This window comes from Actinokineospora bangkokensis (genome assembly GCF_001940455.1).
GTDB classification, from domain to species: domain Bacteria; phylum Actinomycetota; class Actinomycetes; order Mycobacteriales; family Pseudonocardiaceae; genus Actinokineospora; species Actinokineospora bangkokensis.
Map to the genome: position 1 here is coordinate 57672 of NZ_MKQR01000006.1, position 101231 is coordinate 158902.

The 101231-nt window shown below is 74.0% G+C and carries 88 protein-coding genes and 1 pseudogene (1 of these 89 only partly in view); 52 read left to right on the top strand and 37 right to left on the bottom strand.

The annotated features are described in order from the left end of the window. The 6 genes from BJP25_RS03865 to BJP25_RS03890 form a co-directional block, all read left to right on the top strand. On the top strand, positions 1–3375 hold the end of the coding sequence (locus tag BJP25_RS03865) for an SDR family NAD(P)-dependent oxidoreductase (RefSeq protein WP_269844517.1). The gene continues 16374 nt to the left of window position 1, outside the view; the window shows 3375 of its 19749 coding nt (coding positions 16375–19749); its start codon lies off the left edge, out of view; it ends in the stop codon at positions 3373–3375. After that, on the top strand, positions 3372–4307 hold the full coding sequence (locus BJP25_RS03870; RefSeq protein WP_075973387.1) for an LnmK family bifunctional acyltransferase/decarboxylase: 936 nt from the start codon (positions 3372–3374) through the stop codon (positions 4305–4307). Before BJP25_RS03865 ends, BJP25_RS03870 begins: the two co-directional genes overlap by 4 nt. Further along, entirely contained in the window at positions 4307–4561 is a 255-nt protein-coding gene (locus tag BJP25_RS03875) for a phosphopantetheine-binding protein (RefSeq protein ID WP_075973388.1), read from the top strand. Before BJP25_RS03870 ends, BJP25_RS03875 begins: the two co-directional genes overlap by 1 nt. Continuing rightward, entirely contained in the window at positions 4558–5790 is a 1233-nt protein-coding gene (locus BJP25_RS03880; RefSeq protein WP_075973463.1) for a hydroxymethylglutaryl-CoA synthase family protein, read from the top strand. The genes BJP25_RS03875 and BJP25_RS03880 overlap by 4 nt, the downstream gene beginning before the upstream one ends. Beyond that, the gene (locus BJP25_RS03885; protein WP_075973389.1) at positions 5787–6935 is read left to right on the top strand and encodes an alpha/beta fold hydrolase; all 1149 of its coding nucleotides are present in this window, start codon (positions 5787–5789) and stop codon (positions 6933–6935) included. Before BJP25_RS03880 ends, BJP25_RS03885 begins: the two co-directional genes overlap by 4 nt. A gap of 161 nt (positions 6936–7096) precedes the next feature. Next, the gene (locus BJP25_RS03890; RefSeq protein WP_075973390.1) at positions 7097–8347 is read left to right on the top strand and encodes a hypothetical protein; all 1251 of its coding nucleotides are present in this window, start codon (positions 7097–7099) and stop codon (positions 8345–8347) included. A 54-nt stretch (positions 8348–8401) separates the two neighbouring features. Here the strand turns inward: BJP25_RS03890 and BJP25_RS33045 are convergent, their stop codons facing one another. The 3 genes from BJP25_RS33045 to BJP25_RS03905 all read right to left on the bottom strand — a co-directional run bounded on the left by BJP25_RS33045 (position 8402) and on the right by BJP25_RS03905 (position 11598). Further along, a complete protein-coding gene (locus BJP25_RS33045; RefSeq protein WP_075973391.1) occupies positions 8402–9202 on the bottom strand; it encodes an ABC transporter permease in 801 nt (266 codons plus the stop codon). Continuing rightward, positions 9199–10188, bottom strand: coding sequence for an ATP-binding cassette domain-containing protein (locus BJP25_RS33050; RefSeq protein ID WP_075973392.1), 990 nt, complete (start codon positions 10186–10188; stop codon positions 9199–9201). Before BJP25_RS33050 ends, BJP25_RS33045 begins: the two co-directional genes overlap by 4 nt. Before the next feature lie 171 nt (positions 10189–10359). Next, positions 10360–11598, bottom strand: coding sequence for a cytochrome P450 family protein (locus BJP25_RS03905; RefSeq protein ID WP_075973393.1), 1239 nt, complete (start codon positions 11596–11598; stop codon positions 10360–10362). A 218-nt stretch (positions 11599–11816) separates the two neighbouring features. Between BJP25_RS03905 and bioA the strand changes: the two genes are divergently transcribed. Then, positions 11817–13283, top strand: coding sequence for an adenosylmethionine--8-amino-7-oxononanoate transaminase (gene bioA / locus BJP25_RS03910; RefSeq protein ID WP_084793663.1), 1467 nt, complete (start codon positions 11817–11819; stop codon positions 13281–13283). Between the two features lie 332 nt (positions 13284–13615). On the opposite strand, the gene BJP25_RS03915 is transcribed toward bioA, so the two are convergent. After that, positions 13616–14356 (bottom strand): thioesterase II family protein, encoded by a 741-nt coding sequence (locus BJP25_RS03915; RefSeq protein ID WP_075973394.1) that lies wholly within the window; start codon positions 14354–14356, stop codon positions 13616–13618. Beyond that, the gene (locus BJP25_RS03920; RefSeq protein ID WP_233157899.1) at positions 14353–20724 is read right to left on the bottom strand and encodes a non-ribosomal peptide synthetase; all 6372 of its coding nucleotides are present in this window, start codon (positions 20722–20724) and stop codon (positions 14353–14355) included. The genes BJP25_RS03915 and BJP25_RS03920 overlap by 4 nt, the downstream gene beginning before the upstream one ends. Positions 20725–20880: 156 nt before the next feature. Here BJP25_RS03920 and fabD point away from each other — a divergent pair, with 156 nt between their 5' ends. The 13 genes from fabD (at position 20881) to BJP25_RS03985 (ending at position 37398) form a co-directional block, all read left to right on the top strand. Then, on the top strand, positions 20881–23115 hold the full coding sequence (gene fabD, locus BJP25_RS03925) for an ACP S-malonyltransferase (protein ID WP_233157900.1): 2235 nt from the start codon (positions 20881–20883) through the stop codon (positions 23113–23115). 74 nt (positions 23116–23189) lie between these two features. Continuing rightward, entirely contained in the window at positions 23190–24128 is a 939-nt protein-coding gene (locus BJP25_RS03930) for a DUF6039 family protein (RefSeq protein WP_075973396.1), read from the top strand. Continuing rightward, positions 24125–25918, top strand: coding sequence for a non-ribosomal peptide synthetase (locus BJP25_RS03935; protein WP_233157901.1), 1794 nt, complete (start codon positions 24125–24127; stop codon positions 25916–25918). Before BJP25_RS03930 ends, BJP25_RS03935 begins: the two co-directional genes overlap by 4 nt. A 1-nt stretch (position 25919) precedes the next feature. Continuing rightward, positions 25920–26936, top strand: coding sequence for a chlorinating enzyme (locus BJP25_RS03940; RefSeq protein WP_233157902.1), 1017 nt, complete (start codon positions 25920–25922; stop codon positions 26934–26936). After that, positions 26933–27163 (top strand): phosphopantetheine-binding protein, encoded by a 231-nt coding sequence (locus BJP25_RS03945; RefSeq protein WP_075973397.1) that lies wholly within the window; start codon positions 26933–26935, stop codon positions 27161–27163. The genes BJP25_RS03940 and BJP25_RS03945 overlap by 4 nt, the downstream gene beginning before the upstream one ends. Continuing rightward, positions 27163–28383 carry a beta-ketoacyl synthase N-terminal-like domain-containing protein gene (locus BJP25_RS03950; protein WP_075973398.1) on the top strand — a complete coding sequence of 407 codons (1221 nt, stop codon included), beginning with the start codon at positions 27163–27165 and terminating at the stop codon, positions 28381–28383. Before BJP25_RS03945 ends, BJP25_RS03950 begins: the two co-directional genes overlap by 1 nt. 47 nt (positions 28384–28430) lie before the next feature. Beyond that, positions 28431–29630, top strand: a complete 1200-nt coding sequence (locus BJP25_RS03955) for an NAD(P)/FAD-dependent oxidoreductase (RefSeq protein ID WP_075973399.1) — start codon at positions 28431–28433, stop codon at positions 29628–29630. Positions 29631–29727: 97 nt separating this feature from the next. Continuing rightward, positions 29728–31281 (top strand): ABC transporter substrate-binding protein, encoded by a 1554-nt coding sequence (locus BJP25_RS03960; protein ID WP_233157903.1) that lies wholly within the window; start codon positions 29728–29730, stop codon positions 31279–31281. Then, positions 31278–32234: an ABC transporter permease gene (locus tag BJP25_RS03965; protein ID WP_075973401.1), complete on the top strand. Its 957-nt coding sequence runs from the start codon at positions 31278–31280 to the stop codon at positions 32232–32234. The genes BJP25_RS03960 and BJP25_RS03965 overlap by 4 nt, the downstream gene beginning before the upstream one ends. Beyond that, entirely contained in the window at positions 32231–33022 is a 792-nt protein-coding gene (locus BJP25_RS03970) for an ABC transporter permease (protein ID WP_075973402.1), read from the top strand. Before BJP25_RS03965 ends, BJP25_RS03970 begins: the two co-directional genes overlap by 4 nt. Continuing rightward, a complete protein-coding gene (locus tag BJP25_RS03975; RefSeq protein WP_075973403.1) occupies positions 33019–34623 on the top strand; it encodes an ABC transporter ATP-binding protein in 1605 nt (534 codons plus the stop codon). Before BJP25_RS03970 ends, BJP25_RS03975 begins: the two co-directional genes overlap by 4 nt. An 83-nt stretch (positions 34624–34706) precedes the next feature. Continuing rightward, positions 34707–35447 carry a class I SAM-dependent DNA methyltransferase gene (locus tag BJP25_RS03980; RefSeq protein WP_075973404.1) on the top strand — a complete coding sequence of 247 codons (741 nt, stop codon included), beginning with the start codon at positions 34707–34709 and terminating at the stop codon, positions 35445–35447. A 13-nt stretch (positions 35448–35460) separates the two neighbouring features. Continuing rightward, a complete protein-coding gene (locus BJP25_RS03985; protein ID WP_075973405.1) occupies positions 35461–37398 on the top strand; it encodes a KedN5 family methylcobalamin-dependent radical SAM C-methyltransferase in 1938 nt (645 codons plus the stop codon). A 103-nt stretch (positions 37399–37501) separates the two neighbouring features. Here the strand turns inward: BJP25_RS03985 and BJP25_RS03990 are convergent, their stop codons facing one another. The 4 genes from BJP25_RS03990 to BJP25_RS04005 all read right to left on the bottom strand — a co-directional run bounded on the left by BJP25_RS03990 (position 37502) and on the right by BJP25_RS04005 (position 42621). After that, positions 37502–38740 (bottom strand): cation:proton antiporter domain-containing protein, encoded by a 1239-nt coding sequence (locus tag BJP25_RS03990; protein WP_075973406.1) that lies wholly within the window; start codon positions 38738–38740, stop codon positions 37502–37504. A 185-nt stretch (positions 38741–38925) separates the two neighbouring features. Beyond that, positions 38926–40419 carry a peptide ligase PGM1-related protein gene (locus tag BJP25_RS03995; protein WP_143218868.1) on the bottom strand — a complete coding sequence of 498 codons (1494 nt, stop codon included), beginning with the start codon at positions 40417–40419 and terminating at the stop codon, positions 38926–38928. Positions 40420–40559: 140 nt separating this feature from the next. Then, positions 40560–41558, bottom strand: coding sequence for an NAD(P)H-dependent flavin oxidoreductase (locus BJP25_RS04000; protein ID WP_075973407.1), 999 nt, complete (start codon positions 41556–41558; stop codon positions 40560–40562). Between the two features lie 10 nt (positions 41559–41568). Then, entirely contained in the window at positions 41569–42621 is a 1053-nt protein-coding gene (locus BJP25_RS04005) for a DMT family transporter (RefSeq protein ID WP_084793666.1), read from the bottom strand. Between the two features lie 116 nt (positions 42622–42737). On the opposite strand from BJP25_RS04005, the gene BJP25_RS04010 reads away from it, so the two are divergent. Continuing rightward, positions 42738–43610 (top strand): LysR family transcriptional regulator, encoded by an 873-nt coding sequence (locus BJP25_RS04010; protein WP_075973408.1) that lies wholly within the window; start codon positions 42738–42740, stop codon positions 43608–43610. Here the strand turns inward: BJP25_RS04010 and BJP25_RS04015 are convergent. From BJP25_RS04015 to BJP25_RS36060, 10 genes are all read right to left on the bottom strand, one after another. Next, positions 43531–44274: a class I SAM-dependent methyltransferase gene (locus tag BJP25_RS04015; RefSeq protein WP_075973409.1), complete on the bottom strand. Its 744-nt coding sequence runs from the start codon at positions 44272–44274 to the stop codon at positions 43531–43533. The two genes, BJP25_RS04010 and BJP25_RS04015, sit on opposite strands and share 80 nt — an antisense overlap. After that, complete coding sequence (locus BJP25_RS04020; protein ID WP_075973410.1) at positions 44271–45128, bottom strand: alpha/beta fold hydrolase; 858 nt, start codon at positions 45126–45128, stop codon at positions 44271–44273. The genes BJP25_RS04015 and BJP25_RS04020 overlap by 4 nt, the downstream gene beginning before the upstream one ends. Then, a complete protein-coding gene (locus tag BJP25_RS33990) occupies positions 45125–45904 on the bottom strand; it encodes an alpha/beta fold hydrolase (RefSeq protein ID WP_158075596.1) in 780 nt (259 codons plus the stop codon). The genes BJP25_RS04020 and BJP25_RS33990 overlap by 4 nt, the downstream gene beginning before the upstream one ends. Before the next feature lie 44 nt (positions 45905–45948). Continuing rightward, entirely contained in the window at positions 45949–47520 is a 1572-nt protein-coding gene (locus tag BJP25_RS04030; RefSeq protein WP_075973412.1) for an AMP-binding protein, read from the bottom strand. Continuing rightward, a complete protein-coding gene (locus BJP25_RS04035; RefSeq protein WP_075973413.1) occupies positions 47517–48182 on the bottom strand; it encodes an iron-containing redox enzyme family protein in 666 nt (221 codons plus the stop codon). Before BJP25_RS04035 ends, BJP25_RS04030 begins: the two co-directional genes overlap by 4 nt. Next, positions 48179–48895, bottom strand: a complete 717-nt coding sequence (locus tag BJP25_RS04040; protein WP_075973414.1) for a ferritin family protein — start codon at positions 48893–48895, stop codon at positions 48179–48181. Before BJP25_RS04040 ends, BJP25_RS04035 begins: the two co-directional genes overlap by 4 nt. Before the next feature lie 11 nt (positions 48896–48906). Further along, positions 48907–49470 (bottom strand): carboxymuconolactone decarboxylase family protein, encoded by a 564-nt coding sequence (locus BJP25_RS04045; RefSeq protein ID WP_075973415.1) that lies wholly within the window; start codon positions 49468–49470, stop codon positions 48907–48909. Between the two features lie 18 nt (positions 49471–49488). Next, a complete protein-coding gene (locus BJP25_RS04050) occupies positions 49489–51075 on the bottom strand; it encodes an NAD(P)/FAD-dependent oxidoreductase (RefSeq protein ID WP_075973416.1) in 1587 nt (528 codons plus the stop codon). 48 nt (positions 51076–51123) lie between these two features. Continuing rightward, a complete protein-coding gene (locus BJP25_RS04055) occupies positions 51124–51738 on the bottom strand; it encodes an N-acyl amino acid synthase FeeM domain-containing protein (RefSeq protein WP_075973417.1) in 615 nt (204 codons plus the stop codon). Between the two features lie 622 nt (positions 51739–52360). Beyond that, positions 52361–53578, bottom strand: coding sequence for a restriction endonuclease subunit S (locus BJP25_RS36060; RefSeq protein ID WP_075973418.1), 1218 nt, complete (start codon positions 53576–53578; stop codon positions 52361–52363). A gap of 76 nt (positions 53579–53654) precedes the next feature. Here BJP25_RS36060 and BJP25_RS04065 point away from each other — a divergent pair, with 76 nt between their 5' ends. Together BJP25_RS04065 and lexA are read left to right on the top strand one after the other, a co-directional pair. After that, on the top strand, positions 53655–54098 hold the full coding sequence (locus BJP25_RS04065) for a PPOX class F420-dependent oxidoreductase (RefSeq protein WP_075973469.1): 444 nt from the start codon (positions 53655–53657) through the stop codon (positions 54096–54098). 58 nt (positions 54099–54156) lie between these two features. Next, complete coding sequence (gene lexA / locus BJP25_RS04070; protein WP_075973419.1) at positions 54157–54819, top strand: transcriptional repressor LexA; 663 nt, start codon at positions 54157–54159, stop codon at positions 54817–54819. A gap of 197 nt (positions 54820–55016) precedes the next feature. Here lexA and BJP25_RS04075 read toward each other — a convergent pair whose 3' ends face one another. Both BJP25_RS04075 and BJP25_RS04080 read right to left on the bottom strand, forming a co-directional pair. Next, positions 55017–55346, bottom strand: coding sequence for an AzlD domain-containing protein (locus tag BJP25_RS04075; protein ID WP_075973420.1), 330 nt, complete (start codon positions 55344–55346; stop codon positions 55017–55019). Beyond that, positions 55343–56026, bottom strand: coding sequence for an AzlC family ABC transporter permease (locus BJP25_RS04080; protein ID WP_075973470.1), 684 nt, complete (start codon positions 56024–56026; stop codon positions 55343–55345). The genes BJP25_RS04075 and BJP25_RS04080 overlap by 4 nt, the downstream gene beginning before the upstream one ends. Before the next feature lie 336 nt (positions 56027–56362). On the opposite strand from BJP25_RS04080, the gene BJP25_RS04085 reads away from it, so the two are divergent. Continuing rightward, entirely contained in the window at positions 56363–56974 is a 612-nt protein-coding gene (locus tag BJP25_RS04085; RefSeq protein WP_075973421.1) for a malonic semialdehyde reductase, read from the top strand. Between the two features lie 205 nt (positions 56975–57179). On the opposite strand, the gene BJP25_RS04090 is transcribed toward BJP25_RS04085, so the two are convergent. Further along, positions 57180–58586, bottom strand: a complete 1407-nt coding sequence (locus BJP25_RS04090) for an LVIVD repeat-containing protein (RefSeq protein ID WP_408607090.1) — start codon at positions 58584–58586, stop codon at positions 57180–57182. Positions 58587–58747: 161 nt separating this feature from the next. Between BJP25_RS04090 and BJP25_RS04095 the strand changes: the two genes are divergently transcribed. Both BJP25_RS04095 and BJP25_RS33055 read left to right on the top strand, forming a co-directional pair. Next, positions 58748–59380 carry a DUF305 domain-containing protein gene (locus BJP25_RS04095; RefSeq protein ID WP_075973422.1) on the top strand — a complete coding sequence of 211 codons (633 nt, stop codon included), beginning with the start codon at positions 58748–58750 and terminating at the stop codon, positions 59378–59380. Positions 59381–59754: 374 nt separating this feature from the next. After that, positions 59755–60003, top strand: coding sequence for a hypothetical protein (locus BJP25_RS33055; protein ID WP_143218870.1), 249 nt, complete (start codon positions 59755–59757; stop codon positions 60001–60003). Positions 60004–60012: 9 nt separating this feature from the next. On the opposite strand, the gene BJP25_RS04100 is transcribed toward BJP25_RS33055, so the two are convergent. Beyond that, positions 60013–60420 carry an Imm1 family immunity protein gene (locus tag BJP25_RS04100; protein WP_233157904.1) on the bottom strand — a complete coding sequence of 136 codons (408 nt, stop codon included), beginning with the start codon at positions 60418–60420 and terminating at the stop codon, positions 60013–60015. 19 nt (positions 60421–60439) lie between these two features. After that, a pseudogene (locus tag BJP25_RS36510) lies at positions 60440–61153 on the bottom strand (DddA-like double-stranded DNA deaminase toxin); the annotation flags it as partial. 372 nt (positions 61154–61525) lie between these two features. Here BJP25_RS36510 and thrS point away from each other — a divergent pair. Both thrS and BJP25_RS04120 read left to right on the top strand, forming a co-directional pair. After that, the gene (thrS, locus tag BJP25_RS04115; RefSeq protein ID WP_408607092.1) at positions 61526–63535 is read left to right on the top strand and encodes a threonine--tRNA ligase; all 2010 of its coding nucleotides are present in this window, start codon (positions 61526–61528) and stop codon (positions 63533–63535) included. Positions 63536–63598: 63 nt separating this feature from the next. Beyond that, a complete protein-coding gene (locus BJP25_RS04120; protein WP_075973426.1) occupies positions 63599–64144 on the top strand; it encodes an HIT family protein in 546 nt (181 codons plus the stop codon). Positions 64145–64192: 48 nt separating this feature from the next. On the opposite strand, the gene BJP25_RS04125 is transcribed toward BJP25_RS04120, so the two are convergent. Beyond that, the gene (locus tag BJP25_RS04125; RefSeq protein WP_075973427.1) at positions 64193–64753 is read right to left on the bottom strand and encodes a YceI family protein; all 561 of its coding nucleotides are present in this window, start codon (positions 64751–64753) and stop codon (positions 64193–64195) included. A 101-nt stretch (positions 64754–64854) separates the two neighbouring features. On the opposite strand from BJP25_RS04125, the gene BJP25_RS04130 reads away from it, so the two are divergent. The 7 genes from BJP25_RS04130 (at position 64855) to pdxS (ending at position 71112) form a co-directional block, all read left to right on the top strand. Further along, on the top strand, positions 64855–65430 hold the full coding sequence (locus BJP25_RS04130; RefSeq protein ID WP_084793669.1) for a MarR family winged helix-turn-helix transcriptional regulator: 576 nt from the start codon (positions 64855–64857) through the stop codon (positions 65428–65430). A gap of 87 nt (positions 65431–65517) precedes the next feature. Beyond that, entirely contained in the window at positions 65518–66132 is a 615-nt protein-coding gene (gene pgsA / locus BJP25_RS04135) for a phosphatidylinositol phosphate synthase (RefSeq protein WP_075973428.1), read from the top strand. Beyond that, a complete protein-coding gene (locus tag BJP25_RS04140) occupies positions 66129–67010 on the top strand; it encodes a phosphatidylinositol mannoside acyltransferase (RefSeq protein ID WP_075973429.1) in 882 nt (293 codons plus the stop codon). The genes pgsA and BJP25_RS04140 overlap by 4 nt, the downstream gene beginning before the upstream one ends. Continuing rightward, entirely contained in the window at positions 67007–68131 is a 1125-nt protein-coding gene (locus tag BJP25_RS04145; protein WP_075973430.1) for a glycosyltransferase family 4 protein, read from the top strand. The genes BJP25_RS04140 and BJP25_RS04145 overlap by 4 nt, the downstream gene beginning before the upstream one ends. Then, entirely contained in the window at positions 68128–69105 is a 978-nt protein-coding gene (locus tag BJP25_RS04150) for an NUDIX domain-containing protein (RefSeq protein WP_075973431.1), read from the top strand. Before BJP25_RS04145 ends, BJP25_RS04150 begins: the two co-directional genes overlap by 4 nt. 50 nt (positions 69106–69155) lie before the next feature. Then, positions 69156–70035 (top strand): IS5 family transposase gene (locus tag BJP25_RS32005; RefSeq protein WP_143218829.1). Its coding sequence is split into 2 segments (ribosomal slippage): positions 69156–69523 and positions 69522–70035, totalling 882 coding nucleotides; the frame shifts between segments, so codons are not numbered across the junction. A 180-nt stretch (positions 70036–70215) separates the two neighbouring features. Beyond that, the gene (gene pdxS / locus BJP25_RS04165; protein WP_075973432.1) at positions 70216–71112 is read left to right on the top strand and encodes a pyridoxal 5'-phosphate synthase lyase subunit PdxS; all 897 of its coding nucleotides are present in this window, start codon (positions 70216–70218) and stop codon (positions 71110–71112) included. Between the two features lie 86 nt (positions 71113–71198). On the opposite strand, the gene BJP25_RS04170 is transcribed toward pdxS, so the two are convergent. Next, complete coding sequence (locus BJP25_RS04170) at positions 71199–71756, bottom strand: helix-turn-helix domain-containing protein (protein ID WP_075973433.1); 558 nt, start codon at positions 71754–71756, stop codon at positions 71199–71201. Positions 71757–71964: 208 nt separating this feature from the next. On the opposite strand from BJP25_RS04170, the gene pdxT reads away from it, so the two are divergent. From pdxT to BJP25_RS04185, 3 genes are all read left to right on the top strand, one after another. Further along, positions 71965–72588, top strand: a complete 624-nt coding sequence (gene pdxT / locus BJP25_RS04175) for a pyridoxal 5'-phosphate synthase glutaminase subunit PdxT (protein ID WP_075973434.1) — start codon at positions 71965–71967, stop codon at positions 72586–72588. 30 nt (positions 72589–72618) lie between these two features. Then, positions 72619–73368 carry a YebC/PmpR family DNA-binding transcriptional regulator gene (locus BJP25_RS04180; protein WP_075973435.1) on the top strand — a complete coding sequence of 250 codons (750 nt, stop codon included), beginning with the start codon at positions 72619–72621 and terminating at the stop codon, positions 73366–73368. A gap of 263 nt (positions 73369–73631) precedes the next feature. Then, positions 73632–74144, top strand: coding sequence for a DUF4262 domain-containing protein (locus BJP25_RS04185; protein WP_075973436.1), 513 nt, complete (start codon positions 73632–73634; stop codon positions 74142–74144). Between the two features lie 246 nt (positions 74145–74390). Here BJP25_RS04185 and BJP25_RS04190 read toward each other — a convergent pair whose 3' ends face one another. Further along, complete coding sequence (locus BJP25_RS04190) at positions 74391–74834, bottom strand: cupin domain-containing protein (protein ID WP_075973437.1); 444 nt, start codon at positions 74832–74834, stop codon at positions 74391–74393. A gap of 18 nt (positions 74835–74852) precedes the next feature. On the opposite strand from BJP25_RS04190, the gene BJP25_RS04195 reads away from it, so the two are divergent. From BJP25_RS04195 to BJP25_RS04240, 10 genes are all read left to right on the top strand, one after another. Beyond that, positions 74853–76604: a metallophosphoesterase family protein gene (locus BJP25_RS04195; protein WP_075973438.1), complete on the top strand. Its 1752-nt coding sequence runs from the start codon at positions 74853–74855 to the stop codon at positions 76602–76604. A 53-nt stretch (positions 76605–76657) separates the two neighbouring features. After that, positions 76658–77293: a crossover junction endodeoxyribonuclease RuvC gene (ruvC, locus tag BJP25_RS04200; protein WP_075973439.1), complete on the top strand. Its 636-nt coding sequence runs from the start codon at positions 76658–76660 to the stop codon at positions 77291–77293. Continuing rightward, a complete protein-coding gene (gene ruvA / locus BJP25_RS04205; protein ID WP_075973440.1) occupies positions 77290–77886 on the top strand; it encodes a Holliday junction branch migration protein RuvA in 597 nt (198 codons plus the stop codon). The genes ruvC and ruvA overlap by 4 nt, the downstream gene beginning before the upstream one ends. After that, positions 77886–78947, top strand: a complete 1062-nt coding sequence (gene ruvB, locus BJP25_RS04210; protein WP_075973441.1) for a Holliday junction branch migration DNA helicase RuvB — start codon at positions 77886–77888, stop codon at positions 78945–78947. The genes ruvA and ruvB overlap by 1 nt, the downstream gene beginning before the upstream one ends. Before the next feature lie 115 nt (positions 78948–79062). Next, the gene (gene yajC / locus BJP25_RS04215; protein WP_075973442.1) at positions 79063–79443 is read left to right on the top strand and encodes a preprotein translocase subunit YajC; all 381 of its coding nucleotides are present in this window, start codon (positions 79063–79065) and stop codon (positions 79441–79443) included. 196 nt (positions 79444–79639) lie between these two features. Beyond that, positions 79640–81541: a protein translocase subunit SecD gene (gene secD, locus BJP25_RS04220; RefSeq protein ID WP_075973443.1), complete on the top strand. Its 1902-nt coding sequence runs from the start codon at positions 79640–79642 to the stop codon at positions 81539–81541. A 5-nt stretch (positions 81542–81546) separates the two neighbouring features. Further along, positions 81547–82791, top strand: a complete 1245-nt coding sequence (gene secF, locus BJP25_RS04225) for a protein translocase subunit SecF (RefSeq protein WP_075973472.1) — start codon at positions 81547–81549, stop codon at positions 82789–82791. 2 nt (positions 82792–82793) lie between these two features. Continuing rightward, positions 82794–83336, top strand: a complete 543-nt coding sequence (locus BJP25_RS04230) for an adenine phosphoribosyltransferase (protein WP_143218873.1) — start codon at positions 82794–82796, stop codon at positions 83334–83336. Between the two features lie 248 nt (positions 83337–83584). After that, on the top strand, positions 83585–85888 hold the full coding sequence (locus BJP25_RS04235; protein ID WP_408607093.1) for a RelA/SpoT family protein: 2304 nt from the start codon (positions 83585–83587) through the stop codon (positions 85886–85888). A gap of 48 nt (positions 85889–85936) precedes the next feature. Continuing rightward, positions 85937–86830 carry a hypothetical protein gene (locus tag BJP25_RS04240; RefSeq protein WP_075973445.1) on the top strand — a complete coding sequence of 298 codons (894 nt, stop codon included), beginning with the start codon at positions 85937–85939 and terminating at the stop codon, positions 86828–86830. Here BJP25_RS04240 and BJP25_RS04245 read toward each other — a convergent pair. Genes BJP25_RS04245 through BJP25_RS04255 form a run of 3 tightly spaced genes read right to left on the bottom strand, consistent with a single transcriptional unit; the run spans position 86781 to position 89066 of the window. Then, positions 86781–87506, bottom strand: a complete 726-nt coding sequence (locus BJP25_RS04245; RefSeq protein ID WP_198943336.1) for a helix-turn-helix domain-containing protein — start codon at positions 87504–87506, stop codon at positions 86781–86783. The two genes, BJP25_RS04240 and BJP25_RS04245, sit on opposite strands and share 50 nt — an antisense overlap. Positions 87507–87510: 4 nt before the next feature. Then, entirely contained in the window at positions 87511–88233 is a 723-nt protein-coding gene (locus tag BJP25_RS04250; protein ID WP_075973446.1) for a peptidylprolyl isomerase, read from the bottom strand. Then, positions 88233–89066: a peptidylprolyl isomerase gene (locus tag BJP25_RS04255; RefSeq protein ID WP_075973447.1), complete on the bottom strand. Its 834-nt coding sequence runs from the start codon at positions 89064–89066 to the stop codon at positions 88233–88235. Before BJP25_RS04255 ends, BJP25_RS04250 begins: the two co-directional genes overlap by 1 nt. 129 nt (positions 89067–89195) lie before the next feature. Here BJP25_RS04255 and BJP25_RS04260 point away from each other — a divergent pair, with 129 nt between their 5' ends. Together BJP25_RS04260 and BJP25_RS04265 are read left to right on the top strand one after the other, a co-directional pair. Beyond that, positions 89196–89903 carry an MBL fold metallo-hydrolase gene (locus BJP25_RS04260; protein ID WP_075973448.1) on the top strand — a complete coding sequence of 236 codons (708 nt, stop codon included), beginning with the start codon at positions 89196–89198 and terminating at the stop codon, positions 89901–89903. After that, positions 89903–90541 (top strand): hypothetical protein, encoded by a 639-nt coding sequence (locus BJP25_RS04265; protein ID WP_075973449.1) that lies wholly within the window; start codon positions 89903–89905, stop codon positions 90539–90541. Before BJP25_RS04260 ends, BJP25_RS04265 begins: the two co-directional genes overlap by 1 nt. Before the next feature lie 37 nt (positions 90542–90578). Here BJP25_RS04265 and BJP25_RS04270 read toward each other — a convergent pair whose 3' ends face one another. The 3 genes from BJP25_RS04270 to pnuC are packed head-to-tail and all read right to left on the bottom strand — an operon-like array spanning position 90579 to position 93754. Further along, on the bottom strand, positions 90579–92069 hold the full coding sequence (locus BJP25_RS04270) for a YibE/F family protein (RefSeq protein WP_408607091.1): 1491 nt from the start codon (positions 92067–92069) through the stop codon (positions 90579–90581). A gap of 15 nt (positions 92070–92084) precedes the next feature. Then, entirely contained in the window at positions 92085–93128 is a 1044-nt protein-coding gene (locus tag BJP25_RS04275) for an AAA family ATPase (RefSeq protein ID WP_075973450.1), read from the bottom strand. Further along, positions 93125–93754 carry a nicotinamide riboside transporter PnuC gene (gene pnuC / locus BJP25_RS04280; protein ID WP_075973451.1) on the bottom strand — a complete coding sequence of 210 codons (630 nt, stop codon included), beginning with the start codon at positions 93752–93754 and terminating at the stop codon, positions 93125–93127. Before pnuC ends, BJP25_RS04275 begins: the two co-directional genes overlap by 4 nt. Positions 93755–93849: 95 nt before the next feature. Between pnuC and BJP25_RS04285 the strand changes: the two genes are divergently transcribed. Further along, on the top strand, positions 93850–94431 hold the full coding sequence (locus BJP25_RS04285; RefSeq protein WP_075973452.1) for a TetR/AcrR family transcriptional regulator: 582 nt from the start codon (positions 93850–93852) through the stop codon (positions 94429–94431). Here BJP25_RS04285 and BJP25_RS04290 read toward each other — a convergent pair. Continuing rightward, positions 94421–94846, bottom strand: coding sequence for a PaaI family thioesterase (locus BJP25_RS04290; RefSeq protein WP_075973453.1), 426 nt, complete (start codon positions 94844–94846; stop codon positions 94421–94423). The genes BJP25_RS04285 and BJP25_RS04290 overlap by 11 nt on opposite strands. A gap of 122 nt (positions 94847–94968) precedes the next feature. On the opposite strand from BJP25_RS04290, the gene BJP25_RS04295 reads away from it, so the two are divergent. Further along, positions 94969–96882 carry an intein-containing Rv2578c family radical SAM protein gene (locus BJP25_RS04295; protein WP_075973454.1) on the top strand — a complete coding sequence of 638 codons (1914 nt, stop codon included), beginning with the start codon at positions 94969–94971 and terminating at the stop codon, positions 96880–96882. 286 nt (positions 96883–97168) lie between these two features. Here the strand turns inward: BJP25_RS04295 and BJP25_RS04300 are convergent, their stop codons facing one another. The 3 genes from BJP25_RS04300 to yaaA form a co-directional block, all read right to left on the bottom strand. Beyond that, the gene (locus BJP25_RS04300; RefSeq protein ID WP_075973455.1) at positions 97169–98680 is read right to left on the bottom strand and encodes a DEAD/DEAH box helicase; all 1512 of its coding nucleotides are present in this window, start codon (positions 98678–98680) and stop codon (positions 97169–97171) included. A 338-nt stretch (positions 98681–99018) separates the two neighbouring features. Further along, positions 99019–99915, bottom strand: coding sequence for a serine protein kinase RIO (locus BJP25_RS04305; protein ID WP_075973476.1), 897 nt, complete (start codon positions 99913–99915; stop codon positions 99019–99021). A 461-nt stretch (positions 99916–100376) separates the two neighbouring features. Further along, positions 100377–101117: a peroxide stress protein YaaA gene (yaaA, locus tag BJP25_RS04310; protein WP_075973456.1), complete on the bottom strand. Its 741-nt coding sequence runs from the start codon at positions 101115–101117 to the stop codon at positions 100377–100379. Between the last annotated feature and the right edge of the window lie 114 nt (positions 101118–101231).

Here is a 101231-nt window from a genome sequence, read left to right on the forward strand (position 1 = left end):
GACCCGGCGCTGTCGTTCGCGGACAACGGCCTGACCTCGTTCGAGATGCTGCGCGTGGTCGCCGCCCTGGAGCACCGTTACGGGGCGCTGCCCAAGACCCTGCTGTTCGACCAGCCCACCGCGGGCGCGCTGCGGGCCTTCCTCGCCGAGCGCGACGCGCGGGAGGTCAGGCCCCGGGCGGTGGCCGCGGTTGACCTGGACGTGCCGTGGCTGCCCGCGGGCGGGCCCGCCACCTACCGCAAGCGCGACCTGCCGGGCCTCGGGGACCTGGCGGGCGTCGTGGCGGACCTGGACCGCCGCTACGCCAAGGAGGGCGGGCTCGCGGGCCGCGACATCGCCCCCTACGCCTTCCTCGACTCCGCCCGCGCGGGCTACGTCAACTTCTCCCGGCGCGGCGCGGACCTGTTCGCCTGGAGCTTCGTCGGCGCCGAGGACCACTTCACCGACCTGGTGGGGGAGTGGGTGCGGTGGGCGCGCGGGCACGGGCTGCGGCCCAACTTCCTGTCCCTGGTGGCGCTGGAGCGCGTGGCGGGCGAGGCGGTGTCGGCCACCCCGTTCGGCGCGGTGCAGCGGCTGGACGACCTGGCGTCGTTCACCACCGCGGGCGGGAAGATGCAGCGCCTGCGCTACCTCATCGGGCGCTTCCAGCGGGCGGGCGCGTGCCGCACCGAGGAGTACCGCATCGGCGACGACCCGGCCGTGGACGCGCGGATCGCGGCCATGGTCGACGCGTGGGGCGGGCACAAGCAGATGGTGAACCCGTACGTGTCGGTGGTGCGCGAGGAGATCAGCACCGGTCGGCTGGACCCCCGGCACCGGGTGTTCCTCACCAGCGTCGACGGCGAGCTGGTCAACGCCGTGATCATCACCAAGGTCCCGTCGGAGGACGGGTGGCTGCTCGACCTGGAGTTCTACCCCGACGACGCGCCGCCGGGCGGCCTGGAGCACGCCATCGTGCACATCCTGGAGAAGACCAGGGACGAGGGCTGCACGTCGTTCAGCTTCGGGGCGAGCTTCGGGGTGGCCATGGCCCGCTCGGCCAACGCCGACCCCGAGGTGGCCACCGCCATCGAGGAGCTGCACTCGGTGGGCGTGTTCGGCACCGGCAACTTCCAGTTCAAGAACAAGTTCCGGCCGGTGAACACGCCGATCTTCCTGTGCCAGCCCACCGGCGGCGAGCGCACCTCGGTCACCGACATCATCCTCATGATCGCCAACCCCGAGCTGACCGGCGGCGGTGCGCCCACCCCGGCCCCGACCCCCGCCCCGACCCCCAGCCCGGCACCGAGTCCTGTCCCGGCGCCGGTGCCGCGGGTGGCGGCCGACCCCGCCACCGAGCGGGGGCGGGCGGTGGTCCTGGCCGAGCACGGCCACAACGCCCTCACCGTGCCCGCCGAGCTGGTGCCGCTGGACCTGGTCACCGACTCGTGGGCCGAGCGCGTCGAGCCGTTCGTGGCCCGGCGGGCCGCGGAGCTGGACGCGCTGCCCGCGCCCCCGCTCACCGGGCACGCCTGGCTGCCGTTCACCGAGGTCGTGCCGGTGCGCTCCGGCCGGGCCGCCGAGGCGCTGCTGGCCCGGTGCCTGCCCGGTCGCCGTGCCGCCGTGCCGCACGCGGCGGTGTTCCCGAGCTGGTCGCTGTCGCTGTCGGAGGCCGGGTACGCGCCCGTGCGGGTCGGTGACGGGCGCGGGGTCGACCTCGCCGGGTTCGCCGAGGCGCTGCGCGACCCCGCCTCGTGCGTGGTCGTGGAGGCGGCCAACAACGCCGCGGGCGGCCACCCGCTGCGCCCCGCCGAGCTGGCGCGGCTCGCGGAGCTGGCCAGGGCCGCGGGCGCGCTGCTCGTCGTGGACGCCACCCGCGTGGTGGAGAACGGCGCGCAGCTCGACCCCGACGACCCGTGGGGCGCCGTGCGCGAGCTGCTCGGCCACGCCGACGCGGTGACGATGAGCCTGTCCAAGGACTTCGGCGTCGCCGCGGGCGGGCTGCTCGCCACGAACCACCCCGAGCTGGCCGCCCGCGTCCGCGAGGACGTCGCCACCCGCGGGTGGGACGTCGACCGGGGCGCCCGGCACCGCATCGCCGCCGCCCTGGCCGACACCGACCACGTGCTCGCCGCCGTGCGGGCCCGGATGGCCGCCGTGCGGGAGCTGGGCGAGCGGCTGCGCGCGGGCGGCATCCCCGTCGTCGAACCCGTCGGGGCGCACTGCGTGCTCGTCGACATCGCCCGGCTGCCCGCGTTCACCGCGCAGGCCCACCCGGTGATGTCCGCCCTGGCCTGGCTCTACCGGGGCACGGGCGTGCGCGGTGCCCCGCACCTGGCGGGCGACGGGTTGGTTCGGCTGGCAGTCCCGGTCGGACTCGGCCCGGACGACGTGCGCGGGCCCGCCGACCGGATCGTCGCCTTGGCGCAACCGGGCAGGCAGGTCGTGGAGCTGGTGACCGGCGGCCTGCGCAGCCCCGCCGAGGCGGCGCGGGCGGTGTACCAGCCGATCGAGCGGGTGCCCGAGGACGTGCGGCTCGCGCTGGCCACCGCACCGGTCCAGGGCGACGACAACGCCGCCGTGCTGCGGGAGCGCTGCCCTGGGCTGCGCAGGCAGGTCGTGCGGCTGAGCGGCGCGGACGTGGAGGTGTTCAGCGCGGGGGCGGGCAGCCCGGTGCTGCTGATGCACCCGTTCAACATCGGCGCGGGCGTGTTCGCCGACCAGTTCGCCGCGCTCTCCCGCGACCACCTGGTGATCTCGGTGCACCACCCCGGGGTCGGGGCGACGCGCGGGGTGGCCGACCTGCGGCTGCCCGGCCTGGCCGCGCTGGCCAGGGACGGCGCCAGGGCGGTCGGGGCGGTCGGGCCGCTGCACGTCGTCGGGGCGTCGTTCGGCGGGCTCGTCGCGCTGACCCACGCCGTCGAGTTCCCCGACGACACCGCGACCCTGGGCCTGCTCGGCAGCTCCTACCGCATCGGCAACCGGGTCGGGGAGATCAACCGGCTGGCCGACGTCGCCGCCGAGGACTTCGACCGGGTCATCGCCGCGGGCGCGGCGCACCTGGCCGGGGCGCGCGCCGAGCTGGAGCGCAGGCTGCTGCGCTGCGAGAGCATGGACCCGCAGACCGGGCTGCGCTACCTCGACGTGTTCGCCGCCAAGCCGAGCCTGCTCGACCGGCTCGACGCGGTGGCCGTGCCGACCCTGGTGCTCCAGGGCGCGCACGACACGGTGATCCCGCTCAAGACCGCGCACACCCTGCACGGCGCCATCCCGGACGCGACCTACGTCGAACTGCCCGACGCGGGCCACTTCCCCTACCTGACCGCCCCCGAGCGCACCAACGCCGAGCTGGCGGCCTTCCTCGCCGCGCACAGCAGGCAGGGGGTGGGCCGGTGAGCGCGCCGACCGCGGCGGGCCTGGCGCTGACCGGGCCGGACAGCACCACCCGCACCGAGGTGGTGAAGCCGGGCATGTGCGGGCCGGGGTCGCTGTTCGTCGGGGAGGTCGGGGACTGGACGTGGGACACGGTGAGCGCGGTGTGCCGCACCGACGCCTACACCGCCCGCGACGCGCTCGGCGCCCCGACCTACCTGGCGTTCCACTACTTCCACGTGCGCGGGGCGGGGTCGCTGAACCTGCGCGACCTCACCTTCGGCGCCCGGCTGCGGGTGGACTCGCGGGTGTTCGGCTTCGGCAGCGAGTCGGTGCTGACCCTGCACGAGGTGCGCGCGGGCGGGCCGCCCAGGGTGCTCGACCCGGACGCCTTCCACGCCTTCGCCGACCCGGACTGCCTCTACGCCAGCACGTTCAACCGGTGGGTGGTCCGCGGCGCCTCCGGCGGCAACGGCGACCTGCGCAGCGCCTCGCCCGCGGGCTTCGAGCACGAGCACCTGCCGCTGCTGCCCGCCGAGCACTCCCCGCGCCGCGCGCACGCCGCGCTGCGGGCGCTGGTGCCCGGGTTCGACGGGCCCGCGGGCGCCGACGCGCTCGACCTGGACTACCCGGTCGAGGCCGCGCGCGACCTCAACGGCGTGGGGCTGCTCTACTTCGCCGCCTACTTCGCCATCGTCGACTGGGGGTTGGTGCGGCTGTGGCGCCACCGCGGCGGCACCGACGCGGGGTTCCTGCGCCGGGTGGTGCTCGACCAGCGGGTCGCCTACCTGGGCAACGTCGACGCGGGCAGCGTGCTGCGGGTGCGGGTGCGCCGCGAGCCCGGCGGCACCGTCGCCGGGGCGGACGAGACGGTCAGCGCCCTGCTCACCGAGCGGGGCACCGGGCGGCCGATCGCGGTCGCCCGCCAGCAGGTCGACACCGGAGGTGGTGGCTGATGGGACGGGTGGAGGCCGATGGGGTGCGCCGGGTGGTGCACGAGGTGATCGGCGAGGTGCTGCCGGACGTGGCCGTCGACGGGATCAGCGGCAGCCAGCACCTGCGCGACCTCGGCGCGGACTCGGTGGAGCGGGTGGAGATCATCATGGCGGTGCGGGCCAGGCTCGGCGTGCGCGAGCCGCTGGGCAGCTTCGCCGCCCTGCCCGACCTCGACCGGCTGGTCGAGTTCCTGTGCGCGGTGCGACCGGCATGAGCGTGGGCATCGAGGCGCTCAACGCCCACTGCGGGGTCGCCGCCATCGACGTGCCCGCGCTGTTCGCCGGGCGCGGCCTGGACCCCGAGCGGCTGGGCAACCTGATGATGGCGCAGAAGTCGGTGGCGCTGCCCTTCGACGACCCGGTGACGCACGCGGTGAACGCGGCCAAGCCGGTCGTCGACGCGCTCGACCCGGCCGAGCGCGACCGGATCGAGCTGCTGGTGACCTCCACCGAGTCCGGTGTGGACCTGAGCAAGTCGGTGGCCTCCTACGTCCACCGCTACCTCGGCCTGGGCCCGCGGTGCAGGCTGCTGGAGGTCAAGCAGGCCTGCTACGCCGCCACCGGGGCGCTCCAGCTGGCCTGCGGGTACCTGGCCTCGGCGGCGCCGGGCACCAAGGCGCTGGTGATCGCCACCGACGTGTCCCTGGTGGACGAGGGCTCGGCCTACACCGAGCCCGCGATGGGCACCGGGGCCGCGGCGGTGCTGCTGGGCGACCGGCCCGCCGTGCTCGACGTCGACCTGGGCGCGCACGGCCTGCACAGCTTCGAGGTGTTCGACTCCGCCCGGCCCGCGCCCACCTTCGACGTGGCCGACTCCGACACCTCCCTGCTGGCCTACCTGGACTGCCTCAGCGCCTGCTTCACCGACTACGCCGAGCGGGTGGCCGACGTCGACTTCGCCACCACCTTCGCCGGGCTGGCCATGCACACGCCGTTCGCGGGCATCGTCCGCGCCGCGCACCGGGCGCTGGCCAGGGAGCACGGGGTGCGCGACGCCGCCGCCGACTTCGCCGCGAGGGTGGCGCCCGCGCTGGAGTACCCGCGGCGGGTGGGCAACCTGTGCTCCGGCTCGGTGTACCTGGCGCTGGCGAGCCTGGTGGACCACCTGCGGCCCACCGACCCGGTGCGCGTCGGCCTGTACTCCTACGGGTCCGGGTGCGCCGCGGAGTTCTACAGCGGGGTCGTCGACGCGGCCTCCACCGCGGCGGTGGGGCGGATGCGGATCGGCCAGCAGCTCGACGCGCGGTGCGCGCTGGAGTTCGACGAGTACAAGGCGCTGCTGGCCGAGAACGCCGCCTGCCTGGTGCCGACGGCGGAGCTGGACGTCGACCCCGGCCGCTGGGGGCACGTGCTCGACCGGGTGGGCGGGCGGCGGACCCTGCTGGCGCACACCGCGACCCGCGGCCACCACCGCCACTACGACTGGCTGGAGGTGGGCTCGTGAGGACCCTGGAGGACCTGGCGGCGGCGCTGCTGGACGCGGCGCCGCTGCTGGCCGAGCTGCCCGCGCCGGTGCGCGTGGCCTGCCCGGACCCGGGCGCCGCGGCCGCGCTGGGCAAGCTCACCGCCGCGCTGGGCCTGCCCGACCTCGTCCCGGTGCCCGACGGCACCGCGCTGGGGCCGTTCGAGCGGGTGCTCAGCGCGCACCTGGACCTCGCCGCCGAGCCCGTCCACGACGGCGATCCCGTTGCGGCGGCGGCAAAAGCAGCCGAATCGGACTTCGACGGACAAATGTCCACAGTGGACTTAACGGTGCCCGGTGCGCTACCCTGGGCAGTGCGCACCGCGGGGGATCCCCGGGATCCGGCGGTGCTGATCTGCCCGCCGTGCGGCATGCCCGCCCGGCTGCTGCGCGGCTGGGTGTCCGCACTGGCCCGCGAGCGGTTCGTCATCGTCCCCGACCCCCGTCTCGGGCCGGGGCCCGCGGGCACCACCGCCCAGGTCGACGACCTGCTGGCCGCGCTCGACGCGGTGGGCGCGCGCCGGGCGCACCTGCTCGGCCTGTGCGGCGGCGCCGTGCTCGCCGTGCTGCTCGCCCACCGCGACCCCGCGCGGGTGAGCTCGCTGAGCCTCTGGCACGGCGACTTCGACCTGGGCGACGAGGCCCCCAAGACCGACCACCAGCGCAACCTGGTGGCCCTGATGGCGGTGGCCGCGCGCGACGCGGCCAAGGCCGCCTCGGTGCACGCCGTCCTGGCGCACACCATGCTCGGCGCCACCCCGCCGCACCTGGCCCACCTGGTGCTGCTGCCCTACGCCCGCCCCGACCTGCTGCACCACTACTGCACCCGCAACGGCGCCATCATGGCCGCCGACCTGCGCCCGCACCTGGACCTGCCGCACCCGACCCTGGTGGTCACCAGCACCGACGACGCCACCGCGCACCCCGACGGGTCGCGCGCGGTCGCCGCCCGGCTGCCCGCCGCCACCCTGCGGGTGCTCCCGCACGGCGACCACCTGTCGCTGTTCCGCGCCGAACCCCACGTCCTCGACCTGGCCCTGGGGTTCCTGCGCGCCCAAGACCCCCCACCGGGGCGCCCCGGTGGCCGGGAACCCCATCCCCGCACCACAACCGAGGAGGACCCGTGAAGAAGACCCCGAAGAAGCTCACCGTCCGCAAGCTCGAGTCGGTCAAGGCCAGCGCGTCGGTGGTCTGCGGCAGCCAGCCCGCCTGATCCGCTGCCCCGCGGGGGAGGGGGTGGGCCACGCGCCCGCCGCCTCCCCCGCGGTCTGCCAGAAGGAGGTTCCCCGTGCCCACCTTCCCCCCGGACGCCCCCGTGCTGGTGCGCCCGTTCACCGCCCGCCGCGACGGCGAGAGCGCCGTGCTCGGCGACGACGCGCGCCAGGTGTACCTGTCCGTGCCCGCCGACGGCCTCGACCTGCTGGAGTGGCTGGCCGACGGCGTCCCGCCCGCCGAGGCCGTCCGCCGCTACGAGCGCCGCCACGGCGAGACCCCCGACCTCGACGGGTTCCTCCAGGTGCTGGCCGAGGAGGGGTTCGTCGCCCCCGCGGGCGGCGAGCTGCCCGCCGACCCCACCGAGCGCCCCCGCCGGGCCTGGAACCTCGACGGGCTGTCCCCCGCCGCCGCGGCCCGGTTCTTCTCCCGCCCGGTCGCGATCGCCGCGGGCCTGGTGGTCGCCGTGGCCGCCGGGTTGGCCGTCACCGACCCGGGGGTGCTGCCCGGCGCGTCCAGCCTGGCGTTCCACGACCACTTCTGGGCCTACCTGCTCGCGGTCATGTCGATCGCCACGGTCGGCGTGGGGGTGCACGAGCTGGCGCACGTCGTGGCCGCCCGGGCGGCCGGGGTGTCGGCGCGGATCAGCGTCGGCAACCAGATGTACGCCATGGTCGCCCAGACCGACATGTCCGGCATCTGGCTGGCCCCCAAGCGCCAGCGCTACACCGCCCTGCTCGCGGGCATGTACGTCGACGTGCTGTCGGCGGCCGTGCTGGTGATCGTGCTGCGGGCCGACCGCGCTGGCCTGCTCACCCTGGCGGGCCCGGTGCGCACGGTGCTGGCCGCGCTGCTGTTCACCTACTTCATCCGGTTGCTGTGGCAGGCGTTCGTGTTCCTGCGCACCGACCTGTACTACGTGTTCGCCACCGCGCTGGGCACCCCCAGCCTGATGGCCGACACCGGGACCTACCTGCGCAATCTGGTGCGCCGGGTGCTGCGCAGGCCGCTGGTCGACCAGTCCGGGGTCGGCACGCGGGAGCTGCGGCTGATCCGGGTGTTCTCGGTGGTCTACGTGCTGGGCCGCGCGCTCGCGCTCGGCGTGCTCGTCACCGCGACGATCCCGCTCATCCTGTTCTACGGCGAGCGGGTCATCGCGTTCTTCACCGGCGCCCCGCTCACCGGGTCGTTCACCTGGGCCGACGTGCTGGCCTTCGCGGCGCTGACGTTCCTGTTCGACCTCGGTGGCCTGGTGCTGTGGGTGCGGCAGCTGTGGCGCTCGCGCAAGGCCAGGGCCCTGGCCCCGCACCGCGTGCTGGTCGAGTGACAGCGGAGGGGGCGGGTGCCCGGTCGCGGCACCCGCCCCCTCCGCCGCCGGGGATCAGCGGCTGACGGCCTTCCAGAACTTGCGCACCGCCAGCGGCACGAAGATCGCCAGCAGCACCGCCGACCACAGCAGCGAGGCCACCACCGGGTGCTGCTGCGGCCAGGCGGTCGAGGCGGGCAGGCCCGCGGGGACGTTGCCGAACAGCTCCCGCAGCGCCGAGACCACCGCCGAGACCGGGTTCCACTCCGCGACCGGGCGCAGCACCGCGGGCAGGGTGTCGATCGGCACGTAGGCGTTGGACAGGAAGCCCAGCGGGATCGCGATGGTGAACCCGGTGCTGCTGACCACCTCCGGCGCCGGGACGGCCAGCCCGACGACGGCCATCAGCCAGGACAGCGCGTAGGCGAAGGCCAGCAGGACGACCACCGCCAGCACCGCGTCGAGCGCCGAGCCGCGCACCCGCCAGCCGATGACCAGGCCGAGCACCGCGGTCACGGAGATGACGACGGCGTTGTTCACCACGTCGCTGGTGGTGCGCCCGATGAGCACCGCCGAGCGCGAGATGGGCATCGAGCGCAGCCGGTCGACGATGCCGTTGGCGATGTCGGAGGCGATCACCGTGCCGGTGTTGACCGCGGAGAACAGCACCGCCTGCACGAAGATGCCGTTCATCAGGAACTCCCGGTACTCCACCCCGGGCAGCGCGATGGCCCCGCCGATGACGAACCCGAACAGCAGGGTCATCATCGCCGGGGCGACGGCGGCGTTCACCAGCAGCTCCGGCACCCGCCGGATCATGGTGAGGTTGCGGCGGGCGATGACGGCGCCCTCGGCGAAGGCGGTGGCGGCGCTCACGCGATCACCTCCGGGGTGGCGGTCGGGGCGGGGGCCTCGGTGGCCGCCGCGGCGGGGCGGTCGGTGAGCGCGAGGAAGACGTCGTCGAGGGTGGGGGTGCGCAGCCCCGCCCCGGTGACGGTGATGCCCGCGCCGCGCAGCGCGCGCACGCCCGCGACCAGCGCGTCCACCCCGTCGTCCACCGGCACGTCGAACCCGGTGCCCTCCTCGTCGGCGGTGACCGGGCCGGACCCGACCGGTGCCAGCAGGGTCCGCACCAGCCCGGGGGCGGTGCCGGGCGCCACGGTGACCTCCAGCCGCTCCCCGGACACCCGCGCCTTCAGCTCGCGCGGGGTGCCGGTGGCCACCACGGTGCCGTGGTCGACCACGACGATGTCGTCGGCCAGCCGGTCGGCCTCCTCCAGGTACTGCGTGGTGAGCAGCAGGCTCATGCCGCCGGAGACCAGCTCGCCGATGGTGTCCCACAGGTCGCCGCGGCTGCGGGTGTCCAGGCCGGTGGTCGGCTCGTCGAGGAACAGCACCTGCGGGGTGCGCACCAGCGCCGCGGCCAGGTCCAGCCGCCTGCGGGTGCCCCCGGAGTAGTCCTTGGCCCGCCGGTCGGCCACCCCGAGCAGGTCGAAGCGCTCCAGCAGCTGCTTCGCCCGGTCGCGCGCGGCGGACTTGCCCAGGTGCAGCAGCCTGCCCACCAGCACCAGGTTCTCCCGGCCGGTGAGGTTGGCGTCCACGGCGGCGTGCTGCCCGGCGAGGCTGATCACCTCCCGCACCCGGGCCGCGTCGCGCACCACGTCCAGGCCCGCCACCTCGGCGCGCCCGCCGTCGGGGGCGACCAGGGTGGTCAGCAGCCGCACCGCGGTGCTCTTGCCCGCCCCGTTGGGGCCGAGCAGTCCGGTGACGGTGCCCGCGGGCACCACCATGTCCAACCCGTCGAGCGCGGGCACGTCGCCGAACCGCTTGCGCAGTCCTTCCGCGACTATCGCGTCTGGCACGGGGCATCTCCTCCTCGGGGTGCGTCCGACGCGTGGCCGGGCGCACCCCGAGGAGCGGTACCCGGTCGCAGCGGCGGCCTCGGTGTCATCTGCCTTCGGTGGTGCTCCAGGCGGGCCGGGCGGCCCGCTGGTCGGGGTCTGGGGGCGGGTGGTCGGGTGGTCTGGGGTCCGTCAGTAGGCGACGGGCAGTTCGGCGACCCCGCGCAGGGTCAGCCCCGGGCGCCAGGTGACCTCGGACAGGTCCACCGCCGGGCGCAGCTCGGGCAGCCTGCGCAGCAGCACCGCCAGCGCCTCCTGCCCCTCGACCCGGGCCAGCGGCGCGCCGAGGCACATGTGCGCGCCCCGGCCGAAGGCCAGGTGCCGGTTGCGGGTGCGGGTGACGTCGAGGGTGTCCGGGTCCGGGAAGCGGGCCGGGTCGCGGTCAGCGGCGGCGAGCACGGCGATCACCATCTCGCCGCGGCTGACCGGGGTGCCCGCGATGACCACGTCCTCGGCGGCGAAGCGCGGGAAGCTGATCTCGATGGAGCCGTGGAAGCGCAGCACCTCCTCGACCGCCTGGTCCACCAGCTCCGGGCGCTCGCGCAGCAGGGCGAGCTGGTCGGGGTGGGTGAACAGGGCGAAGAACATGTTGCCGATGAGGTGCTGGGTGGTGCCCAGGCCGCCGACGACCAGCAGCGCCACCATCTTCAGCAGCTCGTCGTCGGTCATCCGCTCGCCGTCGGCCTCCGCGGTGGCCATCCCGGAGACCAGGTCGTCGCCGGGGTCGGCGCGCTTGGCCGCGACCAGCGCCTCCAGGTAGCCCACGAACTGCTCGATCTCGGCCATGACCTGCTCGGGGCTCATGCCCTGCGGCGCCGACTGGGCCGAGGTGGGGTCCAGCGACAGCAGCAGGTCGGCCCAGAGCCGGAACCGGTCGCGGTCGGCCTCGGGGATGCCCAGCATCCGCGACATCACCGTCTGCGGCAGCGGCACCGCGAACCGCTCCACCAGGTCGACCTCGCGCACCGGCTCGGCCAGCAGCTCGTCCACCAGCGCCTCGGCGATGGCCCGCACCCCCGGGCGCATGCCCTCGACGAAGGCGGGGGTGAACGCCGACTGCACCAGCCGCCGCTGCCGGGTGTGCTCGGGCGGGTCGATGCTGCCCATCGCGCCGCCGAGCAGCCGCACGACCGCCTCGGGCAGCGCGGGCATCTCCACCCCCTCGGGCAGCACGGTGGGGGTGGTCTTGAACCGGGTGTAGTCGCCCAGGATGTCGACGCACTCGTCGTAGCCGGTCACCATCCACACGTCCTGCCCGGTGGGCATCCGCACGCGCGATATGGGCGACTGCGCCCGCAGGTCGGCGTAGGTGGCGTACGCGGTCACCCGCGACTGCGCCGACATCAGGTCGATGTGCTCCGAGGTGGTCACGCGCCGTCCTTCCCTCGCGCCTGCGGCGAGGGGGAGCCCCGCCGGACCCGAAGCATCCCCAGCGCCGCCACCGGCCCTCTGCTCACTGTTGAGCACCGGCCGCCCCGCCGCCGAAACGGACCCAACGCGCAAGACTGCGCAGACGCGCCGCCCCCGCGCCGGATGGTATTGCCGCACACCCGAACCGCCTCAGCCGCAACGGAAACCGGAGTGCGCCCATGGCCGAGAACCCCGCCACCGACCCCACCGCGCGGACCGAGCACCTGCGCAAGCTCGACCAGGACCACGTGTGGCACCCGTACACGCCCACCGACGACTACCTGGCGGCCAAGCCGCTGGTGATCGACCACGGCGAGGGTGTGTACCTGGTGGACTCCGAGGGCAACCGCTACCTCGACGCCGGGTCCTCGCTCGGGGTCAACATCCACGGCCACCAGCGGCGCGAGCTCAACGAGGCGGTGGTGGCGCAGGCGGCGAAGATCGCCCACACCACCCTCTACGGGATGACCCACCCCGGCGCGGCGGAGCTGGCCGAGCGGCTGGCGAAGCTGGCCCCGGAGGGCATCGAGAAGGTGCTGTTCCTGGAGAGCGGGTCCAGCGCGGTGGAGACGGCCATGAAGATGGCGTTCTCCTACTGGGTGTTCAAGGGCCAGCCGCAGCGCAACAAGTTCGTCTCCATGACCGGGGCGTTCCACGGCGACACCATCGGCGCGCTGTCGGTGGGCCAGATGACGATCCTCAAGAACTTCTACCAGCCGCTGCTGCGCGAGACGAGCGCGTTCGCCCAGCCCTACTGCTACCGCTGCACGCTGTGCGCGGACAACTGCACGCTCGCCTGCGCCGACACCCTGGAGGACGTGCTCGCCCGAGAGGGCGACCAAGTCGCCGCGGTGCTGGTGGAGCCCAGGGTGCAGAACGTCAGCGGCATGGTCGTCGCCCGCGACGGGCACCTGGCCAGGGTCGCCGAGATCGCCAAGAAGCACGGGGTGCTGCTCATCGCCGACGAGCTGGGCACCGGCTTCGGCCGCACCGGCCCGATGTTCGCCTGCGAGGCCGACGGGGTCAAGCCCGACATCCTCTGCGTCGGCAAGGGCCTCACCGGCGGGTACATGCCGCTGACCGCCACCATGGCCACCGGCGAGGTGTTCGACGCCTTCCGCGGCGACGGCAAGATGCTGCTGTCCGGCCACACCTTCTCCGGCAACCCCATGGCCGTCGCCGTCGCGCTCGCCAGCCTCGACCTGTTCGAGAAGGACGACGTGATCAACCACGGCAAGCAGCTGGCCGTGGTGCTGGCCGAGGAGCTGGCGAAGTTCCACGACATCCCGCACGTGGGCGACGTGCGCCAGTGCGGCCTGCTCGCCGCGGTGGAGCTGGTGGCCGACGAGCGGACCCGGGAGCCGTTCGACTGGACGCTCAACGTCGCCCCGCGCATCACCGAGCGGTGCAAGGAACTCGGCATGATCATCCACTCGGCGCCCAGCGACACCATCGTCATCGTGCCGCCGCTGGCCATGACCGAGGAGGAGGTCCGGACCATGGCCCGGATCCTGCACCAGGCCACCAGCGAGGTCGTCGCCGCCGTGCAGGCCGAGCTGGCCGCGGCCGCGACCACCGAGGTGCCGGTGACGGTCACCGTGCCGTCGCCCGCGGAGAGCCAGGCGGCGGAGCCCACGCCCGCCTGAGGCCGGTACCGGGTGCGCGGGATCTTCCGGCAGGCTCGATGCGGTGGTTGCGCTTGGTCGGGGCCCCTACGGCGATCATGTGCTGCGGGCGGGGAAAAGGCGGGCTGAAAAGACGCCCGCCCGTCCCGTTTGGGTAGCACATGATCGCCTCCCCCGACCAAGCACAACCACCCCATCGAGCACCCCCGTAGCCGGGCTGCCGGTTGCGGGGGTGGTTGCTTTGTGGGCAGGGAGAAGGACAGCGGGACTGGGCGGGTGGGTCGACCCAGCGTGGTCAGAAGGCGGGTGGCCTCCGGGCCACCCGCCTTCTCGCTGTCCTGGGGGGAACCCTCCTACCGGACCGGGAGGGCCAGCTCCTCCCGCACCACGACGGCGACCGCGTCGGGCGGGCCCGCGTGGTAGAAGTGCCCGCCGGGGAACGAGTGCACGGTCAGCGCGCCGGTGGTCACATCCGCCCACCGCCGGATCTCGACCGCGTCCACCTGCGGGTCGTCCACCCCGGTCAACGCCGACACCGGGCAGTCCAGCACGGCGCCGGGCAGCTCGCGGTAGGTCTCGTTCAGCGTGAAGTCGGCCCGCAGGCCCGGCAGGAACACCCGCACCAGGTCCGGCTGCTCCACCAGCTCCCGGGGCGTGCCGCCCATGGCCACCACCGCGTCCAGGAACTCCTCCGGTCCCAGCCGGTGCAGCGGGGGGAACCGGGCGGGCAGGTGCGGCGGCCGCCGCCCGGACACCAGCAGCCGCAGCGGCGGGCGCGGCCCGGTGTTGAGCACCCGGGCGACCTCGTAGGCCACGGCCGCGCCCATGCTGTGCCCGAACAGCGCGTAGGGCCGGTCCGCGTCCGCCTCGACGGCCGCCGCCAGCGGCGCCACGACCTCGGCCATCGACGTCGCCGCGGGCTCGCGCAACCGGGACTCGCGCCCGGGCAGGACCACGGCCCGCACGCCCACACCGGGCGCGAGCGCCCGTGCCCACGGCCGGAAGAACCCGCCACCACCGCCCGCGTGCGCGACGCAGTACAGCAGCACCGGGGCGTCCTCCGGGCCGAAGTGCTTGACCCAGGTGCCGCTCACGCGTCCCCCGCCCGCAGCACGACGTGCCCGGCTGACCCCGTGGCGCCCACCGCCGTCACCAGCGCGCGCGCCGCCGCGTCCGGCCACGGCTCGGCCTCGGCGGGGAACCGCAGGGGCAGCGCGCCCAGGTCCACCAGCCCGGTCTCCCGGGCCACGAGCGAGGGGGCCAGGGCCCGGTGCCGCAGCTGGAGCAGCACCTTGGTCACCTGGGCCAGCCCCGAGGCGGCCTCCGCGTGCCCGACGTTCGGCTTCACCGTCCCTACCGCGACCGGGTGCCCGGCGAACAGCTCGCCCAGCGCCTGCACCTCGGCCGCGTCCGACAGCGCGGCGCCGGAGGCCGCGCACTCGACGTAGCCGATGTCCTCCGGCTCGCGGCCCGCGTCCCGCAGCGCGTCGGCCAACGACCGCCGCAGCTCGGCCACGTCGGGTGTGCCGAAGCGGGACGTGCCGCCGCCGTGGGAGACCCACGCCGACTCGATGACCCCGTGCACGGTGTCGCCGTCCGCGCGCGCGTCCGGCAGCCGCCGCAGCAGCAGCGCCCCGACGCCCTCGCCCGGCGACCACCCGCCTGCCTCCGGGTCGAACGCCCGGCCCGGCGCCGCCGCCACGAGGCCGAGGCCCCGCAGCACGTCCGCGTGGTAGGGGTGCAGCAGCAAGTTCGCCGCGCCGACGACGGCGGCGTCGCAGTCGCCCGCGCGGAGGCTGTCGACGGCCAGCCGCAGCGCGGTGAGCGAGGACGAGCAGGCGGTGTCGACGGCCAGGCTGGGCCCGCGGAAGTCGAAGGCGTGGGAGACGCGGTTGGCGACCTCCGAGCCGGTGCCCGAGACCGTCGCCGCCTCGCCCGCGCGCCAGCGGTCGGTGCCCAGCAGGCGGTGGTCGTGCCACATCAACCCGACGAACACCCCCACCCGGCCCAGCGACGCCGGGGTGTGGGCGGCGTCCTCCAGGCACGACCAGACGACCTCCAGCAGCTGCCGCAGCTGCGGGTCCAGCGCCTCGCCCTCGGCCGGGGCGATGCCGAACACCGCGCTGTCGAAGCCCGCCACGTCGTCGAGGTAGCCGCCGGGGGGAGCGCCGGGGCGCTCGGCGGCGCCGACAGCGCAGTGGCCCGCGGACAGGTTGCGCCACAGGGTCTCCAGGTCGGGCGCGCCGGGGTAGCGGCCAGCCATGCCCACGACGGCGATCTCCTCGCGGGCCGAAGGCGGGCGCACCCGCTCCACGACCCCGCCCAGGAAGGACTGGAGGAACACGTGGTCCGCGCCCAGGTCGAGCGCGTCCCGCACCGGTTCCGCGCGCACCGAGCCGATGGGGCACAGCCCGAGCCCGAACAGGGCCTGGTTGTCCATGAGCAGCTGCCCCGCGTACCCGGCCTCCAGCGCCAGGAACCGCTCGGTGTCCTCGGCGTAGAGCGGGCGCACCGCCCGCGTCTCACCGACCAGGAACAGCTCGAAGGCGGCCGCGTCGTGCACCGGGCGGTTGTAGAGGAAGTGCGCCGAGCGGGTCAGCTGCGAGCCGTCCGACAGGCGGCGCAGCGCGTGCTCGTCGGGGTGGTAGTAGTACACGCCAGGCTCCACACCGGACACCCTGCCCGCGCGGACGTGCACGTAGAACTGCACGCCGTAGGTGCTGCCCGCCGACGGGTAGCGGCGCAGGCCGTTGTCCGCGGGCCGCAGCAGGCCCAGCAGCGCGGCGAGGTCGGCGAACGGCACCGCGTCCGCGGTGAAGTCGCGCCTGCTCCCGCGCAGGAGGCAACGCACCGCGTCGGCGGGGTTGTCGGGCAGCGGCACTGGGGTGCCGTCCGCGCGCAAGTCCTTGCGCGCGGCGGCAAAACCTTCCTTCGCCTCCGCCGACAGCACGTCCACCACCTCGGGCTCGGGTTCCACCTCGGCGGGTGGCGCGCAGGGCACCCCCAGGTGCGCGACGATGCCGTCGACGGTCGGGTCGTCCAGCAGCGCCGACACGGGGATGCGCACGCCGAAGGCGTCGTGGACCCGACCGGACAGGCGGACCATGGTGAACGAGGTCGCGCCCTGGTCCCACAGGTCGACCGCCGGGTCCACCTCCGCGCCGATCAGCTCGCCCAGCACCGACAGCACCAGCTCCCGCGCGTCCGGCCGGGCGGGCGCCGCCGGGGCGGCCGGGGGTGGCCACGGCAGGGCGGCCCGGTCCAGCTTGCCGTTGGACGTCGCCGGGAACGCCGCCACCACCCCGACCCGGTTGGGCACCATGTAGTCGGGCAGGGCGGCGCCGACGTGCGCGCGCAGCTCCTTCGCCGTCGGCGCCGCGCCCGGCGCGGGCACCACGTACGCGACGAGCTTGCGCTCGCCGCCGTCGTCGCGGGTCACGGCCACCGCGTCGGCCACCGCCGGGTGGGCGCGCAGGCGGTGCTCGACCTCCCCCAGCTCCACCCGGAACCCGCGGATCTTGACCTGGTGGTCGGCGCGGCCGAGGAAGACCAGGTCGCCGGTGCCGGTGAACGCGGCCCGGTCGCCCGTGCGGTACATCCGGGTGCCGGGCGGGTCGTAGGGGCAGGGGGTGAAGCGCTCGTCGGTCAGCTCCGGGCGGTTGCGGTAGCCCTCGCTGAGCACCTCCCCGGCGATGAACAGGTCGCCCTCCTCCTCCACCCCGCACGGGCGCAGGTCGTCGTCGAGGACGTAGTAGCGGGCGTTGTCGATGGGCTTGCCGTAGGGGATGCTGCGCCAGGCCGGGTCGACCTCGCCCACGCGGAACCAGTTCGACCACACCGTCGCCTCGGTGGCACCGCCCAGGCTGATGAGGTCGACGGCCCGGAAGCAGGCGCGCAGCCGGTCGGGCAGCCACAGCGGGGTGTAGTCGCCGCTGAGGAAGGCCAGCCGCAGCCCGGCGGCGCGCGGGTCGCCCACGTGCGCGTCCAGCAGCGGGGCGAGGTGGGCCAGCGTGGTCGGCGCGGAGTTCCAGAAGGTGATCGGCTCGTCGAGCAGCACGTCGAGCAGCAGGGCCGGGTCGCGCTGCTGCTCGACGTCGGCCAGGTACACCGACGCGCCCCACGCGGGTAGGCAGAGCAGGTCGAACACCGACAGGTCGAAGCCGAGCGACGTGACGCACAGGCCCACGTCGGCGGGACCGAAGCCGAACTCCCGCCCCGCCCAGGCCAGCAGGTTGTGCACCGCCCGGTGCGCCACGGCCACGCCCTTGGGCCGCCCGGTGCTGCCGGAGGTGAAGATGACGTAGGCGGTGGCGTCCTCGTCGGTGCCCGGGTCGGGGTCGGTCAGCGCTTCACCCTCCGGAACGTCACCGCCCAGAACGTCACCGCCCAGCTGGTCCGCGCACACCTCGGGCAACCCGGTGGCGCCCGCGAGGTCGGAGGTGGTGACGACGGCCGCGGCGGCGCCGTCGCCCAGCATCACCCCGGCCCGCTCGACCGGCAGCGACGGCTCCACCGGCAGGTAGGCGCCCCCGGCCTTGAGCACCCCGTAGACGGCCGCGACGAGCTGCGGGGTGCGGGCCATCCGGATGCCGACGACGGACCCGGGCCCGACCCCGAGCCCCCGCAGGGCCGCGGCGACGCGGTTGGCGGCGGCGTTCAGCTCGCCGTAGGTCATCGTGCCGCCGCGGTGGCGCACGGCGACGGCGTCGGGGTGGGCCGCCGCCTGGGCCTCGAAGAGGCGGTGGACCGGGCCGTCGTGGGGGAACGGGCGGGCGGTGTCGTTGGCCAGGCGCAGCGTGCGGTGGCGGGCGGCGTCCCGCCCGCACGGCGCGCCCCACTCGTCGGCCTCGGCGCCCAGGCGCTCCAGGAGCACCCGGTAGGCGGCGAAGACGTGCGTGAGGGCGTCCGGGGGGAAGGCGCCGTCGGTGGCGTCCCAGAACACCGCCAGGTCGTCACCGCCCTCGTCGATGGCGATGCAGTCCAGGGCGACGTCCGGGGTGCAGGTGAGCCACCCGGCGGCGGCCACCCCCTCGGGCAGCGGCGACCCGGCCAGCTCCAGCAGCCCCGTGCACACCACCGGGTAGCCGCCCGCGCCGCGGTTGCGCAGCACGTGGGCGCGCAGCTCGGCCAGCCCGTCGGCGTCGTCGGCCCGCTCGTCGGCGGTGATCAGCTCGTGCGCGGCCAGCGCGCCCTCGGTGAACGGCCTGCCCTCCGGCGGCCGGGGCACCCAGCTCAGCACGGTGGCCTCCGCGGGCCGGAACCGCTCGACGGCGGGCGACCAGCGCACCAGCGGCACCGCGAACGACCCGGGCACGTGCACGCCCAGCGCCTCGGTGAGCGCGGTGATGAGCACCGCGTCCAGCGACACCCCCAGGCGCTGGGCCCGCTGCCGCACCCGCGACCACCCCGGGATGACGGCGGTGACGCGGGTGCGCGGCCCGGCGCCCGCCAGCGGCGGGCCCGGTGGCAGGGCGGCGACGCGGTCCTTCCAGTGCGCCTTCGCGGCGGCGTGCCCCGGGCCCTGCCGCAGCTCCCGGCGGTGCTCGACGAGCGCCGCCATCGGCTCACCGGCGACGACCCGCGCCGAGGGGTCGCGGTAGCGGCGCATCAGCTCGCGCAGGAGCAGGTGGGTGCTGCGGCCGTCGGCGACGAGCAGGTCGATGGCCACGAGCACGGTCGCTCGACCCCCGTGCGCGCTCACCCGGACCTCCGCGCGGGGCAGCCTGCCGAGCGGGAACGCCCGGTGGGCCAGGTCGCGCAGGACGGCCTCCGGCTCCGCGTGGCACACCGGGATGCGCCAGCCGTCCGGGACCGCGTCGTGCACCACCGCGGCGCCCTCGTGGGTGACCGCAGTGCGCAGCACCTCGTGGTCGGAGAGCAGGCCCAGCCACGCGGCTTCGAGCGCGGGCAGGTCGAGCTGGTCGACGGTGAACCCGTGCGCGACCTGGCACCCCGTCCACGGGCCGACGCCGCCGGTCACCCGGGAGACGACGTAGGCCTGCTGCAACCCGTTGACCGGCAGCGCGCCCGCCTCGTCGCCGGGCCACAGCCAGCGCAGGGTGTTGGCGAACCAGGCGAACGCCGCCTCCACCGCACCGGGCGCGAACGCCGACGCCACCACGTCCCAGCGCAGCACCAACCCGCCGTCGCGCTCGGCGACCTGCGCGTCCAGCGCCACCCCGGACGTGCGGCTCAGCGCGTAGGACCCGTCCGAGGCGCCCGACCCCAGTTCCAGCAGGCTCGTGAACACCACCGGGAACGGACCCCGGCCGCGCAGACCGCGCTGCACCGCCACCCCCGGCACGGCCACGTGGTCGAGGTCGGCGCGCAGCCGCTCGTGGGTGCGCCGCGCCGCGTCGGCCAGCGGCAGGCCCTCGGACGGTCCCGCGACCGCGAACGCCGTCGAGGTGAACGGACCCACCACGGCGTCCACGGCCGAGGGCAGCACCAGCCGCGCGTTCGTCGTCAGCACCACGGTGAACGCGGGATCCTCGGTGAACCGCCGCACCGCCTCGGTGAACACCGTCAGCACCAGTGCCGTGGGGGAGACCTCCGCCGTCGCGGCGGCGGCCCGCACCGACGCCCACTCGCGCGGGCTGAGCAGGCAGGTGTGCGGTTCGCTCGACCCGGTGACCGGCGATAGGGCTGGTCCCGGCGGCATCTCCCGCGCCCGCTCCACCAGTGCGGCGAGGGAGGCGCGATAGGCGTCGGTGCGGCTGTGCTCGTCCAGGGCGACGATCACGTCACGCAGGTGCGGCTGTGGCTCGGGCAGGGAGTGCTCGGGGTCGTCGAGCAACGCGCGCAGCTGGTCAACGAGCAGCGCGAGCCCGGCGCCGTCGATGATGAGCGCATCGATCGCCAGGTGCAGCACGCCCGAACCGTCCGGCAGGGCGGTCGCGGCGACACTCCACAGCAGCGGGTCGTCCACGGTGTGCGGGCGGTGCGCGAGCGCGGCCCGGGTCGCCTCCACGTCGGTGCCGACCGGGAACTCCCAGGCCGGGGCCTCCCGCATGACCCGCTGGGTGCCGTCGTCGGACACGGTCAACCGCAGGGCGTCGTGGTGGTCCACCAGCCGCGCCCACGCCGCGCGCACCCGCCCAGCGTCGAACCGGGTGACGGGGTACTCGCGGTAGATGTGGCAGCCGATGCCGTCCCCTGTGGACTTGCCGAGCAGGTACGCCTCCTGCAACGGCGTCAGCGGGAACGGCTCGTACCGGGAGCCCGGATCGGGCCGCAACACGGGGAGGTGACCGCCGCCGGAGCCCGCCAGCGCCAGCTCCGCCAGGGCGCGCGGATCGCGGCACCCCCGGGCGGCTTCGGGCGACAAGTCGACCCCGAGCGCGATGCCGACCTCCACCACCACCCGCGCCGCGGCCAGCGAGCCCAGCCCCAGGTCGGTGAACGGGGTGTCCTCGGTGACCCGCGAACCCGGGGGCAGGACCCCGCGCACCACCTCCAGCACCGCCGCCGTGGCTCCCGCGAGTCCCTGTCGGCCATGGTCGTGCATGCGCCACCCCCGTCAGCCAGCCGGTGTCGCCGCACCGTAAGCGGGCCCCGATGCGGTGGGCTGCTCAACTCTGGGCAGTAGCCGGGCCTCGCCGTGGCGGACAGTCCGGTGGTGGCCACGACGACAACGGCGTGGGTCTTCCCGGGGCAGGGCGCGCAGCGCCGCGGCATGGGCGGCGACCTGTTCGACCGGTTCCCCGAGCAGACCGCGATCGCGGACCGGGTGCTCGGCACCCCGGTCGCCGCGCTGTGCCTGCGCGACGAGGGCGGCCTGCTGCGCGACACCCGCTGGGCCCAGCCCGCCCTGTTCGTCGTCGAGGCGCTGAGCTGGCTCGCCGCCAGCGCCGAGGGGGCGACCCCCGACTTCCTCGCCGGGCACAGCCTGGGCGAGTACGCGGCGCTGTTCGCCGCCGGGTGCCTGGGCTTCGCCGACGCGGTGGCGCTCGTGCGGGCCCGCGGCGAGCTGATGGCACGCGCCGGGGGCGGCGGGATGACGGCCGTGATCGGCCTCCCGCTGACCGAGCTGCGCGCCCGCCTGACCGACCTGGGGGACGTGGGCGTGGACGTCGCCAACGACAACGCCGACGACCAGGTGGTCCTGTCCGGACCCCGCGACGGCCTGGCCGCCGTCGCCGCGCACTTGGGCCCGGCCGCGCGGTGCGTGCCGCTGGCCGTCTCGGCGGCCTTCCACTCCCGGCACATGCGCGCTGCCGCCCGCGAGTTCGAGGACGTCCTCGCGGGCGTGCGCTTCGCCCCGCCGCGGATCCCGGTGCTCTCCACGGTCACGGCCCGCCCGCACGACCCGGCGCTCATCGCGGACATGCTCGCGCTGCAAGTGCGCTGCCCCGTGCGGTGGCGCGAGACGGTGGAGCACCTGCGGGAGCTGGGGGTGCGCGAGATCAGGGAACTGGGGCCCGGCACCGTCCTCACGGGTCTGTGGCGCCGCCTGCCCCCGGTCCCCGAACCCGGCCCGGAGTCGCTGGGCGACCCGTCGTTCCGCGCGGACTACGGCGTGCGCTGGGCGTACCTGGCAGGCGGGATGTACCGGGGCGTGTCGTCGGTGGCGATGCTCGACCGGCTGGGCAAGGCCGGGCTGATGGGGTTCCTGGGCACCGGGGGCTTCGGGCTCGCCGACGTCACCGCGGCGCTGGACGCCCTGGACTCCGCGCCAGGACCGGGTCGGTTCGGGGTGAACCTGCTCGCCATGCCCGACAACCCCGCCCTGGAGCGGGACCTGGCGGACCTGTGCGTGCGCCGGGGCGTGCGGCACGTGGAGGCGGCGGGCTTCACCGACGTCACCGCGGCGCTCGTGCGCTACCGGTTCGCGGGCGCGCACCTCGACGCCACCGGGCGCGCGGTCGCCCCGCGGCTGCTGCTGGCCAAGGTGTCCCGCCCGGAGGTCGCCGCCCGCTTCCTCGCGCCCCCACCCGGCGCGGTGCTGGCCGGGCTGGTCGCCTCCGGCGCGCTGACCGCTCGGGAGGCCGCCGCCGCCGAACGCCTGCCGGTCGCCACGGACCTGTGCGCGGAGGCCGATTCCGCCGGGCACACCGACGCCCGCTCGCCGTTCGCCCTCGTGCCGGGCATCACCGCGGCCCGCGACCGGGCAGCCGCCGAGCACGGGTACCGCGTGCGGGTCCGCGTCGGCGCAGCGGGCGGGATCGGCACGCCGACGGCCGTGGCCGCCGCCTTCACCCTGGGCGCGGACTTCGTCGTCACCGGCTCGGTGAACCAGGCGACCCCCGAGGCGGGGACGTCCGACGCCGTCAAGGACATGCTCGCTGCCGCGGGCGTGCAGGACACCGCCTACGCCCCCGCGGGCGACACGTTCGAGACCGGGGGGCGGGTGCAGGTGCTGCGCCGGGGGACGCTGTTCGCCGCCCGCGCCACCCGGCTTGTCGAGCTGCACCGCAGGCACGGCGACTGGGACGCCTTCCCCGCCGCCGACCGCGCCGCCATCGAGCGCGACACCTTCCGCAAGCCGTTCGCCGACGTCTGGCGGGAGACCCAGCAGCACTACCGGGAGACCGGGCGCCCGCACCTGGCGGGCACCACCGACCCCGCCCGCCGCACCGCGCTCGCGCTGCGGTGGTACTTCGCCACGTCCACCAGCGCCGCACTCGGGGGTGACACCACCCAGCGCGCCAACTTCCAGGTCCACACCGGACCGGCGATCGGCGCGTTCAACGACCTGGTGCGCGGGACCGCGCTGGCGGACTGGCGGCTGCGGCACGTGGACGTGGTGGCCGACGTCCTCATGCGCGGCGCCGCCGAACACCTGCACGGCCGCCGGGCGGCGCACCCGACCGACCCGCCTGGCACCACTGATCCCGCCAACACCGACACCTGACCAGAACTGCGCAGAGCAGGGCGCACCGCCGCGGTTAGCGTGGCCCGCGCCGCCCCACGACGAAGGAGCACGCGATGACCGCAACGTCGAGCCCGCCGCTCGTCCTGCCCACGGCCCAGGACCAGACCGCCGCCCGCGGCGCCCTGCTGCACTCGGGCAACGCCGGTGTCGTGGTCGAGCGCGTCGGCCAACTGCGCGCGGAGTTCCGGTCGGAGGGCAGGCAGTTCGCCCGCGAACTCGCCGAGTACCTCAACACCCACTACGCCGACATCATCTCCGTGTTCGTCTACGAGGAGACCTTCGGCACCAAGGACCGGCTGCACTGGCTGATGCACCTCAAGTCGCTGCACGCCTACGAGCAGCTGATCCGGATGGGCACCGCCGACGAGGGCTGGCGCGACATCATCCTGCGCGAGCGGATCCCGGCCGAGCGCGGCGGCGGCGCCTGGGACCGGCTGTTCCTCGACGGCGCGCTGCACGAGACGGTGCTCATCCCGTCCACCTTCGGCATGTACGGCACCTCGGAGTCCACCCCGGACAGCGTCACCGCCGAGGACGGCGCGGCCACCTTCGTCGTGCCCACCGCCCAGTTGCAGACCGACGTCCCGGTCGAGCAGCAGCTCAACTCCACCACGTGCGGCATCCTCATGCACCGGGTCGCGGAGCTGAAGTACGAGTACCGGGCCGAGGGCCGGGCGTTCGCGCGGGCGCTGTGCGAGAGCTGGAACCGGGTGCTGGCCGGGCACGCCACGATCTACCTCTACGAGGAGGCGTTCGGCCAGTCCGACCGCATCCACCACTTCATCCACCTCAAGTCGCTCAGCTCCTACTACACGCTCATGGGCGTGCGGGCCACCAGCGACCCGGCCACCCGGGAGGTGTTCACCCGGCAGTGGATCTCCGACGAGAAGGGCGGCGGCGGGTGGGACCGGATGTTCGTCCAGGGCAGCCTCTGCGACCTGGCCCTCACCCCGCAGCACTGGGGGATGTACGCGACCAAGGCGGGGGCGTGACCGCGGTGCCCGCTGACGACTGCCTGCACACCGCGTTCGAGCGGTGCGCCGCCCGGGTGCCCGACCGGGTGGCCGTCAGCTGCGGGGACACCCAGCTCAGCTACGCCGAGCTCGACGCGATGGCCGACGCGCTCGCGCTGCGCCTGCGCCGCCGCGGCGTGGCCCCCGGGGTGCGGGTCGGGGTGTGCGTCGACCGGTCGGTGGAGCTGGTCGTGGCGGTGCTCGCCGTGCTCAAGGCGGGCGGGGCGTACGTGCCGGTGGACCCGGACTACCCGCCCGCCAGGATCGCGCTCGTGCTCGACGACGCCGCCGTGGCCCTGACCGTCGCGGTGGTCAAGACCGCCGACTCGCTCTCGGCGTGGCCGGGGCCGGTGCTCTGGACCGACGACGACGGCACCGACGACCTCGACGCCGTGCTCGCCGTCGCCGAGGCGGTCCCCGGCGACGCCGCCTACGTCATCTACACCTCCGGCTCCACCGGCACCCCCAAGGGCGTCGAGGTCGAGCACCGGTCGGTGGTGGCCCTGCTGCGCGGCACCGCCGAGCTGTTCGGCTTCGACGACCTGGACGTGTGGACGCTGTTCCACTCCATCGCCTTCGACTTCTCCGTCTGGGAGCTGTGGGGCCCGCTGCTGCACGGCTGCAAGGTCGTCGTGGTGCCCGGCGACGTCGCCCGCACCCCGGCGCTGGTGCTGGACCTGCTGCGCCGCGAGCGGGTGACCGTGCTCAGCCAGACGCCCACCGCCTTCCGCGGCCTGGTCGCCGCCGACGCCGCCGCGGGCCCGCCCGCCGAGCTGTCGCTGCGCCTGGTCGTCTTCGGCGGCGAACGGCTCGACGTCGGCGTGCTGCGCTCCTGGATCGAGCGGCGCGGCGACCGGGTGCCGGAGCTGGTGAACATGTACGGGATCACCGAGACCACCGTGCACGCCACGCACCGGCGGATCACCGCCGCCGACCTCGCCGACACCTCCGTCAGCCCCCTGGGCACCGCGCTGCCCGGGGTGCGGGTGGAGCCGCGCACGGCCGAGGGCGCCCCGGTGCCCGACGGCGAGCCCGGCGAGCTGTTCGTCTCCGGCACCGGCGTCGCCCGCGGCTACCTGGGCAGGCCGGAGCTGACCGCCGAGCGGTTCGTCGAGCTGGACGGCACCCGCTGGTACCGCTCGGGCGACCGGGGCGCGGTCGTCGGCGGTGAGCTGGTGTACCTGGGCCGGGTCGACCGCCAGCTCAAGGTGCGCGGGTACCGGGTGGAGCCGGGGGAGGTGGAGGCCGCGCTGCTGGCCTGCCCCCGGGTCGGCACCGCCGTGGTCACCACCCGCGACCACGGCGGCGGCGACGTCCGGCTGGTCGCCTTCGTCGCCCCGCCGCCCGCCGCCGACCCGGTGGCCCCGGCCGAGGCCGAGCTGGTCGCGGCCGTGGCGCACCTGCCCGCGCACCTGCGCCCCTCGGCGTTCCACGTGGTCGACGAGGTGCCCACCACCGCCCGCGGCAAGGCCGACCTGCTGGCGCTGGCCGACGCCGCCGAGCGCGGCGAGCTGGAGCCCGACGCCACCCCGGTGGCGGTGGTGGCGGCGATCGTGGCCGAGGTGCTGCTGCGCCCGGTCGCCCCGGACGCCGACCTGTTCGACAGCGGGGCCACCTCGCTGGCGCTGGCCCGGATCGTGGCGGAGGTCAACGACCAGTTCGCCGTCGCGCTCACCGGTGCGGAACTGACCGAACCGACCATCGAGTGCCTCGCCGCCGCGGCGGACGCGGCCAGGCGCGCTGGCGCGCTCCAGGGAATCGGAGGCTGACGTGGACCTGACCACCCCTGACCTGACCACCCCAGACCTGGGCGACCCGGCCACCCGGGGCTTCTCGCTCAGCGCGGGCGAGCTGGCGGACTTCCACCGCAACGGCTACTTCGGGCCGTTCACCGTCTACGAGGTGGACGAGATGAAGGCGCTGTGGCGGCGCGAGCGGCTGCGGCTGCTCGACCGCTCGAACGCGGTCTACCGCGACGAGGCCGCCGAGTCCGGCAACACCAACATCTCCAACTACGACCGGCACCTGGACAACGCCTTCCTCGCCGACCACGTGTGCAACCCGCGCGTGGTCGACCGGGTGGCCAGCGTGCTCGGCCCGGACGTGCAGTGCTGGCGCTCGGAGTTCTTCCCCAAGTACCCCGGCGACGAGGGCACCGACTGGCACCAGGCGGACACCTTCGCCAACGCCTCGGGCACCCCGCAGATCGTCTGGCCCGGCGAGGGCCGCGACTTCGGCGGCACGCTCACGGTGTGGACGGCGTTCACCGAGGCCAACGAGGAGACCGGCTGCCTGCAGTTCATCCCCGGCACGCACACCGCGATGAACTACGACGAGACCAAGCGGATGCACTACGACCCCGGCTCGATCAACCGGCTGGAGAAGGACGGCGTGCGCCGCGGCTTCTTCGGCTACGACTACCGCGAGCTGCAGATCGACCCCGACTGGAAGCCCGACGAGGACGCCGCGGTGTCGATGGTGATGCGCCCCGGCCAGGCGATCATGTTCTGGTCGACGCTCATGCACGCCTCGCTGCCGCACGCGGGCCGCACCCAGGAGATGCGGCTGGGCTTCGCGGGCCGGTACGTGCCCACCTCCGTCGACGTCTACCCCGGCACCGACCGCATCGAGGAGTACGGCGGCACGGTGTCGCTGGAGCGCTGGGGCACCGTCATCGTCTCCGGCGCGAACACCAACCCGGGCAACCGGGTGGCCACCGAGACCACCCTCGGCCACCCGTTCACCACCCGCGTCCCGGTGGTGCGCCCGGCGGGGAGCGCGCCGTGACCGCGTTCGAGGCGGTGCGGTCGAGCCTGCTGGAGGTGGTGCCCGAGGTCGACCCGGCCCAGGTGGTGCCCGGGCGGGCGCTGGCGGAGCTGGGCTGCACCAGCATCGACCGGGCCGAGATCGTCATGCTCGCGATGGAGCGGCTGGGCCTGGACGTGCCGGTGGCCGAGTTCGGCGGGCTCGACGACATCGACGCCATCGTCGGCCTGCTGGCCCGGCACGGCTGATGACCGGGGCGGCGGTGGTGGGCACCGGGGTCGTCGGCGCCGCGGGCACCGACGTCGCGGGGTTCACCGCCGCCCTGGCCGCGGGCCGCAGCGCCATCACCGCCACCCCGCTCGGCCCGGCCGCCGAGCTGGGCCCGTGGTCGCTGGCCGACGCGCTCTCCGATGCCCCGGAGGACCTGCGCGGGCGCGCCCTGCGGGCCGCGGGCCGGGCACCCCGCCCGGTGGCGGCCGCGGTCGGCGCCGCGGTGCAGGCGTGGGTGGCCGCGGGCTGCCCGGACCTGCCGGGTGATCGGGTGGGCGTGGTGGTCGCCGGGCACAACCTCACCGACCGCTACACCCACGACCTCGCCGCCCGCTACGCCGACCGCCCGCACCACCTGCCCGCCCGGTTCGCCCTGCACGCGCTGGACTCCGACCACCTCGGCACGCTCAGCGAGGTGCTGGGCGCCACCGGGGAGGGCTGGGTGGCGGGCGCGGCGTCGGCCAGCGGCACCGTCGGGGTGGTGCACGGCGCCCGGCTCGTCGCGGCGGGGCTGGTGGACTGCTGCGTCGTCGTCGGCGCGCTCACCGAGCTGACCCCCTGGCACCGCCGCGGGTTCGCCGTGCTCGGCGCGCTCGCCGCCGACGACGGCGACCCGGCGGGCGCCTGCCGCCCGTTCGACGCCGACCGGCGCGGTTTCGTCCCCGGCGAGGCCGCGGCCGCGCTGGTGCTGGAGTCCCCGGCCTCCGCGGCCCGCCGCGGCGCCGAGGTCGCCGCCGTGGTCGCGGGCACCGCGCTGGGCCTCGACGCCAACCGGCTCGCCGACCCCGACGCCGGGGGCCAGGCCAGGGTGGTGCGCGCCGCGCTGGCCGCCGCGGGCACCACCGCCGACCGGCTCGACTACGTCTGCGCGCACGCCACCGCCTCCCGGCTCGGGGACGCCACCGAGGCGCGGGCGCTGCGCGCCGTGCTCGGCGCGGCCGCCGGGCGCCCCTGGGTCAACGCCACCAAGGGCCTCACCGGGCACTGCCTGTCCGCCGCGGGCGTGCTGGCGGCGGTGGCCACCGTCGCCCAGATGGGCGGCGGGTTCGTCCACCCCAACGCCAACCTGCGCACCCCGCTCGACGACCGGCTCCGGTTCGTCGGGGCCACCGCCGAGCCCGCCGGGATCCGGTGGGCGCTGTCCACCGGGTTCGGGTTCGGCGGCGCCAACGCCGCCGTCGTCCTGCGCGCCGCGTGACCACCACCGTCCCCCGTGGACGGACTACCCCGAGGGGATGAGCACCCGTGCACGACCTCATCGTCGTCGGCGCCCGCTGCGCCGGGGCCACCACCGCCCTGCTGGCCGCCCGCCGCGGCCACCGCGTCCTGCTGCTCGACCGCGCCCGCTTCCCGGCCGACACGCTGTCCACCCTCTACATCCAGCAGCCCGGCGTGGCCCGGCTGGCCCGCTGGGGGGTGCTCGACGCCGTGCGCGCCTCCGGGTGCCCGCCGCTGGACCACGTCGTCTACGAGCTGGGCGACGTGCGGGTGGAGGGCTGCTGCAGCGGCGTCGACGGCCACCGCGCCGCCTACGCCCCGCGCCGGGAGGTGCTCGACCGGCTGCTGGTGGAGGCCGCCGTGGCCGCGGGCGCGGAGTTCCGCGACGACTGCCAGGTGACCGGCCTGGTCACCGACGGCGACCGGGTCACCGGCGTGCGCTGCGCGGGACCGGGCGGGGAGGTCGTCGAGCGCGCCGCGCTCGTCGTCGGCGCCGACGGGATGCGCTCCACCGTCGCCCGCCTGGTCGGCGCGCCCAAGACCACCGAGCACCCCGCCCTCACCTGCGCCTACTACGCCTTCTGGCACGGCCCCACCGCCGACTTCGAGATGTACGAGGGCGACACCGGCTGGATCTCCGCGGTGCCCACCAACGACGACCTGGTGCTGGTGGCCGCCTACGCCCCGCAGCGCCGCTTCGACGAGGTCAAGCGCGACGCCCTGGCGTCCTACCGGGACCTGGTGCGCGACAACGCCCCCGCCCTGCACGACCGGCTCGCGGGCGCCGAGCGGGTCGGCAGGCTGCACGGCACCGGCGACCAGCAGAACTACTTCCGGCTCGCGCACGGGCCGGGCTGGGCGCTGGTCGGGGACGCCGGGCACCACAAGGACTCGCTCACCGCGCGCGGCATCTCCGACGCCTTCCTCCAGGCCGAGCTGCTGGTGGACGCCCTCGGCGAGGCGGTGGGCGACCCGGCCGCCCAGGACGCCGCCTGCGCCGAGTACGACCGGCTGCGCCAGGAGGCGATGGCCGAGAACTACGCGGCCACCCTGCTCATCGCCCAGGAGGAGGCCAAGCCGAAGCGGCGCGCGCTGCTCACCGCCGTGGGGTCCACCCCGGAGCTGACGACGCGCTACTTCGACGCCGTGGCGGGCATCCTGCCCGTCCGCGAGCTCTACACCCCCGAGCTGCTCGGCCTGATGGCCGCCGCGGCACCGGCCCGGTGACGGGCGCCCGCTTTTGAGCAGATTCCCGGACCGCCGTGCGCGAGCGTGTGCGGTGCGGGGGTCACCTCTCCGCGATCGCGAGGTTGGAGGAACTGTGGTGCGAGACCTGCACATCGACCGGCGCTCCCTGCTGCGGCTGGGCCTGCTCACCGGCGCCGCCGCCGCGACCGCCCCGCTGCTGGTCGCCTGCGGTGACGGCGGTGCGCCCGCCGCGGGCGCCAGCGGCTTCGGCGCGGCGGGCAAGCCGATCGACGTCCTGACCGTCAGCGCCCCGAGCGCGGTCACCGACGCCGTGCCCGGCAACCCGCTGGCGACCAGCATCGGCGCCACCCTCGTCGTCATGCGCCACGTCTACGACTCGCTGATGGTGCTGGACAACGGCGAGTACAAGTACCAGCTGGCGGAGTCGGTGGAGCCCAACGCCGACGCGAGCGCGTGGACGATCAAGGTGCGCCCGGGGGCGACCTTCCACGACGGCAAGCCGGTGACCGCCGCCGACGTGGCGCACAGCCTGCGCACCGTGGGCACCAAGCCCAGCAACCGCGCCTCGGTGTACAGCGTGGTGAACCTGCCGGGCATCACCGTCGTCGACGACCGCACCCTCACCGTGCCGCTCAAGGCGCCGCGCGGCGACTTCCGCGAGTCCGTGCTGATCGTGTTCTCGCCCATCTTCCCCGCGGGCACCACCGACTTCACCAAGCCGGTCGGGTCCGGGCCGTACAAGCTCGTCGAGCGCAGCGGCGCCACGACCCGCATGGTCGCCTACGACGGGTACTGGGGCGGCAAGCCGACCGTGCGCGAGCTGCGGGTGGTCGGGGTGTCCGACGCGGCGGCCCGGCTGTCCTCGCTCAAGGCGGGCCAGGTCGACTACGCCATCTCCATCAGCGCGACCGGCGCGAAGACCGAGGCGGCCAACTCCGCGCTCAGCGTGGTGCGCGGCGGCGCGGCCAACGCCAACGCGCTGTCGTTCGCGATGAACCAGAAGCTCGCCCCCTTCGACAACCCCGACGTGCGCAAGGCCGTCCGGCTCGCCGTCGACCGGCAGGCGCTGGTGGACAACGCGCTGCTGGGCCTGGGGTCCACCGCGGACGACGTGGTGGGCAAGAACCTGCCCGGCTACGCCGACCTGCCCGCCCGCAAGCGCGACGTGGAGCAGGCCAGGTCGCTGTTCGCCAAGGCCGGGGTCACCAAGCTGACCCTGCGCACCGGCGAGCTGGTGCCGGGCATGCTCAACGCCAGCAAGCTCCTCGCCCAGCAGCTGAAGGAAGCCGGGGTGGAGGTGACGCTGGAGGAGCTGTCGGTGGACGCCTTCTACGCCGACATCACGACCCTGGGCACGCACCCGTTCCAGGCCTTCTACTACGTCAACCGGCCCGCCGCGGTGCACCTGTCCGCGGTGACGCACGGCAAGGCGCCGTTCAACGTCACCGGCACCTCCGCCGACTACCAGGCGCGGCTGGCCAAGGCGCAGGCCACCCCGGACGACAAGGCCCGCGCGGAGGCGTTCACCGCCCTGCAGAAGGAGTTCTACGAGTCCGGCGGTGACCTGCTCTGGGGCTTCCAGGAGCAGGTCGACGCGGCCCGCAGCGGGTTGCAGGGGGTGCGGGTCGAGCAGTCGGTGCAGTTGTTCGACAAGGCGACCACCGCGTGAGCGCGCAGGCGCTGCTGCTGCGCAGGGTCGTCGCCGCGGTGTTCACCCTGCTGGCCACCGCGGTGGTGCTCTTCGCCGCCTCGGAGGTCCTGCCGGGCGACGCGGCCACGGCCTCGGTCGGCCTGGACGCCACCGCCGACGACCTCGCGCAGCGGCGCGCCGAGCTCGGCCTGGACCGGCCCTGGCCGGTCCGGTTCGCCGAGTGGCTGGCCGGGGCGCTGCGCGGCGACCTCGGCGCGAGCACCATGACCGGCGAGCCGGTGACCTCGGTGATCGCCGAACCGCTGGGCTCCACCGCCCTGCTGGTCGGGATCACCGCGGCGGTCACCGTCCCGCTGGCCGTCCTCATCGGACTGGTGTCCGGGCTGCGCCCCGGCGGGCGGGTCGACCGGGCGCTCTCGGCGGTGTCGGTGGTGGTCGTGTCGGTGCCGCAGTTCGTCACCGCGGGCCTGCTGGTGCTGCTGCTGGCCGACCTGGTGCCGCTGCTGCCCGCCATCTCGCTGCCCCCGCTGGGCGGGACACCGCTGGACAAGCCGAGCGTGCTGGTGCTGCCGGTGCTCGCGCTGACCCTGTTCGGCGCGGCGTGGGCGGGGCGGATCGTGCGCGCGGCGGTGATCGACGCCAACGCGACCCCGCACGTCGAGGCCGCCAGGCTGGCCGGGCTGCCGGAGCGGGTGGTGGTGCTGCGCCACCTGCTGCCCTCGGCCCTGCCGCCGTGCGCGCACACCTTCGCGTGGCTGCTCAGCGGCCTGTTCGGCGGCACGGCGGTGGTGGAGGTCGTGTTCAACTACCCGGGGCTCTCGCAGACCCTCGTCGCCGCCGTGCGCGGGCACGACACCGCGGTGCTGGAGGGCGTCGGGCTGCTGCTGGCCGCCATCATCGTCGCCGCGTTCACCCTGTCCGACCTGCTGGTCGTCGTCGCCGACCCCCGGCTGCGGGCGGGTGCGGGGTGAGCGCCGCGCGCAGGGCGTTGACCCTGCTCGCCCTCGCCGGGCTGCTCGGCGTGCTCGCCGTCGCGCTGCTCGGGCCGCTGCTGGCCGGTGACCCGGAGCGCATCGTCGACCTGCCCTACGCCCCCCCGTCCGGGGCGCACCCGCTGGGCACCGACGAGGCGGGCCGCGACGTGCTCGACCGGGTGCTCGCCGGGGGCCGCGAGCTGGTGCTGGTGCCGCTGCCGGCCACCGCGCTGGCGACCCTGCTCGGGGTCGTCCTCGGCGTGCTGGGCGGCTACTTCGGCGGGGTCGCGGACGCGCTGGTGTCCCGGGTGGACTACCTGCTGCTCGGGCTGCCGCCGGTGCTGGTGCTGCTCGTGGTGGTCAACGGCTGGGGCTACAGCCCGTGGACGATCACCGCCGTCGTGGTGCTCACCGGCACCCCGTTCGTGTCCAGGGTGACCAGGACCGAGACCCAGCAGGCGGTGCGCAACGGCTACGTCGTCACCGCCTTCGCGGGCGGCCACCCGCACCTGGCGGTGATCACCCGGGAGCTGCTGCCCAACATCGCCCGCCCGGTGCTGGCCGACTTCGGCACCCGGCTGGCGATCGCGGTCACGCTCACCGCCGCGGTCGGCTTCCTCGGCTTCGGCTCCGCAGGCGCCAACTGGGGCGCCATGATCAGCGAGAACGTCGAGGGCATCCGGCTCACCCCGTGGGGGGTCGCCGCGCCCGCCCTGCTGCTCGGCGCACTCACCGTCGGGGCCAACCTCGGCCTGGACCGCCTCGTCGGGAGGGTGCTGCGATGACCGCCACGGGCACGACCACCAGCGGGGTCCCCACCGCGCCCCCGCTCGTCGAGGTCGAGGGGCTGCGCGTGGTCGACGCGGCGGGCCGCACCGTGCTCGCCGGGGTCGACCTGGTGCTGCGGGCGGGGGAGCGGGTCGGCGTCGTCGGGGAGTCCGGGGCGGGCAAGACCACCCTGGCGCTGGCCGCGATCGGCGCCGTGCGGCCCGGGCTCACCGTCACCGGCGGGCGGGTCCTCGTCGACGGGCACGACGTGCTCACCGCCCCGACCGCCCGGCTGCGCGCGCTGCGCCGCGGCGCGGTCGCCTACCTGCCGCAGGACCCGCCGTCGGCGCTCACCCCCACCCTGCGCGTGGCCCGGCAGCTGCGCGAGCAGGCCGCCGACCGCGACCCCGCGGCGATCGCCGAGCGGCTGGCGCAGGTCGGCCTGCCCGGCCATCGGGCCTTCCAGCGGCGCTACCCGCACCAGCTCTCCGGCGGCCAGCAGCAGCGCCTCGCCCTGGCCAGGGCCACCTCCGCCGACCCGCGCGCCCTGGTGCTCGACGAGCCCACCGCGGGCCTGGACGGGCCGATGCGCGCCCTGGTGCTCGACCAGCTCGACGCATTGGTCGCCCGCCGCGGCCTCGCGGTCCTGTTCATCACCCACGACCTCGACGCCGCGGCCAGGACCACCGACCGCCTCGTCATCCTGCGCGGCGGGCGGGTCGTCGAGGACGGCCCCACCGCGGACGTGCTCACCCGCCCCCGCGCCGCCTACACCGCCGAGCTGGTCGCCGCCGCGCCGTCGCCGGTCGTCGACCCCGCGCGGGTGATCACCCCCGCGCGCGGCGCCCCGGTTTTGCGCGTCGAGGGCGTGCGCGCCACCCGCGGGCGGGCGGTGGTGCTCGACGGCGTGGACCTCGACGTGCACCCCGGGGAGTCGGTGGCCCTGCTGGGCCGCTCCGGGTGCGGCAAGACCACCCTGGCCCAGTGCGCCACCGGCGCGCTGGTGCCGCGCACCGGGCGCGTCCTGCTCGACGGGCGGGAGCTGCCCGCGGCGCTGCGCGCCCGCTCGGTGCCGCAGCGGCGCGCGGTGCAGCTCATCCCGCAGGACGTCACCGGCTCGCTCAACCCCCGGCGCACCGTCGGGTCGGCCATCGCCGGGTTCGTCAAGCTGGGCCGGGAAGCCGCCCGCGCGGGGGAGCGCACGCTGGAGCTGCTGGCCATGGTCGGCCTGCCGCCGGAGATCGCCGGGCGGCTGCCCCGGGAGGTCTCCGGCGGGCAGCGCCAGCGGGTCGCCATCGCCCGCGCGCTGGCCGCCGACGCCCGGGTGCTGGTGTGCGACGAGATCACCTCCAGCCTCGACGTGCGAATCGCCGCCGACGTGCTCGACCTGCTCGACCGGCTGCGCGCCGAACTCGGCTTCGCCGTGCTGACCATCACCCACGACCTCGGCGTCATCGCCCGGCACGCCGACCGGGTGGTGGTGCTCGACGGCGGCCGGGTCGTCGAGCACGGCCCGGTCCCGGCGGTGTTCACCGACCCGGCGCACCCGGCCACCCGCGAGCTCCTGGCCGCCGCGCGCGCCGCCAGGACCCCCGGGTCCGCGGCGACCGCACCCTGACCAGCGGGCGGGCGCTGCGCCCCCCGGCCCCAGAGCACCCCCAGAGCACCCAGTCGCGGCCCAGGCCGCGGGAGGAGGACGACGTGGAAGGCTTCGAGCTGTCGACCTACGGCGACGCGATCGCCGGGTTGTTCGACGAGACCGGGTGGGCGGGCGACCCCGGCGACACCGAGGAGACGATCCAGTGGCTCGCCGAGAACGCGGGCGAGGGGCCCGTGCTCGAACTCGGCGTGGGCACCGGCCGGGTGGCGATCCCGCTGGCGGGCAAGGGCGTCGACGTGCACGGCATCGACGCCTCCGACGGCATGCTCGACCAGCTGCGCTCCAAGCCCGGCGGTGAGCGGGTCACCCTGTTCAAGCAGGACTTCACCGACTTCCACCTGCCGCACACCTACTCCATGGCCTACGCGGTGTTCGACACGCTGCCGTTCATCACCGACCAGGACAGCCAGATCCGCTGCTTCGAGCGGGTGGCCGCGGTGCTGCGCCCCGGCGGCCGGTTCGTCACCCAGTGCTCGATCCCCGACCCCTCGCGCTACGACCGCAACCAGCGCACCCAGACCGTGCGGGTGGAGAAGGACCACGTGGTGATGACCTTCACCCGGCGCGAGCGGCTGACCCAGCGCTCGTCGATCCAGTTCGCCGTGCTCAGCTCCGACGGGATCAAGTTCTTCCCCATGCACATCCGCACGGTGCTGCCCTCGGAGCTGGACCTGATGGCCCGCCTGGCCGGGCTCACCCTGGAGTCGCGCTGGTCGGACTGGTCGGGCGCACCGCTGCGCGACTCGCACGAGCGCCACATCTCGATCTACCGCAAGGACTGACGGGAGGCCCACCGTGTCCGACAACCGGCTCCGGGTCGTGCTGGTCCAGCAGGGCGTGTGGGACATGCCGCTGGAGTCCATGCCACTGGCCTCCGGCTACCTCAAGGCGGTGGTGCTGGCCGACGAGCGGCTGCGCGCCGCGGTCGACGTGCGGATCAGCAACTTCCGCGGCCGGGTCACCCACGGCGAGATGGCCACCGGCCTGTTCGCCGACGGGGTGCCCGACGTGCTCGCCTTCAGCGTCCTGGGGTGGAACCAGCGCGCCTTCGGGGTGCTGGCCGCCACCTTCAAGCAGCTCAACCCCGACGGGCTGGTGGTCTTCGGCGGCACCCACGTCAGCGGGCAGGCCGAGCGGGTCTTCCGGCTGTTCCCGGACGTCGACGTCATCGTCAACGGCGAGGGCGAGCTGACCTTCGCCGAGCTGCTGCACGCCCGTATCGCCGCCGGGCCCACCGACCTGACCGGGGTGCTCGGCATCTCGTGGCGGCGCGGGGCCGAGGTGGTCACCAACGACGACCGACCCAGGGTGGAGGACCTCGACACCATCCCCTCGCCGTTCCTCACCGGCGCCATCGACCTGGTCGACGAGCACGGCCGCTTCCGCTACGACGTGGCGCTGATCGAGACCAACCGCGGCTGCCCGTACAAGTGCTCGTTCTGCTACTGGGGCGGGGCGGTCGGCCAGCGGGTGCGCGCGTTCTCCCGCGCGCGGCTGCGCGCCGAGCTGGAGCTGTTCGCCCGGCTCGGGGTGCACACGGTGGTGGTCTGCGACGCCAACTTCGGCATGCTCCCGATCGACCTGGAGCTGGTGCAGGACCTCATCGAGATCAAGCGGGTGCACGGCTTCCCCAAGGCGTTCGAGGGATCGTGGGCCAAGAACAAGTCCCAGGTGTTCTACGAGATCGTCCGGATGATGCGCGACGCGGGCCTGCGCAGCTCGTTCACCCTTGCCCTGCAGACGCTCAACCCCGACGCCCTCGACCTCATGCGCAGGCGCAACATGAAGGTCAACGCCTGGTCGGACCTGGTGGACTGGCTCAACGAGCAGGGATTGGACTGCTACGCCGAGCTGATCTGGGGCGCCCCGGGGGAGACGGTGGAGTCGTTCCTGGCGGGCTACGACGAGCTGGCCAGGCGGGTCTCGCGCATCGCGGTCTACCCGATCATGCTGCTGCCCAACACCGACTACTCCGAGAACAAGGAGCTGCACGGCATCGTGGCGCTGCGCGGTGACCACGACGACTTCGAGTACGTCCTGGCGCACCGCACGATGTCGTTCCAGGACAACATCCTCATGCAGCGCTTCCTGTTCTGGGCCAGGGTCGTGGCGGAGAACGCGGTGCTGCGCCACGTCTGGAACCCGCTGCGGGAGCTGGCCGGCTGGGAGCAGTCCTGGGTGCTCAACAGCCTCGCGGACTGGACCGAGACGACCTCGTGCCCGCACGCCCTGCCGCTGCGCGAGGCCGCCCACCGCGGCCACGGCGGCGGCGCCCCCGCCTACGCCGAGGCCATCGGCTACCTGTTCACCACCGAGGAGGGCAAGCAGGCGCTGCGCACGTGGTGGGCCGAGGCCGTCGTGCCCCGGCTGCCGGTGTACCTGCGCCCGTTCCTGACCTCGGTGTTCCGCTACGACTTGGAGACCCAGCCGGTGTGCGACGGCGGGTCCCTGCCGGTGGTCGTTGTGGAGGGGGTGGAGCACCACGTGCGGACCAACGTCCGGTTCGACCACGACGTGCCCAAGGCGCTGGCGTCGCTGCGCGCGGGGCAGTGCCCCGACCTGCTGGGCAAGGCCGTCCACTTCGACATCTACTACCGGACGGAGGCGCTGAACGCGGTGAAGTCCACCAACCACGAGGAGATCGTGCACTTCATGGGGGAGGCCCGGCCCGCGGCGGCCCCGCCGCTGCCCGCTGTGGTGGCGCTCCCCGCGGTGGTGCCCGCGATCGCCTGACCTCCCACCCACCGCCCGCGCGGGGTTCGGCCCAGCGGCGGGGGATCCGGTTCAGCACGAGGGCCCGGGGCGGCACAGCCGCCCCGGGCCCTGTCGTGCTGGGTCAGGCCGCGGGCTGGGGTGCGCGGACCTTCTCGATCTCCTGGTCGACGATGCTCGGCGGGTAGATCAGGCGCAGCAGCGGGCCCGCCATGGCGGTGGTCACCACCGCCATCACGACCATGACCGAGTAGAGGTACTGGTCGAGCATGCCCAGTTGCAGGCCCACCGCGAGGATGATCAGCTCGGTGAGGCCGCGGGTGTTCATCAGCGTGGCGAGGGCGGCCGCGTCCCGGGTGGACAGGTGGTTGAGGCGGGCGGCGGTGAAGGCGCCGCCGAACTTGCCGCCGATGGCGGCGACGAGCACCAGCAGCAGTTCGAGCACGCCGGTGGCACCGATCGAGGACAGGTCGACCTTCAGGCCCGCGACGATGAAGAACACCGGCAGCAGCAGCGCGGAGTTGAACTGGCCCATGCGCTCCAGCACCGACTCGCGCAGGGCGTCGGTGCCCTCGCGGGGGAAGACCGCGCCGAAGAGGAAGGCGCCGAAGATGAAGTGCAGGCCGATCCACTCGGTCGCCGCCCCGGAGAGCAGCAGGCCCGCGAGCACCACCGGCAGCGTGGTCGTCATCGGCCGGTCCGCGGCGAAGACCTTGCGCAGCAACGGGCGCACCACCCACAGCATGAGCGCCAGGTACACCGGGCCCAGGGCGATCAGCCACTGGTCGGCGCCGCCGCCGGAGAGGATGACGACGACGGCGAGCAGGCACCAGGCGAGCAGGTCGTCGACGGCGGCGCAGGTCAGCGCGACCCCGCCGACCATGGTCTTGGCCATCCTGCGGTCGGAGAGGATGCGGGCGAGCACGGGGAAGGCCGTCACCGACATCGCGGCGCCGAGGAACAGGACGAACCCGAGCCGGTGTTCGTTGGGGTGGTTGAGGACCAGGTACAGCGCGAGCCCCGAGCCGAGCGCGAACGGCAGGGCGATCGAGGCGCCGGAGACGGTGATGGCGAGCTTGCCCCGGCCGCGCAGCAGCGCCCGGTCCAGCTCCGCGCCGACGCCGAACATGAACACCGCCACGCCCACGTTGGCCAGCGCGGCCAGGAAAGGGCGGGTGTCGGTGGGGAACAGCGCGCCGGTGAAGCCCTCCCCGAACAGCGTCGGGCCGAGCAGCACCCCCGCCAGCACCTCGCCGATCACCGCCGGTTGGTCCAGCCGCCTGGCCAGCGCGCCCAGCGCCCGCGCCAGCACGACGATCACCGCCAAGTCCAGGAACAGGAACACGACCTGGTGTGTGGTCACGGTTTCCCCTCCGCGGTGCCCGGTCGTGCCGTGTGGGGCGTGCGAGCTCAGCGAATGCACCATGTCATCGGGCCTGATCGGGTGTCAAGGCGGTTGACAGGACCGTCAAAGCCCTGCTGCGCGGGGGAAACACGCGGGCCCGCCCGGTGCGTCGACCGGACGGGCCCGCGGGTGTGGCGGCTGCCTCACCCGGTCGCGACGGGGTCGCGCGTGGCGGTGGCCGCCTGGCGCAACGCGTTCACCAGTTCGTCGTAGCGGCGCTGGGCGTCGTGCGGGTCGGCGCCGATCGCGACCACGCCGAGCCTGCCGTACTCCGGGAGGGCGCCCAGGGCGTAGAAGAAGCACCCGAGCGCGGTGGCGGGGTCGTAGGCGAGGCCGCGGCGCTCGGCGGTGGCGACGAGGTCGGCCTGGATCAGCGCGCGGAAGGCGTCGTCGTGGACGCGGTCGCTGGTGACGTAGCAGCGCGGTGCGCCGTCGCGCGTGCGGTACTCCCCGGTCGCGGTGTCGTACTCGCCGTCGAGGAGGCCGTGGGTGAACAGGAAGGGCGCGGTGGCGCCGCCCATGCGGAGGTTGACCTCCAGCGCGTACACGCCTTCGGGTGCGTCCTCGTCGACGACGAAGTCGATGCTGAGGTGCCCGCGCACCCCGGCGGCGGCCAGCGCCCGCCCGCCGCGCAGCCCGAGTTCCTGCACCCGCAGCCGGTACGCCCGCTGCGCGGGGAAGGCGCAGCCGGTGAAGGTCTGCCCGCACGGCCCGCCGAGCACCTGGTCGTGCGTGGAGAGCACCACCACCCGGCCGTCCGGTTCGATTTCCAGCTGCGCGGACGGGGAACGCACGGAACGCCCCGCCAAGAACGCCTCGACGACACCGCCCATGGTCGTGAACTTGTCCCGGAACCCCTCCCAGGTGTCGCCCGGTGCGGTGAGCGCGACCGGCAACCGGCGCGCGATCCAGCTTTCCGGGTCGTCGTCCGGGGCGCCCGCGTAGCTGAACACGGCATTGCCCGCACCGGCGAAGCTCTCGTTCAACTTCACCACGGCCTTCTCCAGACCGGGGGAGCGGCGCTTGAGCTCGGCGAGCGCGCGCACGAGGTCGGCCTCGGTGCTCACGCCCTCGACGCCGTCGAGCACCGGGACCCCCGCGGAACGCAGCAGCACCCGGCCGCCGCTCTTGGTGCCCAGCGCCGCCAGGTCCGGGTCGCAGGCCTGCACCGGGGTGCCCAGGCGCAGCGCCAGCTCGCGCTCCAGCGGGGTGCTGGTGAACACCACCAGCCGCGCCGTCGCGGGGTCGGTCACCGCCGCGGCGAGCCGTTCCAGCAGGTCGGGGCGGTCCAGCAGCTTCGCGGTGAGCGGGGCGGGGCTGTCGTCGCCGCAGTCGTGCAGGTGCAGGCGGTCGCGCGCGTCGGTGCCCGCGAGGGCCGGGACGAGGCCCAGCGCGTAGTCGACGACGGCCGGGGGGAGCCGGTCGCTGGTGACGTAGTGCAGGTGCAGCCCCGGCGTGCGCAGCAGTTGAAGGGTGAACAGCAGCCGCTGCTCGAAGTGCCCTGCGCCCGGGATCTTGCGCAGTTCGTCGCTGTGCAGGGTCAGGCTGGGCACCACGACGACCACCTCCGGTGCGCCCGCGCCGAGCGATTCCTGCAATTCCTGGAAAGCCGCGATGTCCTGGGGTGAGGTTGCCACGAGTTCAGCGTAGAACCGGACCGGTCGATCCGGGCCGGCACGAATCAGCGATTCCGTTAAGCCGGGTTGATGATCCTGGAACGCGGTGTCGTGACTAACGGTGATCTGCGCCGGTCGGTCATGAGCGGCGGTTTTCCCGATTATGACAGGACGTCATGAGAAGTGGATTTGCCCGGGTCGGGGAATGCGCCGAGCAGTTCCGCGGTGATGGCGGCGGCGGGCTCGGTCCCGGTGAGCAGCCCGACGCCCTGCCCCGCGTAGAGCGCCATCTCCGCGACGTCGCCGGTGTGCCCGTCGACCGGTACCTGGTCGCGGTAGCGCACCTCCGCGCCGAGTTCCGGGTGCTGGGCGATGACCTCGCCCTCCCCCGGCCGGTCGCCGGGGGAGGGGCTGCCCGCCGCCTCCCACCGGGTCAGGGTCCCGTTGCGCAGCACGCGGTGCGGGGCGTCGGGCCAGCCGTCGCGGAACGCCGTGGTGTGCACGGTGTCGCTCCCGGAGGCCGCGATGAGCGCGCTGCGGTACACCGGGTGCGCGGCGGACTCCTGCGCCAGCAGGTACCGCGTGCCCACCCACGCGCCCTGCGCGCCGAGCGCCAGCGCCGCCCGGATGCCGCGGGCGTCGGCGATCCCGCCCGCGGCGAGGACGGGCACGGGGGCGACCCGGCCGACGACCTCGGGCACCAGGGCCAGGGTCGAGGTCGTCCCGCGCACGTGCCCGCCCGCTTCCCAGCCCTGGGCGACCACGACGTCGACACCGCTGTCGACCGCGGCCCGCGCCTCCTCGGCATCCCCGACCATGTGCAGGTGCAGCGCACCCGCCGCGGTGATCGCGGCTCGGTAGGGCGCCGGGTCGCCCCACGAGGTCGAGATCACCCGCACGCCGCTGTCCAGGGCGATCGCGAGCCGGTCGTGCTGCGGCCAGCGCAGGACGAGGTTCACCGCGAACGCCCGGTCGGTGCGCCGCCCCACCTCCAGCAGGTGCCGCGCCAGCCCGCTCGGCGCCGTCCACGACGCGGCCAGCACGCCCAGCGCCCCCGCCTCGGCCACGGCGGCGACGAGGGCGGGGGTGCTGGCGCTGCCGATGGGCGCCTGGGCCAGCGGCGCGGCGAGCCCGAGCCGCCGCCACCACGCGGCGGTCACCGGGTGCCCGTCAGTCCGCCGCGGGCTGCGGCGTCGGTGCCGCGGGCGCGGCGGGCACCGGCTTCTTCGCTCCGCCGAGCCGGGTGACGAGGATGCCCGCGATCACCAGCGCCGCACCCGCGAAGGTGTTCCAGCTGACCGGTTCCGACAGCAGGAACGCCCCGATCGCGGTGGACCACAGCGGCACCACGTAGGTGACGGTGGAGGCGATGGTGGGGCCCGCCTGCCGGATGACGTTGAGGTTGAGGATGTAGGCGAACCCGGTGCCGAGCACGCCGAGCACGACCAGCGCGACCGCCGCCCCCCAGCCCGGCCAGTTCGGCGCCGTCGCGGTGACGGCGGTGAGCACGGCCAGTTCCAGCGTCGCGCAGCCGATCTGCACCGCCGACAGCGCCGCCACCCCGCCCTCGCGGTGGGAGAAGAAGCGCCGCGTGTAGGCGAAGCCCGCGCCGTAGCAGGCGGTCGCGCCCAGGCAGGCCAGCCCGCCGACCAGGGTGCCGCCCACCAGCCCGCGCCACACCCCGAGCACCACCAGCACCCCGGCGAAGCCGAGGAACAGCCCCGCCGTGCGGGTGGCGGTCAGCTTCTCGTCGGCGACGATGGCCAGCACGAACACCAGCGTCAGCAGCGGGGTGGTGGCGTTGAAGATGCCCGCCAGCACCGAGTCCACGTGCTGCTCGCCGTAGGCGAACAGGGCGAACGGCGCGGCGTTGAGCAGCGCGGCCACCACGAGCGCGTGCCCCCAGGTCGCGGGTTCGCGCGGCAGCGGCGTCCGCTGCACCGCGCACACCACCAGCAGCGCGAGCGCGCCGAACAGGCAGCGCCACAGCGCCACCCAGAGCGGGGCGGTGCCCGCGTCCACCGCCACCTTGATGAGCGCGAAGCTCGACCCCCACAGCGCCGAGAGCACGATGAAGCTCGGCAGCCAGCGCGCCGCGTCCGCGCGGGCGGGCTCCCCCGAGCCCGGTGCGGTGCCGGTCGGTGCTGCCGCGCTGGTCGGAGCGGTCGTGCTCGTGGTCGCGTTCGTGGTCGTGCCGGTCGTGTGGTCCGTCGGCCCTGCCATCCCGGTGCCCCCTCCCCCGCGGGGACCGGGCCCTCCGGCCACCGCTGGACATCATGGTCGGCGGTCGGCCATCATGAGTCAAACAAGTACCGCTCGTCTGCTCATGAGGACTGTTCATGACCATCGGGATCCCCCAGATCAAGGCCTTCGTCGCGGTCGCGGAGCGGGCGAGCTTCTCCGAGGCCGCCGAGGACCTCGGGGTGAGCCAGTCCGCGGTCTCGCACGCGGTGGCCGCGCTGGAGCGCACCACCGGCAGGCCGGTGCTGACCAGGGGGAACAGCGTGCGGCCGACGCTGCTCGGGGAGCGCATGCTCGGCCAGGCGCGGGTGGCGCTCGCGGCGCTGTCGGCGCTGGAGGAGCTGGCCCACCGCCGCGACGGCGGGGTGCGCGGCAACCTGGTGCTGGCCGCCCCGCCCACCGTCTGCCACAGCCTCGTCCCCGCGCTCATCGAGCACTGGCGCGCGGAGTTCCCCGGGGTCACCGTCTCGCTGTTCGAGGGCGGCGACGACGAGATCGCCAGCTGGCTCGACGGCGCCAGCGCCGACCTGGCCGTGCTCGTCGACCCCACCGACGTCCCGCCGGGCGCGGTGGTGCTCGCCCGCGACCGCTTCCACGCCGTGCTGCGCGAGGACCACCCGCTCGTCGGGCGCGCCGAGGTCGACGTGCACGAGCTGGCCGACGACCCGCTGCTGCTGTCCACCAGCGGGTGCGAGCGCCAGATCCGCGAGCTGTACCGGGCGGCGGGGGAGCCGCTGCACCCGGCCCACCAGGTGCGCCAGCTCAGCACCCTGTTCGCCATGGTGCGCGCGGGCACCGGCGTGTCGGTGGTGCCGGGGCTCGCGGCGGGGATGGAGGGGCCCGGCGTGGTGCTCGTCCCGCTGGCGCAGCGCGCGGGGCGCACCCTCGTGCTCACCGGCCCGCACCACCGCCCGTGGCACCCGAGCGCGGCGGCGCTGCTGTCGTCGATGGCCCAGGAGCGGATCGCCTGACCCGGCACACCAGGGTGCCCGCGCGCACCGTGGTGCCGACCCCGGTGGCGGCCAGCGCCCGGCGCAGCTCCCCGAGCCGCGGGTAGGGCAGGCCGTCGACCCCGGTCAGCGGGTGCACGCGCACCTCGGCGGCCACCCGCACCAGCTCGCGCACGGCGGCGGCGTGCCAGTCCAGGTCGAACAGGTCGGCGTAGGCGAACAGCAGGTTCGGCACCACGGCGAGGTCGAACGCGCCGTCGGGGAAGGGCAGCGCGGGCAGGGCGGCGGCGACGTAGTCCGACCCGCCCGCCGCCCGGTCGCGGGCGTAGTCGGCGAGGAAGCGCAGCGCCGAGCGGCGCCGCCGCTCGACGTACTCCGGCAGCCCCGCCGACCACCCGGCCCCGCCCCGGCGCAGCGCGGCGACGGCCCGGCCGAGCCCGCGCTCCAGCGCCGCGCCGACCGCGGCCGCCACCTCGTCCGGGGTCCCGGCGTAGAGCGGGTCGGCGCTCACCGCCCGCCCGCCCCGCTCGCGCACGGTGCGGGCGAAGTCGCTGGCGCCACCTGGGCAGTCCAGCACCCGGGCGCGCAGCAGCGCGGGCTCGTCGAGGCCGAGCGCCGCCAGGTACTCGTCGTAGTCCCGGGAGGTGATGACGACCTGCTCCGGCGGCGGGTCGAGCCCCCTCACCCCGCTTCGGCGAGGAACGCGGCGACGGCCGCCGCCACCGCCTCGGGGGCCTCCTCCTGCGGGAAGTCGCCGCACCCGGGCAGCAGCACCAGGCGCGAGCCGGGGATCAGCTCCGCGAAGCGCCGCCCGGTCGACGGCGGCACCAGCCGGTCCTCGGCGCCGAAGAGCAGCAGGGTCGGCACGGCCAGCCCGTCCAGCGGCCCGGCGAGCGCGTCGAAGGACTCCCCGTAGCTCAGCCGCACGCCGAGCGCGAAGCGCGCCATCACCGCGCCCCGGGTCGCGAACTGCTGGTGGTAGGCGGCCACGGCGTCCGGGTCCGGGGTGCTCGCGGGCCCGTGCGCCGCCGCCCACTTCTGCTCGAAGGAGCCCCGGGGCAGCAGCCGCGCCACCAGCGGCCCGAGCACCGGCGTGGCCAGCGCCCGGTACAGGCCCAGGTTCGCCGCGCCCTCGCCCAGCGCGCCCGCGGCCATCACCACCAGCCGCGACACCCGGTCCGGGTGCAGCGCGGCCAGCCAGGCGGCCAGCGACCCGCCCATCTGGCTGCCCACCACCGCGGGCGCGGCCAGGTCGAGCGCGTCGAACAGGGACACCAGCAGGCCCGCCGCCGTCCCGGCCGTCCACCCGCCCGCCCGCGGCGCGGGCGACCCGCCGCACCCGGGCAGGTCGACCAGCACCACCCGGTGCCGCTCGGCCAGCGCGGGCCACACGTCCCGCCACGTCGTCGCGTTGGTGAGGAACCCGTGCAGCAGCACCACCGGCGGCCCGTCGACCGGCCCCGCCTCGTACACCCGCAGGTCGGCCCCGTCCAGGGCGATCGTGCGGCCCGCGCCGAGCGCGCTCAGCCCCGGTGTCACCGCGCGGCCCCGAAGGTCTCCAGCAGCAGGGCGTTGAACCGGTCGGGGTCCTCCACCGGCGGGATGTGCGCGGCGGGCAGCAGCTCCACCCGCGCCCCCGGCAGCCGCGCGCCCAGGCGCTCGGTGAGCACCGGCGGGAACAGGATGTCCTCGGCCCCGCCGACCACCAGCGCCGGGCAGCCGGGCGCGCCCAGCCACTCCTGGCTGTCGTGCTCCAGCGCCCCGCCGTAGATGCTGCTGAGCGCGGCGACGTCGTACTGGTCGAACATCGCCTTGCGCAGCGCCGCCTCGTGCCGCAGCAGCGCGGGAACCCCCGCCTCGCTGAACAGCATGCTCTTGAGCACCTCCCAGAACCCGGGCAGGTCGTCGCGCTCCAGGAAGCCGTTGAGCATCCGCAGCAGCTGCTTGGTCGGCCCGTGCGCGGTGCCGAAGGTGGCGATCAGGCCCAGCCCGGCCAGCCGCTCGGCGTGCTTGGCGGCGAAGTGCTGGGCCACCAGGCCGCCGTGCGACATGCCGACGACCACGGCCCGCTCCACGCCGAGGTGGTCGAGCAGCGCGGCGAGGTCGTCGGCGTGCTCGGCGTTGGTGGGGAAGCCCACCAGCGACGGCGAGTCGCCGAAGCCGCGCATGTCGTAGGTGATGGTGGTGAAGTGCTCGGTCAGCGCCCGCACCTGGCGCAGCCAGCTGCCCTGGAGGGTGGCCAGCAGCACCAGCGGCTGCCCGCTGCCGCGCACCCGGTAGCGGATGCTGCCCCCGTCGAGCTCGATCCGGTCCACGTCCTGCCCTTCCCTCTGGGGTTGCTGGTCGGCTGCGGCGGCGCTCACCCCGGCTGCCGGGTCCACTCCGCCGCCGCGCCGTGCACGGCCTCGATCACGTGCCGCCGGGGCTTGCCGGTCTCGGTCAGGCAGCCCTCCTCGACCGTCGGCATCCGGTCCACCACGGCGAAGGACTTCACCCGCTCCCACGGGTGCAGCCCGCGGTTGACCGGGGCGAGCGCGGCGGCCACGTCGTCGGCGGTGGGCGCGCTCCCGGCCTCGAAGAACAGCAGGGCGCGCAGCTTGCCGCCGGGGCCGGGCGCGACCTGGCACAGCCCGGCGCCCGCCGCCGTCGCCAGCGCCGTCTCGATCGGGGTGACGAACACCTTCTCGCCGCTGGGCAGCACCAGGAAGTCGCGCAGCCGCCCGAGCACGCGCAGGAACCCCTCGTCGTCCAGCTCGCCGACGTCGGCGGTCGGCTCGAACCGGTCGGGGTCCCAGTGCCGGGGCTCGACGCAGCCGTCCACCAGGCGCCCGTGCAGGAACGGCGTGGGCGTGCGCACCTGGATCTCCCGGGTGTCGGGGTCCAGCCGCACCTCGCCCCACGGGATCGGCTTGCCCACCGTGCCGGGCTTGCGCGCCGCGGGGGTGTTGAGGCCGATCATGCCCAGCTCGGTGGTGCCGTACACCTCGTGCACGGGCAGCCCCGCCGCCAGCAGCTCGGCCATCAGCGCCGGGTCGGTCGGGGCGCTGCCGACGAAGATCGACCGGATCGCGTCGCCGAACACCGCCCGGTACGCCACCGCGGGCGGCGCGCCGCTCTTGCCGACCCGCCACCGCACGTGCTCCAGCACCCGGGGCACGGTGACGTGCAGGGTGGGCTGGTGGGCGGCGCTGTCGGCGGGCATGTGCGCGGGGTCGGACAGCACGAAGTCCAACCCGGCGCGCAGTCCCCAGTAGAGCATCATCCGCTGCGGCAGGTGCGACAGCGGCAGGTACAGCAGCAGCCGGTCACCCCGCCCGAACCCGTACAGCTCGGCGAACCTGTCCATGGTGAACAGCAGCGGCGCCGCCTCCACGGTGAACAGCTTGGGCTCCGACAGCGTCCCGCTCGTCGACACCACCGTGAACGGCCCGGAGCGGGCGGGGGCGGGCGCGCCGCCGTCCCCGCCCCCGGCCACCAGGTCGGCCACCGCGGGCACGTCGAGCCCCTCGGGCGCCTCGGGCCCGAGGAACACCACGTCCAGGCCCGCCGCCCGGAACGCCGCCGCCGCGTCCGGGTTGTCGGTGAAGGCCAGCCCGCACCCGCTCTCCCGCGCGACCGCGACCGCGCGCGCCACCGGGGCGCTGGGGTAGAGCGCCACGGACAGCGCCCCCACCAGCACGCACGCCAGGTCGGCGAGCACCCACTCGTAGCCGGTGACCCCGTGCACGGCCACCCGGTCGCCCGCGCCCACGCCGCGGCCGCGCAGCGCCGCGGCCAGCGCCCCGGCGTCCGCGCGGCACGCGGCGTGGCTGACCCGCAGCGCCTGCCCGGCGCGGCGGAACAGGAACGCGGCGCCCTCCTCGCCCGCCATGCCGTCGAGCACGGCGGGCAGCGAGCAGGCCCGCGGCGCCGCGGTCGCGGTGGTGCTCACGCCGCGACCCGCCCCTTGCTCAGCGCGTCGGAGAACAGCTGCCCGTAGGCGCGCAGGGTGTAGCTCCAGGTCGTGACCATCAGCTCGTAGCGCTCGGGGGTCGTCGCCGCCCGGTCGAACGCCTTGCGCACCAGGGCGATGTGCTCCTGGTCCTCCTCCGAGTGCACCTTGAGGAAGGTGTGCGCGCGCTGGGCGAACTCGTAGGACACCATGGCCGAGGTGACCTTGGGGCCCAGCGAGGCGCCCAGGCCCTCGGTGGCCGCGGCGAACCCGAGCAGCGCGGCCGGGTCCTTCATGGACACCGCCCAGTGGTTCTGCCCCACCATCGTCCAGGTGCCCAGCCCCGGCAGGCCCGACAGGTAGGTGTCGGTGTCGTAGCCCAGGTGCTTGAGGTCCTGCACGCACAGCCGGTCGTGGTGGCGCTCCTCGATGGCGAGGTTGAGGAAGAAGTCCTGCAACCAGCCCTCGCTGCTGCGCGAGGCCGCCGCGGACAGGAAGTACGGGGTCTGGTTGACCAGGAAGTAGGTCTCCCGCAGGTAGGCCGCGTACACCTCCTCGGTCAGGTCGCCGCGCAGGATGGTGTCGATGAACGGGTGCTCCACCACGTCGGTCCGCAGCACGGACTCGGTCTCGGCGAGCGCCTTGTCGTAGGGGCTGGTCATGCGTCGTCCTCCGTGATCCCGATCCTGGCCATGACGTCGTCGAACCGGGCCCTGGTGCGCTCGGAGTAGTCGCTGGTGACGAACCCGGCGTCGCGGGCCCAGGCGATCGACTCCTTGAGCTGGCCGCCGAGGTAGCCCTCCATGTGCTCGCGGTACCACTTGCTGTGCTCCACGGCCCGCTTGCGCGCCTCCGGGTTGGCTTCGAGCACCTGGTTGGCGACGGTGATGCCGAACGCCACGTGCCGCCGCTCCTCGCGCTCGATGCGGTCGAACTGGTGGAAGTAGGGGGTGCCGCTGCGCGCCAGCTGCGCCAGCTCCTCCATCGCCAGCACGCCCTCGGCGTAGAGGTTGAGCCCGACCAGCACCTCGACCTCGTCGTCGCTGTAGAACAGCTTGGCGAACCGGTCACCGATGTCGTCGATGCGGTAGGCGTCGTGGTCGAACCCGTGCCAGGGCTGGCCCAGCAGCTCCACGCCCTCGCGGAACAGCCGGGCGTGCACGACCTCGTCGGCGGCGTGGCGGATGAGGTAGTTCTTCTCCCGCAGGCCGTTGCGCCGCGGCAGCCACCGCGCGCACAGGTCGATGATGTCCAGCTCGGAGTAGTAGAAGTTGACGTAGACGGTGAGGATCAGGTCCCAGGCGTTGCGCCCGTACTTGTCGATGATCTCCTGCTTGAGCGTGACCGACGGGTCCCGCTCGGTGGTGGCGGTCATGCCGCTCTCCTTCATGCGGTCGTGGACGTCGGCGCGGCGTCGAAGAGGTCCTCGACGTCGATGGACAGCGCCTTGAGGAACCGGCTCGTGAGGTTGTACATCCCGATCGCCAGCACGATCGTGACGACCTCGGCGGCCCCGAACTCGGCGGTGAGCCTGGCCCGCAGCTCGTCGGTGACGCCGTCGGGGTCGCGGGTCAGCGCGTCGGCGGTCTCCAGGATCAGCGCCTCGCGGTCGTCGAAGGCCGACCGCGCGCCCACCAGGTCCCCGACGACGGCGATCTGGTGCTCGGCGATGCCCGCCCGGCGCGCCGAGGCGGTCATGTGCGCCACGCAGTAGGTGCAGTCCTGGGCCTTGGCCGTGCCCAGCGCCGCCAGCGCGCGCAGCCGGGGCCCGATCGCGGGCGACCGGTACACCTGGGCCCACAGCGGGACGAACACCGCGAGCAGGTCCGGGCTGTTGGCCATGGCGCGCAGGATGTTGGGCACGAAGCCGTACTCGGCGCGCACGGCGTCGAACACCTGCCGCACCGGGGCCGGGACGGAGTCGTCGTCGAGCAGTTCGACGGTGGCCATGCCGGGTCTCCTCTCGGCTCAGGCGGTGGGGACGAGCAGCCCGTAGCTGACGGCCTCGTGCACCAGGCTCTGCGCGCTGTCGCGCTCCTGCCCGGCGGCGGCGAGCGCGCCGACGAGGTCGACGCTGCTGCGGTGCCCGTCGGCCAGCTCCAGCAACCTGCCCAGGTGCTCGGTCACCGCCAGCGTCGGCCCGGCCGGGGTCACCACCGACCTGCCCGGCCGCAGGTGCGCGCCGTCGATGGCCAGGTCGTCCACGTAGGACAGCTCGGTGGCGGTGGTCAGCGGCGCCTGCGGGTCGACGCCGACGCCGGTGCTCTTGCCGTCGAAGATCTGCTCGATGGTGCTGCGCAGCTCCCCGGGCACGTCCAGCTCGCGCAGGTACCTGCTGTACCAGGAGCGGTGCTGGAAGGCGCCCGCGATGAGCGAGATGAACGCCTTCTCCGGGTCGATCTCGGCCACGTCGAACTGGCTGCGGGCGTGCCAGAAGTAGGAGTCCTTGCTGCTGCCGTGCCCGCCGTAGAGGAAGTACACCTGCGCCCGCAGCCGCGCGAACTCCTTGCGGTAGGCCGCCTCGTAGAAGCCCAGCGCCTCGGCCTGCGGCACCTCCGGGCGGTCGAGCACGGTGTTGACGGTGACCGCGGCCAGGAAGCCGCTGAGCATCGCCAGGTGCACGCCGGTGGAGAACAGCGGGTCGATGAAGCACGCCGCGTCGCCGACGGCGATGTAGCCGTCGCCGCTGAACCGGTCGTACTGGTAGGACCAGTCCCTGGCCACGTGGATCTTGTCGGCCTGGGTGGCGCCCGCCAGCCGCGCCGCCAGCTCCGGGGTCTTGGCCAGGCACGCCTCGTAGTAGGCCTGCATGCCGCCCTCGCGGTTCTCGTGCAGCACCCTGCTGTCGACGACCATGCCGACGCTGGTGCGGTCCTCGCGCAGCGGGATGAACCACCACCAGCCGTCGTCGAAGGTCGGCAGGAACGTGTTGCCCGCGTCCAGGCCCGGCGGGCGCTCGGCGCCGGTCCAGTAGGTCCACACGGCGAGGTTCTTGAGGTAGGGGTCCCAGTTCTGCTCGTGCAGCTGCTTGGTGACCAGCCCGCCCTGCCCGGAGGAGTCGACGATCCACCGGGTGCGCACGGTGTGCGCGCCGCCGTCGGCGTCGGTGAAGCTCACCGTCGACGGGGCGCCGCCGGTGCCCAGCTCGAACCCGGTGACCCGGTGCTCCTCGCGGACGTCGGCGCCGTGCTCGCGGGCGTTGTCCAGCAGCAGCTTGTCGAACTCGCCGCGCTCGACCTGGTAGCCGTAGTCGTAGGGCATGGCGAGGGCGTCCTTGAAGTACACCGTCCAGGGCTCGCGGTTCTCGCCCCACACCCACTCGACGCCGTGCTTCTTGACGTAACCGTCGCCCTCGATCCGGTCGAGCACGCCGATGCGCTTCATCAGCTCCGCGGTCCCCGACAGCAGCGACTCGCCGATGTGGTAGCGCGGGAACCGCTCCGCCTCCAGGATCAGGACGCGCTTGCCGTAGTCGGTGAGCAGGGTGCCGGTCATCGACCCGCCGGGGCCACCGCCGATCACCACGACGTCGTAGAGCTCCGCTTCCTCTGGCACAGTTCTCCCTCGTTCTCGCTTCGCTGGGTGCGGTGGCCGGGCGGTCGGTCAGCCGTAGACGGCGACGTCCGCGTCCGGGGCCACCAGGTACCGGTAGAACGGGCTGTCGCTGCGGTAGCCCCGCGAGAACAGCTCGCCGGTGTCGAGCAGCAGCGCGGTGCTGGTGTCGGGCTCGTCGAGCTCGGTGTCGACGAACTCGATGCCGGTCTCGGTGAACCCGAGCGCCAGCAGCGGCCCCATCGGCGTGGTGGCCGTGTTGCGGAACAGGTCCGCGACGATGTGCGAGTAGCCGTTGCGCAGGCACCAGTGCAGGCACCCCTTGGACAGCGCGGCGAAAACGCCGTACGGCATTTCCGGGTAGCGCTGGTTGCGGAACTCCTCCAGGATCATCAGCCGCTGGCACTCGACCAGCCTGCGGCCTTCCCCGCGCAGGGCGGTGATGTCGGCGAACTGCTCGATCGGCAGCCGCAGGGACGAGTCCCTGACCAACCGCATGGTGCCCACCACCCGGCCGCCGGTGGCGGCCAGCAGGTACGCCGAGTGCGGGTGGAACCAGTCCTTGTGCAGCTCCGGGGCGTCCGGCGGCAACCACCCGTGCTCGCGGCCGTAGACCGCCCGCCACAGCCCGTCGACCTCGTCGTAATCGGAATCCGCGCACGCCAAATAGACCCCTGAATTGCGTGGAGTCGTCAGCGTGCGCTCAACGAATTGCCACTCCAAAGCACTCCCTGGAAAACGGCTCGTGAGCTGAGCGCCGGTCGACGCTGACCTTTACTCGGTTTTCCCAGCGTGGCAGGCCGTCGTCGGGGTGTCAACGGCCCGCGGACCCGCCCGCGGGCGGTTAACTCGTTCGGAGCACGTTTAGCGCGGGAGCGCGCCGAACGAATGCGGTGCCGGTCGGGTGCGGCCGCTTCCCCCATTCGGTTCCTCTTCCGCCGAGAGATTATTCCCCGGACGTGGAATGTCTGTCCACAGTGGAATTGACAGGTCGGTCCGCCGCCGCGCGGCCCGGCACACGTCGCAGGCCGTCCGCTGTGGACCCGGTGATCCACAACGGTTCGCAGTCGCGCGCCCCCGGCGCCCGCGGGCCGGGCGGGCCGCGGCTGGGCGGTGGTCACCCGCGCGGGGCAGGTCGCGGGTGCGCTTCCGGTCACACCGGCCGCACGCCGTACGACTCATTCGGCGCACTCCCGCCCGTTCTCGGCGTCCGAAGGGTGGAATGGAAATCAAGTGGGAGGAGAACGGGATCAACCGGGGGTTGGCACGCCGTTCACCGCGCCGTGAATCAGGGCCGGGCGGTCGACAGGTCGAGGGCACCGGTGACGGCGGTGGCGATGAGGGTGTGGCGGCGCTCGGCGATCAGGGCCAGTTGGCGCTCGGTGGCGGTGCGGTGGGCGGCGGCCGCCGTGAGGCGCTCGTCCACCTCCGCCGCGGTGCGGGCCTGGGCGGCGGCCGGGGGGACGTGGGCGGCGGCGGACAGGTAGGCGGAGCTGTCGAGGTTCTGGATGCCCGTCGTCTGCTTGGTGTGGGCGGCGGTGCGGCCCGCGTGGTAGCGCGCGGCCAGGAGCAGGGCGGCGTAGCGGGGGTGCACGTGCGGGCGCGGGCGCAGGATGGAGACGAAGTTGGACGTGGTGGCGCGGGTTCCCGGCGGGCCGTCGTAGCTCACGGCGAAGCCCACGGGCGTCTTCCCGCCGCCGCCGGAGCGCTCCAGCAGGACGTCGCCGGGGCGCAGGGCCCGGGTGCGGAGCTGGTCGGGGGTGAGGCGCCGGTGGGTGGTGGCCGCCGCGCCCGCGGTGAGGGTGCGGCGGTCGAAGTCCGCGACCCGCACGCACAGGACGTCGTCCGGCCCCCCGTCCGGGTCCGCCCCCCACGCCCCCGCCCGCTCCGGCTCGAACAGGTGCTTGACCGGCACCCGCCGCCCCTCCCCGCCCGGTCGGTCCAGGGCGGCGACCAGGTGGGTCCTGGTGCGGTCGTCGACGAGCGCCAGCTCCCGGGCGTGCGACCGGGCCAGGGCGTCGAGGTCGGCGGTGGCGGCGTCGAGGGCGTCGGCGACGCGGCGCTGGGTGGCCGGGTCCGGGTGCGGCAGCAGCAGGTTGCGGACCAGTTCGGCGGTCAGGTTGTCCTGGGTGGTGCCGCGGGCCTGGGCGGGCAGCCGCTCGCGGGTCGCCAGCAGCGCGTACCGCAGGAACCGGGTGTCGGTGCCCGGGTCGGTGGGGGTGATGCCCAGGATCGCCTGGTTCCACGCCGCCGCCCGGCCCAGCACCGCCGCGTGCCCGATGCTGGCGTAGACGCTGAACAGCAGCGTGCCCGCCGGGGCCACGGTCAGCCGCGCCGCCGCCACCCCCGCCGGGGTGACCTGCCGGGCGGTGGTGGTGACCTCCGCGCGGTTCGACATGTCGGAGATGGCGACCCAGGGGATGCCCCCGGCCACCGCCCAGCACCGGGCGTCGCCCACCGGCGGCGTGCCCCCCGCGGTCAACCGCGCGAGGTGCTTCAACCGCATCTGGGGCCAGGCCACCGCGCACCCCCTCGCCGCCGCTCCCGGGAACCGGGACGATGGTGCCAGGACCACCACGGCGATGACGGAAGGACCCACCGTGTCCGACTTCGACCCCCGCGCCCTGCTCGCCGCGAGCAGGCTCGGCGTCCTGGCCACGATCAAGGCCGACGGGCTGCCGCAGCTCTCCCCGGTGATGCCGTTCTACGACCCGGCGACCGGCCTGCTGCACGTGTCGATGACCGAGGGCCGGGCCAAGACCGCCAACCTGCGCCGCGACCCGCGCGCCGCCCTGGAGGTCACCAGCGAGGACGGCCGGTCGTGGGCGACCGCGGAGGGCCCGGTCGAGCTGGTCGGCCCCGGCACCGACCCGCAGGGGCCCGAGGTGCAGGCCCTCGTCGACTACTACCGCGCGGCCGCGGGCGAGCACCCCGACTGGGACGAGTACCGGGCGACGATGGTGGCGGACAAGCGGGTGCTCATGACCATGACCGTCGCGCGCGTCTACGGGCAGTCCATCGGGTGAGGGGCGGGCCCGGGGTGTTGTGCCGGGTGCGCGGGGCGGGCGGCGGTAGGCTCGCCGGGTGATCAGCCACGACGACCTCGACCCGTTCGGTGACCTCGACGCCGCTGCGCTCCCCGAGCGCCAGCAGCGCATCCTGGTGGCCATCCGGGACTGCGTCGTGCGCCACGGGTACTCGCCCAGCACCCGCGAGATCGGCGACGCGGTCGGCCTGCGCTCCACCTCCGCGGTCTCCCGCCACCTCGCCAGCCTGGAGGAGAAGGGCTTCCTGCGCCGCAGCGCCTCGGTGTCGCGCCCCATGGACGTCCGGGTGTTCCTCGGCGGCGGGCGCGACGAGCCGGGCGAGGGCGACTCGGTCCCGGTCCCGGTCGTGGGCGACATCGCCGCGGGCACCCCGATCCTGGCCGAGCAGCACGGCGACGAGACGCTCACCCTGCCCAGGGAGCTGACCGGCCGCGGCACGGTCTTCGCCCTGCGGGTGCGCGGCGACTCCATGGTCGACGCCGCCATCTGCGACGGCGACACGGTGGTGGTCCGCCAGCAGCCCGAAGCCCACAACGGCCAGATCGTCGCCGCGATGATCGACGACGAGGCCACCGTGAAGGTCTTCCAGCGCAGGGGCGGCCACGTCTACCTGGAGCCGCGCAACCCCGCCTACGACGTCATCGACGGCGACCGCGCAACGGTCCTGGGCGTCGTCGTCTCCGTCCTGCGCAGCGTGTAGGGCAGATCCTCGCCTTCGGCTTTAAGGGCTTTCGGGACTTTGGTTACGTTGCGTGCGAACAAAAGCAGCGCGCCCACCTACGGAACCGCCGGCCCGGCTACGCAACCACCACATCGAGCCCGCAAAGAAAATCCCGCGCTCTTCAAAGCCCCGAAGCCGAAGGCGAGGCGAACCAACACCCCTCAAGCCCAACCAGTTCACGGCACCCCCACCAACCGCAACCCGACCGTCACCGCCGCGGCAGCCGCGATCACCAGGATGAAAGGTGCGCGGCGCCAAGCCAGAACGCCCGCCACCACCACCCCCGCGGGCCGGGCGTAACCGGCGAAGGCCGCTCCCTCGGTCAGCCCGTAGATCGCCACCAGGGAAGCCAGCAGCACCACCGAGCTGACTTCCAAGAAGCGCGCCACGCGCGGGGGGAACGTGATGCGGCTGCGCAGTGCCGGTCCCGCGAAGCGGAAGGCGTAGGTGCCCGCGGACAGCACGCCGATGGACGTGAAGAGCAGCACGGGGTTGGCGAAGGTCATGCGGCGACCCGCACCTTCGGCTCGCGCAGGGCGACCAGTGCGCCGAGGATGGCGATGAGGACCGGGAGGCCCGCGGGGAGGACGGGGGTGGCGGCCAGGGCCAGCACGGCTCCGATGACGGCGCCCGCCCGGGTGGTGCTGTCGCGGAGGGAGTCGGCGATCAGGGCCAGGAGGACGGCGGGGAAGACGGCGTCGAGGCCCAGGGCGGCGGTGTCGGGGACGAGGGTGCCGATGAGGCCGCCGAGGGCGGTGCCGAGGGGCCAGCAGGTCGACACGGCCAGGCCGCAGAGCCAGTAGGCGAGGCGCTTGCGGTGGGGGGTGTCCTGGGCGATGGCCATGGCGACGGACTCGTCGTTCATGAGGTGGACGCCGAGGAGGCGGCGGGGGCCGCGGCCGAGGACGTCGGGCAGGGCCAGGCCGTAGGGCAGGTGGCGGGAGTTGACGAGCAGGCCCGCGGCCATGCCCGCCAGGGGGTTGCCGCCCGCCAGGACGACGCCGAGGAAGAGGAATTCGGCGCCGCCCGCCAGGACGACGCAGCTGAGCAGGACGGGGAACCAGAGCGGGAGGCCGCCCGCGACGGCGGTGGCGCCGTAGGAGAGCGCGATGGCGGTGACCGCAAGCGCCACCAGCGCCACGTCGGTGAGCAGCGCGCGCTCGGGGGAGCCTGGGGGGAACCGCATGCCGACGATGGTGGACCCGGCCACGGGTGTTCGTCAAGCCGAACGGTCGTATGATCCGCCGAACGGCCGGGTGGCTGCGCAGGACCTCACGGTACGCGACCGAGCCTGGGAAGGCGTCGGTCGCGACCGGCGCCGCGAGCTGCGGGCGCGTTGCTCACGAACTGGACGAAATGGACGTCCCTTGAGGATGGTCGACGCGGGTCGCGCCGCGCGGGTGCGCGGTGCGCGGCGGTGGGTGTGGTCGTGGTCACCCCGCGTGGTGGAACACCTCGGCGGTGCCGTAGGTTGGGGGTAGTTGAAAGCTTGACCAACCTGAGACCGGAGAGCGGACACCCCATGACCACCGAGCAGTCCACCCGCGCCCTGCACCTGGCCGAGGAGGCCCAGGACCTGCTGTTCCGCGAGGCGCGCACGGCGAACTCCTTCTCCGCAGAGCCGGTGACCGACGAGCAGGTCCAGGCCATCTACGACCTGGTCAAGTGGGCCCCCACCTCGATGAACACCCAGCCGCTGCGGGTGCTGCTGGTGCGGTCGCCGGAGGCCAAGGCCCGGCTGCTGCCGCTGATGTCGGAGGGCAACCGCGCCAAGACCGAGAGCGCCCCGCTGGTGGCCGTGCTCGCCGCCGACACCGACTTCCACGAGCACCTGCCCACCCAGTTCCCGCACTACCCGGGTGCCAAGGACAACTTCTCCGACGAGGGCGGCCGCGTCGAGTTCGCCAAGTTCAACGCGCTGCTCCAGGTCGGCTACTTCATCCTCGGCGTGCGCGCCGCGGGCCTGGCCGCGGGCCCGATGTCCGGCTTCGACGCCGCCGGGGTGGACGCGGAGTTCTTCGCCGACGGCAAGCGCAAGTCGCTCGTCGTGGTCAACATCGGCAACCCGGGCGAGAGCCCCTGGTTCGACCGCAACCCGCGCCTGGGCTTCGAGCAGGTCGTCGAGACGGTCTGACCCCTGGACGCGAGGAAGGCCCCCGACCGGATCCGGTCGGGGGCCTTCCTCGCGTCCAGGGGTCAGACCGTGCTTCCCCGGAGCGGCGTCAACTCGTGCGTCGTTGTGCCGGGTTGCCTCGGGTGGGACAGGCAGCCGTGGTGGCAAACGGGGGACGGTGCCGGGTGGGGACGCGGGGGCGGGTGGCGGGTGTGCGAAGCACCAATCAATACGTTCCCTGGGTCTGCACGTTCAGCTCGGTGGTGCGGTTGGCCTTGGCCGGGTCCGTCCTGGGGTCGTCGATGCGCAGCACGTCGAAGCCCTTGCCCAGGTCGGAGGCGTAGATGTAGCCGTTGTAGTAGTAGGCCGACCACACGCCGCCGCTCTCGTCCGGGTCCGCGGCGGGGCCGCGCTCGAAGAACCCGATCTCCTTCGGCGCCCGGGAGTCGGTGAAGTCCACGACCTGCACCCCGCCCATGTACCAGGCCTGCACCATGATGTCGCGGCCCGGCACCGGCAGCAGCGAGCCGTTGTGCGCGACGCAGTTCTCCTCGTCGGTCTGCTCGCGGCTGATCTTGTAGAAGCTGCGGAACTCCAGCTTGCGGTTGGCGCCGCGGCCGGTGATGTCGTAGACGCCGTCGGCGCCGCGGGTCTGGCCGATCCGCGGGTTGCACGTCGCCGCGCCGCCGCCGCCCAGCTCATCGGTGAAGATGACCTTGGTGCCAGCGTTGTTGAAGGTGGCCGAGTGCCAGAACGCGAAGTGCAGGTCGTCCTGCACGCGGTGGATGACCCGCGGCTTCTCCCGGTCGGAGATGTCCATCAGGATGCCGTCGCCCATGCACGCCCCCGCCGCGAGGTTCTTCGACGGGTACGCGGTGATGTCGTGGCAGCCCGAGGTCGTCGAGACGTAGCCGGTGTCGACGGTGCCCGGGACGCCCGGGTTGCCGCCGTCGGGGAACAGGTTCGGCGTGGCCACGACCGCCGCCGACGCCGGGTTCTTCAGCGGGACCTTGATGATGCTGATCGAGTCGTGCGGCGGCTTGCACTTCGACAGGGTCGCCGACGGGCTGTAGGACGACACGTAGAGGTAGACGTCCTTGCCGTTGCGGCCCGGCACCAGCGTGTGCGTGTGCGACCCGCAGGCGGTCTCCACCGCGGTGACGTAGCGCGGGTTGCGCTTGTCGCTGATGTCGAAGACCTTCATGCCCTCCCAGTACGGCTTGGTGCCGTCGTTCTGCGAGGTGGAGTTGCAGGAGGCGTCGCTGCGCCGCGAGTCGGTGGACAGGAACAGCAGGTCCCCGCTCACCGACACGTCGTTCTGCGACCCCGGGCACAGCACCTGGCTGGTGATCGCCGGGTGCGTGGGGTCGGAGATGTCGTAGATGGTGAAGCCCAGGTAGTTGCCCGCGATGGCGTAGTTGCCGGTGAACGCCAGGTCGGTGCCCGTCGACGACGGCCCGGCCAGCGGCGCCGTCGCCGGGATGTTCGCGACGTGCGTGACGTTCGCGCTGGTCACCACCTCGTCCGGCGCCGGGAAGGCGCCCTGCGCCCCGGCCGGTCCCGCCCCCACCAGGGACGACGCCACGACAGCCACCACGGCCGCGGCGACCAGCGGTCGTCGGTTGACAGCCACAGCACCCACCCCTCTCGCACGTCCGGTCGGTGGCAGTATGACTGGCTGAAACCCGACATTCCACCATCCGACGTATCCAGTTTTCACCAGTTGCGCGCACGTTGTTGCCATCCCACGGCCGCAGGTACCGTCGAACCCGTCCCAGCGTGAGGAGGCCACCCGTGCGAGCCAGAGCCGTCCCGACCACCGCCGCGGCCCTCGCCCTGGCCCTGCTCACCGCCTGCTCCACCCCCGAGCCCCCGCCGAACCCGGTCCTGCAACCCGGCCTCCCCGGCGAACCCAACCGCACCCTCTCCGCCGACGACGCCGCCTCCGGTCTCCCGGCCACCCCGCCCAACGCCGCCGACTTCGCCTACGCGACCGGCATGGTCGTCCACCACCAGCAGGCCCTCCGCATGACCGACCTCGCCCCCACCCGCGCCGCCAACCCCCAACTCGCCGCCTTCGCCACCCGCATCGCCGACACCCAGCGCCCCGAGATCGACATGATGAACCGCTGGCTCACCCGCAACGGCGGCGATGACCACGCGGGTCACTCAGGCCATTCCGGGCACTCGGACCACGCGGGGATGCCCGGCATGGCCACTGAGGAGGAGTTGGCGGCCCTGGAAGCGGCCCGCGGCCCGGACTTCGACGCCCAGTTCCTGCGCTTGATGATCCGCCACCACGAAGGCGCGGTCGCCATGGCCCAAGAGGTGCAGCAGAAGGGCCAGGACGTGTTCGTGCAGGAGATGGCCGACAACATCATCGCTGAGCAGACTGACGAGATTGCCCGCATGCGCGCAATGGCCTGATTCTTTCCCCTCCCCGGCTGCCGCCTCTCTCTTTCCGGCTACCGCCGGACCCCGGCTGCCGCCGGACCTCTCCGGCTGCCGCCGGGGCCCCGGCGTTCGCCGGGGTGGGGGGTTGGGTGGGTGGCCCGGTTGGGTGGATCCGCTTGGTCGGGGCCCCTATGACGATCATGTGCTGTCGGGCGGGAAAAGGCGGGCTGAAAAGACGCCCGCCCGTCCCGTTTGGGTAGCACATGATCGTCACCCCCGACCAAGCGAATCCACCCAACCGGGCAGGTCACGCCGCCCGGCTCGGCTTCGATGGGCGGTCACCTTCTCGCGCAACCACGACCCACGCTGGCGCTGAGGTACCCCGGGCAAGGGGACCTTGGTCTCAAATGGTCTTGCCGTCCGATGTTCAAGCCACCCGTGTCGGGCGTCACTGGATGGACATCGCGCGTGCGTGGACTCTCGAAGGCAAGCCCGACAACGCTTTGAAGGCATTGCAGAATGCTAAGGCTGTTGCGCCGCAACAAACCAAGCTTCACCCGAATGCGCACGAGACACTGCGCGCTATCGCGGAGGCGGAGCGCCGACGCTCCAACTCGCTGGCCAAATTTGCCGCGTGGATGGGGCTTGAAATTTAGTGTCGAGATTTAGGTGAGTTCGCGCCAAAGAACCCCTTCGCAGCGATTACCGTTATTTGTCGCGAACTCGATCACGGCGCGCCTGACCTCGGCCAAGGCGATTTCGTCGCGGGCTTCAACAGGGAACTCGCTGCCGGTGTAGTCGTACATGACCTCGTTGGCCGCGTCGGTCCCGTTGGTGCCGATAAAGCTGCCGCGGTCGGTGATGATGCTCGCGAATCCGAGTTCGACCTCGGGGCGAACGCCGAATTGAAGAACCAACGGTTGGCCGCCCGTGTGCATCTCGACATTGGCGGCAACTGGAAAGTCGGCTTCCCTTGCTTCCGCCTCTACCTTGTCGAGGAACGAGGCGATGTGCGCAGGGTCGATGATCTCGGGATCGCGCTGCCCGACCTCGTACCACGCTTTGATGGTCACCACGGTTTCCGCCCTCCCGGATAGTCTTGCTTGAAGCCCCCGGCCCGTGAACGGTCAAGACGTACCCCACTGGCAACATTACCGATATGAGCGAGTCGCAACCGTAGGTACCGGGACACGGGACGTTGTTCATCACGATGACAGCACTCCTGATCCCGTTGTCGCGCATGTGCGCCGCAAGCTTGAGTTCGGCGTGCTTCGCGGCGAGGACAGGCGATCGTGGGATGTTCGCGTCCCGCAAGATCTCATCGACCCTCCCCGTGCGGTCGTCTTGACCGCTGACGACGGTGCCGTTGCTGCGTCCGTCGGTCGAGAACCACTCGCCTCGCGTCTTCTGCCCACGCCCGCGGGTGACCGGCGGCGGCAGGCGTTCACGAGCAGCGATCACGCGCGGGTCCTCGCCGTGCTCCTCGCGCCGAACGGGCACCGTCACGGCCCCCGCCGCCCTGGGCGTTGAGACGGGGCCGCCGCCCTCCAGCGACGCGACGTAGGCCCTGAGATCCCCCGCGATCCGTTCAAGCACCCGCCCCGCCGCCCGGACCGTCTCCGCCCCCTGCCGGTACTCGGCGGCTATCGCCCGCACCTCGGGTCGAGACGTGCCCGCCGTCGCGTTCGCCGCGATCCCCGCGGCCTCGTCCGCGCGGAGCACGGCCTCGACCATGCTCGCCCGCGCCGCGTCCATCGCCGCGAGAACCCCGCGCACCGCCGCGAGCAGCTCGCCCACGCCCGCCATCGCCCACCCCCGATCTCGACGCCTGTTCAGGATCGTGGGGTGGAGCCCTGACAGGTGGGTTCACCTGCGCCAACGTGTGCACTTCGCTATATTGCTCCCCAGCTTTTCCCGCTCTGTCAGCTCATGATCGCCGTAGGGGCCCCGCCCAAACAGGTCCACCGCATCGAGCCCGCCCTGAAAATCCCGGCACTCACCCCCGATGCCGCAGGCGAGGCGAGCGCCCCAGTCGGGACCCACCAGAAACCTGGGTGAAGAGCGCCGGCGCCGCCGGCTACGATCGGGGGCGACCGCACCACCCCTGGCCTGGTCAGCCCCGATGACGAGGAGTCCGCCGTGTCCGAGGCCCAGCCCGTTGCCGTTGCCACCGCGAGCGTGGTGGTGAAGGCGGGCACCACCGCGGGCGCGGCCGTCCGGGAGGCGGGGTTGCCCGGCAAGGGGCCCGACGCCGTCGTGGTGGTGCGCGATGCCGAGGGGCGGTTGCGGGACCTGGCGTGGGTGCCGGGGACCGACGTCGAGGTGCAGCCGGTGGCGGCGGACAGCGAGGACGGCCGGGCGGTCATCCGGCACTCGTGCGCGCACGTGCTGGCCCAGGCCGTGCAGCAGCAGTTCCCGGAGGCCAAGCTGGGGATCGGGCCGCCGGTGCGCGACGGGTTCTACTACGACTTCCAGGTCGAGCGGCCGTTCACCCCGGAGGACCTCGCCGCGCTGGAGAAGCGCATGAAGGCGATCATCAAGGGGTCGCAGCGGTTCTCCCGGCGGGTCGTGGAGTCGGTGGAGGCGGCGAAGGCGGAGCTGGCGGCGGAGCCGTTCAAGCTGGAGCTGGTGGACATCAAGTCGGACGTGGACACCGCCGAGGTGATGGAGGTGGGCGGTGGTGAGCTGACCATCTACGACAACCTCGACCCGCGCTCCGGCGACCGGGTGTGGGGCGACCTGTGCCGGGGGCCGCACGTGCCGACCACCAAGCACATCCCCGCCTTCAAGCTCACCAGGGTCGCCGCCGCCTACTGGCGGGGCAACGACAAGAACCCGCAGCTCCAGCGCATCTACGGCACCGCGTGGGAGTCGCAGGAGGCGCTGGACGCGCACCTGGAGCTGCTGGCCGAGGCCGAGCGGCGCGACCACCGGCGGCTGGGCAGCGAGCTGGACCTGTTCAGCTTCCCCGACGAGATCGGCTCCGGTCTGGCGGTCTTCCACCCCAAGGGCGGCATCATCCGCCGGGTGATGGAGGACTACTCGCGCAAGCGGCACGAGGAGGGCGGGTACGAGTTCGTCTACTCCCCGCACATCACCAAGGGCACGCTGTTCGAGGTGTCCGGCCACCTGGGCTGGTACCGCGACGGCATGTACCCGGCCATGCACCTCGACGCCGAGTACAACGACGACGGCACCGTGCGCAAGCCCGGCCAGGACTACTACCTCAAGCCGATGAACTGCCCGTTCCACGACCTGATCTTCCGCTCGCGCGGGCGCTCCTACCGGGAGCTGCCGCTGCGGATGTTCGAGTTCGGGTCGGTGTACCGGTACGAGAAGTCCGGGGTGGTGCACGGCCTGACCCGGGTGCGCGGCATGACGCAGGACGACGCGCACATCTTCTGCACCGAGGAGCAGGTGCAGGAGGAGCTCAAGTCGCTGCTGCGGTTCGTGCTCGACCTGCTGCGCGACTACGGCCTCGACGACTTCTACCTGGAGCTGTCGACCCGCAACGACGAGAAGTACGTCGGCTCCGACGAGGTGTGGGAGCGGGCCACCGAGACCCTGCGGATCGCCGCCGAGGACTCCGGCCTGGAGCTGGTGCCCGACCCCGCGGGCGCGGCGTTCTACGGGCCCAAGATCTCCGTGCAGGCCAAGGACGCGCTCGGCCGCACCTGGCAGATGTCGACCATCCAGCTCGACTTCAACCTGCCCGAGCTGTTCGAGCTGGAGTACACCGCCCCCGACGGCTCGCGCAAGCGGCCGGTGATGATCCACCGCGCGCTGTTCGGCTCGGTGGAGCGGTTCTTCGGCGTGCTCACCGAGCACTACGCGGGCGCGTTCCCGGCCTGGCTGGCGCCGGTGCAGGCGGTGGGCATCCCGATCGCCGACGAGCACTCCGAGCACCTGCTGGCCGTGGCCGATCAGCTGCGCGCGCACGGCATCCGGGTCGAGGTGGACCTCTCCGACGACCGGATGCAGAAGAAGATCCGCAACCACACCCTGCAGAAGGTGCCGTTCCTGCTGGTGGCCGGGGGCAAGGACGTGGAGTCCGGGTCGGTGTCGTTCCGCTTCCGCGACGGCTCCCAGCTCAACGGGGTGCCGGTGGCCGACGCCGTCGAGGCCGTGCGCGACTGGGTGGCCCGCCGGGAGAACACCTCCCCGAACGCCGAGGTGTTCAAGGCCTGAGACGCCGGTGGCCCGGGGTGCGGCGCACCCCGGGCCGTCAGCCCACCCGACTAGGATCGGGGCATGGCAGATCCGGAGCTGGAAGCCCAGGAGGGCGTCGGGATCCCCGACGCGTTGCAGCGGTTGTGGACGCCGCACCGGATGGCCTACATCAAGGGCCAGGGCAAGCCCGAGGGCGACACCTCCGACGGGTGCCCGTTCTGCGCCGTGACCGCGCTCGACGACGCCGACGCGCTGATCATCTCGCGCGGCAAGGGCGTGTACGCGCTGCTCAACCTCTACCCGTACAACCCGGGTCACCTGATGGTGGTGCCCTACCGGCACGTCGCGGACTACACCGACCTCACGCCGGAGGAGACCGTCGAGCTCGCGGAGTTCACCCAGCGCGCGATGCGGGTGGCGCGGCGGGTGTCGGCGCCGCACGGGTTCAACCTGGGCATGAACCAGGGCGTGATCGCGGGCGCGGGGATCGCCGCGCACCTGCACCAGCACCTGGTGCCGCGGTGGGGCGGGGACGCGAACTTCATGCCGGTCATCGGACACACGAAGGTGCTGCCGCAGCTGCTGGGGGAGACCCGGCAGCTGCTCGCGGACGCCTGGGACGCGTGAGGGCCCGCCGGGTCTCCCCGGCAGGCCCCCACGCGTCGCGCACCGGGCTCAGCCCTGGCGCAGCACGGCCTCGATGTCGAGGCTGATCTCGACCTTGTCGCCCACCAGGACGACGTTGTTCTGCACGCCCGCGAAGTTGACGCCGAAGTCCTTGCGGTTGATGTGCGCCTTGCCCTCGATGCCGATGCGGGTGCCGCCGTAGGCGTCGGCCGCGAAGCCGTTGAACTCGAAGGTCACCGGGACGGCCTTGGTGACGTCCTTGAGGGTCAGCTCGCCGTTGAGGACGTAGTCGTCGCCGTCGCGGGTGACCCCGGTGGCCTTGTAGGTCATGGTCGGGTACTTCTCGACCTCGAAGAAGTCCGCGGTCTTGAGGTGGCCGTCGCGGTCGGGGTTGCCGGTGTGGATCGAGTCCAGCTCCACGGCGACCTCGACCCCGGAGGTGGCCAGGTCGTCGGTGGTGGTGACGGTGCCGGTGAACGCGGTGAAGCGGCCCTTGACCTTGCTGATGCCGCCCATGTGCCGCACCGAGAAGCCCACCTCGGAGTGCGTGGGGTCGATGTCCCAGGTGCCCGCGACGAAGCCGGGGATCTCGGTGATGGCGGTGGTCATGGTGGTGCCTCTTCCCGTCGGGTCGAACGCTTGGTTGAACTCTCAATCGGAACGGTACACGGGACCGGTTGAGAGTTCAACTAGGGGGGTACGATGGGGGCATGGCCGAGGAAACGCGCTGGTTGAGCCCAGCGGAGCAGGACGTGTGGCGCACCTTCATCACCATGACCGCCGCGCTCACCGACGGCCTGGACCGGCAGCTGCAACGCGACGCCAAGCTGCCCTACACCTACTACGAGATCCTCGTGGTCCTCTCCGAGACGCCCGAGCGGGCGCTGCGGATGAGCGAGCTGGCGGGCCTGCGCGGCTCGTCGCGCAGCAGGCTCTCGCACGCGGTGTCCCGGCTGGAGGAGGCGGGCTGGGTCGAGCGGCGCGAGTGCCCCACCGACAAGCGCGGGCAGCTCGCCGTGCTCACCGACGCGGGCTACGCCGCCCTGGCCGCCGCCGCCCCCGGGCACGTCGGCGCCGTGCGCGCGGCCCTGTTCGACCGGCTCACCCCCGAGCAGGTCCGGGTGCTCGGGGAGATCAGCGCCGTCGTCCTCGACGGCCTCGACCCCGACAAGCAGCTGCCCGGCAACCGCTGCTTCGGCGGTGCCGCGGCCAGTGACGACCCGCACACGCCCGACCCTGCGGCACGCCCCGACCACGGGCAACCCGAGGTCGCGGGCACCGCCTGAACGGGTGGGGCCGCCCGCCGGCCGGCGCGGGCCGGTTACGCTGCCCGCGCCAGCCCCTCCCGCCGGACAGGTGTGCCCGACAGACTCATGCTCAACATCTTCGCCCGCGCCTCCGTCTCGCGCGTCACCGACCCGATCGGCGCCGCCCTGGTGCGCCTCGGCCTGACCCCCAACGCCATGACCCTGTTCGGCACGGCGGCCACCATCGCGGGCGCGCTGTGGCTGTTCCCCACCGGGCACCTGCTCGCGGGCACCTTCGTGGTGTGGGGCTTCGCCATGTTCGACCTGCTCGACGGGTCCATGGCGCGCGCGCTCGGCGGCGGGACGAAGTTCGGCGCCGTGCTCGACGCCAGCTGCGACCGGCTCGCCGACGGGGCGCTGTTCAGCGCCATCGTCTGGTACCTCCTCGTCGAGACCGACCACCCGGTGCTGGCCGTCGCCGCGCTCATCAACCTGGTCCTGGCGCAGGTCGTGTCCTACATCAAGGCCCGCGCCGAGGCGTCCGGGTTCACCTCGGCCGACGGCGGCCTCGTCGAGCGCGCCGAGCGGCTGATCATCACCCTCGTCGGCACCGGCCTCACCGGCCTGGGCGTGCCGTACGCGCTGGACGTGGCGCTGTGGCTGTGCGCGGCCGGGTCCGTGGTCACCGTGGTCCAGCGCGTGCTCGCGGTGCGCCGCGAGGCGCTGGGGACCGCGGCGTGAGCGGGCTGGCGGCGGCCGCCTACGGGCTGGGGTGGCGCCTGGTGCGGCTGCTGCCCGAGGGCGCGGCCAGGGCGCTGTTCACCGCGGGCGCGGACTGGGCGGCCCGGCGCCGGGGCCCCGGGGCCGAGCGGCTGCGGCGCAACCTGGCCAGGGTCGTCCCGCAGGCCGGGCCGCAGGAGCTCGACGAGCTGGTGCGCCAGGGCCTGCGCTCCTACGCCCGGTACTGGATGGAGGCCTTCCGGCTGCCCGCGATCGACCACGGCGAGATCGCCGACCGGCTGCGCATCACCGGCGAGGAGTACATCGCCGCCGGGCTGGCCGAGGGCAACGGCGTGGTGCTCGCGCTGACCCACTCGGGCAACTGGGACGCCGCGGGCGTGTGGCTGGTGCGCGAGCACGGCTCGTTCACCACCGTCGTCGAGCGGCTGCGGCCCGAGGCGCTGTTCGACCGGTTCGTGCGCTTCCGCGAGTCGCTGGGCTACGACATCGTGCCCGCCTCCGGCGGCGACCGGATGGCCTCGGTGGTGCTGGCCGAGCGGCTGCGCGAGAACAAGGTCGTCTGCCTGGTCAGCGACCGGGAGCTGGGCACCGGCGGGGTGCCGGTCACCTTCTTCGGCGAGCAGGCCAAGCTGCCCGGCGGCGCCGCCTACCTGGCCGCGCGCACCGGGGCGCGGCTGCTGCCCGCCGCGCTGTGGTTCACCGAGGACGGCTGGGCGGCGCGGGTGCACCCGCCGATCCCGGTCGGCGGCGTGCGCGGCATCGCCGCGGCCACCCAGGCCCTCGCCGACGTCTTCGCCGCCGACATCGCCGCCCACCCGGCCGACTGGCACATGCTGCAACCGGTGTGGACCGCCGACCGGGAGGGGGGCGGCGGGTGAGGGTCGGGATCGTCTGCCCCTACTCGTTCGACGTGCCGGGCGGGGTGCAGGCGCACGTGCTCGACCTCGCCAGGACCCTGCACGGCCTCGGCCACGACGTCGACGTGCTGGCCCCGGCCGACGAGGACACCCCGCTGCCGGACTTCGTGCACCCGGCCGGGCGGGCGGTGGCGATCCCCTACAACGGCTCGGTGGCGCGGCTGTCGTTCGGCCCGGTGTCCTTCGCCAGGGTGCGCCGCTGGATCCGCGACCACGACTTCGACGTGCTGCACCTGCACGAGCCCACCGCGCCCAGCCTGTCGATGCTCGCGCTGATGCTGGCCGACGGCCCCATCGTGGCCACCTTCCACACCTCCACCCCGCGCTCGCGCACGCTCAGCGCCTTCCAGGGCGTGCTCCAGCCGTTCCTGGAGAAGATCACCGCCAGGATCGCGGTGTCCGCGCTGGCCCGCCGCGTGCAGGTCGAGCACCTCGGCGGCGACGCGGTGGAGATCCCCAACGGCGTCGACGTCGGCTTCTTCCGCGACGCCGAGCCGCTGCCCGGCTACCCCCGCCCCGGCGGCACGATCGGCTTCGTCGGCCGCTTCGACGAACCGCGCAAGGGCATGCCCGTGCTGCTGGAGGCGCTGCGCCACCTCGACGACCTGCCCGAGGCCCGGCTGCTGGTGGTCGGCCGCGGCGACGAGGACGACCTGCGCCGGGCCGCCGGCCCCTGGGGCGACCGCATCGACCTGCTCGGCCAGGTCGACGACCCGACCAAGGCCAGGGCGCTGCGCAGCGTGGACGCCTACTGCGCGCCCAACACCGGCGGCGAGAGCTTCGGCATCATCCTCACCGAGGCCCTGTCGGCGGGCACCGCCGTGGTCAGCAGCGACCTCGACGCGTTCCGCCGCGTCCTGCTCGACGGCCGCGCGGGCGTGCTCACCGCCACCGGTGACCCGGTCTCGCTGGCCGCGGGCCTGCGCACGGCGCTGACCGACCCGGTGCGGCGCGCCGAGCTGGTGGCGTGCGGCACCGAGCGGGTGCGCGCCTACGACTGGTCCGTGGTCGCCGCCCAGGTGCTGCGCGTCTACGAGCAGGCCGTGGCCGCCGACCCGCGCGGCGTGGGGGAGATCGGGTGACCGGCGCGTGGCTGCTGGTCGGCGGCCTGGTGCTGCTGGTGGTGCTGGGCTCCTACCTGCTCGGCACGGCCAACCGGCTCGACCGGCTGCACGTGCGCACCGACGCCGCCTGGGCCGCCCTGGACGCCGCCCTGGCCCGCCGCGCGGTGGTCGCCAGGGCGGTCTCCGGCTGCCTGGCGCCCGACCCCGCCGACCAGCTGCGGGTGCTGGCCGAGCGCGCCGAGCGGGCCGACCGCGCCGACCGCGAGGCCGCCGAGAACGCGCTGACCAGGCAGATCGCCCTGGTCGACCGGCGCGAGCTGCCGCTGGCGCTGGCTGCCGAGCTGACCGACGCCGAGCACCGGCTGCTCATCGCCCGCCGGGTGCACGGCGACGCCGTGCGCGACACCCTCGCCCAGCGCCGCCGCCGGGTGGTGCGCTGGTTCAAGCTGGCGGGGTTCGCCCCCAGCCCCGGCTACCTCGACATCGCCGAGCCCGAGCCCGGCGCCGTGCCCCGGCCGCGCCCGTCGGCCAGGGTGGTGCTCGTCGACGACGACGGCCGGGTGCTGCTGTTCCACGGCCACGACCCCGCCGACCCGGCCGAGCGGTTCTGGTTCACCGCGGGCGGCGGCGTCGAACCGGGGGAGGACCTGCGCGCGGCCGCCGTCCGCGAGCTGGCGGAGGAGACCGGCCTGGTCGTGGCGCCGGAGCGGTTGCAGGGCCCGATCTGGCGCCGCCGGGTCGCCTTCACCCACGACGGGGTCGCCTACGACGGCGAGGAGTGGTTCTTCCTGCTGCGCGTGGGCGGCGGCGAGCCGATCAGCACGGCGGGCTTCACCGAGGGCGAGACCCGCTTCATCGACGGGCACCGCTGGTGGTCGGCCGCGGAGCTGAGCGCCGAGCGGCCCACGCACTACCCGGTGGAGCTGGCCGACCGGCTGCGCGAGCTGGCCGAGCAGGACTGGCGGCCCGGCCCGCTGCGGGTCGTGCGCTAGGGCCTGTCCTCAAAGTGGGTGTGGTTGATCTGCTTTGATCTTGTCCCGTGGTGCGCAGGCATGAGTTGACCGATGAGCAATGGCAGGTCGTGGAGCCGTTGTTGCCGCCTTCGGGTGTGAGGGGTCGTCCGAGGGTGGATGACCGCAGGGTGGTGAACGGGATGTTGTTCAAGGCCAAGACGGGGATCTCGTGGCGTGATCTGCCGGAGCGGTATGGGCCGTGGAAGACCGTCTACAACCGGTTCTGGCGGTGGTCGCGCAACGGGACCTTGGCCGCGCTGGTCGCCAGGGTGCGGGTCGTCGCCGAGGCGGTCGACGAGCTGGACCGGGAGGTCTCGGTCGACTCCTCGATCGTGCGGGCGCACCAGCACGCGGCCGGGGCCCGTCACGCCGTCGACCCCGGCGCGGGGGGCGGGGCGATCCCGCGGCGGGCAGGGCGAACCAGGTGATCATGCCATCGGCCGCTCTCGGGGCGGGCCCTCGACCAAGATCCATCTGGCGTGTGACGGGCACGGGCGTCCGTTGTCGGTGGTGTTGACCAGCGGCAACGTCAACGACTGCACCATGTTCACCCAGGTCATGGACGGGATTCGGTTCCGACGCCCCGGCCGGGGACGCTCGGGCGCCCGCCCGCGCAGGGTGCTCGCGGACAAGGGCTACTCCTCCCGCGCCATCCGCGCCTGGCTGCGGGCCCGGCGCATCCCCACCACCATCCCCGAACGCCGCGACCAACAGGCCGGACGACAACGACGAGGCCGAGCAGGCGGCCGCCCACCAGTCTTCGACCCGGTCGCCTACCGGCGACGCAACGTCGTCGAGCGCTGCTTCAACCGACTCAAGCAGTTCCGGGCCATCGCCACCCGCTACGACAAGACCGCCCTGTCCTTCCAGGCCATGATCGACCTCGCCACCCTCACACTCTGGCTTTGAGGACACGCCCTAGGGCCTGGCGCGGCTGTCGCTGGGCCAGGCTGTGCGGACGGGCCCTGGCTCGCCAAGTGGCCTGCCGAGATCGCCCCGGATTGGCCTCGTCAGGGCGCCACCGGCGGCTTAACCTCGACAACGGCGCAGGTCAGCGCCCTCGACCGACAGATCTGGAGGGGCACAGCCATGTCCGAAGTCCGCACCGCCACCGGCACCACGCGCGTCAAGCGGGGGATGGCGGAGATGCTCAAGGGCGGGGTGATCATGGACGTGGTCACCCCCGAGCAGGCGAAGATCGCCGAGGACGCGGGCGCGGTGGCGGTCATGGCGCTGGAGCGGGTGCCCGCCGACATCCGCGCCCAGGGCGGGGTGTCGCGGATGAGCGACCCGGACATGATCGACGGCATCATCGCCGCGGTGTCCATCCCGGTGATGGCCAAGGCCCGCATCGGCCACTTCGTCGAGGCCCAGGTGCTCCAGGCGCTCGGGGTGGACTACATCGACGAGTCCGAGGTGCTCACCCCCGCCGACTACGCCAACCACATCGACAAGTGGGCCTTCACCGTGCCCTTCGTGTGCGGGGCCACCAACCTCGGTGAGGCGCTGCGCCGGATCACCGAGGGCGCGGCCATGATCCGCTCCAAGGGCGAGGCGGGCACCGGCGACGTCTCCAACGCCACCACCCACATGCGCAAGCTGCGCACCGAGATCAAGCGGCTCGCCGCCCTGCCCGAGGACGAGCTGTACGTGGCGGCCAAGGAGCTCCAGGCCCCCTACGACCTGGTCAAGGAGGTCGCCACCACCGGCAAGCTGCCCGTGGTGCTGTTCACCGCGGGCGGCATCGCCACCCCGGCGGACGCGGCCATGATGATGCAGCTGGGCGCGGAGGGCGTGTTCGTCGGCTCCGGCATCTTCAAGTCCGGCAACCCGGCCCAGCGCGCCGAGGCGATCGTCAAGGCCACCACCTTCCACGACGACCCCGACGTGCTGGCCAAGGTCAGCCGCGGCCTCGGTGAGGCCATGGTCGGCATCAACGTCGACGAGATCCCGCAGCCGCACCGCCTGGCCGAGCGCGGCTGGTAGCCCCCGGCCCCCGTCCCGCCGCGGCGGGGCGGGGGTGGGTGGCGGGTCTGTTGACGGGGTGGGTGGCGGGTCTGTCGAGCACAGACCTACCGGTACTCGCTGAGCATGACCGCCGTCGTGGCGGGGTCCAGCGCCTCGAACACGTGCGGGGCATCGCCCGGGTAGGTGATGAAGTCGCCGGGGCGCAGCTCCACCGGCTCGTCGACCGGGCCCACCAGCGCCCGGCCGGTGCACAGCACCACGTGCTCGACCTCGCCCGGCGGGTGCGGCGCCGACTCCCGGCGCGACCCCGGCTCGGCCGAGACCAGGTACAGGTCGCGGCGCGCCCCGGGCGGCCCGGCCGACAGCAGGGCCGTGGTGTAGTCGGCGCTGTCGGAGGGCACCGCCTCCGCCTCCCCGAGGCGCACCACCCGCACCACCGGCGCGGGCGGGTCGACCAGCCTGCTGAACGGCACCCCCAGGGCGCTGCTCACCGCCCACAGGGTCTCGATGCTGGGGTTGCCGGTGCCCGCCTCCAGCTGCGACAGCGTCGACTTGGCCACCCCCGCCCGCCTGCCCAGCTCGCCCAGCGACAACCCCGAGCGCTCGCGCTCGCGGCGCAGCGACCGGGCGATCACCTCGCGGGGCGCCCCGCGCTCTGCCATGCCCACACCCGCTCTCCCAGGAGGCAGCCCGCCGTGGCGTCCCGAACCGCCCCCCGCGGGGCTCGTCCCCGCCCTGCCGCTCGCCGACCAGGCGAGGCTGGCCATGGTAGCCACCCCGCCCGCACCGACCTCGCCGGTCCGCGCCGCCCGCGCCCGGATAGGCTGGTCAACCGCCCGGGACGGGCCCGGGTGGGGGAGGTGGGCCGCGGTGTCGGCTGAGCGGCCGCTGGTCGGGGTGCTGGCCCTGCAGGGCGACGTGCGCGAGCACGCCGCCGCGCTGGAGTCCGGCGGTGCCAGGGTGCTGCCGGTGCGGCGCCCGGAGGAGCTGGCCAGGGTCGACGGGCTCGTCGTCCCCGGCGGCGAGTCGACGACCATGTCGCGGCTGCTGGAGGTCTTCGAGCTGCTGGACCCGCTGCGCGAGCGGCTGGCGGCGGGGATGCCCGCCTACGGCTCCTGCGCTGGGATGATCCTGCTGGCCGAGCGCGTCCTCGACGGCCGGGCCGACCAGCGGCAGCTGGGCGGGCTGGACGTGGTCGTGCGGCGCAACGCCTTCGGCAGGCAGGTCGACTCGTTCGAGGCAGAACTGGACTTCGCCGGGGTCGACGGCGGCCCGGTCAAGGCGGTGTTCATCCGCGCGCCCTGGGTGGAGTCGGTGGCCGAGGGGGTCGACGTGCTCGCCACGGTGCCCGACACCCCCGGTGCCGGGGACGCCGCCGGTAGGATCGTCGCGGTCCGGCAGGGCCGGGTGCTGGCCACCGCCTTCCACCCGGAGCTGACCGGTGACCCCCGGGTCCACCGCCGGTTCGTTGACCTGGTCCGCGAAGCGGCCTGACCCCGACGTGCGAGCACAGACGGAGGAGAGATGAGCGGCCACTCAAAGTGGGCGACAACCAAGCACAAGAAGGCCGCCCTCGACGCCAAGCGTGGCAAGCTCTTCGCGAAGCTGATCAAGAACGTCGAGGTGGCGGCGCGCACCGGGGGCGGGGACCCCGAGGGCAACCCGACGCTGTTCGACGCCATCCAGAAGGCCAAGAAGAACTCCGTCCCGCTGGACAACATCGAGCGCGCCCGCAAGCGCGGCGGCGGCGAGGAGGCGGGCGGCGCCGACTGGCAGACGATCATGTACGAGGGCTACGGCAGCAACGGCGTCGCGGTGCTCATCGAGTGCCTGACCGACAACCGCAACCGCGCGGCCGGTGAGGTCCGCACCGCCATGACCCGCAACGGCGGCTCCATGGCCGACCCCGGCTCGGTCTCCTACATGTTCAACCGCAAGGGCGTCGTGGTCATGCCCAAGGGCGACCTGTCCGAGGACGACGTGCTCATGGCCGTCCTCGACGCGGGCGCCGAGGAGGTCAACGACCTCGGCGACTCCTACGAGATCGTCTCCGAGGCCACCGACCTCGTCGCCGTCCGCACCGCCTTGCAGGAAGCGGGCTACGACTACGAGTCCGCCGACGCCAGCTTCCTCCCCTCGGTCACCGTGGCCCTGGAGGCCGACGGCGCCCGCAAGGTCTTCAAGCTCATCGACGCCCTGGAGGACTGCGACGACGTCCAGAACGTCTACGCGAACTTCGACGTCTCCGACGAGGTCATGGCCGAGGTCGACTAGTCGGTGGTGGCTGGCGCGGAACGTCTACGCGCTGTGCTGGTCTTCCCCGTCTCCGACGAGGTCATGGCGGAGGTCGACTAGTCGGTGGTGGCTGGCGCGGGACGTCTACGCGCTGTGCTGGTCTTCCCCGTCTCCGACGAGGTCATGGCGGAGGTCGACTAGTTCCGTCCGCGTCGTGGCCGAGGTCGGCTGACTTCTGGTTGCATGGAGGCCCGGGGCGCGTGCGCCCCGGGCCTTCCGCGTCCCCGCCCCAGGAGCCCCCCTTGTCGCTCGACCACATCTCCGAAGAGGAAGCCGAACTCCGGGCCTGGCTCCTCGCCGAGTGCGACCGCACCGGCCACGCCGTCATCCAGGTCTCCGACGACGAGTTCGGCGCGGGCTACAGCTTCTCCGTCGGCGCCTGGCGCGTCCACGGCGCCCCGGAAGCGGTCGTGGTGGGCCTGCCCGCCGAGATGGCCCTCGGGCTCATCGACCTCTACGTGCGCCGGGTGTCGGAGGGCGAGCGCTTCTTCCCCGGCCTGCCCTACCTGGACTTCTTCGACGGAACCCCGGTGGTGGTGGAGCGGGTCCACCAGGCGTTCTACCCGGAGTACCTGGGCAGCGCCCTGCTGCTCTACCCGTCCGGCCAGTTCCCGGCCCTGCAACTGATCGTGGCAACCCCGGACGGGCACTTCCCGTGGCACGACCGCGCGCCGAAGGGGTTCCGGGAATGGCAGCCCGTGCTGACCGACAGCGGAATGCCGGAGAGTTGGCGGCCTGGGGTGGATGGGCCTTGAGGGTGTTGGCTAGGTCGCCTCGCCTTCGGCTTCGGCGGGTGGAAGAGCGCGGGATTTCTTTGCTGGCTCGATGCGGTGGACTTGTTCGGGTGGGGAAGGCGATCATGAGCTACCCCGTCCGGGTTGAGCGGGGCTCTTGTGGCCCCAGCTTTTCCCGCTCTCTCAGCTCATGATCGCCGTAGGGGCCCCGCCCGAACAGGTCCACCGCATCGAGCCCGCCACCAAACGACCGGCACTCAAACTTCATCACCTGCTCAACCGAGCAACGAGCCCAGCGTGCTCAGGGAACCGCTCCGCCAGGTCCCCCGAGAACTCCACGCACTCATCGGTGTACGCAGGCACCACCACCGTGCTCACCAGCGTCCACCCAGCGCTCTCCGAAGCCTGCCACGTCCCAGCCGGGACCACGGCCTGCGGCCGCTCACCCGCTGCCAGGTCCACTCCCAACGTCCGCTGCACCAACCCCCCATCCCCCAGCGTGTGCAGCGTCAGCGGGTCTCCCGCGTGGTAGGCGTAGACCTCGGGGAAGTCGAGCCGGTGCCACGCGGAGAAGTCGGGGCGTTCGAGCAGGTAGTAGATGGTGGAGAAGTCCTCCGTGCGCCAGGACTGGGTCCAGAGGCCGCCCTCCTGGGGGAGGGGGTGCAGGTCGAGGGTGGTGCGGATGAGGTCCGGGGTCACGGGGGTGATCATTGCGGATAGGGTCGGGGGGTGACCCGTCCTCGTGGTGCGTCGGAAGACGAGCTGGGGTTCCGGCCCCAGGAGGCTGTGCGGTGGTTGGCGCCGCGGGTGCTGGTGAGCACCGGGGTGCAGTCGGTGATCGCGTCGATCTTCGGGTCGTACGCGGACAAGCGGGAGTTGCAGGGGTCGTTGCCCGCGGAGGTGCACCGGTTCACCCGGGTGGGGGACGGTGCCGAGGGGGAGCGGGACTTCTGGTTCGACTACGTGGCGGACCTGGGGGACGGGTTCGACGCGACCTACAGCGTGGCGACCCTGCTGGGGGCCGAGTCGGTGGAGCTGCCCGGGGTCGGGGCGCTGCCGCGCGGGGAGCTGCTGGTCATGGGCGGGGACGAGGTGTACCCGTCGGCGTCGACCAGGGCCTACGAGGACCGGACCAAGGGCGTGTACCGGGCGGCGCTGCCCGAGGCGACGGGGACGCCGCCGACGCTGTTCGCCTTGCCCGGCAACCACGATTGGTACGACGGCTTGACGTCTTTCCTGCGGGTTTTCGGGCAGAAGCGGGCGATCGGCGGGTGGCAGACCGCGCAGAGCCGGTCGTACTTCGCGATCGAGCTGCCGCGGCGGTGGTGGTTGTTCGCCATCGACACGCAGTTCGACGACTACGTCGACGGGCCGCAGTTGCAGTACTTCCGGGAGGCGGCGCAGGAGCTGCGGCCGGGGGACGCGGTCATCCTCTGCACGCCTGCGCCGGACTGGGTGGACGCGGGGTCGGGGCGCGAGGCGGGCAAGTACGACACGATCGAGTTCTTCGACCGGGAGGTCGTGCGGCCCCGGGGCGCCGACATCCGCGTCATGCTGTCGGGGGACAAGCACCACTACGCGCGGTACGCCGAGCAGGGCGGCGACCGGCAGCGGATCACCGCGGGGCACGGGGGCGCGTACCTGGCGGCCACGCACGAGCTGCCCAAGGCGCTCACCCTGCCGCCGCCCGCGTCCCGGGTGCGGCAGAAGTCGCCCGCGCGGGACTTCGCCCTGGTCGAGCGGTACCCGAGCAAGCGGACCTCGGAGCGGTTCGCCGCCGGGATCTTCCAGCTCCCGTGGCGCAACCCCGGGTTCTGGGCGCTGACCGGGACGTTCCAGACGCTGATGACGCTCGCGGTGCTCTACGGGTTGGTGGAGACGCTGGGGGAGCGCAGCGACAAGGGGTTCTTCGGGCTCGTGGCCACCTGGACGCCCGCGGTGGCGGTGGCGGCGGTGCTGCTCGTCGGCGGGGTGACGTTCGCGAAGATCGAGCGGTTCCACGGCGGGCGGGTGGCCACCGCGTTCGGGCTGGTGCACGCCCTGCTGCACATCGGGTTGAGCGTGGGGTGGTCCTTCGTCGTCATCTACCTCTACACGCGCGTGCTGCCGCCGGGTGTCGTCGACGACTGGGCGACGCTGGTGGTCGTGCTGGTGGGCACGCCGGTGCTCATCGGGCTGGTCGACGCCGAGCTGGTGGCGCTGTACCTGATGGTGGCCTCGCGGTTCGGCATCAACCTCAACGAGGTCATGGCCGGGCAGAGCATCGAGGACCACAAGGGGTTCCTGCGGCTGCGCATCGACGCCGCCGGTGACCTGGTCATCCACGCCGTCAAGCTGGACGAGGTGGGCCGGAAGTGGCGGGCCGACCCCGACGCCCCGGCGCACGCGCCGTGGCTGGTGCCCGCGCGCCCGCTGCGGCCCGCCCTGATCGAACCGCCCATCCGGGTGCCCCGCGTGTCGGCGGACGCGGGCGCGGGCTGACCCCCTAAGCTCCTCGAACGAGTGTTCGCGACGGGAGAGGGGACGAGGCGGCCGTGCGCGTCCTGGGCGTCGACCCCGGCCTGACCCGGCTCGGCATCGCGGTGGTCGACGGGGGCCTGGGCCGCGCCGTGCGGGCGGTGGCCGTCGACGTCATCCGCACCCCCGCCGACGACGAGCTGGCCACCCGGCTGCTCAAGGTCGCCGACGGCGTGGAGGCATGGCTCGACCGGCACCGCCCCGACGTGGTCGCCATCGAGCGGGTGTTCAGCCAGCACAACGTGCGCACCGCCATGGGCACCGCGCAGGCCGCGGGCGTGGTGGCGCTGGCCGCCGCCCGGCGCGACCTGCCGGTCATGTTCCACACCCCCAGCGAGGTCAAGGCCGCCGTCACCGGGTCCGGCCGGGCGGACAAGGCGCAGGTCACCACCATGGTGACCCGGCTGCTGCGGCTGACCGAGGCGCCCAAGCCCGCCGACGCCGCCGACGCGCTCGCGCTGGCCATCTGCCACCTGTGGCGGGCGCCGGTGCGCAACCGGATGGCCGAGGCGGAGGCGAGGGCGGCGGAGCTGGCCAAGGCGCACCGTGCGAGGCTGGCCGAGGCGGCCAAGTCGGGCGGGCGGCGCCCCGCGGGCGGCGCGGCGGCCACTCCCAACAGCAGGGCAGCGGGCAGCAGGGCGGTGGGTTCGTGATCTCTTCGGTGCGCGGGACCGTGGCGTCGATCGGCCTCGACCACGCGGTCGTCGAGGTCGGCGGGGTGGGGCTGGCGGTGCAGGCCACGCCGCACACGCTGGCGACCCTGCGGCGCGGCGACGAGGCGGCGCTGTCGACCGCGCTGGTCGTGCGGGAGGACTCGCTGACCCTGTTCGGCTTCGCCGACACCGCCGCGCGCGACCTGTTCTGGTTGCTCCAGACCGTCTCCGGCATCGGGCCCCGGCTCGCCCTGGCCACCCTGGCGGTGCTGGAACCGGCGCAGCTGCGGCACGCGCTGGCCGACGGCAACATCAGCACCCTGACCCAGGTGCCCGGCATCGGCCGCAAGGGCGCCGAGCGGCTGATCATCGAGCTGCGGGACAAGGTCGACGCGGTGGTCGCCGCCGACGCCACCCCGGCCGCGCCCGCCCCCGGCGCCGTGCGCGGCTCGGTGGTCGAGGCGCTGACCGGCCTGGGCTTCGGGGTCAAGCAGGCCGAGCAGGCCGTGGACCGGGTGCTGGCCGAGGACTCCGGCGCGGCCACCCCGGCGGTGCTGCGCAAGGCCCTGGCGACCCTCGGGCCCCAGCGGTGATGGACGAGTTCGCCGAGCAGGACTGGGCGGACGCGCAGCTGTCCCCGGTGGCCGAGCCCGCGGAGCGCGACGACGAGGCCACCCTCCGGCCCCGGCTGCTCACCGAGTTCGTCGGCCAGCCCCGGGTGCGCGAGCAGCTGCAACTGGTGCTGGAGGGCGCCCAGCGCCGCGGCGCCCCGCCCGACCACGTGCTGCTGTCCGGGCCGCCCGGGCTGGGCAAGACCAGCCTCGCCATGATCATCGCCGCCGAGCTGGGCAGGCCCATCCGGATCACCTCCGGCCCGGCCCTGGAGCGCGCGGGCGACCTGGCCGCCATGCTGAGCAACCTCGCCGAGGGCGAGGTCATGTTCATCGACGAGATCCACCGCATCGCCCGCCCCGCCGAGGAGATGCTGTACCTGGCGATGGAGGACTTCCGGGTCGACGTGGTGGTCGGCAAGGGCCCCGGCGCCACCAGCATCCCGCTGGAGATCGCGCCGTTCACCCTGGTCGGGGCCACCACCCGCTCCGGGTCGCTGACCGGGCCGCTGCGCGACCGGTTCGGCTTCACCGCGCACATGGAGTTCTACGCCGCCGAGGAGCTGGAGCAGGTGCTGCGCCGCTCCGCGACCATCCTCGGGGTCGACCTGCGCGCCGACGGCGCCGCCGAGGTCGCGGGCCGCTCCCGGGGCACTCCGCGCATCGCCAACCGGCTGCTGCGCCGGGTCCGCGACTACGCCGAGGTGCGCGGCGACGGCCGGGTCGACCGGGCGGTGGCCCGCGCGGCGCTGGAGGTCTACGACGTCGACGAGCTGGGCCTGGACCGGCTGGACCGGGCGGTGCTCGGCGCCCTGGTGCGCTCGTTCGGCGGCGGGCCGGTCGGCGTGGCCACGCTGGCGGTGGCGGTCGGGGAGGAGCCGACTACCGTGGAGGAGGTGTGCGAGCCGTACCTCGTCCGGGCCGGGATGCTGGCCAGGACGCCGCGCGGCCGGGTGGCCACGGCGCTGGCCTGGTCGCACCTGGGGCTCACCGCCCCCGCGGACGCCCCCGGCTGGGCGGCGCCTACCCTGTTCGACGAGTGACCGCTCGCACTGCCCGACCTCGGCGCCGACGGGGTGCTGTGACCTGGCAGAATCGGGTGAAAACCCGAACAATCGGACTTTTCCCGACTCGGGAACGGTTCCCGGACGGAGAGAAATGAACTCAGCCCTACTGCCCCTGCTGCTCGTCGCAGTGCTGGCCATCCCGCTCATCCTCGGCTCCCGCAAGCAGAAGAAGATGGTGGCCGAGCAGCAGGCGCTGCAGAACTCGCTCCAGGTCGGCGACCGGGTGATGACCACCTCGGGCCTCTACGGCACCGTGTCGGACATCAGCGACGACGCCACCATCGGCATCGAGATCGCGCCGGGCTACGAGACCACCTGGCTGCGCCAGGCCGTCCGGGAGAAGGTCGGCCCGGACGTGCTCGACGACGAGGACGAGGTCGGCGGCGAGCACGAGGCCATCGACGAGGTCACCGAGGTCGAGGCGCCCGCCAAGGACACCGCCGACGCGACCCCGGAGCAGCGCAAGAACTGACGCCCGACCCGCGCGGTCACCGTGCGCCCCGGGGCGGGCGCGCACAGTGACCCGCGCAACACCGGGCTCACCTGACACCAGGTACGCTGCGCCCTCACCCACATGAGAACCCCGGGTGTGGGCGCAGCGTCATGACCACCATCGCGGCGCGCACGCTGGCGTGCGCACACGAGCGAGCCGAGGAGACGGACCGACCGTGGCACCACCGGTTGGGCAGATCCGCCCAGGGCGCTATCTGGCGTTCTTCGTAGCAGTAGTCGCCGTCCTCTACGCCCTGGTCTTCGCGACCGGCGACCACCGGGCCGAACCCAAGCTGGGCATCGACCTGCAGGGCGGCACCCGGGTGACGCTGACGGCCAGGACCGAGAACGGCGAACCGCCCTCGCGCGAGTCGCTGAACCTCTCCCGGCAGATCATCGAGACCCGCGTCAACGGCACCGGCGTCAGCGGCGCCGAGGTGGTGCTGGACGGCACGCAGCTGGTGATCACCGTCCCGGGGGAGAACGGCGACCGCGCCCGCGACCTCGGCCAGACCGCGCAGCTGCGCTTCCGCCCGGTCGTGCAGGCGGGCCAGACCACCCCGCAGCAGACCCAGCAGCCGGGCGCGACGACCGGCACGGCCCCGGCCACCCCGCCCGCGGCCACCAACGCCCCGGCCACGACCGGCAACCCGGCGCCGCAGGGCCGCCCGGCCCCCGCGCAGGCCCAGCAGCCCACCACGACCGCGCCCGCCGCGCCGTCGACGCCCGCCGCGCCCGCCCCCAAGCCCTCGGACGCGCTGACCGGCGCGAACAAGGCCCTCTACGACAGCCTCCCCGACGACCGCAAGCAGCGCTACGACGCCGCCGCGCCGCCGGAGTCCTGCGTGCTCTACCAGCTGCTCGCGCTGAAGAACACCGACCGCAACAACCCCCTGGACTCCGACCAGGAGGGGCAGCTGATCACCGAGGGCAAGAAGTGCCGCCAGGACCCGCGCCTGGTCGACAGCACCGACGCCTCCGGCGCGGCCACCCCGGCCGACACCGCGCTCCAGTCCGCGGTCGCCGCCCTGATCGACTGCGGCCCCGGCCAGGTCGACCCGCTGGTCGGCAACGACGACCCGAAGCTGCCGCTGGTCGCCTGCGACCAGGACGGCGCGGAGAAGTTCGTCCTCGGCCCGTCGTTCCTGGAGGGCACCCAGATCTCCAACGCCACCGCGGGCCAGGACCCGCAGGGCGCCGGCTACCAGGTCGTGGTGAGCTTCAAGCCCGAGGGCCAGTCCATCTGGGCGAAGTACACCGAGGAGCACCTGCAGCAGCGCGCGGCGTTCGTCCTCGACACCCAGGTCGTCTCCGCCCCCACCATCCAGTCGGTGATCAACGGCGACACCACCATCACCGGCGGCACCGGCGGGTTCTCCAGCTCCGAGGCCACCAAGCTCGCCAACGTGCTCAAGTACGGCTCGCTGCCGCTGTCGTTCGACCCCTCCGAGGCCGAGACGGTGTCGGCGACCCTGGGCCTGGCCTCGCTGGAGGCGGGCCTCATCGCGGGCGGCATCGGCCTGGCGCTGGTGTTCGTCTACTGCCTGATCTACTACCGCCTGCTCGGCGTGCTGACGATCCTGTCGCTGGTGCTCTCGGCGGTGGTCGTCTACGCGGTGCTGGTGCTGCTCGGCCGCTGGATCGGGTTCACCCTCGACCTCGCGGGCATCGCGGGCTTCATCATCGCCATCGGCATCACCGCGGACTCGTTCGTCATCTTCTTCGAGCGGTTGAAGGACGAGGTGCGCGAGGGCCGCAGCTTCCGCTCGGCGGTGCCGCGCGCCTGGGTGCGCTCGCGGCGCACCATCCTCTCCGCCGACGCGATCAGCTTCCTGGCCTCGGCGGTGCTCTACGTGCTGGCCGTCGGCCAGGTCAAGGGCTTCGCGTTCACCCTGGGCATGTCCACGGTGCTCGACCTGGTGGTCGTGTTCCTGGTGACGCACCCGCTGGTCGCGATCGCCTCCAAGTCGAAGTTCCTGTCCAACCCCAAGTTCTCCGGCCTCGGCTCGGCGCACCGCGCCGCGGCGTCGAACAAGCGGGCCGCGCGGGTGGCGGGCACCGCCGCGAAGGAAGGGTGACGGACGTGTCTACCCCCAGCACCGGGTCCAGCACCCCCGGGTCGACCAGCACCGCCCAGCGCGGCAGCTTCTTCGACCGCCTCTACACCGGCAACGGCGCCTTCGACATCGTCGGGCACCGCAAGCGCTGGTACGCCATCTTCGGCGGGCTGATGCTCATCTGCCTGATCTCGATGGTGTTCCGCGGCTTCAACCTCGGCATCGACTTCGAGGGCGGCACCCGGCTGTCGATGCCCGCGCAGAACGAGGCCGGGCAGGTCATCACCGTCGAGCAGGTGGAGGACGTGTTCTCCCGCGCGGCCGGCCGCGACGCCTCGTCGGTGCAGTCGGTGGGCACCGGTGCCTCGGCCACCATGCAGATCAAGGCCGAGACGCTGACCAACGACGAGGTGGGCCGGGTCAAGGCCGCGCTGGCCAACGACCTCAAGCCCAAGTCGGCCACCGGCGGCACCGGCGTCGGCCAGGTCAGCGACTCGGCGGTGTCGGGCACCTGGGGCGGGGAGATCTCCCGGCAGGCGCTGATCGCGCTCGGCGTGTTCATCGTGCTGGTGGCCATCTTCCTCGCGCTGTACTTCGAGAAGTGGATGGCCGTCGCCGCGCTCGGCGCGCTGGTGCACGACATCGTGGTCACCGCGGGCGTCTACTCGCTCATCGGCCTGGAGGTCACCCCGGCCACGGTGATCGGCCTGCTCACCATCCTCGGGTTCTCCCTCTACGACACGGTCGTGGTGTTCGACAAGGTCAAGGAGAACACCCGCGGCCTGCTCGGGCTGACCAGGCGCAGCTACCCCGAGGCGGCCAACCTCGCGCTGAACCAGACCCTGATGCGCTCGATCAACACCTCGCTGATCGCGCTGCTGCCGGTGATCGGCCTGCTCATCGTCGGCGTCTGGGTGCTCGGCGTGGGCACCCTGGAGGACCTGGCGCTGGTGCAGCTGACCGGCATGCTGGCCGGTGTGCTGTCCTCGATCTTCCTGGCCACCCCGATCCTGGTGGACCTGAAGATGCGCGAGCCGCAGTTCGCCCAGCAGGCCCGCAAGGTCCAGGCCCGCCGGGAGCTCCAGGCCAAGCGCGCCGCGGCCGGGGTCACCGACGGCGAGGACGAGGCCGAGGAGACCGGGCGGGAGAAGGCGATGGCCGGTGGCGTCCCCGGGCGCACCCCCAAGGCCTCCGACGCCCGCCGCGTCGCGGCCAACACCCGGCCGTCGGGCAAGTCCGGCGGCAGGCCCTCGGGCAAGAAGCGCCGCTGACCGTGGCCGACGGCACCGCGCTGGACAGGGCGCTCGGCCTCGTCCGGGAAGTCCCCGACTTCCCGGAGCCGGGCGTCCTGTTCCGCGACCTGAGCCCGGTGCTCGCCGACGCGGCGGGCTTCCGGGCGGTCACCGACGCCTTCGCCGCGGCGCTGCCCTCCGGGGCAGGCGCCGTGGACACCGTGGTCGCCATCGAGGCCCGCGGGTTCCTCTTCGGCGCCGCGCTGGCCACCGCCGCCGGGCTCGGCCTGGTGGCGGTGCGCAAGCCGGGCAAGCTGCCCGCGGTGGCCGACCGGGTCACCTACGACCTGGAGTACGGCTCGGCCACCCTGGAGCTGCCCGCCGACACCCTCGCGCCCGGCAGCCGCGTCGTCATCGTCGACGACGTGCTGGCCACCGGCGGCACGGTGGAGGCCGCCGCCGGGCTCGTCGAGCGGGCGGGCGCCACCACCGCGGTGGTGGCCGTGGTCGTGGAGCTGACCGCGCTCGGCGGTCGCTCCCGGTTGCCCGGGGGTGCGGACTTCGTCTCCCTGCTCAGCGTCTGACCGGCCGGTCCAGCACCCCGGGAGCACCCGGGCCGCCAGCGGTTCGTGGCGCGGGTCACCACCCGGCGTCGGTGGGCGGTCACCCGCTGATCGTGCCGCGGTGCGCCGGGGCACGCTCGGCGTCCCATGTGGGCGGTTCGGCGCCCCGCACCGCCGTCCTGGCCTGCTGCGGAGTTATCCTCGGTGTCCGGGCCACACCCGTGACCCGGACACCCGAGAGTGCGCCGGGAGCAGGTTTGAGCCACGAGGTGCAGACGAGCCCCGCCGGGGTGACCGCCGCCGAGGCGGCCACCACCCCCGCGGGCAGGCAACCGTCCGCCACCCGCCGCGTGCGCGCCCGGCTCGCCCGGCGCATCACCGCGCAGCGGCCCGCCGTGGTCAAGCAGGTGCTCGAACCGCTGGCCGCGGTGCACCGGGAGCTGCACCCCAAGGCGGACCTGGCGCTGCTGCAGCGGGCCTACGACGTCGCCGAGGACAAGCACAAGGCGCAGCGGCGCAAGTCTGGCGACCCCTACATCACCCACCCGCTCGCGGTCGCCACCATCCTCGCCGAGCTGGGCATGGACACCACGACGCTGGTCGCGGCGCTGCTGCACGACACCGTCGAGGACACCGACTACTCCCTGGAGCGGCTCACCGCCGACTTCGGCGACGAGGTGGCGCACCTGGTCGACGGGGTCACCAAGCTGGACAAGGTGCAGCTGGGCACGGCCGCGGAGGCCGAGACCATCCGCAAGATGGTGATCGCCATGGCCCGCGACCCCCGGGTGCTGGTGATCAAGCTGGCGGACCGGCTGCACAACATGCGCACCATGCGCTTCCTGCCGCCGGAGAAGCAGGCCAAGAAGGCCCGCGAGACCCTGGAGGTGCTGGCCCCGCTGGCGCACCGGCTGGGCATGGCCACGGTCAAGTGGGAGCTGGAGGACCTGGCCTTCGCCATCCTGCAGCCCAAGAAGTACGACGAGATCGTGCGGCTGGTGGCCAACCGGGCGCCCTCGCGCGACACCTACCTGCAGAAGGTCGTCGGGGAGCTGGGCAACAACCTGGAGGCCTCGCGGATCGAGGCCAGGGTCGAGGGCAGGCCCAAGCACTACTACTCGATCCACCAGAAGATGATCGTCCGCGGCCGCGACTTCGACGACATCCACGACCTCGTCGGCGTGCGCATCCTGGTCGACGACGTGCGCGACTGCTACGCGGCGATGGGCGTGGTGCACGCGCTGTGGCAGCCGATGCCCGGCCGGTTCAAGGACTACATCGCCCAGCCCCGGTTCGGGGTGTACCAGTCGCTGCACACCACGGTGATCGGCCCGGACGGCAAGCCGCTGGAGGTGCAGATCCGCACCCACGAGATGCACCGCACCGCCGAGTACGGCATCGCGGCGCACTGGCGGTACAAGGAGACCAAGGGCACCCACTCCGGGGTCGAGGTCGACGAGATGGCCTGGATGCGCCAGCTGCTGGACTGGCAGCGGGAGGCCGCCGACCCGGGGGAGTTCCTGGAGTCGCTGCGCTACGACCTGGCCACCCGGGAGATCTTCGTCTTCACCCCCAAGGGCGACGTGGAGACCCTGCCCGCCGGGTCGACGCCGGTGGACTTCGCCTACGCCGTGCACACCGAGGTCGGCCACCGCTGCATCGGCGCGCGGGTCAACGGCAGGCTGGTGGCCCTGGAGCGCAAGCTGGAGAACGGTGAGGTCGTCGAGATCTTCACCTCCAAGGCCGAGGGGGCGGGCCCGTCGCGGGACTGGCTGGCCTTCACCGCCTCGCCCCGGGCCCGGGCCAAGATCAAGCAGTGGTTCGCCAAGGAGCGCAAGGAAGAGGCGATCGAGGCGGGCAAGGACGCCATCGCCAAGGAGGTGCGCCGGGTCGGGCTGCCCATGCAGCGGCTGGTGTCGGCGGACTCGGTGACCGCGCTCTCCCGCGAGCTGCGCTACCCGGAGGTCAGCTCGCTCTACGCCGCGGTCGGGGAGGGGCACACCTCCGCCCGGCACGTCGTGCAGCGGCTGGTGGCCCTGCTCGGCGGGGTCGACCACGCCGAGGAGGAGCTGGCCGAGCGGGCCACCCCGTCCACGATCACCCGCAGGCGCAGCTCCGGCGACGCGGGCGTGATCGTCAAGGACGCCTCGGACGTGTGGGTGAAGCTGGCCCGGTGCTGCACCCCGGTGCCCGGCGACGACATCCTGGGCTTCGTCACCCGCGGCGGCGGGGTGAGCGTGCACCGCACGGACTGCACCAACGCCGACGAGCTGCTCCAGTCGCCCGAGCGGCTGCTGGAGGTGGAGTGGGCGCCGTCGGAGTCGTCGGTGTTCCTCGTCGCCATCCAGGTCGAGGCGCTCGACCGGCACCGGCTGCTCTCCGACGTGACGAAGGTGCTGGCCGACGAGCGGGTCAACATCCTGTCCGCGTCGGTGACCACCTCCCGCGACCGGGTGGCGGTGTCGCGCTTCTCCTTCGAGATGGGCGACCCCAAGCACCTCGGGCACGTGCTCAAGGTCGTGCGCAGCGTGGAGGGCGTCTACGACGTCTACCGGGTCACCTCCGGGTCCTGACCGTTCTCGCCAAGACCGGGCGGGCCGCGGCCCCTACGGTGGTTCGACGTGACGACGTTGAGCCCCGTGGACCGCGACCGCGCGGTCACCTTCCTGCACAGCACGGCCCGCGTCCTGGAGCGCAGGCGCTACGAGTTCTCGTTCGGCGACGGCTCCGCGGACGCGGTCGCGCGCGCCCTGGACGCCTACCGCAACGACGACGGCGGCTACGGCAACGCCCTGGAGCCGGACGGCCGCGGGCCGGGTAGCCAGCCGATCACCACCCTGTCCGCCGTGCACGTGCTGAACGAGGTCGGCGCCGACCTCTCCGGTGTCCTCGGCTACCTGGGGTCGATCGCCACCGACGAGGGTGGGCTGCCGTTCGTCCACCCGAACGCGGCCGACTACCCGCGCGCGCCGTGGTGGCAGGTCCCGCACGCCTACGAGGGAGACCTGCTCGCCACGGCCAACCTCGTCGGCGCCGTGTGGGCGGGCGGGGTGACCTCGGACCCGTGGCTGGACCGGGCGGCCGGGTTCTGCTGGTCGCGCATCGAGGCCCTGACCAGCACCCACCCGTACGAGGCGCTGGGCGCCATCCACTTCCTCGACGCCGCCCCCGACCGCGACCGCGCCGCCACCGCCGCGGCGAAGCTCGGTGAGCTGGTCCGCTCCAGCGGGCTGGTCGACGTCGGGGACGACTCGGCGGTGCTCCCCGAGGGCTACTCGGCGGGCGAGCTGAAGCGCCCCCACGACTACGCGCCCACCCCCGACAGCCTGGCCCTGAGCTGGTTCACCGAGGCCGAGCACGCGGCCGACCTCGACCGCCTGCTCACCGAGCAGCGCGACGACGGCGGCTGGCGCGTCGACTGGCCCGCGTGGACCCCGGTCACCGAGTACGAGTGGGCGGGCATCATCACCCTGGAGAACCTGCTCCTGCTCCGCCGCTTCGACCGCCTCCCCTGAGCAGGCTGGTCAGGGTGGTGCCCGCGAGGGCGCGCACGTCCTTGGCCAGGTGCGCCTGGTCGGTGTAACCGGTGACCTGCGCGACCTCGGCCAGGGGGACGCCCGCCCTGGCGCGGTCGAGCGCAGCGGTGAAGCGCAGCACCCGGTGCAGGGTCTTGGGGCCGTAGCCGAACGTCGTGTGGGCGTGGCGGCGCAGCTGGCGGGGGCTGTAGCCGAGGTCGGCGGCCATCTCGGCCACGGCGCCGGTGCGGCGGGCCAGCGCGCGCAGCGCGGTGGCGAGCGGGTCCGGTGTGGACTCGAACTCGGCCAGCAGCAGGAGTTGGGCCGCTCGCGTGTCGGGGGTGCGGGCCAGGCGGTCCGCGAGGGCCTTGGCGCGGTGCGGGGTCCACACGTCGGCCAGCGGGACGCGGGCGTCGCGGACCGCCGAGGCGGGGAGGCCGAGCGGGCCGTGCAGGGTGGGGAAGCGGATGCCGACCAGGGTGCCCGGCTCCGACGTCGTGAGCTGGGCGGTGGTGTCCGGGCCCGCCAGGCGCAGGGTGCCGGTCTCGCGGTGCCACAGCACGTCGGCGCACGCGTCGGGCAGCACGCGGACCTGCTCGCCGCCGCCGGTGCGGCTCCAGACGCAGTCGACGCCCGCCCGGGGCAGCCCGGGCGGGCGTCGCTCGTCGTAGGTCACCGGGTCAGGACGCCTTCGCCGACTCGATGGTGACCGGCGTCTTCGGGGGGCCGTCGCCGGACGGCGAGTCGACCCCGCCCGCGGCGATGCGGGTGACGACCGCCAGGCCCGCCGCGTCGGTCTTGCCGATGACGGCGTAGTCCGGCGGGATGTCGCAGGTGCCGTAGATGATGAAGAACTGGCTGCCGCCGGTGTGCGGGCCCGCGTTGGCCATCGCGACCACGCCGGGGACGTAGGCGCTGGCGCTGTCGGGGTTCTCGTCCGGGATGACGTAGCCGGGGCCGCCCGAGCCGGTGCCGCTGGGGTCGCCGCACTGGAGCACCTGCAGGCCCGCCGAGGTGGTGAGCCGGTGGCAGGGGGTGCCGTCGTAGTAGCCCGAGCGGGCGAGGTGGGCGAAGCTGCGCCCGGTGCACGGGGTGTCCGGGGACAGCTCAACGATCACCTCACCGCCACCCAGCGCCAGCACGACCTTCGCCGGGGTGTCGGTGGAGGTGGCGGGCGGCAGGTCGACGGGCTTGGCGGCGGTCCCGGAGCGCTCGTAGTCGCACGACACCCCGGCCCCGGACGCGCCGGGTGCCGAGGTGGACGCCTGCGCCGAGGTCGTCGTGCGCGGGGCGGTCGAGGGCGGGACCTCGCCCGCCACCGCGGTGCCCCGGACCGCCGACGCGCACCCGCTCAGGAGCAGCGCGGCGGCGGCCAGGGCGGCCAGGGCGGGCAGCGGGCGCATCAGGCGACGGCGACCGAGGAGATGGTGGCGTCGTTGACCGGCTTGCCGTCGCCGGAGCCGGACTGGGTGCCCTTCGCCGCGATCTCGTCGATGACCTTGAGGCCGTCCTCGGAGATGGTGCCGAACACGGTGTAGTTCGGCGGCAGCTCGGCGGCGCCGTAGACCATGAAGAACTGGCTGCCGTTGGTGTTGGCGCCGGAGTTGGCCATCGCGAGCACGCCGCGGCCGTACTTGGCCTCGGGGAAGGTCTCGTCGTTGAACTTGTAGCCGGGGCCGCCCCCGCCGGTGCCGGTCGGGTCGCCGCACTGGAGCACCTGCAGGCTCGCGGAGGTGGTGAGGCGGTGGCAGGCGGTGCCGTCGAAGTACCCCTGCTTGGCCAGGCTGGTGAAGCTGTTCACCGTGCACGGGGCCAGCGCGCGGTCGAGGGTGACCGGCACCTCCTTGTCCCCGAACTTGATCGTCGCGCCCTGGGTGCCCTCGGCGGGGATGTCCGCGGTGGGCGGGGCGGTGTTCGGCTTGGCCGGGGTGCCCTCGGCCGGGTAGGCGCAGGTGGCCTTGGCGGGCAGCGCGGTCGCCCGCTTCTGCGGGGCCAGCGTCGTCGTCGGCACGCCGGTCGGCGCGTCCGCGGCGGCGGTCGGCTCGGCCGCGGGGGTGCTGTCGTCCCCCGACCCGATGTTGACCAGCAGGTACACCACGCCCACGACGACGACCACGCCGACAACGGTGCTCACCACGCCGATCGTGCGGCGCTTGCGCGCTCGCGCGGCCCTGTTCGCCAGCTGGCGCTCCAGCTTGGCCTTGGCCGCTTTCCGGCGCTGATCGTTGCTCGGCACCTGGCACCCTCCCTGACCACTCGCTTCCGGCAGTGGCGCAGTCTATGGGGCACCCCGGTAAGGACAGTGTGGTGGGCCGGGCCGATAGGCTGGGAATCGGCTGTGAACCCCGTTCCGTGGAGGTCCCCCGTGCTCGTCGTCGGCTTCCCCACCGGGGCGTTCCAGGCGAACTGCTTCCTGGTCGCGCCCGAGCGCGGTGGTCCGTGCGTGATCGTCGACCCCGGGCAGGACGCCGAGGAGCCCATCGCCGCCGCCCTGCGCGAGCACGACCTCACCCCGGTGGCCGCGCTGCTCACCCACGGCCACCTCGACCACGTCTTCTCCGTGGCGCCGGTGTGCGACGGCTCGGACATCCCGGCCTGGGTGCACCCGGACGACCGGTTCATGCTCAGCGACCCGGCCCGCGGCCTCAGCGCCCAGGCCGCGAGCTTCTTCGGCGGCCTGGAGCTGCGCGAGCCCAAGGAGGTCCGCGAGCTCACCGACGGCGCCGAGCTGGACCTGGCAGGCCTGCGGTTCACCGTCACCCACACCCCGGGGCACACCGAGGGGTCGGTGGTGTTCGGCCACGACACCGCCGACGACGACCACCTGCTGTTCGCGGGCGACACCCTGTTCGCCGGGTCGATCGGCCGCACCGACCTGCCCGGTGGCGACATGGCGAAGATGACCGCCTCGCTGCGCAGGCTGCTGGCCCTCGACGACGAGACGGTGGTGCTGCCCGGCCACGGCGGGGCCACCACCATCGGCCGCGAGCGCGCGAGCAACCCGTTCCTCACCGGCGTGGTCGACCTGGGCGAGCCCAGTGCCGCGCACAAGGGCCGCGGGCGGGGCCTGTGATGGCGGGCGCGCCGCCCGAGCGGGTCCCGCTGAGCCTGGTCGACGGCGCGGGCGGGCGGCGGCGCACGACCGCCGCCGTGCTGGTCGTGGTGGTGCTGGCCGCGGCCGTCGGCGGGGTCGTCGGGCTGATCGGCGGGCGGGTGCCCGCGCTGGTCGCCGCCGCGGTCGTCGCCGTCCCGCTGGGGCTGCTGGCCTGGGGGTCGGCGCGGCGCCAGGTGTGGTTGGAGGGCTCGCAGGTCGTCGCCAGGACCTTCGGGAAGCGGCGGGTGGACCTGCGGACCGCCCGCGGGCTGGAACTGGTGGTCACCGACCTGCGCGGGACGCGCACGGTGGGCCTGCTCGTCAGCGGGGACGACAAGCGCGCGGTGAACGTCTCGCTGGCCGTCTACTCCGGGACCGGGGGGCGCGAGCTGGGGATCCTGGTGCTGCGCAAGCTCGCCGACCTGCTGGCGGGCAGCGAGAACACCGCGGGGCTGGTGTTCTCGCAGCTGCTGGTGGCGCAGCTGCGGGCGGAGGCCAAGGGCGAGCCCGCGCCGGACCGGCCGCTGTACCGGTTGGCGTCGGTGGCGCCGGAGGGCCGGTTGGCGCAGCGGTTGAAGCCCGAGGCGATCACGCGGTTCGTGGCGTCGCTGGACTGACGCCGGGCCGCCACGCCCACCGAGGGCTCCGCGCGGGTCAGCCCTGCTCCGGCTCGGCGTGGGTCGCCGCGGGCTCGCGGACCGCCACGAGCGCGGCCACGGCGGTGGTGACGGGCACGGCGGCGACCAGGCCGATGCTGCCGACGAGGGTGCGCACGATCTCCTGGGCGATCGATTGCGAGCCCAGGATCGTGCCCAGGCCCACCCCCGAGATCGACGAGTACAGCAGGACGGGCAGCGCTGCCCCGGCGTACGCCATGACCAGGGTGTTCACCGCCGAGGACACGTGGTCGCGGCCGATGCGCAGACCCGCGGCGTAGAGCTGGCGCCAGGTCAGGGCCGGGTTCGCCGCCCGCAGCTCCCACACCGCGCTGGTCTGGGTGACCGTGACGTCGTCGAGGACCCCCAGGGCGCCGATGACGATGCCCGCCAGCAGCAGCCCGCGCGCGTCGATGGCGTGGCCGAGCGAGCCCACGAGCGCGGAGGTGTCCTCGTCCAGGCCGGTGAGCTGGGCGGCGGCGGAGAAGACCGCGCTGAGCACGCCGATGAGGGCCAGGCTCACCATCGTCCCCAGGACGGCGGTGGAGGTGCGCGCGGAGAAGCCGTGGGTCAGGTAGAGCACCACGAACATGATCACCCCGGCGCCCACCACCGCCACCCACAGCGGGTTCTCCCCGCCGAGGATGGCCGGGAGCACGAACAGCAGCAGCACCGCGAAGCTCAGGCCCAGCGCCAGCAGCGCCTTGACGCCCTGGAAGCGGCCCAGCACCACCACCGCCGCGGCGAACAGGCCCGCGAGCACCCACAGCGGCAGCCCGCGCTGGAAGTCGACGACCTGGTAGGACTCGCCCGCCAGGGGGTCGCCGCCGGAGTAGGACATCACCACCTCGTCGCCCACGGCGAAGCGGGGCGTGGACGGTTCCAGCGGGACGGCGGTGCGCACGTCGCTGCCCGCGGCGACGCCGTCGGACATGGCCACGGTGAGCACGAGGCACTGGTTGCCGCCGGTGTCCGCCGCCCCGCACGGGCCGACCTGCGCCGCGGTCACCTCGCCGTCGACGGGTTGCTGGGCGGAGGCGTTCACGGCGGTGGGGGCGTCGCCCGCGTGGAAGAGCACCACCACGCCGACGACCGAGGCCAGGGCGAACGGCAGCAGCAGGAGCACCAGCAGCTTGCGCACCTTGTCCGACACCGGCTTCGCGGGCCCGTGGCCGTGGCCGTGGCCGGTGGGCAGCTCCGGTTCCGGGGCGCGCCTGCGCCCGCCCGGCGCCGCGGGCAGCTCACCGGAGGTCTTCTCCCGCGCGTCGTCGCGCCCGGTCACGGGCAGCTCGCCCGAGCTGTGCTGCGCCGGGGAGCGCCTGCGGGGTGGTACGGGCAGCTCACCCGAGCTGTGCCGGGGACGCCGGTCCTGGGTCTCGGGGCGCCGCAGCTCGCCGGAGTGCCGCTCCCGCCGCCCGCCCGGGGGCTGGGGGCGGCGCGGCTGGTCCGGCCCGATCCGCGGTATCGGCTGCGTGTCCCCGTCATCCACGGGGTACATGGTGGCTCAGAGCGGGTCGGCGAAGGTGAACCGGGCGGTCGCGGCGGCCTCGCAGGCGCGCACGGCCACCCGCAGGCGGTGCTCGTGGCTGCCGGTGAGCAGCCGCCACGGCACCCCGCGCTCGCGCAGGCCGCGCACGAACCGGGCGGTCATCCACGGGCGCAGGTGCTCGCCGTCGCGCCAGCCGTCCTGCTCGAACGGGACGGCCACGTGGTCGGTGAGCAGGTACAGCGCGGGGCGGCGCGCCCCCACGGCGGCGTCCACCTCCGGGTGGGTGGAGCCCAGGTAGCGCTCGCACCACACCGTCGCCGCCCACGGGTCGTTGTCGCAGACCAGCACGGGGTGCGCCGGGGCCGCGGCGTCCTCGTCGGCGCCCTGGCGCACGGCCACGTCGACGAAGTCGCCCACCGTCCACACCGGAGCCCCGGCGGCGTCCTTGCCGATCGTGTGCTCCCGGCCGTACTCGGGGACCGCCTCGGTGCCGTAGTGCGCGGCGAGGGCGTTCGCGAGGGTCGTGGTGCCGGAGGACTCCGCGCCGAGCACGACGACCCGCGTGGCCAGCCCGGCGCGGGTGGGCTCGGCCAGGTTCGCCCAGTTGCCCCGCACGTCGGCGCGCACGGCGGTGCCGGACACGGGGAAGGTGGTGCGGTCGGGGTCCACCGGCACGTGCGCGGCGCCGAGGCGGCGGGCCAGCTCGGCGCCGTAGTCCTCGCTGCTGAACACCGCGTCGACCGGGGGAGTGCCGGGGTCCTGCATGCCGCGGCGGGCGATCACCGACCGGCAGACACCGATGTGCAGGTCCCAGACGTCGCCGTCGTCGTAGTCGATGGGGTGGTCGTCGAGGTCGCCCAGCACGCGCACACCGGGGTCGTCGCGGTGCTCGGCGGCCACCCACCGCACCCGCTCCCCGATGGTCAACGACTCCACCGAGGCGCCCAGCACGGCCACGGTGGTGCGCTCGGACCGCGCGGCGGCGGCCCGGATGAGGTGGTGGTGGCCCAGGTGCGGCGGGTAGAACTTGCCGAGCAGGAAGGCGTGGCGGAACCTCACGCGGCCACCTCGGCGCGCAGCCGCGCCGACCAGGAGCGCAGGCCGAACACGCACAGCGCGAGGAAGCCGACGTAGAGGATCGCGGTGAGCCAGAGGTCCTTGTAGGCGTAGAGCGGGACGTAGATGACATCAGCGGTGATCCACAGCCACCAGCTCTCCACCTTCTTGCGCGCCTGCCCCCAGGTCGCCAGCAGCGACAGCACGGTGGTGATCGCGTCCGGCAGGGGCACCGCGGAGTCCGTGCCGTGCTCGAGCACGAGGGTCAGCACGACCGTGCCCGCGACCCCGGCGGCCAGTAGCCCCCACCACTGCGGGCGGGTGACGCGGGAGACGGGCAGGTGCGTGCCCCGCTCCCCGCCGCGCAGCCACGCCCACCAGCCGTAGAGGGCCAGCGCCACGTAGATGACCTGCAACCAGGCGTCGGCGTAGAGGCCCGCGGTGATGAAGAGGGCGAAGAACGCCACGTTGTTGGCGATGCCGATGGGCCAGTTCCACGCGTTCTGCCTGGCCACCAGGTACACGCACAGCGCGCCGGTGACGAACCCGATGACCTCCACCCACGACGTCGGCGCCCCGAAGGCGGTGAACGCCGTGGTCCGCAGCGCGTCCAGCAGCGAATCCAACACCTGTGCCTCCCAGCCCCGTGCCCGCCCGCCGCCGGGAGCCTACGTGCCCCGCGCACCCCGGCGGCGCGGGCGCTTCCACGCACTACCCTCACCGCATGGGCAGGCCCCCGGCGCACACCCCCGACGACTTCATCGATGCCGCGATCCGCCTGCACGCGACCTCCGGGCCCCGGTCGGTGACGATGACGGCGGTCGCCGCCGAGGTCGGGGCCCGCAGCGGCTCGCTCTACCACCGCTTCCCGGACCGCCCGTCGCTGCTGGCCGCGACGTGGCTGCGCACCGAGCACCGCTTCCAGCGGGCCTTCCTCGCCCGCATCGACGCCGACCCCACCGCCGCGGGCATCGTCGACACCGCGGCGTGGACGGTGGACTGGTGCCGCGAGCACCACGGCGAGGCCGTCGTCCTGCACGCGGGCGTGCGCGCGTTCGACCCGCACACCTGGTCGGACGAGGCGCGCGCCCGGCGTCGCGAGCACGCCGCGACCCGGACCGCGGAGACCACCCGGGTCGTGCGCGCGTTGTGCGCGAGCACCGGGCGCTCCCGCGAGGAGGTGCTGCTGGCCCTGCTCGACCTGCCGATCGCCGTGGTGAGCAGGCACCTCAACGACGGCGCGGTGGTGCCCGCGGGCACCACCGCGCTCGTGCGGCGGGCGTGCGGGCTGGTGCTCAGCGGATAGCCGCGATCGTCCCCTGTGCGACCGCGCACAACTCCACCGAGCCGTCCGCCCCGAACGCCCGCAGTTCCGCCGAGCACACCGCCTGCCTGCTGGAGGCGTGCAGCACCACCGCCCTGGCCCGCAGCACCCCGCCCCGGGCGGCGCGGACGAAGTTCACCGAGAACCCGGCCGTCACCACGCGCGGGCCGAGCACGCTGCCGCCCGCCATCGCCAGCGCGTTGTCCACCGCGTAGGCGAGCACGCCGCCGTGCACCGTGCCGTGCTGCTGCTTGTGCCGCTCGTCGACGTCGATCTCCAGTTCGGCCTCGCCGCGCACCAGGGCGGTGCACCGGGCGCCGACCTGGGCGTTGAACGGCTGGGTGGCCAGCACCGCGTTGGCGTCCTCGACCGTCAACCGGGTGGGCTCGCTGCTCATCGGGCTCTCCTCTGCTGCGCTCAGTAATAGAGGATAGTCCCAAAAACCCCGGACGGGGTACCCGGTGCCGCGGACCTGGTGAGATCCGTTGCGGATCACTCGAACATGTGTTCGACTGTGGCATGCGATGGGACGGACAGCGAGCGGACCAGGCCGGGCAGCAGGCGCTCCCCGGCCTGCCGGGGTTGGTGCGCAGCGTGCGGACCCCGGAGTTCAGCGGGGTGGTCTTCCACGAGGTCCTGGCCAAGTCGGTGCTCAACCGGGTCCCCGGCGCCTCCCCGATGCCCTTCGAGTGGACGGTCAACCCCTACCGGGGGTGCGCGCACGCGTGCAGCTACTGCCTGCACGGCGACACCCCGATCCTCATGGCCGACGGCACCACCAAGCCCCTGGCCGAGCTCGTGGTGGGCGACCGCATCTACGGCACCGAGCGCCGCGGCAACTACCGCCACTACGTCCCCACCACCGTCACCGCGCACTGGACCACGCTCAAGCCCGCCTACCGCGTCACCCTCGCCGACGGCACCCAGCTCATCGCCAGCGGTGACCACCGCTTCCTCACCGAGCGCGGCTGGAAGCACGTCACCGGCGCCACCTCCGGGCCCGGCCGCCGCCCGCACCTGACCGTCGGCAACAAGCTCATGGGCACCGGGCACTTCGCCGCCCCGCCCAAGGACTCCCTGGACTACCGCCGCGGCTACCTGCACGGCATCGCCAGGGGCGACGGCGGCGCGCCCCGCTCCCCGCAGGCCATCGCCAGGGTCGCCGACTACCTCGGCGGCGACGGCGGCCTCACGCTGCCCGTCGACCGCCCGCGCACCCCCACCGACGAGTGGCGCAAGGGCCTGCTCGCCGCCACCTTCGACGCCGACGGCACCTTCGCCAACCGCATCCTGCGGCTGCCCAACCTCGGGCCCGAGGCGCTGGCGCAGGTGCAGGAGGCGCTGACCCGCTTCGGGTTCCAGCACGCGCTGGAGGAGCGCAGGCTGCCGATGGCCAGGCGGTGCGTGCGCGTCGACGGCGGCCTGCCCGAGCACCTGCGCTTCTTCCACACCGCGGACCCGGCCGTCACCGCCAAGCGCACCATCGACGGCGCCGCCATCAAGTCCCCCGCCAAGCTCGACGTCGTCGAGGTCGAGCCGCTGGGCCTGGACCTGCCGCTCTACGACATCACCACCGGCACCTCGGACTTCATCGCCAACGGCGTCGTCAGCCACAACTGCTTCGCCCGCAACTCCCACACCTACCTGGACTTCGACGCGGGCCACGACTTCGACACCCAGCTGGTCGTCAAGCTCAACGCCCCCCAGGTGCTCAAGCGCCAGCTCCAGGCACCCTCGTGGACCCGCGCGCACGTCGCGATGGGCACCAACACCGACCCCTACCAGCGTGCCGAGGGCCGCTACGGGCTCATGCCCGGCATCATCCGCGCGCTGCGCGACTCGGGCACGCCGTTCTCCATCCTCACCAAGGGGACCGTGCTCTCCCGCGACATCCCGCTGCTGGCGGAGGTGGTGCGGGACGTCGGCGTCGGGGTCGGCGTCTCGATCGCCCTGCTGGACCGCGACCTCCAGCGCTCGGTCGAACCGGGCACCCCCAGCCCCGCCGCCCGCCTGGAACTGGTGCGCCGCGTGCGCGAAGCCGGTCTGCCGTGCGGCGTCTTCGTCGCCCCCGTCCTCCCGGGACTGACCGATTCGGTGGAGCAGCTGGACTCCCTGCTGCGCGCGGTGGCCGAGGCCGGGGCGACCGGGGTCACGGTGATCCCGCTGCACCTGCGCCCGGGGACCCGCGAGTGGTTCGCGGCGTGGTTGGCCCGCGAGCACCCGCTGCTCGTGCCGCTGTACCGGCGCATCTACGGCAAGGGCGCCTACGCCGCCGCCGGGTACCGCGAGGCGCTGGCCGCGCGGGTGCGCCCGTTGCTCCGCAGGCACAAGCTGGCGAGTTCAGCCACGACCCGCTGGCCGGAGGGCTCCACGCCCGAGGTGGCGCCCGCGGTGGCCGCGCCGGAGCAGCGGCAGCAGCTCACCCTGCTGTGACCGAGGTGGGCCACGCCGAACGCGGTGCACTTGTCCGATTCGGACTGCTGTCGGGCTGGTCCGCCGGACTTGCGCGAGATACCCGGCCACTTGCGACGGCCTGACAGCGAGGCGACAACGGGCGGGGACCTCTTGCGCCGCAACGGGTCCCCGTCCGTTGCGCTGCCATGACCAGTCGTGCTCGGCGTCGGTGAAGCGGCGTGGCGCGAGAACCCGGGACGGGCACACGGAAACGGGCTGGGCCCCGGTGCGGTGCACCGGGGCCCAGCCCGTCGAGGAGTCGTGCTCAGCCGCGGTCGGCGGCGTTGTTGAAGCGGCGCGGCGCGCGGCGCGGGGCACCGCGGCGGTCGTCCCGGGGGTGGAAGTCGCGGGAGTGGTGCTCGCGCGGGTGGTGCTCGCGGTCGCGGTCCCGGTCGCGGAAGCCGCCGCCCTCGCGGTGGCCGCCCTCCCGACCGCCGGTGCGGCGCGGGCGGAAGCCGCCCTCGCCACCGCGGCGCGGGGCCGAGGAGCGGGCGGGGCGGGCCGGGCGCACCGGCGGGTCCACCACGGGCTCGCCGCTGGGGACGCGGGCGCCGGTGATGCGCACCAGCTCCTCGTCGCCGGGGCGGACCTTGCTGGCCTCGGGCTTGACGCCCGCCTTGTCGGTCATCCGCTGCACGGTGCGGCGCTGGTCGAAGGTGACGACCGTGACCACCGTGCCGGACTCGCCCGCGCGGGCGGTGCGGCCCGCCCGGTGCAGGTAGTCCTTGGGGTCGGCGGGCGGGTCGACGTGCACGACCAGCGAGACGCCGTCGACGTGGATGCCGCGGGCGGCGACGTCGGTGGCGACCAGGACGGGGGTGTCGCCGTCGCGGAACTGGCTCAGCACGCGGTTGCGCGCGCCCTGGGTCTTGCCACCGTGCAGGGCACCGGCCCGCACGCCCACCGAGCGCAGCTTGTCGGCCAGGCGGTCGACGTGGTGCTTGGTGCGCACGAACATGATGGTGCGGCCCTCGCGGGCGGCCACCTGGGTGATGACGTCGGCCTTGTCCTGGCGGGAGACCAGGAGCATGTGGTGCTCCATGGTCGACACGCTCGCGGTGGACACGTCCACCGAGTGCGTGACCGGGTTGGTCAGGTAGCGCTTCACCAGCTGGTCGACGTCGCCGTCGAGGGTGGCGGAGAACAGCAGCACCTGGCCGGTCGGGTCGGTGAGGTCGAGGATCTCGCGGACCTGGGGCAGGAAGCCCATGTCCGCCATCTGGTCGGCCTCGTCGATGGCGGTGTGCACCACGTCGTGCAGGATGCAGGTGCCCTGGCGGACGTGGTCGGACAGCCTGCCCGGGGTGGCGATGAGCAGGTCGACGCCGCGGCGCAGCGCGTCGGCCTGGCGCGGGAAGGACATGCCGCCGACCGCGGTGCGGCACCACAGGCCCAGCGACTTGGCCAGCGGGGTCAGCGCGTCGGAGACCTGGAGGGCCAGCTCGCGGGTGGGCACCAGGATCAGCCCGCGCGGGCGCAGCGGGCGGGCCTGCCCGCCGTTGAGCCGGGCCAGCAGCGCCAGGCCGAAGGCCAGCGTCTTGCCGGAGCCGGTCTGGGCGCGGCCCAGCACGTCCTTGCCCGCCAGCGCGTCGGGGAGGGTGGCGGCCTGGATGGGGAACGGGCTGTCGATGCCCGCGTCGGCCAGCGCGCGCAGCAGCGGCTGGGGGAGGCCGAGGTCGGCGAAGGTGGTGCCCTCACCGGACTCGGGGGAGTCGAACCGACCCTTGCCGGAGTGCCGGTGCCGGGGCTTGCGCTCGGCGGGCGCGTCGGCGGTCATGGGCACGGCAGAGTTCTGCACGGGGTCCTCTCGGGACGTGGCACGTCTCGGGAGGCTCCGCCCTCGTGCAGAGGTCGGCAGGCTTTCACGCGGACGGGCCCGGCGCGCTCGGTGTCGCGCCGTCATGGGTGTGTGGACTGCACCGCCACCGCCCGGGCCTTCGAGCCCGGCGGGAGCGGCGTGGGCCGCTCGCGGTGCGTTGTCAAGCGTACCCGACGCGGTGCCCCCGGCGTGCGGCCCGGGGCACCCACCGGGGTGATCGTGCCCACTGAACTGCGGGAACGGTGCGGGCGGGCACCCTGGCCCGCCCGCACCGCGGCACCCGCGGGTGACCGTCCTCACACCCCTGCGGCGGTCAGCAGCCGGGCGGTGAGGGCACCCGGGTCACCGATGTCGGCGGGCAGCCCGCGCGCGGCGAACCACGCCGCCACGTTGGCCACGTCCCGGGCGAGGAAGTCCACCCCGGCCGGGTTCGCCACCACGTCGACCACCTGCGGCAGGTCGATGAGCACCAGCCGCCCGTCGCAGACCAGCAGGTTGTAGGCGGACAGGTCGCCGTGGGCCAACCCCTGCCCCGCCAGGACCTCCAGCGCCGCCACCAGCTGCTCCCACAGCTCGCGCAGCTCCCCGGCGCCGGGCCGCAGCTGCGCCAACCGGGGCGCGGCGCCGCGGCCGTCGGCGGAGAGGAACTCCAGCAGCAGCTCGGTGCCGTCGCGCTGCACCGGGTAGGGCACGGGCGCGCCCGCGGCCCACAACCGGCCCAGCGCGGCGAACTCGGCCACCGCCCACTGCTCGGCGATGAGGTTGCGCCCGAACGAGCTGCGGCTGGCCATCGCCCGGTTCTCCCGGGACTTGCGCATCCGCCGCCCCTCCAGGTACCCGGCGTCGCGGTGGAACAGGCGGTGCTCGGCCGACCGGTAGCGCTTGGCCGCCAGCAGGCACCCCGGTGCCCCGGGCACGGCCCGCTCCAGCAGGAAGACGTCGGCCTCCTTGCCGGTCTTGAGCACCCCCAGCTCGGTGTCGGCGGCGGCCAGGTCGGTCACCACCCACCCGGGCCGGGGCGCGGGCCCCTGCTCGGCCTCGGCCCAGGTCGACCAGCGGTCGGCCCCCGCGGGCAGCTCGTCGGCCTCGCTGTAGGCGTCCTCGCGCACCCGCCCCAACCGGGCCTTCTCGGCCTCGGTCAACCGGCCGGTGCGCGACGGCTGCGGGTCACCCCCGCGCCCCCGCCTGCGCATCCGCACCTCGTGCGGGTCGTCGTCGAGGTCGCCGTAGAGGTCGTCGTAGCGGTCCTCGTACGGGTCGGGCCAGGCACCGCCCGCCCGCTCGTCGAACACCTCGGAGAGGTCCCCGGCGGCCTGGTCGGTGTCAGCCAGACCGGTGTCATCCAGACCGGGGTCGTCCAGGCTGGAGTCGTTCAGGTGATCGGTGGAGGGAAAAGAAGAAGAAGAAGAAGTGGAGTGCTCGCGCACTGGTGGGCTCCTCGGAGCGTGGGAGGGATCCCCACCGCGCGACCTCGGGTCAGCTCGGCGGGGCGGGTGGACGGACGCGCGCCACCACGGGGACAGTCATGTCCACGACGCACCTCCTCCGGCTCCACCCGGGCCCTCCGGCCCCGGCTCTCGACCTCGTGCGCACAGGGTCCAGGAGACCCGAACCCCCGCGCAACCGATTTACCGCTCCGGCCGCGCCACCGGCCTCAGTCGATGACGAGCTCCAGCTCCCGGTCGCCCACCTTCTCCACCCGCAACCCCGCCGCCCGGGCCGTGGAGATGATCGTCCGCACCGTCCCCGGCTCCCGCGGCGCGACCGCCAACGCCGCCGCCAACCGCCCCTTCGCCGCCTTGTTGAAGTGGCTCACGCTCTTGCGCCGCCCCCCGGCGTCCTCCGTCACCACCCGCACCGTCACGGCCTGCGGGACGTCGGCCAACGTGGCGTAGGCCCCGGACCGCAGGTCCACCACCAGGTCATCCACCGTCGACAGCGTCTTCTCCAGGTCCGCGCGCCAGACGCCGCGCAACCCCCCGACCCCGGGCAGCACCGAACCCCCGGAGAGCCGGTACGCGGGGATGGGGTCCTCGGCCCGCACCACCCCGAACAGCGCCGACGCCACGGCCAGGCGCCGCCCAGCCCTGGCCCGCTGCGCCTTCGTGAAGCCTGCGGCGCCCAGCGCGTCGTAGAGCACTCCCGTGTACCGCTCCAGGGCGGGCCGCGTGGGGGAGGTGAACAGCTCCGCGTTCCGCTCCACCTCGTCCACCTGCCGCTCCGACAACCCCAGCGCCGCGATGCTGGCCGGGACGTCGTCCGCCAGGGTCCGCAGGGCTTCGGTGAGCCGCAACCGCACGGGGGTGAGCTCGGGGAACGAGAGGGCACCGAGGTCCAGCGGTTCGCCTTCGCCGCCGTCGCTCTTGGTCTCGGATGGGGGGAGCAGCACGAGCACGGGGCGAGCGTAGGCGGGCGCTGCTGGGGTGTGCTGGGTGGGGGGCTTGCGGTGGCCTGCTGTGGCTTCGCCTCGCCTTCGGCTTCGGCTCTTGGAAGAGCCCGTTCGTTTGGT

What these genes read in the sequence shown, in the direction of transcription:
- BJP25_RS04265 (WP_075973449.1), top strand. Translation starts at nt 89,903, where the DNA reads ATGGCGGGCGCGCCGCCCGAGCGGGTCCCGCTGAGCCTGGTCGACGGC.
- BJP25_RS04085 (WP_075973421.1), top strand. Translation starts at nt 56,363, where the DNA reads ATGACCACCGAGCAGTCCACCCGCGCCCTGCACCTGGCCGAGGAGGCC.
- BJP25_RS04075 (WP_075973420.1), bottom strand. Translation starts at nt 55,346, where the DNA reads ATGACCTTCGCCAACCCCGTGCTGCTCTTCACGTCCATCGGCGTGCTG.
- BJP25_RS04180 (WP_075973435.1), top strand. Translation starts at nt 72,619, where the DNA reads ATGAGCGGCCACTCAAAGTGGGCGACAACCAAGCACAAGAAGGCCGCC.
- BJP25_RS03950 (WP_075973398.1), top strand. Translation starts at nt 27,163, where the DNA reads ATGACCGGGGCGGCGGTGGTGGGCACCGGGGTCGTCGGCGCCGCGGGC.
- BJP25_RS04120 (WP_075973426.1), top strand. Translation starts at nt 63,599, where the DNA reads ATGGCAGATCCGGAGCTGGAAGCCCAGGAGGGCGTCGGGATCCCCGAC.
- ruvB (WP_075973441.1), top strand. Translation starts at nt 77,886, where the DNA reads ATGGACGAGTTCGCCGAGCAGGACTGGGCGGACGCGCAGCTGTCCCCG.
- BJP25_RS04005 (WP_084793666.1), bottom strand. Translation starts at nt 42,621, where the DNA reads ATGGCAGGGCCGACGGACCACACGACCGGCACGACCACGAACGCGACC.
- BJP25_RS04190 (WP_075973437.1), bottom strand. Translation starts at nt 74,834, where the DNA reads ATGATCACCCCCGTGACCCCGGACCTCATCCGCACCACCCTCGACCTG.
- BJP25_RS04305 (WP_075973476.1), bottom strand. Translation starts at nt 99,915, where the DNA reads ATGCGCAGGCGGGGGCGCGGGGGTGACCCGCAGCCGTCGCGCACCGGC.
- yajC (WP_075973442.1), top strand. Translation starts at nt 79,063, where the DNA reads ATGAACTCAGCCCTACTGCCCCTGCTGCTCGTCGCAGTGCTGGCCATC.
- BJP25_RS33055 (WP_143218870.1), top strand. Translation starts at nt 59,755, where the DNA reads ATGGTCTTGCCGTCCGATGTTCAAGCCACCCGTGTCGGGCGTCACTGG.
- BJP25_RS04035 (WP_075973413.1), bottom strand. Translation starts at nt 48,182, where the DNA reads ATGACCAGCCCCTACGACAAGGCGCTCGCCGAGACCGAGTCCGTGCTG.
- pgsA (WP_075973428.1), top strand. Translation starts at nt 65,518, where the DNA reads ATGCTCAACATCTTCGCCCGCGCCTCCGTCTCGCGCGTCACCGACCCG.
- BJP25_RS04300 (WP_075973455.1), bottom strand. Translation starts at nt 98,680, where the DNA reads ATGACCGCCGACGCGCCCGCCGAGCGCAAGCCCCGGCACCGGCACTCC.
- BJP25_RS04295 (WP_075973454.1), top strand. Translation starts at nt 94,969, where the DNA reads ATGCGATGGGACGGACAGCGAGCGGACCAGGCCGGGCAGCAGGCGCTC.
- pdxS (WP_075973432.1), top strand. Translation starts at nt 70,216, where the DNA reads ATGTCCGAAGTCCGCACCGCCACCGGCACCACGCGCGTCAAGCGGGGG.
- BJP25_RS04285 (WP_075973452.1), top strand. Translation starts at nt 93,850, where the DNA reads ATGGGCAGGCCCCCGGCGCACACCCCCGACGACTTCATCGATGCCGCG.
- BJP25_RS04065 (WP_075973469.1), top strand. Translation starts at nt 53,655, where the DNA reads ATGACGGAAGGACCCACCGTGTCCGACTTCGACCCCCGCGCCCTGCTC.
- BJP25_RS04170 (WP_075973433.1), bottom strand. Translation starts at nt 71,756, where the DNA reads ATGGCAGAGCGCGGGGCGCCCCGCGAGGTGATCGCCCGGTCGCTGCGC.
- bioA (WP_084793663.1), top strand. Translation starts at nt 11,817, where the DNA reads ATGGCCGAGAACCCCGCCACCGACCCCACCGCGCGGACCGAGCACCTG.
- BJP25_RS04125 (WP_075973427.1), bottom strand. Translation starts at nt 64,753, where the DNA reads ATGACCACCGCCATCACCGAGATCCCCGGCTTCGTCGCGGGCACCTGG.
- BJP25_RS03875 (WP_075973388.1), top strand. Translation starts at nt 4,307, where the DNA reads ATGGGACGGGTGGAGGCCGATGGGGTGCGCCGGGTGGTGCACGAGGTG.
- BJP25_RS03930 (WP_075973396.1), top strand. Translation starts at nt 23,190, where the DNA reads ATGACCGCAACGTCGAGCCCGCCGCTCGTCCTGCCCACGGCCCAGGAC.
- BJP25_RS03880 (WP_075973463.1), top strand. Translation starts at nt 4,558, where the DNA reads ATGAGCGTGGGCATCGAGGCGCTCAACGCCCACTGCGGGGTCGCCGCC.
- BJP25_RS04080 (WP_075973470.1), bottom strand. Translation starts at nt 56,026, where the DNA reads ATGCGGTTCCCCCCAGGCTCCCCCGAGCGCGCGCTGCTCACCGACGTG.
- BJP25_RS03975 (WP_075973403.1), top strand. Translation starts at nt 33,019, where the DNA reads ATGACCGCCACGGGCACGACCACCAGCGGGGTCCCCACCGCGCCCCCG.
- BJP25_RS04040 (WP_075973414.1), bottom strand. Translation starts at nt 48,895, where the DNA reads ATGACCGCCACCACCGAGCGGGACCCGTCGGTCACGCTCAAGCAGGAG.
- BJP25_RS04010 (WP_075973408.1), top strand. Translation starts at nt 42,738, where the DNA reads ATGACCATCGGGATCCCCCAGATCAAGGCCTTCGTCGCGGTCGCGGAG.
- BJP25_RS04045 (WP_075973415.1), bottom strand. Translation starts at nt 49,470, where the DNA reads ATGGCCACCGTCGAACTGCTCGACGACGACTCCGTCCCGGCCCCGGTG.
- BJP25_RS04130 (WP_084793669.1), top strand. Translation starts at nt 64,855, where the DNA reads ATGGCCGAGGAAACGCGCTGGTTGAGCCCAGCGGAGCAGGACGTGTGG.
- BJP25_RS04250 (WP_075973446.1), bottom strand. Translation starts at nt 88,233, where the DNA reads ATGCGCCCGCTGCCCGCCCTGGCCGCCCTGGCCGCCGCCGCGCTGCTC.
- BJP25_RS04290 (WP_075973453.1), bottom strand. Translation starts at nt 94,846, where the DNA reads ATGAGCAGCGAGCCCACCCGGTTGACGGTCGAGGACGCCAACGCGGTG.
- BJP25_RS36060 (WP_075973418.1), bottom strand. Translation starts at nt 53,578, where the DNA reads ATGCGGTTGAAGCACCTCGCGCGGTTGACCGCGGGGGGCACGCCGCCG.